This is a genomic window from Salinarimonas sp. (assembly GCF_040111675.1).
GTDB lineage: Bacteria > Pseudomonadota > Alphaproteobacteria > Rhizobiales > Beijerinckiaceae > Salinarimonas.
Genome location: NZ_CP157794.1, coordinates 2793464 through 2905837, shown reverse-complemented (window position 1 = coordinate 2905837; position 112374 = coordinate 2793464). Strand labels below are relative to the sequence as shown.

104 protein-coding genes and 1 riboswitch (2 of these 105 only partly in view) are annotated in these 112374 nt (G+C 72.0%); of the genes, 43 read left to right on the top strand and 61 right to left on the bottom strand.

Going from position 1 to position 112374, the window contains the following annotated elements:
- On the bottom strand, window positions 1-63 hold the start of the coding sequence (gene sseA / locus ABL310_RS13480) for a 3-mercaptopyruvate sulfurtransferase (protein ID WP_349367532.1). Its footprint begins 786 nt before the window's first position; 63 of the gene's 849 nt are visible here — the first part of the coding sequence; it begins with the start codon at window positions 61-63; the stop codon falls past the left edge of the window.
- A 40-nt stretch (window positions 64-103) separates the two neighbouring features.
- Window positions 104-820, bottom strand: a complete 717-nt coding sequence (locus ABL310_RS13475; RefSeq protein WP_349367531.1) for an alanyl-tRNA editing protein — start codon at window positions 818-820, stop codon at window positions 104-106.
- A gap of 269 nt (window positions 821-1089) precedes the next feature.
- On the opposite strand from ABL310_RS13475, the gene ABL310_RS13470 reads away from it, so the two are divergent.
- Together ABL310_RS13470 and ABL310_RS13465 are read left to right on the top strand one after the other, a co-directional pair.
- Window positions 1090-1749 (top strand): ChrR family anti-sigma-E factor, encoded by a 660-nt coding sequence (locus ABL310_RS13470; RefSeq protein ID WP_349367530.1) that lies wholly within the window; start codon window positions 1090-1092, stop codon window positions 1747-1749.
- A gap of 104 nt (window positions 1750-1853) precedes the next feature.
- Window positions 1854-3086, top strand: coding sequence for an AMP-binding protein (locus ABL310_RS13465; RefSeq protein WP_349367529.1), 1233 nt, complete (start codon window positions 1854-1856; stop codon window positions 3084-3086).
- 279 nt (window positions 3087-3365) lie between these two features.
- Here the strand turns inward: ABL310_RS13465 and ABL310_RS13460 are convergent, their stop codons facing one another.
- On the bottom strand, window positions 3366-3749 hold the full coding sequence (locus tag ABL310_RS13460; protein WP_349367528.1) for a ParB N-terminal domain-containing protein: 384 nt from the start codon (window positions 3747-3749) through the stop codon (window positions 3366-3368).
- A gap of 37 nt (window positions 3750-3786) precedes the next feature.
- Window positions 3787-5181, bottom strand: a complete 1395-nt coding sequence (locus ABL310_RS13455; protein ID WP_349367527.1) for an MATE family efflux transporter — start codon at window positions 5179-5181, stop codon at window positions 3787-3789.
- Between the two features lie 211 nt (window positions 5182-5392).
- Between ABL310_RS13455 and ABL310_RS13450 the strand changes: the two genes are divergently transcribed.
- Window positions 5393-6400, top strand: coding sequence for a LysR substrate-binding domain-containing protein (locus tag ABL310_RS13450; protein WP_349367526.1), 1008 nt, complete (start codon window positions 5393-5395; stop codon window positions 6398-6400).
- Here ABL310_RS13450 and ABL310_RS13445 read toward each other — a convergent pair.
- The 5 genes from ABL310_RS13445 to ABL310_RS13425 form a co-directional block, all read right to left on the bottom strand.
- Window positions 6318-7094 (bottom strand): TVP38/TMEM64 family protein, encoded by a 777-nt coding sequence (locus tag ABL310_RS13445; RefSeq protein ID WP_349367525.1) that lies wholly within the window; start codon window positions 7092-7094, stop codon window positions 6318-6320. The genes ABL310_RS13450 and ABL310_RS13445 overlap by 83 nt on opposite strands.
- A gap of 75 nt (window positions 7095-7169) precedes the next feature.
- On the bottom strand, window positions 7170-7886 hold the full coding sequence (locus ABL310_RS13440; protein WP_349367524.1) for an ATP-binding cassette domain-containing protein: 717 nt from the start codon (window positions 7884-7886) through the stop codon (window positions 7170-7172).
- Window positions 7880-9454 (bottom strand): ABC transporter permease subunit, encoded by a 1575-nt coding sequence (locus ABL310_RS13435; protein ID WP_349367523.1) that lies wholly within the window; start codon window positions 9452-9454, stop codon window positions 7880-7882. Before ABL310_RS13435 ends, ABL310_RS13440 begins: the two co-directional genes overlap by 7 nt.
- 13 nt (window positions 9455-9467) lie before the next feature.
- Entirely contained in the window at window positions 9468-10481 is a 1014-nt protein-coding gene (gene thiB, locus ABL310_RS13430; protein WP_349367522.1) for a thiamine ABC transporter substrate binding subunit, read from the bottom strand.
- A 71-nt stretch (window positions 10482-10552) separates the two neighbouring features.
- Window positions 10553-10659, bottom strand: a riboswitch (TPP riboswitch).
- A gap of 366 nt (window positions 10660-11025) precedes the next feature.
- On the bottom strand, window positions 11026-11295 hold the full coding sequence (locus tag ABL310_RS13425) for a hypothetical protein (RefSeq protein WP_349367521.1): 270 nt from the start codon (window positions 11293-11295) through the stop codon (window positions 11026-11028).
- Between the two features lie 271 nt (window positions 11296-11566).
- Here ABL310_RS13425 and ABL310_RS13420 point away from each other — a divergent pair, with 271 nt between their 5' ends.
- Genes ABL310_RS13420 through ABL310_RS13410 form a run of 3 tightly spaced genes read left to right on the top strand, consistent with a single transcriptional unit; the run spans window position 11567 to window position 14501 of the window.
- Entirely contained in the window at window positions 11567-13414 is a 1848-nt protein-coding gene (locus tag ABL310_RS13420) for a PAS domain-containing sensor histidine kinase (protein ID WP_349367520.1), read from the top strand.
- Complete coding sequence (locus ABL310_RS13415; protein WP_349367519.1) at window positions 13407-14114, top strand: peptidoglycan-binding domain-containing protein; 708 nt, start codon at window positions 13407-13409, stop codon at window positions 14112-14114. Before ABL310_RS13420 ends, ABL310_RS13415 begins: the two co-directional genes overlap by 8 nt.
- A 39-nt stretch (window positions 14115-14153) precedes the next feature.
- Window positions 14154-14501, top strand: a complete 348-nt coding sequence (locus ABL310_RS13410; RefSeq protein WP_349367518.1) for a DUF1491 family protein — start codon at window positions 14154-14156, stop codon at window positions 14499-14501.
- A gap of 335 nt (window positions 14502-14836) precedes the next feature.
- Here the strand turns inward: ABL310_RS13410 and ABL310_RS13405 are convergent, their stop codons facing one another.
- Both ABL310_RS13405 and ABL310_RS13400 read right to left on the bottom strand, forming a co-directional pair.
- A complete protein-coding gene (locus tag ABL310_RS13405; RefSeq protein WP_349367517.1) occupies window positions 14837-16270 on the bottom strand; it encodes a PRC-barrel domain-containing protein in 1434 nt (477 codons plus the stop codon).
- A gap of 179 nt (window positions 16271-16449) precedes the next feature.
- Window positions 16450-17574, bottom strand: a complete 1125-nt coding sequence (locus ABL310_RS13400; protein ID WP_349367516.1) for a hypothetical protein — start codon at window positions 17572-17574, stop codon at window positions 16450-16452.
- A 395-nt stretch (window positions 17575-17969) separates the two neighbouring features.
- On the opposite strand from ABL310_RS13400, the gene ABL310_RS13395 reads away from it, so the two are divergent.
- From ABL310_RS13395 to ABL310_RS13385, 3 genes are all read left to right on the top strand, one after another.
- Window positions 17970-19943 carry a multicopper oxidase domain-containing protein gene (locus ABL310_RS13395; protein WP_349367515.1) on the top strand — a complete coding sequence of 658 codons (1974 nt, stop codon included), beginning with the start codon at window positions 17970-17972 and terminating at the stop codon, window positions 19941-19943.
- A 150-nt stretch (window positions 19944-20093) separates the two neighbouring features.
- Window positions 20094-20906: a thymidylate synthase gene (locus ABL310_RS13390; RefSeq protein WP_349367514.1), complete on the top strand. Its 813-nt coding sequence runs from the start codon at window positions 20094-20096 to the stop codon at window positions 20904-20906.
- A 3-nt stretch (window positions 20907-20909) separates the two neighbouring features.
- On the top strand, window positions 20910-21164 hold the full coding sequence (locus ABL310_RS13385) for a DUF3253 domain-containing protein (protein WP_349367513.1): 255 nt from the start codon (window positions 20910-20912) through the stop codon (window positions 21162-21164).
- 69 nt (window positions 21165-21233) lie between these two features.
- Here ABL310_RS13385 and ABL310_RS13380 read toward each other — a convergent pair whose 3' ends face one another.
- The 6 genes from ABL310_RS13380 to uraH all read right to left on the bottom strand — a co-directional run bounded on the left by ABL310_RS13380 (window position 21234) and on the right by uraH (window position 27008).
- A complete protein-coding gene (locus ABL310_RS13380; RefSeq protein ID WP_349367512.1) occupies window positions 21234-22034 on the bottom strand; it encodes a YdcF family protein in 801 nt (266 codons plus the stop codon).
- 23 nt (window positions 22035-22057) lie between these two features.
- A complete protein-coding gene (locus ABL310_RS13375; RefSeq protein ID WP_349367511.1) occupies window positions 22058-22762 on the bottom strand; it encodes a ribonuclease activity regulator RraA in 705 nt (234 codons plus the stop codon).
- 100 nt (window positions 22763-22862) lie between these two features.
- A complete protein-coding gene (locus ABL310_RS13370) occupies window positions 22863-23132 on the bottom strand; it encodes a hypothetical protein (protein WP_349367510.1) in 270 nt (89 codons plus the stop codon).
- Between the two features lie 124 nt (window positions 23133-23256).
- Entirely contained in the window at window positions 23257-24750 is a 1494-nt protein-coding gene (gene glpK / locus ABL310_RS13365) for a glycerol kinase GlpK (RefSeq protein WP_349367509.1), read from the bottom strand.
- 462 nt (window positions 24751-25212) lie between these two features.
- Window positions 25213-26646, bottom strand: a complete 1434-nt coding sequence (gene puuE, locus ABL310_RS13360) for an allantoinase PuuE (protein WP_349367508.1) — start codon at window positions 26644-26646, stop codon at window positions 25213-25215.
- 5 nt (window positions 26647-26651) lie between these two features.
- Window positions 26652-27008 (bottom strand): hydroxyisourate hydrolase, encoded by a 357-nt coding sequence (gene uraH, locus ABL310_RS13355; RefSeq protein WP_349367507.1) that lies wholly within the window; start codon window positions 27006-27008, stop codon window positions 26652-26654.
- Window positions 27009-27172: 164 nt separating this feature from the next.
- Between uraH and ABL310_RS13350 the strand changes: the two genes are divergently transcribed.
- Window positions 27173-28390: a urate hydroxylase PuuD gene (locus ABL310_RS13350; protein ID WP_349367506.1), complete on the top strand. Its 1218-nt coding sequence runs from the start codon at window positions 27173-27175 to the stop codon at window positions 28388-28390.
- Window positions 28391-28404: 14 nt separating this feature from the next.
- On the opposite strand, the gene ABL310_RS13345 is transcribed toward ABL310_RS13350, so the two are convergent.
- The 3 genes from ABL310_RS13345 to ABL310_RS13335 all read right to left on the bottom strand — a co-directional run bounded on the left by ABL310_RS13345 (window position 28405) and on the right by ABL310_RS13335 (window position 30785).
- On the bottom strand, window positions 28405-28692 hold the full coding sequence (locus ABL310_RS13345; protein ID WP_349367505.1) for a hypothetical protein: 288 nt from the start codon (window positions 28690-28692) through the stop codon (window positions 28405-28407).
- Between the two features lie 62 nt (window positions 28693-28754).
- Complete coding sequence (locus tag ABL310_RS13340) at window positions 28755-29804, bottom strand: sodium:calcium antiporter (RefSeq protein ID WP_349367504.1); 1050 nt, start codon at window positions 29802-29804, stop codon at window positions 28755-28757.
- Window positions 29805-29882: 78 nt separating this feature from the next.
- Entirely contained in the window at window positions 29883-30785 is a 903-nt protein-coding gene (locus ABL310_RS13335) for a 1-acyl-sn-glycerol-3-phosphate acyltransferase (protein WP_349367503.1), read from the bottom strand.
- Window positions 30786-30981: 196 nt separating this feature from the next.
- Here ABL310_RS13335 and ABL310_RS13330 point away from each other — a divergent pair, with 196 nt between their 5' ends.
- The 5 genes from ABL310_RS13330 (at window position 30982) to dprA (ending at window position 35775) form a co-directional block, all read left to right on the top strand.
- Complete coding sequence (locus tag ABL310_RS13330) at window positions 30982-31926, top strand: aspartate carbamoyltransferase catalytic subunit (protein ID WP_349367502.1); 945 nt, start codon at window positions 30982-30984, stop codon at window positions 31924-31926.
- 4 nt (window positions 31927-31930) lie between these two features.
- Window positions 31931-32296, top strand: coding sequence for a DUF4406 domain-containing protein (locus tag ABL310_RS13325; RefSeq protein WP_349367501.1), 366 nt, complete (start codon window positions 31931-31933; stop codon window positions 32294-32296).
- Window positions 32293-33576 (top strand): dihydroorotase, encoded by a 1284-nt coding sequence (locus ABL310_RS13320; protein ID WP_349367500.1) that lies wholly within the window; start codon window positions 32293-32295, stop codon window positions 33574-33576. Before ABL310_RS13325 ends, ABL310_RS13320 begins: the two co-directional genes overlap by 4 nt.
- A gap of 364 nt (window positions 33577-33940) precedes the next feature.
- Window positions 33941-34555, top strand: coding sequence for a glycerol-3-phosphate 1-O-acyltransferase PlsY (gene plsY / locus ABL310_RS13315; RefSeq protein ID WP_349367499.1), 615 nt, complete (start codon window positions 33941-33943; stop codon window positions 34553-34555).
- Window positions 34552-35775, top strand: a complete 1224-nt coding sequence (gene dprA, locus ABL310_RS13310; protein ID WP_349367498.1) for a DNA-processing protein DprA — start codon at window positions 34552-34554, stop codon at window positions 35773-35775. The genes plsY and dprA overlap by 4 nt, the downstream gene beginning before the upstream one ends.
- On the opposite strand, the gene ABL310_RS13305 is transcribed toward dprA, so the two are convergent.
- The 4 genes from ABL310_RS13305 to ruvX all read right to left on the bottom strand — a co-directional run bounded on the left by ABL310_RS13305 (window position 35772) and on the right by ruvX (window position 39530).
- Window positions 35772-37568: a PAS domain S-box protein gene (locus tag ABL310_RS13305; RefSeq protein WP_349367497.1), complete on the bottom strand. Its 1797-nt coding sequence runs from the start codon at window positions 37566-37568 to the stop codon at window positions 35772-35774. The genes dprA and ABL310_RS13305 overlap by 4 nt on opposite strands.
- Window positions 37569-37634: 66 nt before the next feature.
- Window positions 37635-37862, bottom strand: coding sequence for a hypothetical protein (locus ABL310_RS13300; protein WP_349367496.1), 228 nt, complete (start codon window positions 37860-37862; stop codon window positions 37635-37637).
- A 117-nt stretch (window positions 37863-37979) separates the two neighbouring features.
- Window positions 37980-38909 carry an AEC family transporter gene (locus tag ABL310_RS13295; RefSeq protein ID WP_349367495.1) on the bottom strand — a complete coding sequence of 310 codons (930 nt, stop codon included), beginning with the start codon at window positions 38907-38909 and terminating at the stop codon, window positions 37980-37982.
- Window positions 38910-39023: 114 nt separating this feature from the next.
- A complete protein-coding gene (gene ruvX / locus ABL310_RS13290) occupies window positions 39024-39530 on the bottom strand; it encodes a Holliday junction resolvase RuvX (RefSeq protein ID WP_349367494.1) in 507 nt (168 codons plus the stop codon).
- A 151-nt stretch (window positions 39531-39681) separates the two neighbouring features.
- Between ruvX and ABL310_RS13285 the strand changes: the two genes are divergently transcribed.
- Both ABL310_RS13285 and ABL310_RS13280 read left to right on the top strand, forming a co-directional pair.
- Window positions 39682-40389 carry a metal-dependent hydrolase gene (locus ABL310_RS13285; RefSeq protein WP_349367493.1) on the top strand — a complete coding sequence of 236 codons (708 nt, stop codon included), beginning with the start codon at window positions 39682-39684 and terminating at the stop codon, window positions 40387-40389.
- 158 nt (window positions 40390-40547) lie between these two features.
- Complete coding sequence (locus ABL310_RS13280) at window positions 40548-40919, top strand: hypothetical protein (RefSeq protein ID WP_349367492.1); 372 nt, start codon at window positions 40548-40550, stop codon at window positions 40917-40919.
- 19 nt (window positions 40920-40938) lie between these two features.
- Here the strand turns inward: ABL310_RS13280 and ABL310_RS13275 are convergent, their stop codons facing one another.
- Window positions 40939-42072: an iron-containing alcohol dehydrogenase gene (locus ABL310_RS13275; protein WP_349367491.1), complete on the bottom strand. Its 1134-nt coding sequence runs from the start codon at window positions 42070-42072 to the stop codon at window positions 40939-40941.
- Window positions 42073-42465: 393 nt separating this feature from the next.
- On the opposite strand from ABL310_RS13275, the gene ABL310_RS13270 reads away from it, so the two are divergent.
- Window positions 42466-44568 (top strand): ABC transporter ATP-binding protein/permease, encoded by a 2103-nt coding sequence (locus ABL310_RS13270; RefSeq protein WP_349367490.1) that lies wholly within the window; start codon window positions 42466-42468, stop codon window positions 44566-44568.
- 222 nt (window positions 44569-44790) lie between these two features.
- Here ABL310_RS13270 and ABL310_RS13265 read toward each other — a convergent pair whose 3' ends face one another.
- The 12 genes from ABL310_RS13265 to ABL310_RS13210 all read right to left on the bottom strand — a co-directional run bounded on the left by ABL310_RS13265 (window position 44791) and on the right by ABL310_RS13210 (window position 55635).
- A complete protein-coding gene (locus ABL310_RS13265) occupies window positions 44791-45234 on the bottom strand; it encodes a hypothetical protein (protein ID WP_349367489.1) in 444 nt (147 codons plus the stop codon).
- A gap of 333 nt (window positions 45235-45567) precedes the next feature.
- Window positions 45568-48489, bottom strand: a complete 2922-nt coding sequence (locus ABL310_RS13260) for a tetratricopeptide repeat protein (protein ID WP_349367488.1) — start codon at window positions 48487-48489, stop codon at window positions 45568-45570.
- A gap of 69 nt (window positions 48490-48558) precedes the next feature.
- Window positions 48559-49137, bottom strand: a complete 579-nt coding sequence (locus tag ABL310_RS13255; protein WP_349367487.1) for a HupE/UreJ family protein — start codon at window positions 49135-49137, stop codon at window positions 48559-48561.
- Between the two features lie 41 nt (window positions 49138-49178).
- Window positions 49179-49817, bottom strand: a complete 639-nt coding sequence (gene ureG / locus ABL310_RS13250; protein ID WP_349367486.1) for an urease accessory protein UreG — start codon at window positions 49815-49817, stop codon at window positions 49179-49181.
- 15 nt (window positions 49818-49832) lie between these two features.
- The gene (locus tag ABL310_RS13245) at window positions 49833-50501 is read right to left on the bottom strand and encodes an urease accessory protein UreF (protein ID WP_349367485.1); all 669 of its coding nucleotides are present in this window, start codon (window positions 50499-50501) and stop codon (window positions 49833-49835) included.
- 21 nt (window positions 50502-50522) lie between these two features.
- Window positions 50523-51134 (bottom strand): urease accessory protein UreE, encoded by a 612-nt coding sequence (locus ABL310_RS13240; protein ID WP_349367484.1) that lies wholly within the window; start codon window positions 51132-51134, stop codon window positions 50523-50525.
- A 118-nt stretch (window positions 51135-51252) separates the two neighbouring features.
- The gene (locus ABL310_RS13235) at window positions 51253-52140 is read right to left on the bottom strand and encodes a hypothetical protein (protein WP_349367483.1); all 888 of its coding nucleotides are present in this window, start codon (window positions 52138-52140) and stop codon (window positions 51253-51255) included.
- An 81-nt stretch (window positions 52141-52221) separates the two neighbouring features.
- Window positions 52222-52629: a cytochrome c family protein gene (locus ABL310_RS13230; RefSeq protein WP_349367482.1), complete on the bottom strand. Its 408-nt coding sequence runs from the start codon at window positions 52627-52629 to the stop codon at window positions 52222-52224.
- Window positions 52630-52825: 196 nt separating this feature from the next.
- Window positions 52826-54736 (bottom strand): 1-deoxy-D-xylulose-5-phosphate synthase, encoded by a 1911-nt coding sequence (gene dxs / locus ABL310_RS13225; protein ID WP_349367481.1) that lies wholly within the window; start codon window positions 54734-54736, stop codon window positions 52826-52828.
- Between the two features lie 135 nt (window positions 54737-54871).
- Window positions 54872-55126 carry an exodeoxyribonuclease VII small subunit gene (locus ABL310_RS13220; protein ID WP_349367480.1) on the bottom strand — a complete coding sequence of 85 codons (255 nt, stop codon included), beginning with the start codon at window positions 55124-55126 and terminating at the stop codon, window positions 54872-54874.
- Between the two features lie 71 nt (window positions 55127-55197).
- Window positions 55198-55389 carry a hypothetical protein gene (locus tag ABL310_RS13215; RefSeq protein ID WP_349367479.1) on the bottom strand — a complete coding sequence of 64 codons (192 nt, stop codon included), beginning with the start codon at window positions 55387-55389 and terminating at the stop codon, window positions 55198-55200.
- 24 nt (window positions 55390-55413) lie between these two features.
- On the bottom strand, window positions 55414-55635 hold the full coding sequence (locus tag ABL310_RS13210) for a hypothetical protein (protein ID WP_349367478.1): 222 nt from the start codon (window positions 55633-55635) through the stop codon (window positions 55414-55416).
- A 252-nt stretch (window positions 55636-55887) separates the two neighbouring features.
- Here ABL310_RS13210 and ABL310_RS13205 point away from each other — a divergent pair, with 252 nt between their 5' ends.
- The 4 genes from ABL310_RS13205 (at window position 55888) to ABL310_RS13190 (ending at window position 64667) form a co-directional block, all read left to right on the top strand.
- Window positions 55888-58227 carry a xanthine dehydrogenase family protein molybdopterin-binding subunit gene (locus ABL310_RS13205; RefSeq protein WP_349367477.1) on the top strand — a complete coding sequence of 780 codons (2340 nt, stop codon included), beginning with the start codon at window positions 55888-55890 and terminating at the stop codon, window positions 58225-58227.
- 79 nt (window positions 58228-58306) lie between these two features.
- A complete protein-coding gene (locus tag ABL310_RS13200) occupies window positions 58307-61174 on the top strand; it encodes an AsmA family protein (protein ID WP_349367476.1) in 2868 nt (955 codons plus the stop codon).
- 147 nt (window positions 61175-61321) lie between these two features.
- Complete coding sequence (locus ABL310_RS13195) at window positions 61322-62344, top strand: TAXI family TRAP transporter solute-binding subunit (RefSeq protein WP_349367475.1); 1023 nt, start codon at window positions 61322-61324, stop codon at window positions 62342-62344.
- Between the two features lie 145 nt (window positions 62345-62489).
- On the top strand, window positions 62490-64667 hold the full coding sequence (locus ABL310_RS13190; RefSeq protein WP_349367474.1) for a TRAP transporter fused permease subunit: 2178 nt from the start codon (window positions 62490-62492) through the stop codon (window positions 64665-64667).
- 1 nt (window position 64668) lies between these two features.
- Here the strand turns inward: ABL310_RS13190 and ABL310_RS13185 are convergent, their stop codons facing one another.
- Complete coding sequence (locus ABL310_RS13185; protein WP_349367473.1) at window positions 64669-65667, bottom strand: P1 family peptidase; 999 nt, start codon at window positions 65665-65667, stop codon at window positions 64669-64671.
- Between the two features lie 129 nt (window positions 65668-65796).
- Between ABL310_RS13185 and ABL310_RS13180 the strand changes: the two genes are divergently transcribed.
- Window positions 65797-66525 (top strand): cytochrome c biogenesis protein CcdA, encoded by a 729-nt coding sequence (locus ABL310_RS13180; protein ID WP_349367472.1) that lies wholly within the window; start codon window positions 65797-65799, stop codon window positions 66523-66525.
- Between the two features lie 19 nt (window positions 66526-66544).
- On the opposite strand, the gene ABL310_RS13175 is transcribed toward ABL310_RS13180, so the two are convergent.
- A complete protein-coding gene (locus tag ABL310_RS13175; protein ID WP_349367471.1) occupies window positions 66545-67255 on the bottom strand; it encodes a hemolysin III family protein in 711 nt (236 codons plus the stop codon).
- A gap of 100 nt (window positions 67256-67355) precedes the next feature.
- Here ABL310_RS13175 and ABL310_RS13170 point away from each other — a divergent pair, with 100 nt between their 5' ends.
- The 3 genes from ABL310_RS13170 to ABL310_RS13160 all read left to right on the top strand — a co-directional run bounded on the left by ABL310_RS13170 (window position 67356) and on the right by ABL310_RS13160 (window position 72859).
- The gene (locus tag ABL310_RS13170) at window positions 67356-68186 is read left to right on the top strand and encodes a polyphosphate kinase (protein ID WP_349367470.1); all 831 of its coding nucleotides are present in this window, start codon (window positions 67356-67358) and stop codon (window positions 68184-68186) included.
- 108 nt (window positions 68187-68294) lie between these two features.
- The gene (locus tag ABL310_RS13165; RefSeq protein ID WP_349367469.1) at window positions 68295-69665 is read left to right on the top strand and encodes an HlyD family efflux transporter periplasmic adaptor subunit; all 1371 of its coding nucleotides are present in this window, start codon (window positions 68295-68297) and stop codon (window positions 69663-69665) included.
- A complete protein-coding gene (locus ABL310_RS13160) occupies window positions 69662-72859 on the top strand; it encodes an efflux RND transporter permease subunit (protein ID WP_349367468.1) in 3198 nt (1065 codons plus the stop codon). The genes ABL310_RS13165 and ABL310_RS13160 overlap by 4 nt, the downstream gene beginning before the upstream one ends.
- Before the next feature lie 148 nt (window positions 72860-73007).
- Here ABL310_RS13160 and ABL310_RS13155 read toward each other — a convergent pair whose 3' ends face one another.
- On the bottom strand, window positions 73008-73610 hold the full coding sequence (locus ABL310_RS13155) for an HAD family phosphatase (protein ID WP_349367467.1): 603 nt from the start codon (window positions 73608-73610) through the stop codon (window positions 73008-73010).
- A gap of 232 nt (window positions 73611-73842) precedes the next feature.
- Between ABL310_RS13155 and topA the strand changes: the two genes are divergently transcribed.
- The 5 genes from topA to ABL310_RS13130 all read left to right on the top strand — a co-directional run bounded on the left by topA (window position 73843) and on the right by ABL310_RS13130 (window position 78285).
- The gene (gene topA / locus ABL310_RS13150; RefSeq protein ID WP_349367466.1) at window positions 73843-76620 is read left to right on the top strand and encodes a type I DNA topoisomerase; all 2778 of its coding nucleotides are present in this window, start codon (window positions 73843-73845) and stop codon (window positions 76618-76620) included.
- Window positions 76617-76997 carry a DUF1232 domain-containing protein gene (locus ABL310_RS13145; RefSeq protein WP_349367465.1) on the top strand — a complete coding sequence of 127 codons (381 nt, stop codon included), beginning with the start codon at window positions 76617-76619 and terminating at the stop codon, window positions 76995-76997. The genes topA and ABL310_RS13145 overlap by 4 nt, the downstream gene beginning before the upstream one ends.
- Window positions 76998-77001: 4 nt before the next feature.
- Complete coding sequence (locus tag ABL310_RS13140) at window positions 77002-77388, top strand: VOC family protein (RefSeq protein ID WP_349367464.1); 387 nt, start codon at window positions 77002-77004, stop codon at window positions 77386-77388.
- Between the two features lie 125 nt (window positions 77389-77513).
- The gene (locus tag ABL310_RS13135) at window positions 77514-77837 is read left to right on the top strand and encodes a DUF4258 domain-containing protein (protein ID WP_349367463.1); all 324 of its coding nucleotides are present in this window, start codon (window positions 77514-77516) and stop codon (window positions 77835-77837) included.
- A gap of 13 nt (window positions 77838-77850) precedes the next feature.
- Window positions 77851-78285, top strand: a complete 435-nt coding sequence (locus ABL310_RS13130) for a hypothetical protein (protein WP_349367462.1) — start codon at window positions 77851-77853, stop codon at window positions 78283-78285.
- 3 nt (window positions 78286-78288) lie between these two features.
- Here ABL310_RS13130 and ABL310_RS13125 read toward each other — a convergent pair whose 3' ends face one another.
- From ABL310_RS13125 to ABL310_RS13110, 4 genes are all read right to left on the bottom strand, one after another.
- The gene (locus ABL310_RS13125; RefSeq protein ID WP_349367461.1) at window positions 78289-78822 is read right to left on the bottom strand and encodes a GNAT family N-acetyltransferase; all 534 of its coding nucleotides are present in this window, start codon (window positions 78820-78822) and stop codon (window positions 78289-78291) included.
- Between the two features lie 13 nt (window positions 78823-78835).
- The gene (locus tag ABL310_RS13120; RefSeq protein ID WP_349367460.1) at window positions 78836-79414 is read right to left on the bottom strand and encodes an XRE family transcriptional regulator; all 579 of its coding nucleotides are present in this window, start codon (window positions 79412-79414) and stop codon (window positions 78836-78838) included.
- A gap of 193 nt (window positions 79415-79607) precedes the next feature.
- Window positions 79608-80210 carry a glutathione peroxidase gene (locus ABL310_RS13115; RefSeq protein ID WP_349367459.1) on the bottom strand — a complete coding sequence of 201 codons (603 nt, stop codon included), beginning with the start codon at window positions 80208-80210 and terminating at the stop codon, window positions 79608-79610.
- 85 nt (window positions 80211-80295) lie between these two features.
- Window positions 80296-80553 (bottom strand): hypothetical protein, encoded by a 258-nt coding sequence (locus tag ABL310_RS13110; protein WP_349367458.1) that lies wholly within the window; start codon window positions 80551-80553, stop codon window positions 80296-80298.
- Between the two features lie 233 nt (window positions 80554-80786).
- Here ABL310_RS13110 and mgtE point away from each other — a divergent pair, with 233 nt between their 5' ends.
- A complete protein-coding gene (gene mgtE / locus ABL310_RS13105; protein WP_349367457.1) occupies window positions 80787-82226 on the top strand; it encodes a magnesium transporter in 1440 nt (479 codons plus the stop codon).
- A gap of 22 nt (window positions 82227-82248) precedes the next feature.
- Here the strand turns inward: mgtE and ABL310_RS13100 are convergent, their stop codons facing one another.
- Window positions 82249-83280, bottom strand: coding sequence for a glycosyltransferase family 1 protein (locus ABL310_RS13100; RefSeq protein WP_349367456.1), 1032 nt, complete (start codon window positions 83278-83280; stop codon window positions 82249-82251).
- The gene (locus ABL310_RS13095) at window positions 83280-84161 is read right to left on the bottom strand and encodes a UDP-2,3-diacylglucosamine diphosphatase (protein WP_349367455.1); all 882 of its coding nucleotides are present in this window, start codon (window positions 84159-84161) and stop codon (window positions 83280-83282) included. Before ABL310_RS13095 ends, ABL310_RS13100 begins: the two co-directional genes overlap by 1 nt.
- Window positions 84162-84376: 215 nt before the next feature.
- Between ABL310_RS13095 and ABL310_RS13090 the strand changes: the two genes are divergently transcribed.
- A complete protein-coding gene (locus ABL310_RS13090; RefSeq protein WP_349367454.1) occupies window positions 84377-85294 on the top strand; it encodes a DMT family transporter in 918 nt (305 codons plus the stop codon).
- Window positions 85295-85417: 123 nt separating this feature from the next.
- Here the strand turns inward: ABL310_RS13090 and groL are convergent, their stop codons facing one another.
- Both groL and groES read right to left on the bottom strand, forming a co-directional pair.
- On the bottom strand, window positions 85418-87043 hold the full coding sequence (gene groL, locus ABL310_RS13085; protein WP_349367453.1) for a chaperonin GroEL: 1626 nt from the start codon (window positions 87041-87043) through the stop codon (window positions 85418-85420).
- 42 nt (window positions 87044-87085) lie between these two features.
- Window positions 87086-87400, bottom strand: a complete 315-nt coding sequence (gene groES, locus ABL310_RS13080) for a co-chaperone GroES (protein ID WP_349367452.1) — start codon at window positions 87398-87400, stop codon at window positions 87086-87088.
- Between the two features lie 354 nt (window positions 87401-87754).
- Here groES and ABL310_RS13075 point away from each other — a divergent pair, with 354 nt between their 5' ends.
- Both ABL310_RS13075 and ABL310_RS13070 read left to right on the top strand, forming a co-directional pair.
- Window positions 87755-88024 (top strand): usg protein, encoded by a 270-nt coding sequence (locus ABL310_RS13075; protein ID WP_349367451.1) that lies wholly within the window; start codon window positions 87755-87757, stop codon window positions 88022-88024.
- Between the two features lie 75 nt (window positions 88025-88099).
- Window positions 88100-88720 (top strand): exopolysaccharide biosynthesis protein, encoded by a 621-nt coding sequence (locus tag ABL310_RS13070; protein WP_349367450.1) that lies wholly within the window; start codon window positions 88100-88102, stop codon window positions 88718-88720.
- A 27-nt stretch (window positions 88721-88747) separates the two neighbouring features.
- Here ABL310_RS13070 and ABL310_RS13065 read toward each other — a convergent pair whose 3' ends face one another.
- The gene (locus ABL310_RS13065; protein ID WP_349367449.1) at window positions 88748-89602 is read right to left on the bottom strand and encodes a DUF2182 domain-containing protein; all 855 of its coding nucleotides are present in this window, start codon (window positions 89600-89602) and stop codon (window positions 88748-88750) included.
- A gap of 157 nt (window positions 89603-89759) precedes the next feature.
- Here ABL310_RS13065 and ABL310_RS13060 point away from each other — a divergent pair, with 157 nt between their 5' ends.
- Window positions 89760-91019: a UbiH/UbiF family hydroxylase gene (locus ABL310_RS13060; RefSeq protein WP_349367448.1), complete on the top strand. Its 1260-nt coding sequence runs from the start codon at window positions 89760-89762 to the stop codon at window positions 91017-91019.
- A gap of 92 nt (window positions 91020-91111) precedes the next feature.
- Here ABL310_RS13060 and ABL310_RS13055 read toward each other — a convergent pair whose 3' ends face one another.
- Window positions 91112-91813 carry a D-lyxose/D-mannose family sugar isomerase gene (locus tag ABL310_RS13055; RefSeq protein ID WP_349367447.1) on the bottom strand — a complete coding sequence of 234 codons (702 nt, stop codon included), beginning with the start codon at window positions 91811-91813 and terminating at the stop codon, window positions 91112-91114.
- Window positions 91814-91897: 84 nt separating this feature from the next.
- Here ABL310_RS13055 and ABL310_RS13050 point away from each other — a divergent pair, with 84 nt between their 5' ends.
- On the top strand, window positions 91898-92218 hold the full coding sequence (locus ABL310_RS13050; protein ID WP_349367446.1) for a YbjQ family protein: 321 nt from the start codon (window positions 91898-91900) through the stop codon (window positions 92216-92218).
- Here ABL310_RS13050 and ABL310_RS13045 read toward each other — a convergent pair.
- Both ABL310_RS13045 and ABL310_RS13040 read right to left on the bottom strand, forming a co-directional pair.
- On the bottom strand, window positions 92205-93641 hold the full coding sequence (locus ABL310_RS13045; protein WP_349367445.1) for an MFS transporter: 1437 nt from the start codon (window positions 93639-93641) through the stop codon (window positions 92205-92207). The two genes, ABL310_RS13050 and ABL310_RS13045, sit on opposite strands and share 14 nt — an antisense overlap.
- Before the next feature lie 89 nt (window positions 93642-93730).
- The gene (locus ABL310_RS13040; protein ID WP_349367444.1) at window positions 93731-94147 is read right to left on the bottom strand and encodes a MerR family DNA-binding transcriptional regulator; all 417 of its coding nucleotides are present in this window, start codon (window positions 94145-94147) and stop codon (window positions 93731-93733) included.
- 222 nt (window positions 94148-94369) lie between these two features.
- On the opposite strand from ABL310_RS13040, the gene ABL310_RS13035 reads away from it, so the two are divergent.
- The 3 genes from ABL310_RS13035 to glmS all read left to right on the top strand — a co-directional run bounded on the left by ABL310_RS13035 (window position 94370) and on the right by glmS (window position 98480).
- Window positions 94370-95074: a hypothetical protein gene (locus ABL310_RS13035; RefSeq protein ID WP_349367443.1), complete on the top strand. Its 705-nt coding sequence runs from the start codon at window positions 94370-94372 to the stop codon at window positions 95072-95074.
- 75 nt (window positions 95075-95149) lie between these two features.
- The gene (gene glmU / locus ABL310_RS13030) at window positions 95150-96520 is read left to right on the top strand and encodes a bifunctional UDP-N-acetylglucosamine diphosphorylase/glucosamine-1-phosphate N-acetyltransferase GlmU (RefSeq protein ID WP_349367442.1); all 1371 of its coding nucleotides are present in this window, start codon (window positions 95150-95152) and stop codon (window positions 96518-96520) included.
- Window positions 96521-96653: 133 nt separating this feature from the next.
- Window positions 96654-98480, top strand: a complete 1827-nt coding sequence (glmS, locus tag ABL310_RS13025; protein ID WP_349367441.1) for a glutamine--fructose-6-phosphate transaminase (isomerizing) — start codon at window positions 96654-96656, stop codon at window positions 98478-98480.
- Here the strand turns inward: glmS and ABL310_RS13020 are convergent, their stop codons facing one another.
- From ABL310_RS13020 to ABL310_RS13010, 3 genes are all read right to left on the bottom strand, one after another.
- Window positions 98481-98966: a YbaN family protein gene (locus ABL310_RS13020; RefSeq protein ID WP_349367440.1), complete on the bottom strand. Its 486-nt coding sequence runs from the start codon at window positions 98964-98966 to the stop codon at window positions 98481-98483.
- A 108-nt stretch (window positions 98967-99074) separates the two neighbouring features.
- Complete coding sequence (locus ABL310_RS13015; RefSeq protein ID WP_374730328.1) at window positions 99075-99557, bottom strand: DUF2155 domain-containing protein; 483 nt, start codon at window positions 99555-99557, stop codon at window positions 99075-99077.
- Between the two features lie 83 nt (window positions 99558-99640).
- Window positions 99641-100054, bottom strand: a complete 414-nt coding sequence (locus ABL310_RS13010) for an NADH:ubiquinone oxidoreductase subunit NDUFA12 (RefSeq protein ID WP_349367439.1) — start codon at window positions 100052-100054, stop codon at window positions 99641-99643.
- Window positions 100055-100228: 174 nt separating this feature from the next.
- On the opposite strand from ABL310_RS13010, the gene ABL310_RS13005 reads away from it, so the two are divergent.
- Both ABL310_RS13005 and pbpC read left to right on the top strand, forming a co-directional pair.
- The gene (locus tag ABL310_RS13005; protein ID WP_349367438.1) at window positions 100229-105472 is read left to right on the top strand and encodes an alpha-2-macroglobulin; all 5244 of its coding nucleotides are present in this window, start codon (window positions 100229-100231) and stop codon (window positions 105470-105472) included.
- A gap of 13 nt (window positions 105473-105485) precedes the next feature.
- Complete coding sequence (pbpC, locus tag ABL310_RS13000) at window positions 105486-107603, top strand: penicillin-binding protein 1C (RefSeq protein ID WP_349367437.1); 2118 nt, start codon at window positions 105486-105488, stop codon at window positions 107601-107603.
- Between the two features lie 350 nt (window positions 107604-107953).
- Here the strand turns inward: pbpC and ABL310_RS12995 are convergent, their stop codons facing one another.
- Window positions 107954-108784 carry a DUF3750 domain-containing protein gene (locus ABL310_RS12995; RefSeq protein ID WP_349367436.1) on the bottom strand — a complete coding sequence of 277 codons (831 nt, stop codon included), beginning with the start codon at window positions 108782-108784 and terminating at the stop codon, window positions 107954-107956.
- Between the two features lie 43 nt (window positions 108785-108827).
- Entirely contained in the window at window positions 108828-109595 is a 768-nt protein-coding gene (locus ABL310_RS12990; RefSeq protein ID WP_349367435.1) for a D-Ala-D-Ala carboxypeptidase family metallohydrolase, read from the bottom strand.
- Window positions 109596-109749: 154 nt separating this feature from the next.
- On the opposite strand from ABL310_RS12990, the gene ABL310_RS12985 reads away from it, so the two are divergent.
- Window positions 109750-110049, top strand: coding sequence for a hypothetical protein (locus ABL310_RS12985; protein WP_349367434.1), 300 nt, complete (start codon window positions 109750-109752; stop codon window positions 110047-110049).
- Here ABL310_RS12985 and ABL310_RS12980 read toward each other — a convergent pair.
- The 4 genes in view from ABL310_RS12980 to ABL310_RS12965 are tightly spaced (at most 52 nt apart) and all read right to left on the bottom strand, a layout consistent with a single transcriptional unit that may run on beyond the window.
- Entirely contained in the window at window positions 110030-110794 is a 765-nt protein-coding gene (locus ABL310_RS12980; RefSeq protein WP_349367433.1) for an ATP-binding cassette domain-containing protein, read from the bottom strand. The two genes, ABL310_RS12985 and ABL310_RS12980, sit on opposite strands and share 20 nt — an antisense overlap.
- Before the next feature lie 16 nt (window positions 110795-110810).
- Complete coding sequence (locus ABL310_RS12975; RefSeq protein ID WP_349367432.1) at window positions 110811-111551, bottom strand: ABC transporter permease; 741 nt, start codon at window positions 111549-111551, stop codon at window positions 110811-110813.
- Window positions 111551-112273: an ABC transporter permease subunit gene (locus ABL310_RS12970; RefSeq protein WP_349367431.1), complete on the bottom strand. Its 723-nt coding sequence runs from the start codon at window positions 112271-112273 to the stop codon at window positions 111551-111553. The genes ABL310_RS12975 and ABL310_RS12970 overlap by 1 nt, the downstream gene beginning before the upstream one ends.
- A 52-nt stretch (window positions 112274-112325) precedes the next feature.
- A protein-coding gene (locus ABL310_RS12965; RefSeq protein ID WP_349367430.1) for a transporter substrate-binding domain-containing protein crosses the window boundary here: on the bottom strand, window positions 112326-112374 show its 3' end. 809 nt of this gene lie beyond the right edge of the window; 49 of the gene's 858 nt are visible here — the last part of the coding sequence; its start codon lies off the right edge, out of view; the stop codon is at window positions 112326-112328.

Sequence of the window (112374 nt, the reverse complement as noted above, 5' to 3'; positions counted from 1 at the left end):
GAGCCCGGGCGCGTCGAGGTGGGCGGCGAGCCAGGCGGGGGTGACGAAAGGCGTGTCGGTCATCGGGCGCTCCTCCGGATTTTCGCGCAGCATAGCCGCTCGTTCAGGCGAGCGCGATGCGCACGCGGCGGTTCTGCTTGCCCTTCTTCTGGACGTCCGTGACGAGCACCCGGCCGATCTCGCCCGTCGCCTTCACGTGCGTGCCGCCGCAGGGCTGGAGGTCGATGTCGCCGATGGCGACGAGGCGCACCCGGCCCGCGCCGCGCGGCGGCTGCACCGACATGGTCTTGACGAGGCCCGGATTGGCGTCGAGCTCCGCGTCGGAGATCCAGCGCTCGGAGACCGGCGCGTCCCGCGCGATCAGCGCGTTGAGCCGCTCGGCGATGTCGTCCTTGTCGAGGCCGGCCTCGGGCAGGTCGAAGTCGAGACGCCCGTCGCCGTCGCCGATGGCGCCGCCGGTGACGGGGTAGGGCAGCACGACGGAGAGGAGGTGCAGCGCCGTGTGCACCCGCATGCGCTTGTGGCGCAGCTCCCAGTCGATCTCGGCGACGACGTCCTCGCCGATCAGGTCCGCGCCGACCGCCGGCGCGTCGGGCGCCGGGACGTGCACGATGGTGGCGCGGTCCTCGCCGTAGACCGCCTCGGCGATCGGGATCGCGGTCCCGTCCTGGCGCGTGATTCGCCCCGCGTCGCCCGGCTGGCCGCCGCCCCGCGCGTAGAACATCGTGCGGTCGAGGACGATGCCCTTCTCGGTCACGTCGACCACCCGGGCGGTGGCGCGCGTCAGGTAGGCGTCGTCTCGGAACATCGGGGCGGTCACGGGCGTACTCCTCGAAAGTCGCGGCTGTCTCGGGTGGCGGCGGCGAACGCTAGAAGCCGCATGCGCGCATGGCAAGCGCCGGAGCGCGGCCTCCCGGGCGTGCGCTTGCGCACACGCGCCTCCGGCATTATACGTATTTTGCGCCAGTCGCCGTTAATTCATTGTCCCGGATAACGAAAGTCGCTTCCGCCAATGATCCGGGACGGAGCCCTGCGCGTAGATCCGAGTGACGCGGCTTTCACGATCCTCGGCCGCTAAAGGTGACGTCAGTGACTCCGACCGGGCAGACCGAACGACCGCTCGACACGCTTCTCGCGAGCTATGCGCGTGGCTCGCTGAGCGCGCCGCTGCATGCGCTCGTGGCGAGCCATCTCGCGATCCGCCCCGAGGGCCGACGCTTCGTCGGCGCGCTCGAGGCCGCGACCGCCGCGGAAATCGAGCGCGTGACGCCGGTCTCGGTCCGCGACCGCGACGCCCGGCTCGCGGCGATTTTCGCCGAGGGCGACGAGCCGATCCTGAAGCCGCGGATGGAGCGCTATATCGGGGACGAGGTCGTGCCCTATCCGCTGGCGCGCTATCTCGGCGCCGGTCTGGCGCAGACGCCCTGGCGCACGCTGCTGCCCGGCGTGAAGGAATACCGCGTCGCCGACAACGAGGACGGCGAGGCGACGCTCTACTGGATCCGCGGCGGCCGCAAGATCCCCTCGCACACGCACGAGGGGTCCGAGTACACGCTCGTGCTCAAGGGCGCCTTCTCGGACATCCACGGCCGTTACGCCCGCGGCGACATCGCCGTCGCCGACATGGACGTCGATCACCAGCCCGTCGCCGATGCGGACGAGGACTGCTTCTGCTTCGCCGTCACCGACGCGCCCTTGAAGCTCACGGGCCCGATCGGCCGCATCGTCCAGAAGATCTTCCGGCACTGAGGGCGCGCGTCGCGCGCGCCCGTCTCCCCGCTCTTGCCATCCGGCCCGCGCCCCGTTCACATGGGCGCCGCCGGCCCGGAGAGGACGCGAAGGAGGAGACGCCGATGACAGAGTTCCACGACGCGCGCGACACGCAGGATCCCGCCGCCCGCGAGGCCGACCTGTTCGGCCGGCTGCCCGAGGCCATCGCCTCCGCGCTTCGCGCGCCCGGCTGGAGGGCCCATCTCGGCGCCGTCGATCCCGCCACGATCACGAGCCGCGAGGCGCTGGCGCGCCTGCCCGTCCTGCGCAAGTCGGATCTCCCCCGCCTGCAGAAGGAGAGCCCGCCCTTCGGCGGCTTCCTGCCCGACGGCACGCACGGCTTCTCCCGGCTGTTCACCTCGCCCGGCCCGATCCACGAGCCGGAGGGGGAGGGCGCCGATCCGTGGCGGGCGGCGCGCGGCCTCTTCGCCATCGGCTTCCGGCCGGGCGACATCGTGCTCAACACCTTCTCCTACCATCTGACGCCGGGCGGCTTCATCATGGATTCCGGCGCCCGCGCGCTCGGCGCGACCGTGATCCCGGCGGGTCCCGGCAATACCGACGCGCAGCTCGACCTGATCGAGGCTCTGCGCCCCGTCGCCTATGCCGGCACGCCCGACTTCCTCAAGATCCTGCTCGACGCCGCCGCGGAGAAGGGCCGCGACGCCTCCTCCATCCGCAAGGCCGTGGTCTCCGGCGCGGCGTTCCCGAAATCGCTCCAGGCGGAGTTCGCCGCGCGCGGCATCGTCGCCCGGCAGGCCTACGCCACGGCGGATCTCGGCTTCATCGCCTACGAGACCGAGGCGCCCGAGGGCATGGTGGTCAACGAGGACATCGTCTTCGAGATCGTCCGCCCCGGCACCGGCGATCCGGTGGCGCCCGGCGAGGTCGGCGAGGTGGTGGTGACCACCCTCGAGCCGCGCCACCCGCTGATCCGCCTCGCGCTGGGCGATCTCACCGCCGCGCTGACGGAGCCGAGCCCGTGCGGGCGCACCAACACCCGCATCAAGGGGTGGATGGGCCGCGCCGACCAGACCACCAAGGTCAAGGGCATGTTCGTGCGCCCGGAGCAGGTGGCCGAGATCGTCCGGCGCCATCCCGAGATCGGCAAGGCGCGCCTCGTCGTCACCCGCGCCGGCGAGACCGACGCGATGACGCTCAACGCCGAGACCGAGACCGCCACGCCCGCCCTGAAGGAGGCGCTCGCCGCCTCGGTCCAGACCGTGCTGAAGCTGCGCGGCGAAGTGGCCCTCGTCGCTCCCGGCAGCCTGCCCAACGACGGCAAGGTGATCGCCGACGAGCGCGACTACGGCTGAGCTTTCACGCAGCCGGCTGAAAATTTCAGCCGGCGGGCGACGATTTCCCCCTTTTCGACTCGGTGCTCGTCACCTACCTTCTTCGTCAGTCGAAACAAACGAAAGGAGGTGATCCAGTGTCTCTTTGTCAGCGCTGTCACCTCGCCGAGGCTGCCCGCTGAGGTCTTCGGACCCCTGATTGGCCTCACGCGTGAGCACCTCGGTGCTTAGCACGGCGAGACATCGTAGAGCCCGCCGGGAGGGAAGCCTCCCGGCGGGTTCGTCTGTTCGGGCCGTGCCTCATGCCGCGGCGTAGCGTCTCGCCGTGCGGCCGGGCACGGGATCGCCGGCCTTCCAGATCCAGCGGACGTGATCGGCGAAGTGCGACGCACCGCGTAGCAGCGCCAGTGGGACGGCCCTGGGCGCGGGGAGGGCGGCGGGCGCCTGCGCCGCGGCGCCGTAATCGGCGAGACGCACCGGGACGTCGGCGAGGCCGAGCCGGATCGCGGCCGCCAGACGTTGATGCCCGTCCGTGACGGCGCGCGTCTCGCGCTCGACGAGGATGGGCTCGCTCCACACGCCGGCGCGCAGGATCGCCTCGGTGACGGCCCTCACGCGGTCCGGGTTGGTTTCCTCCGTGGGTCGTAGGCTGGCGACCGGGAGGATCGCGCAGTCGGTTTCCATCGAGCGTCTCCTTTGCGGACTGGATCCGAGCCGCGTTTCAGACGGGCGCCGCGCGGTGCGCGGCCTCGTTCGAGATCCGCGTGACGAGCTCGAAGCGGATCACCATGAGCCCCGCCGCGGTGTAGAGTCCGATGCACAGCCCCCACCACGCCCCGATGGCGCCGTTGCTCGCGGCGAGCCACCAGGCCGCGGGAATGCCGACGCCCCAGTAGGAGGCGATCGCGATGATCGCCGTGGCGCGCGAATCCTTGAGGCCGCGCAGGGCGCCCATCGCCACGTTCTGCGTCCCGTCGGCCCACTGGAAGGCGGCGGCGACCAGGAGGAGGCCCGCCGCGAGCGCGACCACGTCCCCGCTGGTCTCGTCAGCGCGGCCGACGAGCAGTGCGGCGAGCGGCTCGCCGAAGCCGGCGAACACGGCTGCGGTCACGCTCGTCACGGCGATGGTGAGAACCAGCGCCTCGCGTCCGCAGCGGCGGGCCCCGGCGAGATCGCCCGCGCCGGCGGCTTGGCCGACCCGAACGGACGCCGCGTGCGAGAGCCCGACGACGACCATGAAGGCCACGTAGACGAGCTGGTTGCCGATCGTGTGCGCGGCCAGCGCGATCTCCCCGGAGCGCCCCACGATCAGCGCCACCATGGTGAAGAGCCCCGCCTCGACGCCGTAGGTCAGGCCGATGGGGAGCCCGAGCCGCAGCGTCTCGCCCGTGCGCGGAGCGCGCCACGGGCGAGCGCCGAGGCGCGGCAGCATCTCGGGAAGCCGCTTGCGGCACCACAGCCAGAGCCCGCCCGCCATGACGAGATAGGTGGCTGCCGTCGCCGCGCCGGTCCAGGCGGCGCCAAAGCCGGCGCGCTCGGCATCGCTCATGTCGCCCGCCACCAGGATCAGGGGCAGATTGAGAAGAGCCTTGATCGCGACGGCGGCGACGGTGATCAGGGTGATCGGGCCGGGGCGGCCGAGGCCGACGGTCAGGCCTCGCAGCACCGTCAGGGCGAGGCTCGGGACGAGGCCGAGGCAGGCCCAGGCGAGATACACCGACGCCGTCGATGCGACGGCGGGCGCCTGGCCCGTCGCACGCAGGACCGCTTCGCCCGCCATAAAGGCGGCGAGCATGGTCGCGAGCCCGAGCCCCAGCGCGACGACCAGCCCTCCCGCCACCGCCGCGCGGACCTCGTCGGGCCGACCGGCGCCGTGCGCGAAGGCGACGATGTTGCCCGTCGCCATCAGCACGCCGACGCAGGTGATGTTGACGAGGGAGAAGACCGAGGCGCCGAGGCCTCCCCCCGCGAGGGCCTGCGTCCCGAGGAAGCCGAAGGTGATCGTGTCGACCAGCGCCAGCGCGACGGTCGCCACCTGCGCGACCATCAGCGGCACGGCGAGGCGCAGCGTCGCCGCGAGCGAGGCGCGCCTCGACGGATGGTCAGGCCGCGACATCGGCGCTCTCCTCGCGTCGCGCGGGGGCGAGGACGGAGGTTCGTCGACGGGGTTCTGCATGTTCTCGGCTCCCTCGCCCTTCGCGGCGCCCGCGCAGCTGCTGGGGATGCGGACGTGAGGCGAGGCTCGGGAATGGCACGACTGGGCGCGATGCTACTAATGAGAAAAGATCCATCGCGAAGTGGAGGAGGATGCAACAATGAGACGTCGCATGCTGCCGCTCTCGGCGCTTCGGGCCTTCGAGGTGGCGGCGCGCCGCGGGAGCGTCAAGGCGGCCGCACTCGAGATGGGGGTCACGGACGGCGCGATCAGTCGGCAGGTGCGCGAGCTGGAGACCTTCGTCGGCGGCCCTCTCTTCGTCCGGTCGGGACGGGGGCTGGAGCTCACCGGCGTGGGCGCAGCGCTTTCCGCGAAGCTCAGCCAGGCCCTGGACCTGATCGATATCGCTCTCGACGAGGCGAGAACGGAGCTCTCGCGTCGGCCGAGCATCGCTGCCGAAGAGAGTCACCAGGTGCGTGTCAGAGCCGTCGCCACGCTCGCGGCCCGCATGCTGTTGCCGCGGATCGCCGCGTTCGAGCGCGATCACCCGCTGATCGAGCTCGTGCTGAGCGTCTCCGACTCGGCGGACGAGGACGATCTCGCCGAGAACGAACTCGTCTTGTGCTACACAAGAGACGCGCCCCCGCCGCGCGGGAGTGTCGTGCTGTTTCGAGACGAGGCCGAGCCCGTCGCCTCGCCGCGGGTGCTCGCGCGTCTCGGCGATATCCAGACCCCGGTGCAGCTGATGAGCCGCGCGCGGCTTCTCGGTGCGACGCCGACGGGCTGGGACTGGCAGGCCTGGGCGACCGCGCACGGCGTCGCCTGGTCGCCCGAGCAGCCGACGATGCGGTTCGAGACCGACGATCTCGCCATTCAGGCGGCCGTGGCAGGGGTCGGCGTGGTTCTCGCGGATGTTCGGCTCGCCGCGCGCGAGATGCGGGACGAGCGGCTCGTCCGGGTGTTGCCTGACGCTCCGCCGGTTTCGCTCGGATCGTTCGTCGCGCTGCGGCGACCGGTGCTCGACGCCGCCGCGACCGCCTTCCTCGCCTGGCTGCGCGAGATCCTGGCGCCGCCGCCCGCGTCGCCTCCGGCGCCGCTCACCCCCGCGCCTTCCCCTCCCGCACCCGGCGCACCACCACCGGGATCAGCGCCAGAACCGCCAGCCCCACCAGCGCCGTGATCACCTCCGGCGTCAGCACGCCGCGGGCGGAGAGCTCGCCGCCCTGGGCGATGACGCTCTCGAAGCCCGCGCCCACCGAGGCGAAGACGAAGGCGCCGGGAATGATGCCGATGAGGGTGGCCACCACGTAGGTCGAGAGCTTCACGCCCAGGAAGGCGGGGGCGAGGTTGACGACGAAGAAGGGGAAGGCGGGGACGAGGCGCAGGAAGAGCAGGTAGTTGAACGCGTCCTTGCGGAAGCCCTCGGCCATGCGCGCCACCGCGCCGCCGGCCTTCTCGCGCAGCGCGTCGCCGAGCGCGGTCCTGGCGATGAGGAAGACGCCCGTCGCGCCGATCGTCGCGCCGATCACGGCGAAGGCCGTGCCGAAGGCGACGCCGAACAGGAAGCCGCCGGTCATGGTCAGCACCGCGCCGCCGGGCAGCGAGGCCGCCACCACGACGGCGTAGACCGCCATGTAGGCGAGGGCGGCGATCACGAAGCCGTCGGCGACGAAGCTCTGCAGCCGTTCGGAATTCGCCCGCAGCGTCTCGAAGGAGACGTAGTCGTCGAGCCCCAGCGCGAAGGCGCCGGCGACGATCGCCGCGAGGGCGACGAGGGGCCCGAAGCGGCGCAGATACCCGCGCGGCGCGGGCGTCTTCGGCGTCTTCGGAGCGGTGGCGGAGGTGTCGTCGTCGATGTTCTGCATCACGGTCATCGGTCTTTCTCCCGGTCTCGCCGCCTCTTCGCGCCGGGTCCGGGGATCGTAACGCGTCGGCGCCTCGCGCGCCGGTCACGGTTTCGCGCGCGGGCCGTGACCGACGAAGGCCGCGATCCGCGGATCGCGGGCCGGGTCGAGCGCCGCCCGCGGGGCATCCTGCACCAGAACGCGGCCGTCCGCGACGAAGGCGAGGGCGTCCGCCCGGTCGAGCACGTCCTCGGGCGTGTGGATGGTGATGAGGACGGTGATGCCGCGCGCCCGGCGCAGGTCGTCGACGATGGCGATCATCTCGCGCCGCAGGCCGGGATCGAGGGCGCCGAAGGGCTCGTCCAGCAGGAGGAGCGGCTTTCGCGAGACGAGCGCGCGCGCGAGCGCCACCCGCTGGCGCTGCCCGCCGGAGAGCGCCTCCGGGCGCCGATCCTCCAGCCCGGCGAGGTCGACGGCGCCGAGCGCGTCGCCGACGCGGGCGCGGTCCTCCGGGGCGAGGCGCAGCGAGGGCCGGATGCCGAGGGCGACGTTCTGCGCGGCGGTGAGGTGAGCGAAGAGGTTGTTGTCCTGGAACATCATCGCCACCGGCCGCTCGGCCGGGGCGAGCGGCAGGAGGTCCCGCCCGGCGAAGGAGAGCCGGCCGCGATAGGGTGTCTCGAAGCCGGCGATCATCGAGAGCAGCGTCGTCTTGCCCCCGCCGGAGGGGCCGACGATCGCGAGCATGGAGCCGGCCTCCGCCCGGAGCGTGTAGGCGGCGGCGAAATCCGGATAGGCGAGGCGGCATTCGTCGACGATCAGCATCGGGCGGTCCGCGCGGCGAGCGCCGAGAGCAGGAAGGCGGTGGCGACGAGGATGAGCCCGATCGCCGCCGCCTCGTCGAGGCGATAGCTGCCGAGCCGCTCGTAGAGGAGATAGGGCAGGGTGCGCAGCGCGCCGCCGCCGAACAAGGCCACGATGCCGAAATCGCCGAACGAAAGCGCCGCCGCAAGTGCGAAGGCGCCGGCGAAGGGCCGGCGCAGGGTCGGCCAGTCCACGATCGCGAGCCGGGCGCGGCCCGTGAGCCCGAGCAGCGCGGCGAGGCGGCCGTAGCGCTCCTGCGTCGTGGCGAGCGCGGGGGCGAGGAAGCGGTAGGCGAAGGGGAGGGCGCCGATGGCGTTGACGAGCGGCAGCAGCAGGAAGCCGGCCTGCGTCGGCGAAACGAGGCCGCGCAGGGCCAGGAACAGCCCGGCGGTGAGCGCGAAGGGCGGGATCGCCAGCACGAGCGCCGGCAGGAGGTCGTAGGCCGCCGCGACGCCGGGCCGGCGTCGTGACCGCGCCGCCTGCGCCGCGCCGGCGAGGGCCAGCGCGAGGGCGCAGGCGAGGCCGGCCGAGACGAGGGCGATCGCGACGCTGACGCCGGCGGCGTAGGCGAGGTCGGCGTCGAGCACCCGGGGCAGCGCGGCGGCGCCGGTCAGCGTCGCGGCGAGCAGCGGCGCGAACAGGGCGGCGCCGAGGGCGAGGACGGCGAGATCGAGGCGGCGCAGGCGCGGATCGGCGGCGTCCGGCCGCGCGACGGGAAGGCTTTGCGTCGGCGCGACCGGCGCGCGGGTCACCGCCCAGTGCAGCGAGAGCGTCAGCGACAGGCAGATCGCGAGCTGCAGCCCCGCCAGCACCGCGGCGCGGGCGAAGTCGAGATCGACCTTCAAGGCCTCGAAGATCGCGACCTCGAGCGTCGCCTTGCCGGGCCCGCCGCCGAGCGTCAGCACGATGGCGAAGCTCGTGAAGCAGAGCAGGAAGACGAGCCCCGCGAGGCCGGGCAGCTCGCTCTTCAGGATCGGCCAGTCGAGATGGCGCAGCGTCGCGAGCGGCCCGAAGCCGAGGATCGCCGCGAGCCGCCAATGCTCCGCGGGCACCCGGGCGAGCGCGTCGAGGAAGACCCGCGCCGCCAGCGCCGCGTTGAGGAAGACGTGCGCGATCAGGATTCCCGTCCAGCCGAACGGGTTCGGCCGGGCGCTCGAGCCCAGGGCGTCGAGCCCGGCCGCGAGCCAGCCCGAGCGCCCGTAGACCGCCACGACGCAGAAAACGACGACGATGGCGGGCATGACCGCCGCCGCGCCGAGCCCGGCGAGGACGAGGTCGCGCCCGGGAAAGCGCCGCCGCGCCAGCGCCAGCGCCAGCGCGGCGCCGAAGCCGACGGAGAGCGCCGTCGAGAGGAGCGCCTGCGTCAGCGCGAAGACGAGGACGCGCCGCAGATACGGATCGAGCGCAAAGGCGCCCGCCCGCGTCTCCGCGGCGCCCACGAGCGCTCCGAAGGAGAGCGCCGCCAGCGCGGCGAGCCCGAGCGCGACGAGCGCGCCCGGATGGGGCAGGCGGGGCGTGCGGATGGTCACGGCCGGCCCGCGCTCAGCGCGAGGTCGCCTCGAGCCAGGCGTCGAGGAGCGCCCGGCGCTCGGCGGCGACGCGGGCGGGATCGAACAGGAAGGCCTCGTCGGGCGTGATCAGCCCCTCGAAGCTCTCCGGCAGGCCCGCGTCGGGCATGGCGGCGGGGTACATCCAGTTCCCCTCGGGGATCAGGCTCTGGAAGCCGTCGGAGAGCATGAAGGCGAGGAAGTCGCGCGCGAGCTCCGGCTCGTCGCTGGTGCGGGTCGCCGCCGCGATCTCGACGTGGAGGTAATGCCCCTCCGCGAACTCGGCCGCGTGGTACTTCTCCTCGCCCTCGACCGCGCGGTGATAGGCGGGCGAGGTGGCATAGGAGAGCACCATGTCCGCCTCGCCCTCGAGGAACAGCCCGTAGGCCTCGGACCAGCCGTTCGTAAAGGTGACGACGCGCGGCGACAGCGCCGCCCAAGCCTCCGGAAAGCCGTCGCCGAACACCGCCTCGGACCACAGCAGAAGGCCGAAGCCCGGCGCGCTGGTGCGCGCGTCCTGGAGCACGACGGTCGGCCCGTCGGGATCGGTGAACAGGGCCTCCAGGGTCGCCGGCGGCTCGGAGAGGCGCGTCTCGTCGTAGACGAAGGCGAGATAGCCCCAGTCGAAGGGCAGGAAGACCTCGTCCTCCCAGGCGATCGGCAGGTCGAGCCCGCTCGTGTCGGCCCCGTGCGGGGCGAACAGGCCCAGCGCGCGGGCCTGCTCGGCGAGGTTCATGTCGAGCCCGAGCACGACGTCCGCCGGGCTGTGCTCGCCCTCGAGCCGCAGGCGCCCGAGGAGAGAGCCCGCATCGTCGGCGGTCACCCACTCGAGATTGCAGCCGCAGCGCGCCTCGAATCGGGCCTCGATCGCCTCGCCCGGACCGTAGCGCCCGACGAAGGAGGAATAGGTGTAGACGCGCAGGGTGGGCGCGTCCTGCGCCGCCGCGGGTGTGGCGAAGCCGGCCGCGGCGAGGACGAGGGCGGCGGCGGGAAGGGTGGCGTGCTTCATCGATCGGCTCCGGACCATGGCGAACCCGGAGCGCACGGACGCGGACGAAGAGCGAAGAAGACTTCCGCCGCAAGGCGGTGAGCGCTCATCCCTACGCCGGTACGACCCGGATCAGGTTCGACGGGTTGGCGCGGGCGCGCGCCTCTCAGCCCCCTGCGGAGCACCCCGTGAGACGGCTTACAGTCGTAGACAAGGAGGCCGCTGCGCGCAAGGGGATCGCGCCCGCGGACTGATGCGGAATTGTCACAGGCGGACAGACAGAGGGCATGCGCAATGTCGCGGAGGCGAAAAATGCATCCGCCTCGCTTGCCCTTCAATTAGGCATGCGCTATATTTCAAAACGTGGCGTTGCTGACGCGCAGCGCCGCCAGCCCGGATGCGGGCTCCCTTCTTGGGCGTTTCCTCCCTAGACTCGGGCCGCTTGCGCGGCCCTTTTTTCTGGCCGCGTGCGACGGTTCCGTCTCAGGCGGCAGGGACGCTAACGCAGCAATTTCGAGGAATCAAGACCCAGTTCGGCGGACGATCGCTCCGATTCGACGCCGTTTCAGGGGGAAATACCCCGACGGAGCTCCTGGGCGACTCGCTCGGCGAGCTCGGCCCGCGCCTCCTCGGGGAGCGCCTTCCAGAGCGCGTGCGCACGCTCGAGATCGGCCGGGGCGTCCGCGAGGGTCCGGCCGGCCGTCGCCGGCGATTCGGTCGTCGCGGTCGTCGAGAGCCGCGAATCGGGCGCGTCCACGCGCGGCGGGGCGCCCTCGCGCACCGGCGAGAAGGCGAAGATCACGGCGATGATCGCGCTCGCGCGCAAAAGCGGCATGGTCGCTCTCCCGACGTCCCGTCTCTCTCTCGCAGGCCCGCCGTGAAGAGAGCGTTTCCGCGCGCCCTCGCCGGGGCCCGAGCGCCGCGCATGGTGAACGCTTCGTTCCGGCACGGTCGTTAACCGTGCGTTCGGCATACCGCCGACCGGACCGCGCCGGGAGACGTTCGCCTTAGGTTTCGTTTAAGCGAGCCCTGCGACAGTCGCGGCGAAGAAGACAGGGAGCGGGGCGCGAGCGCCGTCGAGTTCGAGCGTGTCGGGGTCCAACAGCGTGAGAGCGATCGAGGCACGTCTGGCGGATCTCGTGCACGAGTCCGTTCGCGGCGACAGCGTCGAGGCGCAGCGCCACCGGCGCTTCATCGTCACGCGGATGACGATCGGCATCGCCGTCCTGGTCCTCGCGCCGATCTACCTCGCCCTGCGCGGCCCGGTCACGCTCGCGGAATATCTCGCCTTCGGCTTCCTGGCCGCGCCGCTCGCGGCGGGTCTCGTGCTCGCGTTCACCGGCCGGCTCGCCCTCGCGCACGCGATCTCCGCCGCGGCCTTCGCGGGCGTCGTCTGCTGCATCGCCAGCGCGACCGGCGGGCTGCGCTCGACGGCGACGATCTGGCTGATCGCGGTGCCGCTCGAGGCGCTCGTGTCCGGGTCGCGGCGCTCGGCGCTGAGCGCCACCTTCGTCGCCGGCTTCGCCGTCATCGTCCTGGCCCTGCTCGAGGCGCTCGGGATCCAGCCGGCGCAGCAGCCCTGGTCGCCCGAGGTCGCCACGCCGATCTTCGCGCTGTTCGCCATCGCGCATGCGGGCTCCCTGGTGGTCTCGGTCTCCCGGGTTCACGACGCGCAGGCGGACGCCCTGCGCGGGCGCGAGGCGCGCGACCGCTCGCTGCTCCAGGTGATCGACGATCTCGTCGTCTGGCACGACAAGAACGGGCACGTGCTCTCCACCAGCCCCGCCGCCATGAAGCTCCTCGGCGCGCCGTCCGCGGCGCTGGAGGAGCGCGGGTTGTTCTCGCGGGTCCACATCCAGGATCGCCCGGCCTACCTGAAGGCGATCAGCGACGCGGCGACGGGCACCATCGCGGTGACGACGCAGTTCCGCATGCATTACGGCGATGCGCTCGGCGGCGAAGCCGGCCGCGTCGTCTGGATCGAGATGCGCGCCTACCGCATCGCCGCGCGCGGCGAGCGCGCCCGGGTCGTCTCGGTCCTGCGCGACGTCACCGCCCAGAAGGGCCACGAGACGGATCTCGAGCGCGCGCGCGTCGAGGCGGAGCGGGCGGATGCGGGCAAGGCGCGGTTCCTCGCCACGGTCAGCCACGAGCTGCGCACGCCGCTCAACGCCATCATCGGCTTCTCCGAGATCCTCTCCTGCGAGAGCATGGCCGGGGTCGGCCCCGAGCAGCGGCGCGACTACGCGCGGATCATCCACGAATCCGGCCATCACCTGCTCGAGGTGGTCAACTCCCTCCTCGACATGTCGCAGATCGAGACCGGGAATTTCGAGTTCGCGCCGGGACCCTTCGACGTCGCGCCGCTCGTGGAGGGCTGCGTCGACCTGATGCGGCTCAAGGCCGAGGCCGCGGGCGTGGCGCTCGCCTCCGCGGTCGAGCCGGGCCTGCCGGAGATTGTCGCCGACCGGCGCGCCTGCCGGCAGATCCTGATCAACCTCGTCTCCAACGCGGTCAAGTTCACGCCGGCCGGCGGCTCGGTCACGGTCTCGGTGAAGCGCCGCGGCCCCATGCTCGCCATCGTCGTCGCCGATACCGGCATCGGCGTGCCGGAATCGGCCCTCTCCAAGCTCGGCGACCCCTTCTTCCAGGTGCACGCCACCTACGACCGGCCGCACGAGGGCACCGGTCTCGGGCTCTCCGTGGTCCGCGGGCTCGTCGGCCTGCACGGCGGGACGCTCTCCATCGAGAGCGGGCCGGGGGAGGGGATGGTCGTCACCGTCGAGCTGCCCCTCGCCGGGCGCGCGCAGCGGGGCGAGAGCGCCCGCGCGCCGATCGCCATCACCGTCCGCGCGCGGCGGCGCGCGGCCCGTCCCGCGCAGACGGAAGCGGCCGAGCCCGCGCCCGCCGCCGCGGCCGATCTCGTCACCGAGGAGTTCAAGCGCAGTGCCTAACGTCATGGCGGCCCGTTCCGGGCGCGACACCACCCTGTCGAGCGCGCCCGCCCGGCGGCGCGGCCCCGCCAAGCGCCCGAGCCGTCTCGGGCTCCTGGCGGCGAGCGCGCTGCGCCATCCCGGGCGGCTCTTCGCCAGCGCCGTCTTCGCCGCCGGCGCGACCTACATCGTGCTGAACGCGCTCGCCTTCCAGACGGCGCGGCATCCGGCGCCGCTCTTCGCGGAGCCCGGCTCTCGCGGCACGGGCCCCGTCGCCGTCGCGCCCGCACCGGCGCCGCGCGTTCCGCAAGCCGTCCCCGCGCCGGCGCCCACCGTCCCGCCGCCGGTTCCCGACATCGCGCGCGCGCCGCTGCCCCCGGCCCGCGCGCCGATCGCGGGCCTGCCCGCGGTCCCGCCGGCGCCGCCGCCCGCCCCGACACTCGCCGAGGACGTCGACCCGATCGGCGCGCTGCTGCGCGAGGGCACCGCGGAGACCACCGCGTCCGTGACCCCGATCGCGCCCGATCCGCAGGTCGCGCGCGTGCAGGAGGCGCTCCTCGCCCTCGATTACGGGCCGATCACCAGGGACGGGCTCTTCGGCCCCAACACCAGCGCCGCCATCGCCGCGTTCGAGCGCGACGAGGGCCTCGAGGTGACGGGCGGGCTCGAGCCGGCTACCCTGCGCGCGCTCGCCGTGCGCTCGGGCGTCTCCATCGACTGAGCGCGCCGGCGGCGCCGCGTCGAGAACGGGGGACGCCGTTTGCGCCTGACATCCGAGTTCGTGGTCGCGGCCCTGATCCGCCAGGCCGGGATCGAGACCGTGCCCGCCGTGCTGCGCCGTCGCGGGGCGGCGGAGGCGGGCGCGATCTTCGTCAAGGTCGACCGGCTCGACGGGACGGCGGACCTCTACGGCCCGGCCCCCCAGGCGCTCCTCGACGAGGAGGCGACCGGCGAGCGTCTGTTCGCACCGATGATGACGGGCGCGACGCCGCTCGACGTCGAGGAGCGCCTGACGACGGAGATCCGCTTCGATCCCGATCTCTGGCTCGTCGAGATCGAGGACCGGCAGGGCCGCCCCTTCGTTCCGCTCGCGAGAAGCGAGACCTGAGAGCGCGAAGACTTGTCAGCTGTTTCCAACCTTGTCATCCCGGGCCGCGAAGCGGACCCGGGACCCATACGCTCGACATCGGGTCGAGCGCGCATGTCACGCTCGTCGCGCGACGGTCGATGCATCGATGCCGTGCGACGCGGCCTGAAAGCCGCGAAAGCAGCGTCGGCGGGTATGGGTCCCGGGTCGCCGTTCGGCGCTCGGGATGACACAGGTGAGCGCCGTGAGCTCGCCTCGTTATCGACTAAAAGGTGTGTCGCTCTCAGATGAGAGCACGAAGAAAAGCCGGCGGTCCCGAAGGACCGCCGGCCGTCTTCAGCCTGTGGCGAGGAGCCTTACTCCTCGATCACGACGTCGACCTCTTCGCCGGCGCCGAGCTCCTGGGCCTGCGGATAACGGGTCTCGTAATCCTGCATGCCCTCGAGATCGGACTCGGTGACGCCGCGGATCATCAGCTGGTCGCCGCGCAGCGACAGACGCTGCAGCGGAAGCGCGACCTCCTCCTCGGCCATGCCGAGGAAGCCGCCGGCGCCGATCACGACGAGGAACTCGTCGTTGGGCGTGGCGACGACGCGCTCGATGTCGCCGAGCTCCTGGCCACGATAGTTGTAGACCGTCTGGCCCTCGAGCTCGGTGATGGCGACGTTGCGGGTCTGGGCGTTGAGCGCGCCCGTGGCCTCGACCTCGCCTTCCTCGACCAGCATCTGGCGCGCGCGGTCCATGCCGTCACCGGCCTGGGCCTGCTGCTGCTCCTGCTGGGCCTGCATCTGCTGCTGCTGGTCCTGCTGCGCGGTCTGCATGCGCTCGTAGCGGACCGTCGGCTGGCCCTGCTCCTGCATGAACTCGACCTGCGCCTCGCCGGTGCGCTCGAAGGTCACCTCCGGACGGGCGCGGGAGATCGCGACGGCCGCCCGCTGCTGATCCTCCTGGATCTGCACCTCGGCCTGGGACTGCTGCACGGCCACGGCGGCCTGCTGCTGCGGCTGCTCGACCTGCACCTGCGGCTCGCCCTGGCGCACCATGACGTCGGGCTGGCCCTGCGCCACGTCGACCTGCGGCTCGGGCATGCGCACGATGATCTCGGGCTGCGGCTGGTTGATCGTCACCGTCGGCGGGGCCTGACGGACGATGATCTGCGGGTTCTGCTGGCGAACCGTCACCTCGGGCTCGGCCGGGTCGACCAGAACCTGCGGAGTGGGCTGCTCGATGCGCAGGCGCGGCGCCGTGCGCTCGACGACGATCTCGGCGCCCTCGGCCTGGGCCGTCTGCTGCTGGGTGCGCTGACCCTGCATCTGCGTCTCGGTCTCCATGGCCAGCACGAGAACCTGCTCGCCCGTGGCCTCCTCGAACTGGCCGCCCTCGGCCTCGGTCGCGGAACGAAGCTCGGCGACCTGCTGGCGCGTGATGTCCTGGACGTAGAGACGCCCGTCACGCAGCACGATGGCCTGCGTCGGCAGGAGACGGTTCTGGCCGCCCTGCACCTGCACCACGGCGTAGCTCTGGCCCGAGCGACCGATGACGATCTGCTCGACGGTGCCGATTCGATTGCCGTTGGCGCCGATCAGCGGCTGTCCGCGCATCTGCTGGGCGGTGACGCGGGCCTCCTGGCTCTGCATCTGGCCCTGCTGACCCTGCTGGTTCTGCTGGGCCTGCATCATCTGCTGCTGCTGGCCCTGCTGGTTCTGCTGGTTCTGCTGGTCCTGGGCCATGAGCGCTGCGGGCGCGAGCGCGGTCGAGCCCACGAGCGCAGCGAGGAACATGCGTTTCATCGCTGGGCATCCTTTCGTGTCTGCCGGATTGGCTGCCCTGCAAACACGCAACGCGCTCAACGGTTCCTCACTTCGATATGAATAGATAGGCTTCTTCCAAGATCAGCTCGGCAGTTTCTCGAAGTGAGACAGCTCCGAGATTTGATCAAAGCTAAAGGAATACGATCCCAAGCGCGAGCTCAAGCCTCCGAAGCGGTGCGGCTCGGTGGCGTCGTCTGTTCGCGGCGTTCGGGAAGGAGGGTCGAGAAGACGCGCGCGCCCGCGCGCTCGCGCGGGTCGGGGGCCAGCGCCGGCACGTGCCGGCCGGCGCGGCGGGCGCCGATGGCGACGTCGTGGAGCGCCTCGACGAGACGCGCCGCCACCGAGCGCGGCGCGCCCCGGAACAGCGACACGAGGCGGAAGACCACGGGCACCGAGCGGGCGATCGCCGGGTGCAGCGTCAGGAAGATGCGGATCGCCTCCTCCTCGCGCAGGCCGGCGGCGAGGAGCGCGAGGGCGAGGACGTCGTGGCGCTCGGGATCCTCGAAGCGCCAGGCGGGCGTCGCCGCGAGGCCGAGCGCCGCGGCGAGGCGCGAGCCGAAGGTGGCGCGGTCGCCCCGGTCCGCCGCCTCGATCAGGCCGGCGACGATCTCCGGCGTGGGACGGGGCCGGGAGACGGGCCGGCTCGCGGGGCGCGGCGCCGTCGCGAGGGCGAGGAGCAGGCTCGCGCGCCGCGCCTCGTCGGCATGAACGTAGAGGCTCGCCGCCTCGTCCGGCGGCAGGTCGCCCCGATCGAGCAGGGCGCGGGCGAGAGAGGCGCGCGTGCGGGCGCGCGCGACCAGGTCGGCGCGGGCGCGGCCCTGGAGCGGCGCGGCCGGGTTCTCGGCGAGCGCGCGGTCGATGGCCGGGTCGTCGCGGGCGAGCAGCCGCGCGATCTCGTCGAGCGCGAGATCGTTCCGGCGGGCGCGGGCCAACGCCACCAGCGGCTCCGGCCGGTCCGTGTCAGACAGGCTCGCGGGCGCGAGCGCCGCGACGCGCCGCGCCGCCTCGCCGCCGCGGGCGTAGAGCGTCGCGAGCACGGCCGGCGGCGTCTCCGGCAGCGCCGCCACGCGTCGCGCCACGTGCGCCGCCGTGTCCGCATCGACCTGCGGCAGGAGCCGCACGGCGAGCTCGCCGAAGGCGGCGGCCTCCGCCTCGCGCCGGCGGGAGGCGGCGAAGAGGTCGGCCTGCACGCGCAGGACCACGGGGGCGACCGCCCCGCCCTCCCGCGCGAGCGCGGAAAGCCGGGCCAGGTCCTCGTCGAGGGGCGGAGGGGGCGGGGTCATGGACGCGGTGCCGGGATCGCGGATACGCTGCGGGACGCCTACGATTAAGCCGTCCGCGTAAAGCCCGCGTTAACCGTGGCGGCGCGGATCCGGCGCACCCCGGGACGCAGGCCCCCGGCGCGATCGTGGCGGACGTGGTGATGACGCCCTCCGCGCTCCTGTCCGTCGCGGCGGCGCGGGGCTGCGTTCCGCACGCGGGCGCACCGATGCTGGACGGGCAGGTGCAGGCGATGGCGGCGTTCTTCGGGGTCTGATCCGGCCGCCGGCGTCCACGGCTTCGGGATTTCGGCTGGCCTCATCTCAGGGTTGCCAGCGGGAACAGGTCCGCGCAAGCTCGGCAAACGAGCATCCAGGGTTCGCGGTCGATTCGCCCGCGACCGCCACGGGAGGGGGCCATGAACCATCGATCGATCCTTCGAGCACGCGCGGCGGGTCTCGCCGTCGGCGCGGCCGCGGCGCTTCTCGCCGCTCCGGCGGCGCAGGCGCAGGCCCAGCGCCTGGTCGAGCCGCCGCCGACGGCGCAGATGCTGCGCTCCGGACCCCCGCCGGCGGCTCTCCAGCCTTTCCTCGCCGCGCCGCCCACGCCGACGCCCGGCATCCCGCAGGGCGAGGCCGTGCTCGATCTCGCCATCCGCTACGTCGAGGGCGCGATCTTCAACCCGGCGACGGGCACGAACGACACGGTGAACCTGCGCGCCTACCAGGACGTGCGGGCCGATCCCGCGGCGGACGCCGATTTCCGCTATGTCGGCCCCACCATCGAGACCGCGCCCGGCGAGACGGTCCGCGTCACGCTCCACAACGAGCTGCCGGAGACGAACCAGAACTGCCCCTCGCACGGCAACATCAACGTCCCGCACTGCTTCAACCGCACGAACCTGCATTCGCACGGGCTCTGGGTCAGCCCGACCGGCAACAGCGACAACGTGCTGATCTCGATCGAGCCGGGCGTGAGCTTCCAGTACGAGTGGAACATCCCGGCCGACCATCCGGCGGGCACGTTCTGGTATCACCCGCACCTGCACGGCGGCGTGGCGCTGCAGGTCTCCTCCGGCATGGCGGGCTTCATCGTCATCCGCGGGGACCGCCTGCCGACGCCCGACACCAACGGCGACGTCGACACGCTGCTCGCCGGCGCGGAGGTCGAGGAGCGCCTCGTGCTGCTCCAGCAGAACCAGTACGCCTGCTACGACGCGAACGGGACCCTCGAGACCAATCCCGACGGCACCTATCGCTGCGACCCGGGCCAGGTCGGCGTCATCGAGACCTACGACAATTTCTCTCCCGGCGACTGGGGCGCGTCCGGCCGCTACACCTCGATCAACGGCGAGATCCTGCCGACCTTCCCCGGCGCGGTGGCGGGACGGCTCGAGCGCTGGCGCATCGCCCATGCCGGCATCCGCGACACGGTGAGCCTGATGTTCCGCGAGAAGCGCGCCGGCGCCGGCGATTTCGCGAGCGCGGCCGATCCGGACGCCTGGATCGCCGAGAACTGCCCCGGCGAGCCGCTGCCGGCCTTCGCGCTCGCCGAGGACGGGCTCACCCGCGCAGCGCTCGACGAGCGGACCGTGAGCGTCCTGCAGCCGGGCTACCGCACGGACCTGCTGGTCGTCTTCCCGGAAGAGGGCGAGTATTGCGTCATCGACGCCTCCGCACCCGCCACCACCACGGTCTCGGGCGACGTCGAGAGCCGGCGCTATCTCGGCGACGTCTCCGTCGGCGCGGGCGAGACGGTCGCGGTCGCCGACCTCGCGGCCTCCGTCGCCGAGACGCTCACCGCGGCGGCCGAGCGCACCATGCCGGCGGACGTGGTCGCGACCGTCGTCGCCGACATCCAGGACGGGCTGAAGCTGACGAAGTTCGTGCCGCACCCGACCATCACGGCCGACGAGGTGACGGGGACGCAGTCGCTCGCCTTCTCCATCGACGTGAGCACGACACCCGTCGGCTTCCTGATCGACGGCCAGGCCTACGACCCGAACCGGATCGACCGGACGCTCGTCCTCGGCGGCGTCGACGAGTGGACGCTCACCTCGGGGACGAACCCCGCCGCGGGCCATCCCTTCCACATCCACGTCAATCCGTTCCAGATCGTGGAGATCCTGAACCCGCAAGGCGTCGACGTCAGCGAGACGGGCGAGGCGGACGACCCGCAATATGCCGGCCTCAAGGGCGTCTGGAGGGACACGCTGTTCGTCAAGCCGGCCTACAAGGTCGTGATCCGCACCCGCTACCAGCGCTATATCGGCGAGTTCGTGCTCCACTGCCACATCCTCGACCACGAGGACCAGGGCATGATGCAGAACGTCTCGATCGTCCTGCCCAACGCGGCGGGCACGGCCTCCGCGGGGGCGCACGGCGCGCATTGACGGGCGGGGCCATCTCCCCGCAGGGGAGGTGGGCCGCGAAGCGGCCCGGAGGGGAGGGCCCCCGCGACCACCTGGGGAAAACCACGCGCCGACGCTGCCTCCGGGCCGCGTCGGCGTTATGCTGGGCGAGCCCACCGGAGCCGACGAGCCATGCGCCAGTACCACGATCTCCTCCGCCGCATCCTCGACGAGGGTGTCGAGAAGGCGGACCGCACCGGGACCGGCACGCGCTCCGTCTTCGGCCACCAGATGCGCTTCGACCTTCGCGAGGGCTTCCCGCTCGTCACGACGAAGAAGCTGCACATCCGCTCGATCGTGCACGAGCTGCTCTGGTTCCTCGCCGGCGACACCAACGTGCGCACGCTCCAGGAGAACGGCGTCACCATCTGGGACGAGTGGGCGGACGCGGAGGGCGAGCTCGGGCCCGTCTACGGCAAGCAATGGCGCTCCTGGGCGGCGCCCGGCACTCCGGAGAATCCCGGCGGCGAGACCATCGACCAGATCTCCTGGGTCGTCGACGAGATCCGCCGCAACCCCGATTCGCGCCGGCTCGTCGTCTCCGCCTGGAACCCGGCGGACCTCCCGGCCATGGCGCTCGCGCCCTGCCATTGCCTGTTCCAGTTCTACGTCGCGGACGGGCGGCTCTCCTGCCAGCTCTACCAGCGCTCCGCCGACGTTTTCCTGGGCGTGCCCTTCAACATCGCGAGCTACGCGCTCCTCACCCACATGGTGGCGCAGGCGACCGGGCTCGGCGTCGGCGATTTCGTGCACACGTTCGGCGACGCGCATCTCTACCTGAACCACCTCGCGCAGGCGAAGGAGCAGCTCTCCCGCGAGGAGCGCCGCCTGCCGCGGCTCGTGCTCAACCCCAACGTCACCGACCTCTTCGCCTTCCGCTACGAGGACATCGCGGTGGAGGGCTACGACCCCCACCCGGCGATTCGCGCGCCGATCGCGGTCTGATCGATGGCGGATCCGCTCGAGGAGACGATGCTCGCCCTCGTGGCCGAGCGCGGGCCGGGCAAGACGATCTGCCCCTCGGAAGTGGCCCGCGCGATCGGCGGCCCCCATCCCGACGGCTGGGGGCCGCTGATGCAGCCCGTGCGCCGCACGGCGGTGCGGCTCGCCAAGGAGGGCAAGGTCGCGATCCTGCGCAAGGGGAGGCCGGTGGACCCGGACGACTTCAAGGGCGTCTACCGGATCGGGCTGCCGGGCGGGTGAGACGCGCCGACCCTTTTTCCTTCCCTGTAGAGGAAGGAAAAGGGTCGACGCTCTACGCCTAGCGCAGGCTCACGGCCCCGGAAACAGCGCGTCCGAGCGCCCGGTCAGCCGGTAGGCCAGGAGCCCGACATATTCCCGCACCGCGACGTCGAGCCGGCGCAGGCCGTCGGACATGGTCCGGAACGGGCGGACCAGCTCGTCGCCGCCGACGGCGCGGTAATCCACGGGATAGGGCGTGGCCGGAAAGCCCGCCTGGCGGAAGACGCCCATGGAGCGGGGCATGTGCCAGGCGGAGGTGACGAGGAGCCAGGTCTCGCCCGGCTGCGGCCCGGCGATCTCGCGGGAATAGAGCGCGTTCTGCCAGGTGTTCTTCGAGCGGTCCTCGAGCACGAGCCGCTCGCGCGCAACGCCCAGCGCGACGAGCACCTCCGCCATGCCCTGCGCCTCGGTGAACGCATCCGCGCCGACGATGCGGGCGCTGCCGCCGGACAGGACGAGCGGCGCCTCCGGATAGGTGCGCGCCAGCGCGGCGGCGGCGAGGAGGCGGTCGCCCGCCTCGTTGACCACCGGCTGGCCGAGCGCCAGCGTCGCGTCCTGCTGGATCGCCCCGCCCAGCACGACGATGCCGGCGACCGGCGCGTCGCTCCCGGCATAGGCCGGAAAGCGCGTCTCCAGCGGGTTGAGCAGCCAGGTCGCGATCGGCGAGAAGCCGAAGACGATCATCGCCGCCGCCGCCGCCCAGGCGAGCCCGAGCCCGACCCGCCGCGCACGCGCCCACGCGCCGAGCGCGAGGCCGGCCACGAGGGCGACGAGCATCAGGTTCGAGGGCGCGAGGAAGAACCAGGCGACCTTCGAGAGGACGAAGAACATGGGCGGCTCCGGGCGGGCCGGCCTCAGCCGCGCGTCGTGTCGGCCTCGTAGCGCGCCCTGGTCTCGGCGTTGGGCGGATAGAGGCCCGGCAGCGGCACGCCGCGCTCGACCTCGCGCATGATCCAGGCCTCGAGCCGCTCCTGCTCGACGGCGGCGACGGCGACCTCCTCGACCATGGCCTTGGGGATCACCACCGCGCCGTCGCCGTCGGCGACGATCACGTCGCCGGGGAAGATCGCGACGCCGCCGCAGCCGATCGGCTGCTCCCAGCCGACGAAGGTGAGCCCGGCGACGGACGCGGGCGCCGCGACGCCCGAGCACCAGATCGGCAGGCCCGTGCCGTGCACGCCCGCGCCGTCGCGCACCGTCCCGTCGGTGACGAGCGCTTTGACGTTCTTCCGGCGCATGCGCGCGCACAGGATGTCGCCGAAGATGCCGGCGTCCTCGACGCCCATGGCGTCGGCGACGCAGATCGCGCCCTCGGGCATCGCCTCGATGGCCGCGCGGGTGGAGGTGGGCGAGGCCCAGCTCTCGGGGGTCGCGAGATCCTCGCGCATGGGCACGAAGCGCAGCGTGAAGGCCTCGCCCACGACGCGGTCGCCCGCATTGTACCAGGCCTTCGGCCCGCGCATCCAGGAACGGCGCACGCCCTTCTTCAGGAGCACGGTGGTCAGCGTCGCGGTGGTGGCGGCGTGGAGGGCGTCGGCGATGGCTTTGTCGAGGGGCATGGCGTCGGGGATCCGCTGCTGGATTGGAGCGGAGCGCACCATAGCGGTGGAGGGCACGCGGCGGAAGGCGCGCGGATGCGCGGGCCGGGTGGGGCGGGCGTCAGCAGCCGATCTGCGCGCGGATCTCGTTCACCTGCGCGCGGGAGCGGCAGACGCGCTCGCAGGGGATGCCGTCGTTGTCGCCGTCGGCGCGGCGATAGCCGTTGCACCACAGGATCACGGCGTCGCGGCAGCTGCGGGCGTCCCCGCAGGTGCGTTGAGCGAGGACGAGGGGCGTCAGGTCGGGCTCGGCAGCGGGATCGGCGTAGGACGGCGGCGCGGCGAGGAGAGCGGCGACAGCGAGGAGGGCGAGGCGGGGTAATCGCGTCATAGTTGAAAGTCTCCGTAGGTTCGCGTTGCGCGAACCTGACGGAAACGATCAGTGCGGACAACTCAGGAGTGTTACGAAACAACCGGGTTCGCGCCTGTCGCGAATTCGGGTGCGATTTCGTCGCTCACGCCAGCAGCTTGCGCACCGCCTCTTTCCACCCGGCGAGCTTCTTCTCGCGCTCGTCCTTCGACATCGAGGGCTCGAAGCGCCGCTCGAGGCGCCAGCGGTCGGCGAACTGCTCGGGGGGCGGGTAGAAGCCGACGTCCATGCCGGCGAGATAGGCGGAGCCGAGCGCGGTCGTCTCCTTCACCTCCGGTCGGTCGACGGGGGCGGCGAGGAGGTCGGCGAGGCGCTGCATGGTCCAGTCGGATGCGACCATGCCGCCGTCGACGCGCAGCACCGTCTCGCCGTTCGCCGGCGCGTGGCCCGACCAGTCGGCCTTCATGGCCTCCAGCAGGTCCGCAGTCTGGTAGCAGACGCTCTCCAGCGCCGCGCGGGCGAGCTCGCGCGGGCCGGTGTTGCGGGTGAGCCCGAAAAGGGCGCCGCGGGCGTCCGGGTCCCAGTGCGGCGCGCCGAGCCCCACGAAGGCGGGCACGAGATAGACGTCCTGCGTCGGGTCGGCGCCCTCGGCCATCGGCCCGCTCTTCGCGGCCGCGTCGATGATCCCGAGCCCGTCGCGCAGCCATTGCACGGCGGCGCCGGCGACGAAGATCGATCCCTCGAGGGCGTAGGTGGTCTTGCCGTTCAGCCGATAGGCGATCGTGGTGAGCAGCTTCGATTTCGAGGCGATGGGCGTCTCGCCGGTGTTGAGCACGGCGAAGCAGCCGGTTCCGTAGGTCGATTTCACCATGCCCGGCGTGAAGCAGGCCTGGCCGATCGTGGCGCCCTGCTGGTCGCCTGCGACGCCGCGGATCTTGATCAGGCCGCCGAACAGGTCCGGCCGCGTTTCGCCGAAGTCGCCGGCCGAGTCGCGCACCTCCGGCAGCATCGCCTTCGGCACGCGGAACAGTGCGCACAGGTCGTCGTCCCAGCGGTTCTCGTGAATGTCGAAGAGGAGCGTGCGCGCGGCGTTGGTGGCGTCGGTGACGTGGAGCCCGCCGGTGAGCCGCCACAGCAGCCAGGTGTCCACCGTGCCGAAGGCGAGCTCGCCGCGCTCCGCGCGGGCGCGCGCGCCCTTCACCTGGTCGAGCATCCAGCCGATCTTCGAGGCGGAGAAATAGGGATCGAGCAGGAGCCCGGTCTTGGCCGTGAGCGCCGCCTCGTGGCCCTCCGCCTTCAGCTTCGCGCAGATCGAGGCCGTGCGCCGGTCCTGCCAGACGATGGCGCGATGGATCGGCTCGCCGGTCCTGCGATCCCAGACGAGCGCCGTCTCGCGCTGGTTGGTGATGCCGATGGCGGCGATGTCGGCGGCGGAGACGCCCTTGTCCGTCATCGCCTGGCGTACGGTCGCGACGCTCGTCTCCCACAGGTCGTCCGGCTCGTGCTCGACCCAGCCGGACGCCGGGTAGTGCTGCTGGAATTCCTGCTGGGCGATCCCGGCGACGTGCATGTGGTCGTCGAACAGGATGGCGCGGGTCGAGGTCGTGCCTTGGTCGATGGCGAGGGTGTAGCGGGCCACGGGCGTCCTCCGGCTCTTCGATGCGACGGGATGGCGATCGTCGTTCGTATTTTTTCGGTGTCTTTCGCGGCGAACTTAGCCCGGGGGAGGGGGCGTTGTCACCTCCCTCGGGACGCGTCTCGGAGTCCGTCGCATCCGCGCCGGCGAACGCGGCCGCCGGTGCGAGGAGCGGTGTCTAGGCGGAAGCTCTGCGGACGCGGAAGATTGTCCTTCCCTGTAGGGGAAGGTGGATCGCCGCGCAGCGGCGAGACGGATGGGGCGCGGGGCACGCGCGTTCGGCGAAGCCGAAATGGACGGTCGATCCGGACGCTGCCGGGGATTTCCGCTTCGCGGAACGCACCTTCGGCGCGCCCCATCCGTCACCGCGCTACGCGCGGCGCCACCTTCCCCTACAGGGATGGAGAGACGACGCATCCGCCTCACGCACAGGGCTGCCGATGGTCGGCTGAGATGCCGCGCCCCTCAGCCGCCCATGCGCTGCTCGAGGCGCAGGCGCGCGATCGTCCCGATCTCGGCCATCGCCGTCTCGAACTCCGCCCGCGGCTCGTTCTCGAGCCGCGCCTCGAAGGCGCTCAGGATCTCGCCCTTGGAGCGGCCGCGCACGGCCATGATGAAGGGATGGCCGAAGCGCGCCTTGTAGGCGTCGTTGAGGGAAAGGAAGCGGTCGCGCTCGGCCTCCGTCAGCTGCGTGAGCCCGGCGGAGGCCTGCTCGGCCTGGCTGTCGGGCGCCATCTCGGCCACCGCGAGGCGCCCGGCGAGATCCGGATGCGCGTCGATGAGCGCGCGCTTGCGGGCCTCCGGCGCCGCGTCGAGGACGCGCATCATCGCGGCGTGCAGGCCGGCCGCATCGGCCGTCTCCGGGCCGAGGCCGGCCTCCCAGGCCGCCTCCGCGATCCAGGGCGAATGCTCGAACACGTCGCCGTAGGCCGCCACGAAGAGCGGCTTCGACATCCGCTCGGGCGTCGTTCCCGCCGGCAGGTGATGGCGCGCCCAGTGCCGGGCGATGTCGAGGCGCGTCGCGCACCAGACCCCGCCCTTCGAGGTCGCGTAGTCGAGGAAGCGCGCCAGCGCCGCCGCGCGGCCCGGGCGGCCGACGAGCCGGCAATGCAGGCCCACCGACATCATCTTCGGCGCGCTCTCGCCCTCCGCGTGAAGCAGGTCGAACGTGTCCTTGAGGTAACTGAAGAACTGGTCGCCGGCATTGAACCCCTGCGGGGTGGCGAAGCGCATGTCGTTGGCGTCGAGCGTGTAGGGCACGATCAGGAAGGGCCGGCCCTGGCCGTCGCTCACCCAATAGGGCAGGTCGTCGGCGTAGCTGTCTGCGGAATAGAGGAAACCGCCTTCCTCCATGGTCAGCCGCAGCGTGTTTTCCGAGGTGCGGCCCTGGTACATGCCGAGCGGGCGCGCCCCCGCCACCTCGGCATGGACGCGCACGGCCTCGGCGATATGGTGGCGCTCCACGTGCTCGGGCGCGTCGCGGTAGTCGATCCATTTCAGCCCGTGGGAGGCGATCTCCCAGCCCGCCTCGTTCATGGCCGCGACGGCGTCCGGATGGCGCGCCATGGCGCTCGCCACGCCGTAGACGGTGACGGGGACGCCCCGCTCGGTGAAGAGCCGCCACAGCCGCCAGAAGCCCGCGCGCGAGCCGTATTCGTAGATCGACTCCATGTTCATGTGCCGCTGCCCCGGCCAGGGCTGGGCGCCGACGATCTCGGAGAGGAAGGCCTCGGAGGCGGGGTCCCCGTGCAGGACGTTGTTCTCGCCGCCCTCCTCGTAATTGATCACGAACTGGACGGCGACGCGCGCCCCGCCGGGCCAGGCGGCGTGCGGCGGGGTGCGGCCGTAGCCCACCATGTCGCGGGGATAGGCGGCGGCGCCGGGGTCGAAGACGGGCATGACGGTCAGCTCCCGCGATAGGTCGAGTAGCTCCACGGGCTCGCGAGCAGCGGCACGTGGTAGTGGCCGTCGGGCTCGGCGATCGAGAAGCGGATCGGCACGACGTCGAGGAAGGCGGGCTCGGCGAGCGTCGCGCCCTTCGTCCGGAAGTAGTCCCCGACGTGGAAGGCGAGCTCGTAGGTCCCGACCCGGTAGGCCTCGCCCTGGAGGAGCGGCGCGTCGGTGCGCCCGTCGGAATTGGTCGTCGTCTCGACGAGGCGCGTACGCGAGCCGTCGGGCTCGATCCGGTCGAGGGTCAGCGCGACGCCCGCGGCGGGGCCGCCATGGGCGGTGTCGAGGACGTGCGTCGAGAGGCGGGGCATCGTGGCTCCTCGGGTCGATGGGGCGCGTGAGAGAAGATGTCCGACGCGGGCGCGGGGGGCGTCAAGGGGGAGCGGTCGCCGAAGGACGCGCGCAAACGCCCCCTTCCCACGCGCCGCGGGCCGCTCTACGCTCGCGCCATTCGTTTCGCAGCGCAGCACCGCACATGATCGACGCCGTCACCACCGAATGGGCGAGCCAGCTCGGCCGCTGGATCCACGTCATCGCGGCGATCGCCTGGATCGGCTCGTCGTTCTACTTCATCGCCCTCGACCTCTCGCTCAGGAAGCGCGAGGGCCTGCCCAAGGGGGTGGGGGGCGAGACCTGGCAGGTGCATGGCGGCGGCTTCTACCGCATGCAGAAATATCTGGTCGCGCCTCCCGAGCTGCCCCGGGAGCTCACCTGGTTCAAATGGGAGAGCTATGCCACCTGGCTGACCGGCTTCTTCCTGATCGTGTGGATCTACTACGTCCAGGCCGAGCTCTATACCGTCGATCCGGCGAAGCTCGCCCTGACCGGCTGGCAGGCCGGGCTGATCGGCATCGCGGCGCTCGGCCTGTCCTGGCTCGTCTACGACGGGCTGTGCAAGTCGCGGCTCGGCCGGAACGACGTCGCGCTCGGCGCGGTGCTGTTCGGCTTCATCATCGCGATGAACGTCACCTTCCTGCAGGTCTTCTCCGACCGCGCCGCCTTCCTGCACACGGGGGCGATGATCGCGACCTGGATGTCGGCCTCCGTCTTCTTCGTCATCATTCCCAACCAGAAGATCGTCGTCGCCGACCTGATGGCGGGGCGCGAGCCCGATCCGAAGCTCGGCCGGCAGGCCAAGCAGCGCTCGCTGCACAACAACTATCTCACCCTGCCGGTGCTCTTCCTGATGCTCGGCACGCACTATCCGCTCGCCTGGTCGAGCGCCTACGCGCCGGCGATCGTCGCGCTGGTGATCGTGTCGGGCGCGCTGGTGCGGCACTTCTTCAACACGATGCACGCCGGCAAGGGATACGTCTGGTGGACCTGGGGCGGGGCGGCGGCGGCGATCGCGCTCGCGGCCTTCCTCTCGGTCACGGGGCGCCCGACCTTCGACACGGTGGACTGGGAGGCTGGCATCGACCGTCCGGAGGCGCAGACGGCGGCCTTCCAGGAGGCGATGGTCGTCATCCAGGGCCGCTGCGCCATGTGCCACGCGACCGAACCCGCCTGGGCCGGCATCGCCTCGGCGCCGAAGGGCGTGCGCTTCGAGAGCCCAGACGACATCCTTCGGCACGCGAGCGCGATCCGCGCGCAATCCGTTCTCACGGACGCCATGCCGCCGAACAACATCACGCAGATGACGCCGGAGGAGCGGCGGATCGTGTCCGCCTGGCTGGCGGAGCGCGGCCTCTGAGCGCCGCTCGACCCTCAGTCGCGCCGACGGCCGCCGGGGGGCAGGGGCTTTCCGCCCTGGGCGGCGGAATCGGCGCGCTCGGATCCCTTCCGGGCGATGTCGCCCGTGTCTTCCGACATCCCGCTGGAATTGAGCTTCGCCTGATCGCCGCCGGGCTCGTGGTGATCGGGGATCGACTGGGCGTGCTCGATCGCCTCGTCGCCGAGGCTCGTCTCGCCTTCCGCCTCGCGGCGTCGGCGGGCCGCGTCGAGGCGGCTCTCGTCGAGGTCCTGCGGGGGGATCGGGCGCTTGTCGTCGGGCATGGTGGGTGTCCTTCGCTGTCCGTTTCGGAGCCAAGCCGCGCACCCCGGCTGACGTTCCACGCTCAAGCCCGCGCCATCACCACCACCGAGAGCGCGTAGAGCACGAGGATCGTCGCCGATTCGAAGCCGATCCCGCCCGGACCCTGCTTCTCGCGCCGCACGAGGCCCATCAGCAGCACCCCGATCATCACGATGGTCGCCGAGATCACGAAGCGGTTGGCGTCGGCGATCTCGTGGTAGAGGGAGCCGTCGCGATAGGCGATGTCGGCGAAGGCGAGAAAGATCGTGTCGAAGGCGTTGCCGCCGATGATGCCGCTGACCGCCAGCGTCAGCGCCCCGCGTCGCACCGCGGCGACGGAGGTGACGAGCTCCGGCAGGGAGGTCGCGACCGCGGTCATCAGGCCGCCCACCGCCGTCTCGGCGATGCCGGTGCGCTCCGCGATGGCGATGCCCGTCTGGCTGATGCCGAGGCCCGCGACGCCCACCGCCAGCACGAGGAGCGCGAACTCGGTCCACAGCCGCGCGAGCGGGGTCTGCCCGTCCTCGCCCTCGTTGGTCTCCTCGGCCTCCTTCTGCTCGTCCTGCGTCTCCCGCGTCATGCGCGGGAACCACATCGGCTCTTCCTTGGCGAGCTTCACGAGCCGGATGCCGTAGGCGTAGCCGCCGAGGATGACGAGGGTCGCCGGGTGGACGCCGAGAATCGACCAGTCAGGCCCCGCCGTCGCGGCGAGCGGCACGGCGAGCAGCGCCACCAGCAGCGAGCCCTGCGACAGGTTCGCGGCGGAGGCCGCCGCATGCTCGAGATTGGCCTTGCGGTAGAACAGGTCGGCGATGGCGAGAAAGGCCGTCTGCACCGCGATGCCGCCGATCGCGTTGGCGATGGAGAGGCTCGGGAAGCCCTGATAGGCGGTGACGACGGAGGTGAGGATGCCCGGCAGCGAGGTCGAGCCGCCGAGCAGCACGGCGCCGACCAGCGCCTCGCCCCAGCCGATCCGGTCGGCGAGCACGTCCGCCCGCCCGGCCAGCATCGTCCCCGCGACGGCGATCACCGCCGCGCAGGCGAGAAAGCCCACGATGATCCAGACGAGCGAGACGGACGACAGGTCGAGCACGGTTCCCCCAGATAGGTCCGGGCCGGCAACCGAAGCGGTGCGTTGAAGGTTCCGTGCGGGTCGCCCCCCGCCGGTCCCTCACCCCTCGAACGCGGCGTCCGGATCCTGCGCGAGCGTCTCGAAGCAGTGGGTGCGCATGCGCTCGGTGAGCGCCTGGAGGTCGCCTTCGAGCGCTTCCGGGGCGATCGGCTTGCCGAAATGGACCGTGAAGCGCTGGCCGGTCTTGTTCAGCAGCTCGTAGAACACGGTCATGTCGCGCAGTTCGGTCGACACCCGGGCGAGGAAGTGGAACAGGCCGGAATTGCGAGCGCCCATGTGGATCGGCACGATCGGCGCCTCGTAGCGGCGCGCCAGCGCCAGCGCCGAGGACATCCACGGCCGCTCGCACAGGCGCTGCTCGTCGTCGTTCCAGTAGGCGAGGCGGCCGGAGGGGAAGAGCACCACCGCGCGCTCCTCCTCGAAGGCGCGGGTGGAGAGCCGGATCGTCTCGCGGGTCTTCTCGCGGGTCTTGAAGGCGGAGCGCCACTCGACCGGCACGATGATGTCGGCGAGCCGCGGGTTGAGGCGGATCGCGTCGCGGTTGGCGAAGATCGCGAGGTCGCGGCGGCGGCTCTTCACGGCGTTCCACAGGGCGATGCCGTCGGCAATGCCCGTGGGGTGATTCGAGACGATGACGACCTTGCCCGAGGCCGGCAGGCGCTCGAGGTTGCGGGTGACGACGTCGAGCCCCAGGCGATCCGAGACGTGGTCGAATACCGCGTGCGCCTGGAGCGGCGCGATGGTCTCGGCCATGCGCACCGCCTCCGGGTAGCGCAGGCCCCCTTCCACCAGGGGCTTGGCCGCGGGCCACCACCAGGCGTCCATGATCTTCTGGCCGCGCTCGGCGATGAGCGCGTCGACGATCTTCTGGGCGTCGGAGCGCGTGTCCCCGCCGCTGAGGAGGCCGGTGAGCCGAGCCTGTGTGCGCGTCAGAAGCTTCATGTCGTCGACACCCGTCGCTCCCGCCGAGACGCCTCTCGGCCCGATGATGGTGACTCCTGCCCACCGATCTTGACAAGTGCATGACGATCGTCGTCGTTCCCGCGAATGCCACGCTTGCGCGGGGAGCATGGCGGGCGCCGCCGGGCGCCCACGCGCCGCTTGCCCCCGGCCGCGGAGCGTCTATACGCTCCTGTCCATGTCCGACCCGCGCCCTCGCTTCCCCCACCGCCATCTCCTCGGCATCGAGGGGCTCTCGCCGCTCGACATCGAGGCGCTCCTCGATCTCGCCGACGAGGCGGTGGACGTGTCGCGGCAGGTGGAGAAGAAGAAGGCCACCCTGCGCGGGCGCACGCAGATCAACCTGTTCTTCGAGCCCTCGACCCGCACGCAGGCCTCCTTCGAGCTCGCCGGCAAGCGGCTGGGCGCCGACGTGATGAACATGTCGGTCGCCTCCTCCTCGGTGAAGAAGGGCGAGACGCTGATCGACACGGCGGCGACGCTGAACGCGATGCACCCCGACATCATCGTCGTGCGCCACCATGCGGCGGGCGCAGTGCATCTCCTGGCGCGCAAGGTCGACTGCTCCGTGGTGAACGCCGGCGACGGCGCGCACGAGCACCCGACCCAGGCGCTCCTCGACGCCTTGACCATCCGGCGCAACAAGGGACGGATCCAGGGCCTGACGGTGGCGATCTGCGGCGACATCCTGCATTCGCGGGTGGCGCGCTCGAACATGATCCTGCTCGCGGCGCTCGGCGCCAAGGTGCGCCTCGTCGCGCCCTCGACGCTGCTGCCGGCGGGCATCGAGGGGCTGGGCTTCCCCTGCTACACCGACATGCGCGCGGGGCTCGCGGGCGCCGACATCGTCATGATGCTGCGCCTCCAGCGCGAGCGCATGAACGGCTCCTTCGTGCCCTCGGTGAAGGAGTACTTCCGCTATTACGGGCTCGACGCCGAGAAGCTCGCCTGCGCCGCGCCGGACGCGCTCGTGATGCATCCCGGCCCGATGAACCGCGGCGTCGAGATCGCCTCCGACGTCGCCGACGGCGCGCAATCGCTGATCAAGGAGCAGGTGGAGATGGGCGTCGCCGTGCGCATGGCGGTGCTCGAGGCCCTCGCCTCGCACCTGCCGAACGGGTGAGACCATGGCCGCATTGATGATCCTCGTCGCCGGGCCCTACCGCTCCGGCACCGGCGACGACCCCGCGAAGATCCAGGCCAACGTCGACGCCATGATGGATACGGCGCTCGCCCTGTTCCGCGCCGGCCACCTCCCGGTGCTCGGCGAATGGTACGCGCTGCCGCTGATCGAGCACGCCGGCTCCGAGGAGATCGGCGATCCGATCTTCGACGAGATCTTCCATCCGATCGCGCGCCGGCTCGTCGAGAAATGCGACGGCGTCCTGCGCATCGGCGGGCCGTCGGCGGGCGCCGACGACATGGTGGCGACGGCCGAGGCCCACGGCAAGCGGGTGTTCCGCGCGATCGACGAGATCCCGGAGGCCCGATGACCACCCTCGTCCTCGCCGACGCCCATCTCGTCGACCCCGAGCGCCTGCGGGAGGGCCGCGGCTCCGTCCTCGTCGAGAACGGCCGCATCGCCGACGTCGTCTGGGGCGAGGCGCCGGCGGCGCCCGAGGGCGCGCGCGTCGTCGCCTGCGACGGGCGGGTGCTCGCGCCGGGGCTGATCGACATGCGCGTCTTCGTCGGCGAGCCCGGCGCCGAGCATCGCGAGACGCTGGCCTCCGCCAGCGAGGCGGCGGCCGCGGGCGGCGTGACCACCTTCGTCACCATGCCCGACACCGACCCCGCCGTCGACGAGCCGGCGATCGTCGACTACATGCTGCGCCGCGCCCGCGACACGGCGGTCGTGCGCGTGCTCCCCGCCGCCGCCCTCACCAAGGGCCGCGAGGGCCGGGAGATGACCGAGTTCGGCCTCCTCGGCGAAGCCGGCGCCGTCGCCTTCACCGACGGGGCGCGCTGCGTCACCAACGCCCGCGTCATGCGCCGGGCGCTGCTCTACGCCCGCGACGTCGGCGCGCTCGTGATGAATCATTGCGAGGATCCGGATCTCGTCGGCGACGGCGTGATGAACGAGGGCGAGTTCTCCGCCCGCCTGGGGCTCCTCGGCATCCCCAAGGAAGCCGAGACCATCGTGCTGGAGCGCGACGTGCGCCTCGCCCGCCTCGCCGGATCGCGCCTGCACGCGCCCCTGATCTCGTGCCCCGACTCGGTCGAGATCGCGCGCCGCGCCAAGGAGGGCGGCGTCGGCCTCACCTGCGGCGTCTCGATCAACGCGTTGACCTTCAACGAGAACGACATCGGCGGCTACCGCACCTTCTTCAAGCTCTCCCCGCCGCTCCGCTCGGAGGACGACCGCCAGGCGATGATCGAGGCGCTGGTCGAGGGCGTCGTCGACGTGATCGTCTCCGACCACGATCCGCAGGACGTCGAGACCAAGCGCCTGCCCTTCGCCGAGGCGGCGAACGGGGCGCTGGGCGTCGAGACGCTGCTCTCGGCGGCGCTGCGCCTCGTCCACGCCGACCGGATCTCGCTGCCGGCGCTCGTCGCGGCGATGACGTCGCGCCCGGCCGAGATCCTCGGGCTCGAGCAGGGCCGCCTCTCCCGCGGCGCGCCGGCGGACCTCGTCCTGTTCGACCCGGACGAGCCCTGGGTGCTGGACAAGCGCGATCTCAAGTCCCGCTCGAAGAACTCGCCGTTCGACGAGGCCCGCATGGAGGGCCGCGTGCACCTGACGCTGGTCGCGGGGCGCGTGGCGTATTCGGCGTGACGAAGCGCGCTCGTCGATATCTCCCCGAAGGCGAGGTGGGCCGCGCGCAGCGCGGACCGGCTGGGAGGATGGGTGTCGAGAGTGCTCGGCGGGCGCCCAACCCTTTCCTTCCCTGTAGGGGAAGGTGGCTCGGCGAAGCCGAGACGGATGGGGCGCGCGGCACGCGCGTTCGGCGAAGCCGAAACACGACGGTCGAGCTCGACGCTGCCGGACTTCCGCTTCGCGGAACGCGTCGCTTCGCGCCGCGCCCCATCCGTCACGCCGCCTGCGGCGGCGCGCCACCTTCCCCTACAGGGAAGGAGACACGACGCGTCGCTCGTGGGCGTCCCACCCGTGGACATCCTGCCTCAGCGGACGTGCTCACATGATCGTCGAATCCATGAACTGGGGCCTCGCCTGGCCCTACTACCTCGCCGCCCTCGTCGGGGGCTATCTCCTCGGCTCGATTCCCTTCGGCCTGCTGATCACCAAGGCGGCGGGGCTCGGCGACGTGCGCAGGATCGGGTCGGGCAACATCGGCACGACGAACGTGCTGCGCACCGGCCGCAAGGACCTCGCGGCGGCGACGCTCGTCCTCGACGCGCTCAAGGGCACCGCCGCCGTGCTGATCGCCTGGCAATGGGGCCCGCAGACGGCGGTGATCGCGGCCTTCGGGGCGTTTCTCGGCCATTGCTACCCGGCCTGGCTCGGCTTCAAGGGCGGCAAGGGCGTCGCGACCTATATCGGCGTGCTGATAGGCCTCGACTGGCGGGTCGCGCTGATCTTCTGCGCCGCCTGGCTCCTCGTCGCCTTCACGACGCGCTACTCGTCGCTCTCGGCCTTGGTCGGGAGCCTGACGGCTCCGCTCGCCTTGTGGCTCCTCGGCGAGGGGCAGATGGCGGAACTTGCAATTCTGCTCACAATCCTGCTTTGGTGGAAGCATCGCGAGAACCTGAGGCGGTTGCTCGCAGGCACCGAAAGCAGGATCGGGGGGAAATGACGGGCTCCTTCAGCGACGACCAGCTGCTCGATTGGCTGCGCCTGATCCGCAGCGAGAAGGTGGGCCCGCGGACCTTCCGCGCGCTCGTCAATCAGTTCGGCGGGGCCGGCGCGGCGCTGGAGGCGTTGCCGGATCTCGCCCGCAAGTCCGGCCGCTCCGCCCTGCGCATCGCGAGCCGCGCCGAGGTCGAGCGCGAGATGGCCGCCGCCCGCGCCGTCGGCGCCCGCTACCTCGCCTCCGGCGATCCGGCCTATCCCAAGGCCCTCAAGGCCATCGACACCGCCCCGCCGGTGATCTGCGTGCGCGGCGATCCGGCCGCGCTCGCCGCGCCCTGCGTCGGGATCGTCGGCTCGCGCAACGCCTCCGCCGCCGGGCTCACCTTCGCCGGGCGGCTCGCCCGCGACCTCGCCGCGGCCGGCTTCGGCGTCGTCTCGGGCCTGGCGCGCGGCGTCGACACCGCCGCGCACCGGGTCGCGCCGGCATCGACGGTGGCCGTTCTCGCCGGCGGGCTGGGCCGGCTCTACCCGCCGGAGAACGAGGGGCTCCTCCTGCGCATCCTCGACGAGGGCGGCGCCGTCCTCTCGGAGATGCCCTTCGCGTGGGAGCCGAAGGCGCGGGACTTTCCCCGCCGCAACCGAATCGTCTCGGGCCTGTCGCTCGGCGTCGTCGTCGTCGAGGCGGCGCGACGCTCGGGCTCGCTGATCACGGCGCGCTTCGCCAACGAGCAGGGCCGCATCGTCTTCGCCGTGCCGGGCTCGCCGCTCGATCCGCGGGCGGAGGGCACGAACGGCCTCATCCGCGACGGCGCGACGCTGTGCGCCGCCTCCGAGCACGTCGTCTCGGCCCTGATGCCGCTCGTCGACCGGAACTGGATCGCGTCCCTCGAGGCGCAGGACGCCTCAGGCGAGATCGTGGCCGAGACCCTGTGGGACGAGCTCGACTGGCTCGATTTCGGCGTGCCGCTTCCGCCGGCGCCGACGGCGCCGGTCGCCCTCGCCGACGCCGAGGCCGCGCCCGATGCGAACGTCGCCGACGGCGCGGTCGACCCGCACGAGCGCCTCGTCGCGCTGCTCGGCCCCGCACCGGTCGCCGTCGACGACCTGGCGCGCCAGGCGAGCCTTCCCATCGGCGCGGTGAACCGCGTGCTCACCGAGCTCGAGCTGGAGGGCCGGCTCGAGCGCCATGGCGGCAACGCGGTCTCGCTCGCGCCGCGGTACTAGCGCGCCGGGGCCGCCGCCCGCTGGAGAATGGCGAGGGGAGCCTCGATGTCGCAGGCGAGGCCGGCCGGCGCGAAGTCGAGCCGCACCTCGGCCTGCAGGTCGTGCGACAGGCCGCCGGCGATCAGCCGCGTGCCGAAGCCGCGGCGGGTCGGCGGCGTCACCGGCGGGCCGCCTTCCTCGCGCCAGGACAGGACGAGGCGCGGCTCGCGGCCGTCCGCCACACGCCAGCCGATGCGCACGCGCCCACCCTCGCGGCAGAGCGCGCCGTATTTCACGGCGTTGGTCGCGAGCTCGTTGAGCGCCATGGAGAGCGAGACGGCGGCCTTGGGGCCGACACGCAGGTCCGCGCCGACGATCTCCATGCGCGCGCCGCCGGCATGGGCCGCGACGGCGGTCTCGATCACCTCGCGCAGGCTCGCGCCCTCCCAGCTCTCGCGGGTGAGGATGTCGTGGGCGCGCGCGAGGGCGGAGAGCCGGGTGGTGAAGCTCGTGCGCGCCGTGTCCAGGTCCGTCGCCCCCCGCAGGCTCTGCCCGGCGATCGAGAGCACGGTCGCGAGCGTGTTCTTCACCCGGTGGCTGAGCTCGTGGACGAGGAGCTCGCGCTGGCGGTCCGCCGTCTTGCGGGTCGAGACGTCCGCGAAGGTGGAGACGGCGACGACGATCGTTCCGTCGCCGTCGCGGATCGGCGCGGCGCTCACCTCGAGATCGACGACCTGCCCGTCCGGGCGGCGGTACAGGAGGGGCTCGCGGTCGACGATCTCGCCGTGGAGCAGCGCGCGGGCGATCGGGTAGTCCTCGGGGCGATAGGGCTCGCCGTCCGCGCGCACGGCGCCGTAGGCCGCGTAGCCCGTGTAGTCCTCGGCCGGAATGAGGTCGTGGCCGAGGATGGCGACGGCGTGGGAGTTGTGGAACAGCGGCGCGCCGGAGGGGGCGCTCACCACGGCGACGCCGACGGGCATCTGCTCGAGGATCGCGCGCAGGCGGGCCTCGCTCTCCGCCAGCGCGCGCTTCGCCCGGCGTCGCTCGGTGAAGTCCCGCACGTAGCCGATGACCCCGATGATCACGCCCGTGGCGTCTCGCCAGGGCTGGTAGGTCGCCTCGACGACGCGCCCGACGCCGCCGAGCGTGACGGCCACCTCCGCCGTCTCGCCGCGTCCCTCCGCCATGACGCGGCGCTTGATCGTCACGAGCCGCTCGGCTTCCCCGGAGCGCTCCGCGATGTCGAAATCGGTGCGGCCGATGTAGTCCTCGACGCGCAAGGGGCTGAAGCCCTTCGAGACCCACACGTAGCGCAGGGCCGCGTCCTGGATGAAGATGTTGTCCGGCGAGCTCGCCAGCACGAACGAGAGCCGCGCCTCGCTCTCGGCGAGCGCCGCCTCCGCGCGCTTGCGGGCGGAGATGTCGCGGAAGATGCCGGAGACGCCGATCGTGCGCCCGTCGGGCGTGCGCACCGGCGCCGCGGTGAGGGAGACGTCGACGAGGCTGCCGTCCTTGCATCGGCGGACCGTCTCGACGGTCATCGATTCGCCGGCGAGCACGCGGTCGTAGATGGCCTCTCCGCCGTCGGGAAGCAGCAGCCGATAGTCCCGACCGATCGCCTCGCTCTCGTTGTAGCCGAAGAGACGCTCGGCCCCGGGATTCCAGGTGGTGATCGACCCGTCGGCGGCGTCGTAGCACACGATCGCGTCCGGCGACGACATCACCAGGGCCGCGAGGCGGGCGCGCTCGGCTTCGGCGTGCGATGCGGCGGCGCCGTTGCGGGCGTCCCGCGGCGAGGGCGGTCCATCGGGCATGCGAGCACTGGCTTCCGTCGTGGAACCGACAGTTTGCCACGTCGGCATGCCGCAAGGGAAGCCCGATCAACGCGCATCTATTGCCTTTCGGCGCGCCTTGCGTTCGGACACGACGATCTCCTGAGCCTCCTGGCGCGCCATCTCGAGAAAGTAGCCGAGCAGGGTGAGGTCGGCCTGGCGCGCGATGGCGGAAAGCTCCGCGGTGAGGCCGGCGATGTAGTGCGCCGCTTCCTCGCGGTTCAGGGAGGGGCCGCCGGATTCGCTGGCGTCGGTGGCAGAGGGTGTCGAGCTCATATCCTGTCCCGTGCTGACGTAGGCGCACGCGCGTCGAGCGCAGCCACAACCTATTCGAGCCGCGGATTCGGATACAGCAAAAAGTTGATCATCTCTGACGTGTTTTTACGCCGCATCTCACAATGTGAGAAGCGTGATCATGACCGGCATTGTCATCATCGCAGCAAGTGTTTGAATCGTAATGATTTCCGCCATCAGAGGCGCATCGCCCCCCATCTGCTTGGCGAGGATGTAGCCGCCGCTCGCCGTCGGCACGGAGGAGGCGATGGCGACCACGACGAGATCGTCCCCGGCGACCCCGAAGCCGCGCGCGAGGCTGACCGCCACGACGGGTAGGAGAATCATCTTGGTCGCGATGGCGATCCAGTGCGCGGCGCCCGGCCGGGCGAGGCGGCGCATGTCGAGGCCGGCGCCCACGACGATGAGCCCGGCGCCCAGCGCCGCGCCGCCGAGGATCTCGACGAAGCCGAGGAGCGGACCCGGCACGGGAAGGCCCGTCGCGTTGAGGAAGACGCCGATGGCGGAGGACCAGATGAACGGGTTCGTGACGATGGCCGTCAGGATCTGCCGCGCGCTCTGCGGCGGGCCGCCGGCGAAGCGCACGAGGACGCCGATGGCGAGCAGGTTGAGGAGCGGGATCATCACCGCGATCGCGACCGCCATCAGCGCGAGCCCGCGCTCGCCGAAGAGGCTGCCGGCGACCGCGAGGGCGACGAAGGTGTTCCAGCGCGTCGCGCCCTGGAAGATCGAGGTGAAGCTCGGCCCCGTCACCCCGACGCGCCGCTCCATCGTCCGGCGCAGGGCCATGAGGCCGCCGGCATTGACCAGGATCGCGGCGACGAGCGCCGCCCCGACGTCGCCGACCGGCACGTCCGCCAGCTCGGCCTTGGCGAGCGTCGCGATGATGATGGCGGGAAAGAAGACGACGTAGGTCACCTTCTCCAGCCCCGGCCAGTGCTTGTCCTCGACGAAGCCCGTCACGCGCGCGAGCCAGCCCGCCATGATCACGAGGAAGACGGGGACGAGAGAGGCGAGGACGCTGGACATGTCTCGAAACGGGCTCGGCGCGCGGGGCAGGGGCCCCGTGCATCGGTCCCAGGGCCCGGCCAAGTCAAGCGCGCGGGGGCGTTGTCCGTATGGGGGATTATCGCCCCGGCGCCGCTACACGGCGCCGCCGTCGTCCGCGCCGTCCTCCTCGCGCCGCGCCGCGAGTCCCGCGAGCCGGTCGAGCGCGCCCTGGAGGATGTAGGCGGCGGCGATCTTGTCGACGACCTCGCCGCGCCGGGCGCGCGAGGCGTCCGCCTCGATCAGCATGCGGGTGACCGCGACGGTGGAGAGGCGCTCGTCCCAGGGCACGATGGGGCAGGGCACGAGGGGGCCGAGGTTGCGCATGAAGGCGCGGGTCGCCTGGACGCGCGGGCCCGCCGTGCCGTCCATGTTGAGCGGCAGCCCCACGACGATCCCCTTCACGTCGAACTGCGCGACGATCGCCGCCAGGCGTGCTGCGTCCGGCCCGAACTTCGTGCGCCGGATGGTCTCGAGCGGGCTCGCGATCCGCCGCTCCAGATCCGAGAGGGCGAGGCCGATCGTCTTGGTGCCGAGGTCGACGCCGATCAGGCGCCCGCGCGGCGGCAGGGTCGCGGCGAGCGCCTCCAGCTCGGCGCTCACGAGCCGAACCCGTCTTGGCGGGACGCCCTCGCCCGAAGGCGCGGAACGGCGGTATCGTGCGATCGGCGAATCACATCCGGAATCCTGGCTCGCCGGCGGAGCGTCCGCCGGGCGGGCGCGTTCTAATCCAAACCACGAGGGAGCGCGACCCATGAAGATCACCTGGTTCGGACATTCCGCCTTCCGGCTCGAGTTCGGCGACGCCGTGGTGCTGATCGATCCCTTCCTGAGCGGCAATCCCGCTTTCGAGGGCGACGTCGCCGAGGCCGCGAAGGGCGTCACGCACGTCCTGATCACGCACGCCCACGGCGATCACGTCGGCGACACGCTGACGATCGCCAAGGAGAGCGGGGCCAAGGTCGTCACCAACTACGACCTGTGCATGTATCTCGCCTCGCAGGGTCTCGAGAGCTTCGACCCGATGAACACCGGCGGCACCGTCGACCAGGGCGGCTTCACCGTCACGATGGTGCGCGCCGACCATTCCGCCGGCCTGGTCGAGCAGGGCGTGACCTTCCCGCTCGGCAGCGCCAACGGGCTGATCGTGAAGGCGCCCGGCGAGCCGACGGTCTACCACATGGGCGACACCGACATCTTCTCCGACATGGAGCTGATCGCCGAGCTGCACGAGCCGGACGTCGTGCTGATCCCGGTCGGCGATCGCTTCACCATGGGGGCGCGGAGCGCCGCGCTCGCGATGAAGCGCTTCTTCCCGAGGGCGAAGGCGGCGATTCCCTGCCATTACGGCTCGTTCCCGATCATCGACCAGACCGCCGACGCCTTCGTCGCCGCCATGCAGGACACCGACATCCAGGTGATCGTCCCGCACAAGGGCATGCCGGTGCGCGTGGGGGCGTGACGCGGGACGGCCGTTAACCATGCGAACGGGTCGCGCTGGCGCGACTCGGGACGCTTTGGCAGGGTCGCGCGTTAAGAGAACCTTAACCAAGAGGTCGTGCCCCCTTGCCCGAGATCGCGCCAGACAATCGGCCGGACACCGCCCCGCGGCGTCGATGCGTGCCGCGGGAGGACCTGATCCTGCCCGTGCTCGACCTCGGGCGCCGTCCGGCCCGCGCGCCGGGCGCCGCGCCGACGGTGATCGGGGCGGGCGATCTCCTGGTCGCCGCGCGCGCGGGCGCGCCGCGATCGCGCCCGCCGCTCCCGGCGGAGCGCCCGATGCGCACGACGCCGACGCTCGCCGATCTCGCACGCGTCCTGCGGGGCCTTCGGCGCTCGGCGAACGACAATCGCGTGCGGATCACCGTGTGGTCGGCGATTCTCCTCCTGCTGCTGACGCATGCGGCCGCGGTGCGCATCGCGCCGCAGCTGGAGCGCGTCATCGAGGTTCCGCCGCCGGCCTATCCCGGGCGGATGATCAGCGCGCTGTGACCCGCCTGGGCGGGCCGGATCAGCCGTAGGCCGCCTCCAGCATCGCGCGATAGTCCGCCGCGGACGCCTCCCGCGGGTTGGTCGCGGCCGAGTGGTCCTTCGTCGCCGCCTCCGCGACGGCGGGGAGGTGGCGATCCGGCAGGCCCATGGCGGAGAGCGTCGTCGGCAGGCCGAGAGCCGCGGTGAAGTCCCGGAAATAGGCGGCGAGGTCGGTACCCGGCGCGAGGCTCAGACGCTCGCGGATCACGTCGTACTTCGCCCCGACATGGCCGTCGTTGAAGGCGAGCACGTGCGGCAGCAGAACGGCGTTGAGCGTGCCGTGGTGCAGCGACACGTCGGGAAGGCCGCCGAGGGGATGGGAGAGGGCGTGCACGGCGCCGAGCCCCTTCTGGAAGGTCAGCCCGCCCTCGAGCGCCGCCATCATCATCTCCGACCGCGCCTCCCGGTCCGCGCCGTCGGCCACGGCGCGCGGGAGGTATGCCAAAGCGCGCACGAGCCCGTCGAGGGCGATCGCCTCCGCCGGCGGGTTGAAGCGCGGGCTGAGATAGGTCTCGAGGCAATGCGTCACCGCATCCATGCCCGTCGCCGCCGTGAGGCCGGGCGGCAGGCCGAGCGTCAGGTCCGGGTCGCAGACCGCGCGCTCGGGGATGAGGTGGGGCGAGACGAAGCCGAGCTTGCGCCCGTCGGCTAGCGTGATCAGCGCCGCGCGGCCGACCTCGCTGCCCGTTCCCGCCGTGGTCGGCACCGCGATGACCGGCGCGACGGCGGGCGTGATCAGCGGGACGCCGCCGAGGATGGCGGCGTAGCGCGCGAGCGGGCCCTCGTGCGTCGCGAGGAGCGCCACCGCCTTGGCGAGATCGATGGGCGAGCCGCCGCCGAGCGCCACGAGGCCGTCGCAGCGCTCGGCGCGATAGAGCGCGAGCGCCTCCGCCACGGCGGCCTCGGTCGGGTTCGTGGGCGTCTCGCCGTAGAGCGGGGCGTCGAGCCCTGCGGGCAGCGCGGCGCGCAGGCGATCGACCAGATCGGTGGCGAGGAGGCCGGCGTCGGAGACGATCAGCGGGCGCGATACGCCGAGCGCCGCGAGGTCGTCGGCGAGACCGGCGAGGGCGCCCGGCGCGAAGCGGATCGTGGTGAGATAGGTGATCGGGAACACGGGAGGGGCCTCGTCGGGGCGGGAACCGGAATGCGGCCAAGGTCGCCCGCCGCAGGGCCCCTGTCCATGGCGCGAACGCGCAAGCGGGAAGGGGTGCGCGCGCGAAAATCCCCGCCCGCGGGTGGGGGTGCGCGGGCGGGGAAGTCTGGAGGCGAAAGCCGCTGTTCTGATCCGCGGCTTCACGGACGGAAATAGGCCGGGCCCGCTGAACCGGGGATGAAGGTGCGCGCTCCGGGCGGGCCGGCCCGCATCGGCACGGGGTTCCGCCTGCGGCGATCGGTCCCGTTCCCGAAGCCGCTTCGAAAAACGTTCGCCATGGAATAACCTGATCCACGCGCGCATGTACCGGGCGGACCCACGCCCCGCAGAACGCGGCCGCGGATCAGGAATCTCATGGTCAAGACCAGCGCTCTCTTCGCCCTCGCCGGCGCCGTTCTGATGGGGCTCTCGCTCCTCACGGACGTTCCGATCTCCCCCCTCGTCCCGACCGCGACGCTCGTTCTCGCCGCCGTGCTCTATCTCGGGCGCGAGGTCTCGGCCTTCATCCGCATCCTGATCGCGCTGATCGCCGGCGCGCACGTACTGCTCGGCGCGCTCTACGTGCTCGACGCGCTGGGCGCGATGCCGGCCTTCATGGCGGACTTCACGCCCACCGTCTCCATGCCCGCGGCCGCGGGCGTGTTCGCGGCGGTGGTGGCGGCGGTGGGTCGCCTGCCCGTGATCCGCCAGATCACCATCCTCACCGACCCGTATTTCACCTCCCGCGAGGTCGGCGTCGTGCGGATCTGGCCGTTCCCGGCCGTGCGCGCGCAGGAGCGCTACATCGGCACGACGATCCTCGCCATCGTCGTGATCATGCAGTTCGCGCTCGTCGCGATCTCGGTGCGCCTGTCCTACTGGAACCGCGACTGGTTCAACGCCATCCAGGAGCGCGACGCCGAGACCTTCTGGCGCCTGCTCCTCACGGTGTGGGTGTTCTGGGTCGTCGTCGCGGTGACGATGGCGATCTACCAGTACGCGGTTCGCATGACGCTCGACATGCGCTGGCGCGCCTGGCTGACCGAGCACTACACCGCGCGCTGGCTCTCCGACGCGACGCAGTACCGGATGCAGGTCTTCGGGAACCAGACCGACAACCCGGACCAGCGCATCCAGGAGGACGTGCGCAAGTTCACCTCGCTCACGCTGTCCTTGACGCTCGGCATCCTCGCCCAGGTCTCGACGCTCGTCTCCTTCTCCGTGATCCTGTGGACGATCTCGGCGGACTTCACTTTCCCCGGCACCACGGTCGAGGTGCCGGGCCTCCTGTTCTGGATCGCGCTCGTCTACGCCATCGTCGCCACCTGGGTGACGCACCTGATCGGCCGGCCGCTGATCTCGCTCAACTTCCTGCAGGAGAAGTACGAAGCCGATTTCCGCTTCTCGCTGGCGCGCATGCGCGAATACGCCGAGCAGGTCTCGCTCTTGCGCGGCGAGAAGGCCGAGCGGGCCTCGCTGGGGCGGCAGTTCGCGCTGGTGATGGACAACTTCTTCAAGCAGGTGGGCGTCTCGAAGCGGCTCATCGCCTTCACCTCGTTCTACGACTATTCGAACTCGGTCGTGCCCTACGTCATCGCCGCGCCCTTCTATTTCGCCGGCACGATCCAGCTCGGCGTGATGACGCAGACCGCGGGCGCCTTCGCCCGCGTCGAGGGGGCGCTGTCGTTCTTCATCAACGCCTACCAGACGCTCGCCGAGTACAAGGCCGTGGTCGACCGCCTCACCTCCTTCGAGGGCTCGATCGACCGCGCCCGCACGGCGGCGAAGAAGACCGGCGAGATCGCGCTCCTCGACCACGACGAGCCGGACCTGCGGCTGGAGGGCCTCGTCGTCCGCCTCGCCGACGGCGCGCCGATCGTGCGCGCCGAGCGGCTCTCGCTCGAGCCCGGAATTTCCGTGCTGGTCGCCGGCCCGTCCGGCACCGGCAAGTCGACGCTCTTCCGCGCGATCTCCGGCATCTGGCCCTTCGGCGAGGGCGCCGTGAAGCGCCCGCGCGGGGCGGAGATCATGCTCCTGCCGCAGCGCCCCTACCTTCCCGGCGGCACGCTGCGCGGCGCCGTCGCCTATCCCGCGCCGGAGGACCTCTACGAGGACGCCGCGATCATCACCGCCCTCGAGACGGTGCGCCTCGCGCACCTCGCCCCGCTCCTCTCCGAGGACCGGATCTGGGCGCAGACCCTCTCGCTCGGCGAGCAGCAGCGCCTCGCGGTCGCCCGCGCGCTGCTGGCCAAGCCCGACTGGCTCCTCCTCGACGAGGCCACCGCCGCCATGGACGAGCCCACCGAGGAGGCGATCTACCGCGTTCTGATGGAGGCGCTCCCCGACACGACCGTCGTCTCCATCGGCCACCGCTCGACCCTCAACGCCTTCCACGAGCGGCGCGTCGACATGGTGATGGGCAAGGACGGCCTCCACGAGCCGGCGGACGTGGGGGAGGCGGCGGAGGCGGCGGAGTAGAATCTCCTTCCTGTAGGGGAAGGTGGATCGGCGAAGCCGAGACGGATGGGGCACGCCGCCAGGCGTGTTCCGCGCAGCGGAAACCGGGCGTCGCTCCTCCGCCGGGTCGAGACCACCCCCGGCCGGCTTCGGCTTCGCCGAACACGCCTGCGGCGTGCCCCATCCGTCACCGCGCTTCGCGCAGCGCCACCTTCCCCTACAGGGAAGGAGGACGGCCGGCGCTCACTCCATGAGCAGCGCCAGCGGGTCGCAGTCGACCTGCATCCAGCGGCTGGCGACGGGGCCGGGGAGCTGGGCGGGGAGCGCGAGCGGCGACGGCTCGTCCGCCTCCAGGAAGGCCCGCAGGGCGTAGAGCCGCCGGCGCAGGCGGGCGGCCTCGTCCGAGGCGGGCGGCGCGAGCGCCTGCGCCTCCGCCGCCGCGAGCGCGAGCGTGAACAGCGCGCCGCGCCGGCTCGCCGGCCGCAGGTCGCTCGCCCGCAGGGCGATGTGGGCGAGGCTCAGGTCCGCCTCCCGCACGATCCGCGCGGCGTGCTCGCGCTCCTCCTCGTATCGCGCGTCCTCCATCACCCGCTCGGCCTCCCCCCGCCGCACGAGAAGCCGCTCCGCCTCGGCGCACAGGGCCGCGAGCGGACACGCGAACGAGTCGTCCGATGCATCGTGGGGCATGGAAGGGGGACTTTCGTTGTGTTGCGCCGTCGGGGAGAGGTATAGTCGAGATTGAACGTTAAAGCAAGATGCTGCATCTCACTTTCTGCGAGTTCCGCGTGCCGAGATCCTCGATCAGCAGCGAGCAGCTGCGCGCCGCCCGGGCGCTTCTCCGTTGGGAGCAGACGGATCTGTGCCGGGAATCCGGGGTGTCGCTGGCGACGATCCGGCGGCTGGAGGGGAAGCCGGGGGCGCTGGCGGCGCATGCGTCGACGGTGGGGAAGCTGGTGGGGGCGGTGGAGCGGGCTGGGGTGCGGTTCGTGGAGGCGGATGGGGAGGGGGAGGGGGTTAGGTTTACCAAAGCGAGGCGTGTGTAGGATCCTCGTCGACGCTCAGCGTGGAGGGGTCGATGCCAAGGGCGGTGAGGCTGGCGCGGATATCGGTCGCCTGGATACCGCCGCCTATCGCCGCGCGGAGATAGTGGCCCGCCAACCCGCGCTGCAGTTCACCGAAGGCTTCGGGCAGCTGTTCCGCGGGTCCGCGCACCGCTGCGAGCCCCTTTGCGAAAGCCTCGGCCCCAGCAACGTGGTTGCCGGCCGCCGCGAGCACGGTGCCCAGCGATCCGTATGCCCGAGCGAGGTGTGGCAGGAATCGCGCCGGATCGTCGGTGGCAAGCTTTTCCCGGATGTCGACAGCGCGGCGGGCTGGCTCTAGCGCCGCCCGCACCTCGCCAGCGAATCCTAAAGCAATAGCGTAGTTGTTTAGACCCGTTGCAAGATCAGGTAGAAAGCGAGATGGCTCGGCGGCTATGAGCCTCTCGTAAATTTCGACAGCGCGGCGGGCGGGCGCCAGCGAAGAAGGCCCATCGCCGAATGTACACAGGCACCCAACGAAGTTGCTTAAGGTCGTGGCGAGGCCTGCCAGGAAGCGGTCCGGCTCGGCCGCCGCCAACGTCTCAAGTATATCTATGGCGCGGCGGGTGTGCTTCAGCGCTGCATTAGTTTCGCCGACTTGAATAAGACAATTTGCGCAAATGGTAAGGCTTGTAGCTAGGTCGCCGTGGTAGAGTATCGGCTCGGTTGCAGCGAGCTTATCGAAGTTATTGACGGCGCGTCGTGCATGTTCCAGCGCTGCGTGCATGTCGCCAACTTCGGCCAAACTGACCGCGTAATTTCCTGCCGCGCGAGCCAAATCCGCTTCGTCAACTGCGGTTTCTAAAACTCGGGCGTTCACGTGGACCGAAAGGCGAGCGAGATGGATGTTCTGTTCAGGTATTTGCGCATCGATTCTTCGGATCTCTTCTGCATTAAGAAGAGGAAGGGTGGTCTCAAGCGCTTTGACTATTTGGCTCGCGCTATCGCGCGCCTTCTTGCCATGAATGGGTGCTTGTGCGCGCGACAGAACCGTAAGCAATGCTCCGACATCTCCGAAAAAGAGGTCTTGCTCGGCGGTCACCAACGTTGCGGCTACGAGTTCCTTCCAGGTTGGCTCCACACCTTCGGCCAGCTGCGTCATCATCTTGTTCATCACGCACAGCTGCTCACCAATGAGGTCCGGCTCGATCTGCCGCAGCCCGTCTTGCGTGGTCGGCCCATCGGGGCCGACCAAGGGCAATGCGAACCCATACAGCCGCTGCGCCGCCGCCAGCGTCTCCTCGCTCGACCCAGGCGCCAGCCGCACCCGGTACGGATCGGCGTCCATCAGCGTCCGCGCGCCGTCGAGCGTCGCGCCCTGGACCAGCGTCACCTGCGCCATCAGCCGGTGCATCGAGACGACGCGTGGATCGTTGTGCACGATGGCGTCGGGGTCCTCCCCCGGCTTCGCCACCGCGCGCTTCCAATGCCGGCGCTCCTGCGCGGCCATGGCGGCGATGACGTCGCCGCCCTCGGCAGAGACGCCGAGCGCCGCGAGATAGGCGCTCATGGCGACGACGAGCGGGCGGTCCGCGTCGAGGGCGGCGGGGCCGTCGTCGGACGGGGGCGGATGCGGGACGTCGAGCCAGGCGAAGGCGGCGGCGAAGGCGCGGCGGGCGTCGGCGTGGAGCCGGGCGCGCTCCTCCGGCGTCAGCGGCGTCGCGACCTCCGCATGCGGCGCGCGGTCGAAGATCGTCGCGGCGGCCTCGCTGTCCGTGAACCCGTCCCACCAGCCTTCCGCCGAGCGGGCGAGCGCGAGGATGCGGATGCGGTGGCTCATGCCGGCCGCGAACCGTGTCAGCTCGGCGAGGCGGCCGAGCTGCGACTCGGCGTAGTCGACGACGAGGAGGACGCCCTCCTTGCCCTCCGGCAGGTCGAGCAGCCCGCGCAGGCTCTCGTCGTCCGCGCCCTTCATCGCGTTGCCGACGAAGGAGGCCTTCCAGCCCGGCGTCAGCGCCGCGATCGCCTCGATGGCGAGGCGCGTCTTGCCGAAGCCGCCGCCGGCCACGTAGAGGCGGCCGCGGGGATACGGCTTCTCCGGGTCGCGCGCCCAGTCGAGCAGCCGCCCGCGCGTGTCGTTGCGGTCGAGATAGGGGACGATGCCGTAGCGCGCGAGGAGGAGCCCGGTCGGCAGGGTCTTCAGCCGCTCGACGACCTGCGGCAGGGTGACGTTCGCCGTGCCGGGATCGATCGCCGCCTCGCGGCGCAGGGCGAGCAGGCGGGCGACCCGCCGCTCGATCTCGTCCGGCAGCCCATCCACCGCGCCGCGCAGCTCCGCCAGCGCCGTCGCCAGATCCTCCTGCCGGCCCAGCACCTCCAGCACGGCTTGCTGCTCGAGCACGATCCGCAGCGCGGCGTTGCCGGCGATCTCATCGGCCATCGCGGTGCGGAAATGCGGCCACCAGCCGGGGAAGCGCGTGTCTCCCGCGCGGAAGAAGGCGGTGAAGGCGTCGAAGCCGGGGGCGTCGGGGGCTTGGGCGGCGGCTTCGTCGAGGGTGAGGGTCTCACTGACGGCGCGCAGGTCGGCCGTCTCCTGGCCGGCGACGAGCGCCCGCACGCGCGGCTCGACCGCCGGGGCGGCGTCGCTCGGGGTGTCGAGGGCCGTGCGGGCGAACAGGCGCAGGGCCTCGACGAGATGGCGGGGCTGCGTGTCGTGGGGGAGGGCGGCGAAGGCGTCGACCGTCGTCAGCAGGGCACGCAGCTGGGCGCGGCGGACCGCGCGGGCGAGCTCCAGCGCGTCGGGGTCGGGCTGCGCCGGGAACAGGCGCTCGCGCAGCTTCGCGAGGCCCGCGGTCGCGACATTGCCGCCGACGCCGCCGAAGGCGCTCGCCAGCAGTGCGGTTGGCGCGAAGTCGTCCGTCATGCCGCCCCCGAATGCGCGATCCGGGGATATGCTACCACGCTCGCCCGCGACGCGAACCCGAAAACCCGCTTACCCCACCAGCAGCACCACCCCCGCCAGCGCCACCGCGCCGCCGGCGCCGCGCGTCGCCCACGCGGGCGCGTCGCGGCCCAGCGCCCGCCCGAGCGCGATGCCCAGCGCGTGCAGCGCCGCGGTCGCGACCAGGAACCCGCCCACATACCAGCCCGCGCTCGCGCCGAGCGGCAGCTCCGCGCCGTGGGCGTAGCCGTGAGCGGCGGCGAAGGCGCCGCAGAGGACGGCGCCGATCGCCAGCGGCGCGGCGAGGCGCAGCGCCACCGCGAGGCCGAGCGCGGCGACGGAGCCGGCGATGGCGGCCTCGGTCCAGGGAATCCAGGGCCCCACCATGCCGGCGAGCGCGGCGGCGATCATGGCGGCGAGGAAGGCGGCCGGCCAGGCGAGCGTCGCGCGCCCGCCGACGAGGCCGGCCCAGAGCCCCACCGCGATCATGGCGAGCACGTGGTCGATCCCGAGGATCGGATGCGCGAGCCCGGCGAGGAAGCCGCCGGTCGGATGGTGGCCGACATGCGCCAGCGCCGGCGTCGCCGCGAGAACGAGCGCGGTCGCCGCGCCGAATGCCGAAATCTTCATCATCGCCCCCTCATTGAAGAACGTTTCGCCGCCCTGGGCGCTCACGCCGCCTCGGCCGAGAGCCCCCCGGCCTCCTCGATGAACCGCGCCACCGCGTCCACGCCCTCGCCCGCGCGCATGTCGGTGAAGACGAAAGGCCGCTTGCCGCGCATGCGCGCCGCGTCCTCCTCCATCACCGCGAGGCTCGCGCCGACATGGGGGGCGAGGTCGATCTTGTTGATGACGAGGAGGTCGGAGCGGGTGATGCCAGGCCCGCCTTTTCGCGGGATCTTCTCGCCGCCGGAGACGTCGATGACGTAGATGGTCAGGTCCGCGAGCTCGGGCGAGAAGGTGGCGGCGAGGTTGTCGCCGCCGGATTCGAGCAGGATCAGGTCGAGGCCGGGGAAGCGCCGCGTCATCGTGTCGATGGCGGCGAGGTTGATCGAGCAGTCCTCGCGGATGGCCGTGTGCGGGCAGCCGCCGGTCTCGACGCCCATGATCCGCTCCTCGGGGAGCGCGCCGGCGACGGTGAGGAGGCGCGCGTCCTCCTTGGTGTAGATGTCGTTGGTGATGGCGACGAGGTCGTAGCGCTCCGCGAAGCGCTTGCAGAGCTGCTCCATCAGGGCCGTCTTGCCGGAGCCGACCGGGCCGCCGATCCCGACGCGCAGCGGGCCGTGGGGGGAGGGGGAGGTCGGGGCCATCAGGACGGGTCTCCTCTAGGATCGGAACAGGCGGGTATATTGCGTCTCGTGCAGGAGCGCGCCGAGATCCGCGCGGAAGACGGCCGCGCCGAGATCCTCCAGCGTCTCGCCCTCCGCCGCGCGGGCGCGCGCCGCGATCGCAGGCAAGAGCGAGGCCACGACCTGCTGGCCGCCCGTCTGCCCGATGATCCCGAGCCGCACGGCGGCGGAGACGAGGTTCTGGATGAAGCCGAGCGCCTGCGCCTCCAGCGTCTCGCCGAGCGGAAGGCCGTGCCCGCCGGCGACGAGGCCGAAGGCGACCGGGTAGGGCGTGTCCGCGACCGCGTGCGCGCGATAGGCGTCGAGCGCCGCGCAGGGCCAGGAGGCGGTGCAGATCTGCAGGAAGGCATTGCCCTGGGTGATGGTCTCGAGCCGGCGCTCGGCCGAGGGGGAGAGGGCGATCGCCAGCTCGGCGAGCTCCGCCAGCCGGGCGGGATCGGCGTGCGCGCGAAAAGCCTCGGCGCAGAGGATCGCGTCGTTGCGCGGCGCGCCGTGGGCCAGGAGATCGCCGAGCCACGCCTCCAGGCTCGCGGCGTCCACCACGTCCCCCGCCTCGTGCGCCCATTCGAGCCCGTGCGAATAGGCGAAGGCGCCGACGGGATAGGCCGGCGAGGTCCAGATCAGGAGCGGCAGAGACAACGCCATCGCCCGGCCCCCGCCCGCGGATCAGTCGTGATGATGGTGGTGGTGGCCGTGGGAATGGCCATGGTCGTGCCCGTGGCCATGGTCATGATCATGCGTATGGTCATGGGAATGGGAATGCGCGTGGCCGTGATCGTGGCCGCAGCCGGCATGTTGGAGGTGGTGCCCATGCGCGTGACCATGCCCATGGTCGTGCCCGCAATCGTGCTCGTAGGCGCCGCGCTCGGGCTGGAAGGGCCGCTCCACCTCCCGCGCGCTCCCGCCCTGTCCGCGGACCATCTCGGCGAGCACGTGGTCGCGCTCGATGTAGATGGCGTCCGCCGTGATCTCGGCCGGCGTGTGCCGGTTGCCGATGTGCCAGGCGAGGCGCACGAGCCGCAGCGGGTTCTCGGCGGTGATCTCGAGCAGCGGCTGGGCCGCGGCCTTCACCTGGACGAGGCCGCCGTCCTCCAGCTTCACGGCGTCGCCGTCGGCGAGCACCGTCGCCTTGTCGAGGTCGAGCAGGAAGGCCAGGCCCCGGTCGCCGGTGAGCGCGATGCGCCGGCGCTGGCGGCCCTCGTGATCGAGGGTGACGGTGTCGACGACCTTCTCGGCGCGGACGGCGGGCTTGCGGACGACGGAGATGGCGCGCTGCATGGTCTCTCGCGGGCGTGTCGGGGCTGGCTCGGCCGAAAGGCCGGCCTTCGGATCGCGCGGACGATAGCCGAGCCCCGCCCGAGAGGGAAGCCGGACGCGCCGCCGCGCCGCGCTCGGCTCATTCGGCCGGTTCGCAGACCCAGCCGTCGGCGGTGAACTCGCAGTTCGGCCCGTTCGCCTCGGCCCGGCCGGGATCGCCGAAATTCACTGCGGGAAGCGACTGCGTCGTCTCGGCGTCCGTCTGCGGGGCGGCGTTTCCTGTCGGGTTCCCGGTCGTGCCGAGCGTGGGGCTGATCTGCTCGCGCGCGGCGTCGACCTGCTCCTCCAGCGCCTGGAGCTGCTCTTCGAGCGCGGCGATCTGCTCGCGTGCGGCGGCTTCGGCCTCGCGGGCCTGCTGGATCCGCGCCTCGGCCTGCGCGGCCTCTTCCGTCGCCGTCGCGGCCTCCTCGGAGAGGTTGGCGAGCGTCTCGCGCGCCTGCGCCTCCTCGCCGCGCAGCTCCTCGAGCCGGCCGCCGACCTGGGCGACCTCCTCGGAGCGGGCGGCGAGATCGTTCTCGAGCTGGGTCAGCTCGGCGCGGGCGGCCTCGATCTCCTCGCGCCAGCCCTGGATCTCCTGCTCGCGCTCCGTGTAGCGCGTCTCCTGCGTGGAGAGCTCCTCCTCCAGCGCCGCGAGGCGCTCCTCGCGGGTGGCGACGTCGGTCTCGAGCGCCTCGGCGCGCTCGGACAGCGTCGTCTCCTGCGCCTGCGCCTCCTCGAGCCGCGTCTCGGCCGCCGTCACCTCGGCCCGGACGGTCTCGAGATCGCCCGTGGCCGCCTGCTGCTCCTCGAGCGAGCCGATCGCGGCGGCGCGCTCCTCCTCGAGCGTCGCGAGGCGGGCGGCGTAATCCTGCTCGGTCGTGTTCGCGGAAACGAGCGCCCAGATGGCGATCGCCCAGCCGATCGCGGCCACGATCGCGAGCGTCAGCGGAATGGGGCGGGTGAACTCGTTTCGCGTGTCGTCTGCCATCGCGCGTCTCCGTCGGGGGCTAAGAGCGCGACGGCAACGCTCGGCGGCGCGCGACCGTTCCGCGCGCCGCCGAGAGCGGGATCACTGCGTGACGTCGTCCGAATCGTCGTCGAACTGCTCGAGATACGCGATCAGGTCGGTGATCTTCTCGTCGTCCTTGAGGCCGGCATAGACCATCTTGGTCCCCGGCACCTCGCCGCGCGGATCCTTGATGTAGGTGCGGAACGTGTCGTGGGTCCAGGTGACGTCGTAGTTCTGCATCGCCTGGGAATAGTTGTAGCTCTCGACGCTGGCGGCCTCGCGGCCGAACAGGTCGTTGAGCACGGGGCCGACCAGGTTGCGGGCGTTCTCGCCGACCTGGTGGCAGGCGCGGCACTGGTTGAAGGTGCGCTGGCCGGCTTCCGGATCGCCGGCGGCGTCCTGGGCGAGCGCGACGTGCGGGGCGGCGAACAGGGCGGCCGCCGTGGCGGCGAGATACAGGTTTCGCATGGGTGTCTCGTCTCCCTCTCTCGTTCGTGCGGTCGCGGGGGCGCGACGCGCGGCCGGGCATCACCGGCCCGAAACAACGCACGAGACCGGTGAAAAGCACAGCCGCGCGGGAGAGTATGGAGCGGGGGAGGCGATGTTCAACCCGCGCGCCGGCGAGGCCGGACCGGCAGAGGCGGGCCCGGCGGCCGCGCGCGGATCAGGCGCGCGCCTTGGCCGAGGCGGATTCGCCCAACGCCTCGAACGCCTTGGCGACGATGCCCGCCGCGTCGAGGCCGGCCTTGGCGTACATCTTCGCCGGCTTGTCCTGGTCGAGATAGACGTCGGGCAGGACCATGGGGCGGACCTTGAGGCCGCGGTCGAGGAGGCCGGCCTCGGCGAGCGCGTGCAGCACGAAGGAGCCGAAGCCGCCGATCGAGCCTTCCTCGACCGTGATCAGCACCTCGTGCTCGCGGGCGAGGCGGGCGACGAGGTCGATGTCCAGCGGCTTGGCGAAGCGCGCGTCCGCCACCGTGGTGGAGAGCCCGCGCGCGTCGAGCTCCTCGGCCGCCTTGAGCGCCTCCGCGAGGCGGGTGCCGTAGGACAGGATCGCGACGCGCGTACCCTCCTTGACGATGCGGCCCTTGCCGATGGGAAGCGGCACGCCGCGCTCGGGCATCTCGACGCCGACCCCCTCGCCGCGGGGATAGCGCAGCGCGATCGGGCCCGCATCGTGGGCCGCCGCGGTCGCGACCATGTGGACGAGCTCGGCCTCGTCGGCGGCGGCCATCAGGGTCATGTTCGGCAGGCAGCCGAGATAGGCGACGTCGAAGGAGCCGGCATGCGTCGGCCCGTCGGCGCCGACCAGCCCGGCCCGGTCCATGGCGAAGCGCACGGGCAGGTTCTGGATCGCGACGTCGTGGACGATCTGGTCGTAGGCGCGCTGGAGGAAGGTGGAATAGATCGCGCAGAAGGGCTTGTAGCCCTCGGTGGCCATGCCCGCCGCGAAGGTGACCGCGTGCTGCTCGGCGATGCCGACGTCGAAGGTGCGGGTCGGAAAGGCTTTGCCGAACAGGTCGATGCCGGTGCCCGACGGCATCGCCGCGGTGATGGCGACGATCTTGTCGTCGGCCTCCGCTTCCTTGATCAGCGACTGCCCGAAGACCTTGGTATAGGCCGGGGCGTTAGCCTTGGGCTTGGCTTGCGCGCCCGTCACCACGTCGAAGGTGACGACGCCGTGATACTTGTCGGAGGAGGCCTCCGCCGGGGCGTAGCCCTTGCCCTTCTGGGTGACGACGTGGACGAGGACGGGCCCGCCCTCCGTGTCGCGCACGTTGCGCAGCACGGGCAGGAGGTGGTCGAGATTGTGCCCGTCGATCGGGCCCACATAGTAGAAGCCCATCTCCTCGAACATGGTCCCGCCGGTCCAGAAGCCCCGCGCGTATTCCTCCGCCCGCGCGGCCTTCTGCGAGAGGCCCTTGGGCAGGCGCCTCGTCAGCTGCTTCGCCGTCTCGCGCAAGCCCCGGTAGGTCTTGCCGGAGACGAGGCGGGCGAGATAGGCCGACATGGCGCCGACGGGGGGGGCGATCGACATGTCGTTGTCGTTGAGGATGACGACGAGGCGCGAATGCATCGCGCCGGCATTGTTCATGGCCTCGTAGGCCATGCCCGCCGACATCGCCCCGTCGCCGATCACGGCCACCACGTTGTTCCTCGCGCCCGCGAGGTCGCGGGCCACCGCCATGCCGAGCCCCGCCGAGATCGAGGTGGAGGAATGGGCCGCGCCGAAGGGGTCGTAGGGGCTCTCCGCGCGCTTGGTGAAGCCCGAGAGCCCGCCGCCCTGGCGCAGCGTGCGGATGCGCTCGCGCCGCCCGGTGAGGATCTTGTGCGGATAGGCCTGGTGCCCGACGTCCCAGATCACCCGGTCGGAGGGCGTGTCGAAGACCGAATGCAGCGCCACCGTCAATTCCACGACGCCGAGCCCCGCGCCGAGATGCCCGCCCGTCACCGAGACCGCGTCGATCGTCTCCGCCCGCAGCTCGTCGGCCACCTGCCGCAGCTGAGCGTCGGTGAGCCCGCGCAGGTCGGCGGCGTCGCGGATCGTGTCGAGGAGGGGGGTGTCGACGGGCATGGAACGCGGATCCTCGCAATGAACTCCGGCGGGAGATAGGCCTCGCGCGCCGCGAGGTCAAAGCCGGCTAGAAACGGATACGAAGGGAAAGGCGCGGCGGTTCCGCACAGGCGCGACGATCGCGGGCGGCCGACGTCAGGCGTCGACGTCGAGCGGGCTCGCCCCGCGGACCGCGCCGTCGGGGCCGAGATTGATCTTCTCGATGCGCGCCTCGGCGCTCTTGAGCAGCGTCTCGCAATGCTTCTTGAGCGCCTCGCCCCGCTCGTAGATGCGGATCGAATCCTCGAGCGGCACCGAGCCCTGCTCGAGCTTGCGCACGATCTCCTCCAGCTCGGCGAGCGCGGCTTCGAAGGGCATCTGCGCGATGTCGGGGGGGCTCTGGTCGGTCATCGAGGAGGTCGGCTCCGGGCTGCACGATGTCGGGCCCAAAGCCATAGCGTCTCGAAGCACCGGAGGGCAAGCTATCGCGGCAGCGAGGTCGGCACGGGCGGGTGTACCCGGCCGTCGATCGACGGGGTTATCTCTCTCTTCGCGTAGCCGGCAGCCTCCAGCCGCGCTCGCGCGTTCGAGGTCAGCGGCAGGCTGTAGCTCTCGCCGTTCACCCAGATCGCGCGAACATCGTCGTCGACCGGCACGCCCAGATCCACGAGCACGCGCAGCGGGTCCGTTTCCTGCCGCTAGAGGCGCGCGTCGATCACCTCGATCGTCTCCCCCTGGCCGGCGAGCGTCGTCTCGATGCGCGCGAGGTTGTGCGACGTCCGCCGCGCTTCCGCCGTCAGCTCGCCGACGCTGCGCGACAGGCCGAAGCCCTCGGCGATGAGCACGCCGTTCCCCAGAAGCAAGATCGGAACGCCGATGGCCGCCGCGAAATCGGCGGCCGATTCCCAGGTCAGTCGCATCGGTGGCCCTCGTCATGATTTGCAACCTAAAACGATGCGCGTGCCTTTCAAGTGGCACTCGCCGAGGGCGGCGGCTATGTCGGCTATCGTGCTTCGGCGAGCACGGTCCTTCGCCGCGGACCTCGCGTGCGCGAACGCCCATCCCCCCGTGACCCGCCTCCGCGCGGCCCCGCCGTGACGCCGCGCCGCTTCACAGGGCGGGCCCCGCGCCCTAGCCTTGCGCCGCAACAGGACCTTCCGGAGCGGAATTCGATGGACGAAACGAGCCCCCTGACGATGACGAAGTTCGGCGTCGGCCAGCCGGTGCCGCGCACGGAGGACCCGGTCCTCCTGCGCGGCGAGGGCCGCTACACCGACGATCTCGCGCTCGAGGGGCAGCTCCACGCCGTCATGGTGCGCTCGACCGTGGCCCACGGACGGCTGACGGGCGTCGACGTCTCGGCGGCAAAGGACGTCCCCGGCGTCGTCGCCGTGTTCACCGGGGCCGATCTCGCCCACATCAACCCGTTGCCGGCCACGCTCGCCGCCAATTTCAAGAACCGCGACGGGTCGCCGATGGCGATCCCGCCCGCGCCGGGGCTCGCCGTCGACACGGTGCGCTACGTCGGCGATCCGATCGCGATCGTCGTCGCCGAGAGCGTCGCCGCCGCGCGCGAGGCGGCGGAGGCGGTCGTGCCGGACATCGAGGCGCTGCCCGCGGTCCCGACCCCGGAGGACGCGCTCGCGGAGGGCGCGCCGCGGATCCACGACGGCGTCCCCGGCAATCGCGCCCTCGACTTCGCCTCCGGCGACGAGGAGGCCTGGCAGGCGGCGCTGGCGAAGGCTGCTCACGTGACGCGGCTCTCCGTCGTCTCGAACCGCATCGTGGTGAACCCGCTCGAGCCCCGCTCGGCGCTCGCGAGCTACGACGCCGAGAGCGACCGCTACACGTTGCGCGTCGGCTGCCAGGGCGTTTTCCCGCTGCGCAACCTCCTGGCCAAGACCATGGGCGTCGCGCCGGAGACGGTGCGCGTCCTCACCGGGCAGGTCGGCGGGTCCTTCGGCATGAAGTCGGCGCTCTATCCGGAATACCCGGCGCTGCTCCACGCCGCCAAGGCGCTGGGGCGCCCCGTGCGCTGGCTCGACACGCGCTCCGAGAGCTTCCTGTCGGACCACCACGGCCGCGCCATCGCCATGGAGGGCGCGCTGGCGCTCGACGCCGACGGCCGCTTCCTCGGCGTGAAGATCACGGGCACGGCCGATCTCGGCGCCTATCTCAACCCCGTCGCGCCGCTCTTCTCCACGGCGAACATCGGCAAGAACGCGGTCAGCGTCTACCGCACGCCGGTGGTGCGGGTGGAGATCGCCTGCGCCTACACCAACACGACGCCGGTCGGCCCCTATCGCGGCGCCGGGCGGCCGGACGGAAACTACGTCATGGAGCGGCTGATCGAGACGGCCGCCGCCGAGACCGGCCGGGACGCGCTGCACTTGCGCCGGATCAACCACATTCGCCCGGAGGACCTGCCCTATGCGACGCCGGCGGGCACCGCCTACGACAGCGGCGACTTCCCCCGGGTGCTCGAGGCGGCGCTGCGGGCGGCCGATATCGACGGCTTCCCGGCGCGGCGGGCGCAGAGCGAGGCCGAGGGCCGCCTGCGCGGGCTCGGCGTCGGGCAGTATTGCGAGGTGACCGCCCCGCCCATGAACGAGATGGGCGGGCTGCGCTTCGAGACCGACGGGACCGTGACCATCCTCACCGGCACCCTCGATTACGGGCAGGGCCACGCCACCGCCTTCGCCCAGGTGCTCTCGACGAAGCTCGGCGTGCCCTTCGACAGGATCCGCCTCCTGCAGGGCGACAGCGACCAGCTCGTCGCCGGCGGCGGCACCGGCGGCTCGAAGTCGCTGATGGCGTCGGGCGCCGCGATCGTGGAGGCGGCGGACATCGTGATCGAGCGCGGCAAGCCGCTCGCCGCCCATGCGCTGGAGGCCGCGCCCGTCGACATCGTGTTCGAGGACGGCGCCTTCGCCGTCGCCGGCACCGATCGACGCATCGGCGTGATGGAGCTCGCCGAGCGGCTGCGCGCCGGCGCCTTCCCCGACGATCTCCCGAAGTCGCTCGACACCACGCACGTGCACGAGGCCTCGCCCTCGGCCTATCCGAACGGCTGCCACGTCTGCGAGGTGGAGATCGACCCGCAGACGGGGATCGTGCGCGTCGTGAAATACACCGCGGTCAACGATTTCGGCGTCGTGGTGAACCCGCTCCTGGTGGAGGGGCAGCTCCACGGCGGCGTCGTGCAGGGCATCGGCCAGGCGCTGATGGAGCGGGTCGTCTACGATTCGGAGGGGCAGCCGATGACGGGCTCGTTCATGGATTACGGCCTGCCGCGGGCCGACGACGCGCCGTTCTTCTCGGTCGCGAACGAGGAATTCCCCGCGACCACCAACCCGCTCGGCGTGAAGGGATGCGGCGAGGCCGGCTGCGCGGGCGCGCTGCCGTCCGTGATGAACGCGATCGTCGACGCGCTGCGCGCGCGCGGCGTCGCCCACATCGACATGCCGGCGACGCCGCAGCGCGTCTGGCGGGCGCTGAACGGGCTCGGATAGGGGCGCGCGCGTCCGCGGCGAATCGGGTAGGCTCGCGCACGAAGCATGAACGTGCCGGGCTCCTCCGGCGGGAGGGTCGATGCTGCGCCGCGTCGTCATCGGGATCGCGCTCGTTCTGGCGCTCCTCGCCGGAGCGCTCGCCCTCGTGCCCGTGCTCGTGCCGGCCGAGACGGTGCGGGCGCGGCTCGCCGACCAGATCGAGAGCCGCACGGGCTGGCGCGTCGCCTTCGACGGGCCGGTGAGCCTCTCCGTCTTCCCCGAGATCGCGCTCTCCGCCGAGCGCCTGCGCGTCGAGAGCGCGCCGGACGCGCGCGACGCGCTCGCCGCGGACGTCGAGCGCGCCGCCTTCGGGCTCGCGCTGGCGCCGCTCGTGTCCGGGTCCGTGCGGCTTACCGAGATCGCGCTGGAGCGCCCCGTCGTGCGTCTCGTGCGCGGCGTCGGGCCGGCGCCGGCCGCGATCGGCGAGGGCGCGCCGGCGCTGGGCTGGCTGGAGGACGTGGCGGTCGACCGTCTTTCGGTGACGGAGGGGCTGCTCGTGCTCCGCGGCGCCGAGGGCGAGACCCGCGTCTCGGACCTCGCGCTGACCCTCGCCATGCCGAACCCGGCGCGCGAAGCCACGCTCGAGGCCACGGGCCGGCTCGACGGGCGGGTGCTCGAGGTCGCGCTCGGCCTCGATGCGCCGACGGCTCTCGCCGCCGGCGAGCCCGCCGCCGTCACGCTCGCGCTCGATGCGCCGGACCTCCTCGCCGCGCCGCTCTCGCTCGAGGGGAGCCTCGTCCGCGGGACGGGGCGCGCGAGCCTGCGCGATCTCGCGCTGGCCGTCGGGGAGAGCCGGCTCTACGGCGCGGTCGACCTCGTCACCGCGGGCGACGGCCCGCCGGCGATCGACGCGCGGCTCGAGGGTCCGCTGCTCGACGTCGACGCCCTCGCGGCCCGGAGCGGGGCAGGGGGCTCGGACGCCATCGACCTCGCGGCGCTCGGCGCGCTCGTCGGCGACGTCGAGCTCGCGCTCGAGCGGCTGCGGATCGCCGGCCGCGAGGTCGCGCCCGCCCTGCTGCGCGCCGAGCTCGAGGAGGACGCGGTTCTTCTCGTCGTCGACGATTCCGGTTTCGGCGGCGGGCGCCTCTCGGGCGAGGCGCGGATCGGCCGCGACGGGGCGCGGGCGCGCGTCTCGGGATCGCTCGCCGCGCGTGGCGTCGACGTGGCGGCGCTGGCGCCGGCGGAGGTCCCGCTCTCCGGGCGGGTCGCGGCGGACCTGCGCTTCGCCATGGCGGGGGAGACGCGCGCGGCGCTCGTGGGCAGCCTCAACCTCGCGGGCCGGATCGCGCTCTCCGACGCCGAGGCCCGCATCCCCGCGCTGGCCGGGCTCGTGGCCGAGCCCGATTCGGGCCGCATCGGGGACATCGCGCTCGTGCTCGACGTCGCCGACCTGACGGAGCCGGTGGCGCTCTCCGGCGCGGGCGTGTGGCGGGGCGCGCGCTTCGAGGCGACGGGGTCGGCGGCGCTCAGGCCGCTGCTGGTGGGCGAGCCCGGCCGGATCGGGGTCGAGATCGTCTCCGAGCGCGTCGCGCTGGGCTACCAGGGCACGCTCGCGCCGAACGGCGCGCTCGCCGGTTCGGCCTCGCTGCGCACCGCCTCGCTGCGCGGGCTCCTCGCCTGGCTCGGCCGGCCGGTCACCACGCCGGGCGGTCTCGGGCCGTTCTCCGTCGCGGGCCGCATCGACCTCGCGCCGGGAGCGATCGCCCTCGCGGAGGCGCGCATCGCGCTCGACGGGACGGAGGGCGCAGGCGCCGGCCGGCTGGTTCTCGGCGCGCGGCCGCGGCTCGAGGCCTCGCTCGACCTCGATCGGCTCGACCTCAACCCCTATTTCGGCCTCGCCGCCGGCCCCGCGAACGCCGGCGGGGGCTGGAGCGAGGCGCCGATCGACCTCGCCGCCCTGCGCGGCTTCGACGCCGATCTCGACCTGACGCTCGGCGCGCTGCGCTTTCGCCGCATCGAGACCGGCCCGGTCGCCGCCGCTGCGCGGCTGGAGAACGGCCGGCTCGAGGCGGACCTGCAGGAGCTCGCGCTCTACGGCGGCGGCGGCAACGGCCGGCTCGTCGTCGACGCCACGCCGGCCGCGCCGAGCCTCGCCGCGCGCTTCGTGCTCGCCGGCCTCGACGCCCGCGCCTTCCTCGCGGCGGCGACGGGGCTCGACCGAATCGAGGGCCGCGGCGATCTCTCGCTCGACGTCTCCGGCCGCCTCGTCACCCAGCGCGCGCTGATGGAGAGCCTCTCCGGCTCCGCGCGATTCGCGGTGCGCGACGGCGCCATCCGCGGCGTCGACGTCACCCGCGTCGCCGAGCTCCTGCGCACCGGGATCGTGGACGGCTGGCGGCTGGCGGACGGCGCCCGCACGGAGCTCTACGCCTTGGAGGGCTCGTTCGCGGTCGCGGATGGCCGCGCGAGCACGCAGGACCTGCGCCTCGTCGGCCCGCTCGTCGACATGACCGGGGCGGGGACGGTGGACCTGCCGGCGCAGCGGCTTTCGCTGCGGGTCGAGCCGCGCGTCGCCTTCGAGCGGCGGCGCGGCGACGGGCCTAGAGGGGCGGGGCCTGGGCGGGAGGGGATCGAGCTCGTCGGCTTCGGCGCGCCGATCCGGATCGAGGGGCCGTGGGCGAGCCCGCGGATCTACCCGGACATCGCCGGCATCCTCCAGGATCCGGTGGGCGCCTACGAGCAGCTGCGCGGGCTCGGCGCCGGGATCTTCGGCCTGGACGCGCCGCCGGCGGGGGAGGCCATCGAGCGGCTCGTGGGCGAGGAGGCGGCGCGCGGCATCGAGCGGCTCATCGGCGCGCCGCCGACGGCCGCCACCCCGCAGGAGCCGTCGCCCTCCGCTCCGCCGCCTCCCGATCCCGCGGCGGAGGCGGCGCGGGGCATTATCGATCTCCTGATGCGCAACCGATAAGCGCATTTATTGTCGTGCGGCAATCCGCGAAAATCCCGAAACCGGACCTGTCCGGTCTTTTCCGGAGGCGTGGCGGTTGACCCAACGGCGAGAGCCCTTTCTAAATACGGCGAAACGCGGCACCGCCGCGCTCAACGGGAGGACTTGATGGCCGATACGCTTCGCCGCTCGCTCATCGCCGCCGCCATGGCCGGCACGATGGCGTCGCTCGCTCCGCTCTCCGCCACGGCGCAGGAGAGCCAGGACTATCTGCTCGCGACCGCCTCGACCGGCGGCACCTACTATCCCGTCGGCGTCGCCATCGCGACGCTGGTCAAGGTGCGCCTGCAGAACGCGCACGGCATCAACATGTCGGCGATCTCCTCGGCCGGCTCCGGCGAGAACATCCGCCTGCTGCGCGACGACGAGGCCCAGTTCGCCATCGTCCAGGGCCTGTTCGGCGCCTATGCCCGCCAGGGCTCGGGCCCGATCGAGGAGGCCGGCCCGCAGGAGAACCTGCGCTCGATCTCGATGCTGTGGTCGAACGTCGAGCATTTCGTGCTGCGCGCCGATCTGGCCGACACGGGCACGATCGCCGACATGGAGGCCGCCACGGGAGAGGCGGTGTCGATGGGCCTGCAGAACTCGGGCACGCTCGGTTCCAACACCGTGATCATGGGCAATCTCGGCATGCCCCTGACCGAGTACGAGCTCGTCCACATGGGCTACAACCCCTCGGCCGACGCGATGCAGAACAACCAGATCGTCGCCATGTCGACGCCGGGCGGCGTGCCGGTGGCGGGCGTCACCCGCGCCTTCGCCGCGCTCGGCGACGGCATCACGTTGCTCGACTTCACCGACGAGCAGATCACCGAGGCGAACGGCTCCTTCGAGAGCCTGTGGACGCCCTACACCATCCCGGCCGGCACCTATCCCGGCCAGGAGGCGGACATCACCACGATCGCCCAGCCGAACTTCCTCGCCGTGAACGAGGACGTGCCGGAAGAGACGGTCTACCTCATCACCAAGGCGATCTTCGAGAACCTGCCCTTCCTGCAGGCGATCCACCCCGCCACCAACGCGATGAGCCTCGACGCCGCCCTCGCGGGCCTGCCGTTGCCGCTGCATCCCGGGGCGCTGCGGTACTTCGAGGAAGCGGGCCTGACGATTCCAGATCGTCTGCGTCCCTGATCCACGATTCAAGCGGGGCGGCGTCGTCGAGCGCCGCCCCGCCTCGCTACTCCGCGTTCCGCCCGGCGTCGAAAAACACGTTGCGTCCTCGCGGTTTATACGGCATCGCGCGGCTCCATAGACCCGCGACACGAAAGACGCCTCCATGACCGACGCTCCCCGGTTGGACCCCGCCGGCGACGAGAATCCCGTCACCCGCAAGGACGTCGAGGGAGAGGTCGAGGCGCATGTCCGCGCCTTCGAGGGCACCTGGATCGGCCGCGTCGCCTGGGTCGTCGGCATCGCGCTCGCGCTCTACCACATCTGGGTCAACACGCTCGGCGCCTTCGACCAGATCTGGCTCACCGCGATCCATTTCGCGGGTTTCGCCTTCCTGTGCGCCCTGCGTTACCCGCTGTTCCGCACCCGCTCGCCCGGCGCGACCCGCGCGGTTCTCGCCTTCGACGTCGTCTTCGGCCTCGTCGTGGCGGTGGCGACGCTGTGGCTGATCTCGAACCAGAACGCGATCTACGACCGCGGCGTGAAGCTCTCGCAGCTCGACTACGTGCTCTCCTTCATCGTCATCGGCGGCGCCATCGAGCTGACCCGGCGCGCCACGGGCCTGATCATCCCGATCCTGATCGTGATCGCGCTCACCTACGTGGTCTGGTGGGGGCCGGAGGCGCCCGGCGTGTTCCGATTCGCGGGCCTGTCGCTCGAGACGCTGCTGTTCCGCTCGGTCTTCTCCGACGAGGGCATGTTCGGCTCGATCGCGCTGATCTCGGCGACCTTCGTCTTCATGTTCATCCTGTTCGGCGCGTTCCTGGTGCGCTCGGGCGCCGGCGAGTTCATCATCGACCTCGCCCGCGCGGTCGCGGGCCGCTTCGTCGGCGGGCCGGGCTTCGTCGCGGTGCTGTCGTCGGGCCTCACCGGCACGATCTCGGGCTCGGCCGTGGCGAACACGGTCTCGACGGGCGTGATCACCATCCCGCTGATGAAGCGCGCGGGCTTCCCGCCGAAGTTCGCCGCCGGCGTCGAGGCCGCGGCCTCCACCGGCGGGCAGCTGATGCCGCCGATCATGGGCGCGGGCGCCTTCGTGATGGCGACCTACACCCAGATCTCCTACCTCGAGATCGTCGCGGTCTCCTTCCTGCCCGCGATCGTCTACTTTCTCTCGGTGGCCTTCTTCGTGCGCATCCAGGCGAAGAAGCTGAACCTCACCGCGAGCGACCCGGACGCGCCGACCGCGTGGCAGGTGCTCAAGAAGGGCGGGCCGTCCTTCCTCATTCCGGTGACGCTGCTGATCGGCCTGCTCGTCGCCGGCTACACGCCCGTCTACGCGGCCGGCTTCGCCATCGTCGCCTGCATCGTCGCCTCCTGGTTCACGCCGCACCGGATGGGCCCGAGGGCCGTCCTCGACGCGCTGGCGCTCGGCTCGCAGAACATGATCATGACGGCGGTGCTGCTCATCTCCGTCGGGCTCCTGATCAACGTCATCGCCATGACGGGCGTGGGCAACACCTTCTCGCTGATGATCAACGAATGGGCCGGCAACAGCCTGATCATCGCGCTGGTGCTGATCGCGCTCGCCTCGCTGGTGCTCGGCATGGGCCTGCCGGTGACGGCGTCCTACATCGTGCTCGCCACCCTCTCGGCGCCGGCGCTCCATGCGCTGATCCAGAACAACGCGCTGATCGACGTCCTCGTCACAGGCGGCGTGCCCGAGGCGGCGCGCATGACGATGATGCTCGCCGACCCGAACGCCATGACGGCGCTCGCCGCGCCGATGTCGCGCGAGGCGGCCTCCGCCTTCATCGCCTCGATGCCCCCGGAGGTGCTCACCCTCGTCTATCCGCAGGTGCTCGACCCCGTCACCGTCAAGCTGGCGCTGCTCTCGGCCCACATGATCATCTTCTGGCTCAGCCAGGATTCGAACGTGACGCCGCCTGTGTGCCTCACGGCCTTCGCCGCGGCGGCCATCGCCAAGACGCCGCCGATGGCCACCGGCGTCGTGTCGTGGAAGGTGGCCAAGGGCATCTACCTGATGCCGATCCTGTTCGCCTACACGGCGTTCCTCGGCGGCCCGCCGCTCGAGGTGGCGCACGTCTTCGTCATCGCGGTGGTGGGCGTCTACGCACTGGGCGCGGCGATCGAGGGCCACATGGAGGCGCCGCTCGGCTGGCCGATGCGCCTCCTCCTCTTCGCCGCGGGCGTGGCCCTGATCTGGCCGAACAACACGATCGTCGAGAGCGTCGGCGCGGTGGGCGTGATCGCGATCTTCGCCTGGAACGTGCGCGCGGACCGGAAGCGGCAGAAGGCGCGGGTGGCGGCGGCGGCGTCGTGAGTCACCCGAACCGCTCCCGCCACCCCGGCGGCTGTCCCGGAAACCCGAGCCCCGTCGCCTCGTACACGCCCCGCGCCACGGCGCGGGCGAGCACGTCGGCTGCGACGGCGCCGATCTCGGTCAGCGCGGCGGCGGGGTCGTCCCCCAGCGGCGCGCGCCCGGTCGCCGCGCAGAACACGGTGTCGCCGTCGTAGGGCGCGTGGGTGATCCGCAGCGCCCGGGCGAGGCCGTCGTTGGCCTGGACGGCGATGCGGTGCGCCTGGCCCTTCGTCAGCACGGCGTCCGTCGCGACGAGGGCGATGGTGGTGGCCGGCTGCGGCCCGCCCTTCCAGACGAGGCGCCGGCCGCGCTCGGCCGCGTCCGCCGGCAGGCCGAGCCCGCCGAACTCGTCGCCGACCTCCCAGGGCGCCGCCCAGAAATGCGGGCCCCCGCCGACGATCGCCGAGCCGATGGCGTTGACGATCACGAGCGCGCCGACACCGTGCCCCCGCGACGTGCGCGCCGAGGCTGAGCCGAGCCCGCCCTTGAGGTCGGCCGTCGTCGCCCCGTAGCCGCCGCCCGCCGTGCCGAGGGCGAAGTCGGGCCCCGCGCGCTCGCAGGCGTCCCACGCCAGCTCGCGATAGGGCGGGTAGCGCCCCCAAGCCTTGTCGCCGCCATTGAGCAGGTCGAAGACGATGGCCTGCGGAACGATCGGCACCGTCACCGGCCCGATCGGGAAGCCGCGGCCCCGCTCCCGCAGCCAGGCCTGGACGCCGCCGGCCGCGTCGAGCCCGAAGCCGGAGCCGCCGGAGAGCACGATGGCGTCCACCGCCTCCACCGTGGCGTCGGGCTCGAGGCAGGCCGTGTCGCGGTTCGCCGGCGCGCCGCCGAGCGTCGAGACCGACGCCACCGCCGGCTCCTCGAACAGGGCCACGGTCACGCCGGAGGCGAGCCCGACGTCGTGGGCGTTGCCGACCCTGATCCCGGCCACGTCGGTGATGAGGTTGCGCCCCCGCGACATCGCATCCCGCCTCCTTGATCTCGCGCATCGCGCGCGCAGCCCCCATCCTGTATCACGGCGCATCACGAGGCCGCGAGAGCCGGGCGGCCGCGCTTTTCCGCCGGCCGCATACGGATTACACCGACGCTCATGACGGACGTGTCGCTCCTCGCCGCCCTCGCGGGCGGGCTCATCAGCTTCCTCTCGCCCTGCGTGCTGCCGCTGGTGCCGCCCTACATGTCGTACCTCGCGGGCGTCTCGGTGGAGGAGATCCAGCGCGAGGACGATTGGGCGGTTCGCCGCCGCGCGCTGCTCACCGCCGTCGTGTTCGTCCTCGGCTTCTCCACCGTGTTCACCGCGCTCGGGGCGACGGCCTCGTTCTTCGGGCAGCTGGTGCGCCAGTACATGGACGTGTTCGGCTATCTCGCCGGCGCGGTCATCATCGTGATGGGCCTGCACTTCCTCGGCGTCTTCCGCATCGCGCTGCTGTATCGCGAGGCGCGCTTCCAGGGCGGCTCCTCGGCGGGGCTCGGCGGGGCCTACGTGATGGGGCTCGCCTTCGCCTTCGGCTGGACGCCCTGCATCGGGCCGATCCTCGCCGCGATCCTGGCGGTGGCGGGCTCCGAGGCGAGCGTCGGGCGCGGCGCCTTCCTGCTCGCCGTCTATTCCGCCGGGCTCGGCATCCCCTTCGTCCTCGCCGCCTTCGCGATGAAGCCCTTCATCGCCTTCCTCAAGCGCATGAAGTCGCGCTTCGTCTACGTCGAGAAGGCGATGGGGGCGCTGCTCGTGCTCACCGGCATCGCCTTCCTGACGGGCGGCATCCAGGCGATGTCCTTCTGGCTGCTGGAGACCTTCCCGGCGCTGGCGACGCTGGGGTGAGGCCCGGGCCGATCGCCGCTCACCCCTTGGCCAGCACCATGCAGTCGAGCACCGCGAAGTAGAAGCAGCCCGAGGCGACGAGCACGAAGGCGTGCCAAATGGCGTTGTGGTAGCGCAGGCTCTCCCAGAGATGGAAGATCACGCCCACCGTGTAGGTCGCCCCGCCCACCGCGATGAGCCAGAGCGTCGTCGGCGAGAGCGCCTCGATCACGGCGGGCCCGGCGAAGACCCCGCTCCAGCCGATCCCGAGATAGAGCAGCACGGCCGCCTTGTCCCAGCGCCCGGGAAAAGCGAGCTTCAAGGCGATCCCGACGGCCGCCGCGCCCCAGACGATGACGAGGAGCGGCGTCGCGACCGCGCTGTCGAGCTGGGTGAGGAAGGGCGTGTAGGTGCCTGCGATCAGCAGGTAGATCGCCGCATGGTCGAAGCGCCGCAGGATCCACTTCGTGCGCGAGGCGGGATAGAGGTTGTACACCGCCGAGACGCTGAGCACGCTCAGCAGGCCGAAGCAGTAGACCGCGACCCCGGTCATCTCCAGCGCGCCGGCGCGCTCGGCCGCGAACAGCGCGAGCAGAACGACGCCGACGAGGGCGGCCTTCACGCCGAGGGCATGCACGATGCCGTCGGCGATGAGCTCGGCTCTGCTATAGTCCCACTTCACCCGCGCGGGCGGGACGTAGGCGGCGGGCGCCGTGAGAACGGGGGCTTTCGGAACGGGGGTCTCCGTCATGGATCGCGCCTCCTCGGCTCGCGGAGATCCGCGCGGACGTCGCCGCCCTCGCAGGCGAGAGCAAAACGACGGCCGGTCGCGGCCGTTCCGGGAGACTAGCATGAGTTCGGACGAGCACCGCCTGGTTCACGAAGATTTTCACCTCGCCCGGGTGGACCTCTCGGTCCGCGTCGACCAGGAGAGCTACCTCGCCGAGGAGGCGCGGCTTCAGACCGAGCTCAAGCGCATCCAGCAGGCCTTTCTCCATACCGGCGAGCGCGGGCTCATCGTGTTCGAGGGGTGGGACGCCGCCGGCAAGGGCGGCACGATCCGGCGGATGGCGGCCGCGATGGACCCGCGCGGCTTCAAGGTCTGGCCGATCGGCGCGCCGTCGCCCTTCGAGCAGCGCCACCACTATCTCCACCGCTTCTGGAGCCGGCTGCCGGCCGCGGGCGAGATCGTGATCTTCGACCGCTCCTGGTACGGGCGCGTTCTGGTGGAGCGCGTCGAGGGCTACGCCGAGCGGGCGGACTGGCAGCGCGCCTACGGCGAGATCCGCGCCTTCGAGCGGATGCTGCTCGACGACGGCGTGCGGATCGTGAAGCTGTTCCTGCACATCTCCCCGCACGAGCAGAAGAAGCGCTTCGTCCAGCGCCTGCGCGACCCGCTCAAGCGCTGGAAGCTCTCCTACGAGGACCTTCGCAACCGCGAGAAATGGCCGCACTACGCGGCCGCCGTGGAGGAGATGATCCGCCGCACCTCGACCGCTCGAGCGCCCTGGACGGCGCTCTCCTCCGAGCAGAAGAAGGCGGGTCGCCTCAAGGCGTTGACGACCATCGTCGAGACGCTGTCCGACGGCGTGGACCTCGCGCCCCGTCCGCTCGACCTCGACCTCCTGGCGCAGGCGCAGGAACGCCTCGGCATTGATCCGCGGGAGATCGTGGGCACGTAAGAGGAACGTGGCGCGCGGGACGCCCGGCTTTACGTTTCTTCACGTTCTATTCGCACCTGCGAAACGGGGATATGGGAGACGGGAGCGGAGAACCCGCGGAACGCGAGGATGACGGATACCATGGACGCGCGCGTCAACGACGATCCCCCGTTCACCGACGAACGGGCTGCGCGCGAGCGCGCGGAGGACGGCCGACGGCCGGCGGGGCGGCCGAGCGTGCTCGCGCGGCTCGGGCGGGCGCTGCGGCTCCTCGTGATGGTGGTCCTTCCCGTCGCGCTGATCGTCGGCGCGCTCGCGGGCTTCTCCTGGATGCGCGCGACGAAGCCCGTCGTGCCCGTCGAGCGCCAGGGCGAGCAGGCCCGGCCGATCGCGGCGGTGGTCGCGTCGCCCCGGGCCGTGCAGCCGACGCTCACCGTCTACGGCCGCATCGTCGCGGGCCGCTCGGTCGACCTGCGGGCGCTGGTCTCCGGGCCGGTGATCGAGGTCTCGGACGATCTCGTCGACGGCGCCCGTATCGCGCAGGGCGAGGCGCTCGTCACCATCGACCCCTTCGCCTACGAGGGCGCCCTGATCCGCGCCCGCGCCGACCTCGCCGAGGCCCGCGCCCGGCTCGCCGAGCTCGACGCCCGCCGCCGCCAGGAGACCGACGGCATCGAGCGCGCCCGCGAGCAGCTCGCCATCGCCCAGCGCGATTTCGACAGGCTCACCCAGCTGCGCGAGAGCGGCAGCGCCACCGCCCGGGCCTTCGACGACGTGCAGCTGCGGGTCTCGCAGGCGGAGGCCACGCTCGAGAGCCGCGAGAACCAGCTCTCCGTCTACGACGCGCAGCGCACCCAGATCGAGGCCTCGCTCGATCGGCTGCAATTCGCCCTCTCCCAGGCCGAGCGTAATCTCGACGACACGGTCCTGCGCGCGCCCTTCGACGCGCTGGTCTCGAACGTCGGCGCGGAGGTCGGCAAGATCGTCTCGCAGAACGACCGGATCGCGACGCTCGTCGCGACCGACCGGCTCGAGGCGCGCTTCCTCCTCTCCGACGGGCAATACGCGCGGCTCGCCCCCGGCGGGGAGCTCGAGGGGCGTCCCGTCACCGTCGTCTGGAGCGCCGGAAACGCCGAGATCGCCCGCGAGGCGGTGGTGACGCGCGTCGCCGCGGAGGCCTCGGACGCCTCCTTCGCCGCCTACGCCGCCTTCACCGACGCGGTGGAGAGCGACGTCCTGCGCCCGGGCGCCTTCGTCGAGGCCCGTCTCGCCGACCAGGTCTACGAGGACGCGCTGGTGCTTCCCGTCGCCGCGCTCTACGACGGCGGCGTTTTCGTGATCGACGCGGACAACCGTCTGGCGCGCGTCGAGGTCGACGTGCTCACCTGGAGCGAGGACGGCGTCGTCGTGCGCGCCGCCGACATCCCGGAGGGTGCGCGCATCCTCGCCTCCCGGCTCACCGCCGCCAGCGCCGGCCAGCTGGTCGAGGTGCGCGAATGAGCGCCGCGCGAGACGAGGACGAGACAGACGCCGTGCCGACGGGCGGCGGCGGCATCATCGGCATCATCAACGGCTTCCTGCGCCACCGCATCGCGGCCAACCTGCTCGCGCTCGGCGTGGCGCTGCTCGGCCTGATGGCGCTGACGCGGCTCAACACGCAATTCTTCCCCACCGTCCAGATCCCGACGATCTTCGTCACCGTGGCCTGGCAGGGCGCGAGCCCGGAGGACGTCTCCACCGCCGTGCTCGACGTGATCGAGCCCGAGGTGCGCTTCCTGGACGGCGTCGACAACATCACCTCCTACGCGGTCGAGGGCTCGGCGCGCATCGTCGTCGAGTTCGTCGAGGGCGCCGACATGGACAAGGCGCTCTCCGACGTGGAGCAGGCGATCGCGTCCGTCACCACCCTGCCGCTGGATGCGGAGCGCCCGGTCGTCACGCGCGTCGAGTTCTACGAGACGGTGGCGATCCTCGCCCTCTCCGGCGCGGTGTCGGAGGACTCGCTCAAGGCGATCGCGCGGGAGGCCCGCGACGGGCTGCTCGACCGTGGCATCGACCGCGTCGTCTTCACCGGGGACCGGGCCCGCGAGCTCTGGGTCGAGGTCGATCCCGTCGCCATGCGCCGGCTCGGCCTCACCGCCGCCGACGTGTCCCGCGCCATCGCCAACGCCAATCTCTCCGAGCCGCTCGGGACGCTCGAGGGCGCGAGCGAGCGCACCCTGCGGACGCTCTCGCGCACCGACCGGCCATCCGGCATCGGCGCCGTCGAGGTCGTCTCCAGCGCCGAGGGCGAGCGCGTCTTCGTGCGCGACGTCGCGAGCGTCCGCGAGGCCCTGCGCGACGGCGGCGTGCGCCTCCTGCGGGGCGGCGAGCCGACGATCCTGCTCGACATCCAGCGCGCGGAGAGCGCCGACACGCTGGAGAGCATGACCGCGGCGCTCGATTACGTCGCCGATCTCGAGGCGCGCCTGCCGCCCACCGTGGACGCCCAGCTCTTCGACATCCGCGCCCAGGTGGTCTCCGACCGCATCGAGACGCTCTCGCTCAACGCCCTCACGGGCATGGCGATCATCGTCCTCGTGCTCCTGTTCTTCCTCAACACCCGCGTCGCCTTCTGGGTGGCGATGGGCGTGCCGATCTCGCTGCTCGCCACCTTCGCGCTGATGTGGGCGACGGGGCAGACGATCAACGCGATCTCGCTGCTCGGCCTCATCCTCGTCCTCGGCATCCTCGTCGACGACGCCATCATCGTCGGCGAGCACGCGGTGACGCTCACCGAGGAGGGCAAGACGCCGACGCAGGCCGCCCACGGCGCGGCGATGCGCATGCTCGTCCCCGTCATCGCCGCGACGACGACGACCCAGGCGGCCTTCCTGCCTGTCTTCATGATCTCCGGCGTCGTCGGCCAGATCATCGTGGCGATCCCGCTCGTCGTGGTCGTCGCGCTCGCGGCGTCGCTGTTCGAGAGCTTCCTCATCCTGCCGACGCATCTGCGGCACGCGCTGGCCGCGCAGGAGCGCGCCAAGGCCCGCGCGGCGCGCCGGGTGCGGCCCTCGCTGATGGCGCGGATGCGCGCCGGGCTCGAGCGCGGCATCGACCGGTTCCGCAACGGACCGGTCCGGGCGCTGGCGCGCATCGCCTTCGCCTGGCGCTATTCCACCATCGCGCTGGCGGTGGCGGCCCTGATCCTCTCCGTGGGCCTCATCGCCGGCGGGCGGGTGCAGTTCACCTTCTTCCCGACGCCCGAGCCCGAATACGTCACGGCCGAGATCATGTTCGCGCCCGGCATGTCGGAAGCCGCCATGATCGACGCCCTCGTGCGGGTCGAGCAGGCGATCGACGACGCCGACCGGCGCATCTTCGAGGAGCGCGGCGAGCGCGTCGTCACCTATCATTTCGCGAGGCTCGGCGTCGCCGGCCAGAAGCGCGGCGACAACATGGCGACCGTCGAGGTCGAGCTCACACCCGGCGAGGAGCGCCTCACCCGCACGCCCGAGGTGGTCGCCGCCTTCGAGGAGGCCGTGCCGGCGATCCCCGGCCTCGACGAGATCTCCATTACAGGCCGCCGCTCCGGCCCGCCGGGCTCGGACATCGACGTCGCCTTCACCGGCGCCGAGCTCGGCACGCTCAAGGCCGCGGCCGAGGAGCTGAAGCTGCGGCTGCGCGACTATCCGGGCGTCTACGGCATCGCCGACGACACGCCCTTCGGCAAGAACGAGATCGTGCTCGCGCCCACCCCGCGCGGCAAGGCGCTGGGGCTCACGACGGACGCCATCGTCTCGCAGGTGCGCGGCGTCTATCAGGGCGCGGTCGCCATGCGCTTCGCCGCCGGCGAGGAGGAGGTGACGATCCGCGTCGTGCAGGAGGGCGCCGACCTCTCGGTGGCGGGCCTGCTCGACATGATGCTGCGCACGCCGTCGGGCGCGCAGGTGCGGCTCGGCGACGTGGTCGCCATCGAGGAGCGCGCGGCCTTCGCGCTGGTCCAGCGGCGCGACGGGCGCGTCGCCGTCACCGTCACGGCGGACGTCAACGCCGACGTCACGCCCGAGGGCGAGGTGCGCGCCGACGTCGTCGACAACATCCTGCCGGAGCTGCGCACCCGCTACGGCGTCGAGACGACCGTGCGCGGACGCGCGGAGACGCAGGCCAAGGCCTTCGGCGACCTCGGCTTCGGCGCGCTCATCGCGCTCGCGGCGATCTACGTGATCCTCGCCCTCGTCTTCCAGAACTGGTCGCAGCCGATCCTGGTCATGCTCGTCATTCCCTTCGGCTTCATCGGCGCGGTGATCGGGCACTGGCTGCTCGGCTTCCAGTTCGCCTTTTTGTCGATGGTGGGTCTGCTCGGGCTCTCGGGCATCCTGGTCAACGGCTCGATCGTGCTCGTCGACCGCTACAACGAGCGCGTCCGCGACGGGCAGGAGCCCGCCGAGGCGGCGGTGGCGTCCTCCGTCGACCGCTTCCGCGCGGTGCTGCTGACGACGCTGACCACGTCCGGGGGCATGGCCCCGTTGATCGCCGAGAAGAGCCTGCAGGCGCAGTTCCTGATCCCGATCGCGATCACGCTCTCCTTCGGGCTGCTCGTCGCGGCGCTGATCATCCTGTTCGTGGTGCCGGCGCTGCTCGGCGTCGCCCAGGACCTCGCCCGCATCAAGCGCGGCTATCTCCGCGCCGCCGGCCTCGCCCCGGCGGGGTAGAGGCTCGGAGGCGACTGGCCTGCACGACCCACACCCCCGGTCCCTCGCCATCGGGGCGAGGGGAGAGCCTGCATCGCCGCCTCGCTGAAACGACGATCGTTCGGGCCGAGCTCGGCCTGCTTGCCGGGCTGAAGGATGACGACGCTGGTCAGACCTCCACGCCCGCCTCCCGCAGCCCCGCCTCGAGGTCGAACCCGAGCGGGCAGTGGAGCGCGCGCATGCCGACCGCGCGGGCGCCCGCCACGTTCTTCTCCGAATCGTCGATGAAGAGGCAGCGCCAGGCCTCGAGGCCGTAGCGGTCGAGCAGCGTGCGGTAGATCGCCGGGTCGGGCTTGATCAGCCGCTCGTGCGCCGAGACGACGACGCCCTCGAACCGCGTCAGAAGCGGAAAGCGCGCCTGCGCCTCCACCCATTTCTCCCGCGAGAAGTTGGTGATGGCGTAGATCGGCTCGCCCCGCCCGAGAAGGCGCTCCAGGAGCGCCATGTTCGGCTCGACGGCGCCCGGCACCATGTCGGCCCAGCGCGCGTCGAAGGCCCGGATCTCGGCCTCCCATTCGGGATGGCGCGCGCACAAGGCGGCGACCTGATCGGCGAAGGCCGCGCCGCGATCCATCTCCAGGTTCCAGTCCGGCGTGCAGACATTGGCGAGGAACCACTCCATCCGCTCGGCGTCGGCGAACATCGTCTCGTACAGGAAGCGCGGATCCCAGCGGATCAGCACGTTGCCGACGTCGAAGACGAGGACGGTCATGGGAGGCTCCGGTGCGCGTGGCTGCCGCGCCGGGCCTGCCACGGCTTCGTGACGGACGCAAGACGGCCGCCGCACGATCGAGGGCCCGCGGCGCGCGGTCGCGCGTTGCCTGTCCAGCCCGGTCCTCTCCCGATTTGACACGCGCCCGCGCTTTGCCCACTTAAACCCCTCGCGCCGTCGCCAGGGGCTCGGCGGCGCGTCGCCACATCCGCGCCCGTCCTGGAACGAACGCATGAAAGTCGTCGTCGTCGAGTCGCCCGCCAAGGCCAAGACGATCAACAAGTATCTCGGCCGGGACTACGAGGTCCTGGCGAGCTTCGGGCACATCCGCGACCTGCCGGCCAAGGACGGCTCCGTGGACCCGGAGGACGACTTCCGCATGCTCTGGGAGCTCGAGGACCGCGGCGCCAAGCGGCTCTCCGAGATCGCCAAGGCGGTGAAGGGGGCGGAGAAGCTGATTCTCGCCACCGACCCGGACCGTGAGGGCGAGGCCATCTCCTGGCACGTTCTGGAGGCGCTCAACGAGAAGCGCGTGCTCAAGGGCATGCCGATCGAGCGCGTCACCTTCAACGCCATCACCAAGGATTCCGTCGCCGCCGCCATGCGCGCGCCCCGGGAGATCGACCAGGCCCTGGTCGACGCCTACCTGGCGCGGCGCGCGCTCGACTATCTCGTCGGCTTCACCCTCTCGCCGGTGCTCTGGCGCAAGCTGCCGGGCTCGCGCTCGGCGGGCCGCGTGCAGTCGGTGGCCCTGCGCCTCGTCTGCGACCGCGAGCGCGAGATCGAGAGCTTCGTGCCGCGCGAGTACTGGTCGCTCGTCGCGACGCTCGCGACCAAGGACGGCGGCGTCTTCGACGCGCGGCTCGTCGGCGCCGACGGCCGGAAGATCACCCGCCTCGACATCGGCAAGGGCGAGGAGGCGGAGGCCTTCAAGAAGGATCTCGAGATCGCGACCTTCGCGGTCTCGAACATCGAGGCGAAGCCGGCCAAGCGCCACCCGCAGCCGCCCTTCACCACCTCGACGCTCCAGCAGGAGGCCTCGCGCAAGCTCGGCATGGCGCCGGCCCAGACCATGCGCGTCGCCCAGCGGCTCTACGAGGGCGTCGAGATCGGCGGCGAGACGGTGGGCCTCATCACCTACATGCGAACCGACGGCGTCGACATGGCGCCGGAGGCGGTGCGCGCCGCGCGCGCCGTGATCGGCCGCGAGTTCGGCGACCGCTACGTGCCGGACGTGCCGCGCAAGTACGCGACCAAGGCCAAGAACGCGCAGGAGGCCCACGAGGCCGTGCGCCCCACCGACATGGGCCGGCTGCCGAAGCAGGTGGCGCGCTATCTCGATCCCGAGCAGGCGAAGCTCTACGAGCTGATCTGGGTGCGCACCACGGCCTCGCAGATGGAATCGGCGCTGCTGGAGCGCACAACGGCCGACATCGCGGCCTCGGTCGGCCCGCGCACCCTCGACCTGCGCGCCACCGGCCAGGTGGTGAAGTTCGACGGCTTCCTCACCCTCTACCAGGAGGGCCGCGACGACGAGGAGGACGAGGAATCGGGCCGCCTGCCGCCGATGGAGACGGGCGATCCCCTCAAGCGCGAGCGCATCAGCGCGACGCAGCACTTCACCGAGCCGCCGCCGCGCTATTCCGAGGCGAGCCTCGTCAAGCGCATGGAGGAGCTCGGCATCGGCCGGCCCTCGACCTACGCCTCGATCCTGCAGGTCCTGAAGGACCGCGAATACGTCACGCTGGAGAAGAAGCGCCTCCACGCCCACGACAAGGGCCGCATCGTCACGGCCTTCCTGGAGGCCTTCTTCAAGCGCTACGTGGAATACGACTTCACCGCCGCGCTGGAGGAGCAGCTCGACCGGATCTCGAACCACGAGATCGACTGGAAGCAGGTGCTGCGCGATTTCTGGCGCGATTTCTCGGCCTCGGTCGGCGACACCAAGGAGCTGCGCACGACGCAGGTTCTCGACGCGCTCAACGACTATCTCGCCCCGCACATCTTCCCGCCCAAGGGCGACGGGGCCGATCCACGGGCCTGCCCCTCCTGCGGAGCGGGGACGCTGTCGCTCAAGCTCGGCAAGTTCGGCGCCTTCATCGGCTGCTCGAACTATCCCGAATGCCGCTACACCCGCCAGCTCTCCGCCGCGCAGGGCGAGGGCGACGGCGAGGGCGGGCAGCCGGGAACGCGCGTGCTCGGCAAGGACCCGGAGACCGGCCTCGAGGTCTCGCTGCGGGACGGGCGCTTCGGCCCCTTCGTCCAGCTCGGCGAGGCGGAGGGCGACGAGAAGCCCAAGCGCGCCTCGCTGCCGCGGGGCATGACGCCGGGCGCGGTCGACCTCGAGAAGGCGCTCAAGCTTCTCTCGCTGCCCCGCGAGGTGGCGAAGCACCCCGAGACCGGCGAGCCGATCAAGGCCGGCGTCGGCCGCTTCGGGCCCTATGTCCAGCACGGCAAGACCTACGCGTCGCTGGGCAAGGACGACGACGTGCTGGAGATCGGCGCCAACCGGGCGATCGACCTCATCGTCGCCAAGGAGAGCGGCGCCGGCGGGCGTCGCGGCGGCGGCGATCCCGGCCGGCCGCTCGGGGACGATCCCGAGAGCGGCAAGCCCGTGGTGGTCAAGGCCGGCCGCTACGGGCCCTACGTCACCGACGGCAAGACCAACGCCACCCTGCCCAAGGGCATGGAGGCCGAGGCCGTGACGCTGGAGGAGGCGGCGGGGCTCCTCAAGGCGCGCCGGGCCTCCGGCGGGGCGAAGAAAGCGACGACGAGGAAGGCGGCGACCAAGAAGGCGCCGGCCGCGAAGAAGGCCGCCGCGGGCGAGGAGGGCGCCGAGGCGCCGGCCAAGAAGACGGCGACGAAGAAGCCGGCCGCCAAGAAGCCGGCCGCCAAGAAGGCGTCGACGACGAAGAAGGCGTCCACCGCCAAGAAGGCCGCCACGACGAAGAAGGCGGCCGACGCCGAGGCGGATGCCGCGCCGCGGCCGGCGCGAAAGGCGGCCTCGTGAGCCTGCGCGACGGCGCCCGGCGCATCCGCGCCGATCTCGTCACGCTGGCGCGCGCGGTGCGCGATCCGCATGCGCCGCGTACGGCGAAGGCGCTGGCCGTGCTCGTCGTGCTCTACGTCGTCAGCCCGCTCGATCTCGTGCCGGACTGGAACGCGCTCACGGGGCTCGCCGACGACCTCCTCGTCGTCGTGGGCGGGCTCGCGTTGCTCTCGCGGCTGATCCCGCCGGAGCAGCTCGCGGACCATCGCGCCCGGGTCGAGGCGGGCCGGCCGCCGCTGCCGCGCGGGCGCGCCCGTCCCCTGGCCGGGGCGGTGATGTGGCTCGTCGCCCTCACCGCGCTCGCCTGGTGGGGATACGGCTGGATGGCGGGAGCCTGACGCGATGCGCCTCGCGCTCGTGACCCTGGTCGTGCCGAGCTACGAGGCCGGCCTCGCCTTCTTCGCGGATGGGCTCGGCTTCTCGGTCGTCGAGAACACGCCGCTCTCCGAGACCAAGAGCTGGGTCGTCGTGCGCCCGCCGGGCGGCGGCGCGGACCTGCTCCTCGCCCGCGCCGCGAGCCCCGATCAGGCCGCCCGCATCGGCGACCAGACCGGCGGGCGCGTCGCCTTCTTCCTCCACACCGACGACTTCACCCACGCCCGCGCCCGCATCGAGGCCGCCGGCGGGCGCTTCCTCGAGACGCCGCGCCGGGAGGCCTACGGAACGGTGGCGAAGTTCGCCGACCCGTTCGGGAATTCGTGGGACTTGATCGAGGCGGCGGGGGTGTGAGGAGAGCGGCCCTCGCCGCACGCGTCGTAGTAGCTTGTGGAACCACGCTGAGATGCAACCAAAAATATTGAAATCTTCACCCCGATCCATTATTAAAGAGGTGGTTCGTCACGGGTGGGAGCGCGATGTCCGACGCTGGCGAGAAGGCGCCGGGCGGAGCGCCTGTGCGAGTGACTCGATCTGCGTTCAAGGCGCGCGTGTCGGCGCTTCTGGCAGACGGCCGAGTCAAGGTCTCGCTGCACTTGAGACGCGACCACCCTGAGCGGCAGATATCGCTGGCGCAGATCGAGCGCTGCCTTCGGCTCGGCACGGTTCAAACGGATCCGTACCTGAACAGGTTCGGGAATTGGCAGGCAGAAATCTACCGGCATCTCGCCGGCGAAGGGCTGACGGTGGTTGCGGCGCTGGAGTGGGAGAGGCAGATTATCGTCGTCACGGCGTACCGATGAGCGGGAGCGTGAGGTGAGCTACCATTACACGGAATCCGGCCTAGACTACGTCTGGTTGGAGAACGGCTACAGCATCGAAACACATCCCAATTACGGCGATCTCGTATCGATCCAGAACGTCGGCAGCTTGCACGTGGCGATCGGGCGGTGGCTGCTCGTGCGCACGGAACCGTTGACGGGAGCCGAGTTCCGGTTCCTGCGCATCGAGATCGACGCGGCGCCGGACGCGATCGCTGAAGGGCTCGGGGTATCGGCGGATACGATATGCACTTGGGAGTCGGCGCGGAGCGAGCCCGTTCCCGTCGAAGCCGATCGTCTCCTCAGAAAGGCGTACGCAGCGTTTCTGGATCGCGCCGGGGACGGCCGCGCAACAAATCTTCCCGAACCGGGCCGGGCGCGGGCGCTGCGGCTGGCGCGCGGCGACGAGGGCTGGGCCCGCGCCGCCTGACCCTCACCCTGCGCGTAGATCCTTGTAGAACACCTTCGTCGCCCCGAGCCCGCCCTGGGGCCACAGCGCGAAATCCGGGATGACGCCCACGGGCACCCAGCCGCCCCGCGTATAGAGCCGATCGGCCGGCGTGCCGGGCGTGGTGTCCAGCACGAGCAGCCAGAGGCCGGCGGCCAGCGCCTCGCGCTCGGCGGCGGCGAGGAGGGCTGCACCGAGGCCGCGGCCGCGGGCCGCGCGGTGGACCAGCATCTTGGCGAGGTCGCCGCGATGGGGCTGGTTCGGCTTGCCCGCGGCGCTCACCTGCGCCGTGCCGAGGAGCCGGCCCTCCGCGCTCTCGGCGATGACCAGGATCGTGCGCCCCGCCGCCACGCTCTCGGCGACGCCGGCCCAGAAGGCGCGGGCGTCCTCCGGCGTCGTGTCCGCCATGAAGGAGACCGAGGCGCCGCCCGCGACGCAGTCGAGCAGGATCTCGGCGAGCTCGCCGCAGCGGGCGGCGGCCTCGGTCGCATCGAGGCGGCGGACGACGGCGTCTGGCATCGCGAGGCCTCCCTCAGGCGGTCAGGCGCGAGAGCACCACCGCGTAGCGCGCGGGCGTCTCGCCGGGATTGTGGAAGGCGACGGGGCGGTCGAGCCGCAGGAACAGGCAATCGCCGGCGGCGAGGCGGGTCGTCACCTCGCCGACCGTGATCTCGATCGCGCCCTCCAGGGCCCAGACCTGCTGGGCGAGGCCGTGCCAGCCGAACGGGTTGTCGAGCAGCACGCGCCGCCCGGGCGGGAAGGTCACGTCGACGATCTCCGCCGCCCCCGCCGCCCCGGGCGGCGAGACGTTGCGGCGCACGTAGCCGCTCTCCGGATCGGTCCAGGTCGCCTGGTCGGCGGCGCGGGCGAGGGGGGACGCCGCGGCCGGCGCGGGTGCGGCGTTCTCCGAAAAGAGAGAGGCGACGCTGACCTCGAGCCCCGCGGCGATCCGGGCCAGGATGGCGGCGGTGGGGCTGGCGTCGCCGCGCTCGATCTTGGAAATCGTGGCGCGCCCGACGCCCGCGGCGTCGGCGAGCTGGTCGAGCGTCCAGCGGCGCGCGATGCGCGCCGCGCGCAGGCGCGCGGGAAGTGAGGTAGGGGTCGGTTCCATGATCGGAGAATATTTCTCCGATCGGAGATGTCAAGCCATCGGCTGCGGACACGGCCCCGATACCTCTCCGCAGGGGAGGTCGACGGTGGACGGCCATCGGGTGGGGAGGGCTAGGTCGAACTCCAGACCGCCCCTCCGCCCCGCATGCGCGGCCCATCTCCGCCGCGCGGAGATGGCGGCGTCGCGTCCGTCATCACGTCCCGGCCGCGAGCGCCCGCTCGATCGCCATGATCACGCGCGGGTCGGTGGGCGCGGTCGTGGTGCCGAAGGCGGCGGCGAGGCGGCCGTCCGGGCCCACCAGGTACTTGTGGAAGTTCCAGCGCGGGCCCTGGCCCGGGCGCTCGCGCGCGGCCCAGGCGTAGAAGGGGTGGGCGTCGGCCCCGATCACGTGGCTCTTGGCCGCGAGGGGGAAGGTGACGCCGTAGGCGCCCTCGCAGAAGGCGGCGATGTCCGCGTTGTCGGACAGTTCCTGGCGGAAGTCGTTGGAGGGCACGCCGATCACCACGAGCCCGCGCGGGCCGTAGCGCTCGTGCAGGGTCTGCAGGCCGCCGAGCTGGCTCGTGAAGCCGCAGCGCGACGCGGTGTTGACCACGAGGACCGGGCGCCCCGCATGGGCGGCGAGGTCGATGCGCCCGCCCTCGATCCCGTCGAAGGAGAAGGCGTGCGCCGTGGGGCGGGACATCGGCGCCGGCTCCTCGGCGCGGGCGGAGGACGCGGCGACGCCGGCGGCGGCGAGCACGGCCGCGGGGGCGAGGGCGAGAAGGCCGGCGGCGAGGACGGCGAGGCGGATCGGCACGGGCGGGCTCCGTCGGTCTCGGGCGAGGGGCATCGCACGAGGAGATGGCGCGGACGCCTCGCCCGCCAAGCCTGCGCTCGGCCTCTCAGAATGCGACGTAGAGCCCCAGTGCGGCGACCGCGCCGGCGGTGACCCAGATCGCCGTCGAGCCGTAGCCGCGCGCACGGGGGGCCGGCTCGTCCGCTGTCCAGGCGAAGGCTTCGCCTGCCGATTGCGCGGCGCGCTTGAGATGGGAGGCGTGCGCCTCGATGCCGACGGCCTTGCCCTCGGCGAGATCGCGCGCGCTGCGGCTCGGCGGCTTCGGGCGGGAGCGGTCGTGCCGTCTCGCCGTGGATGTCGTCATGACCTCCTCCTCACGTCCGGCCGCCTGTCGGCGCCCCATCCGGCCCTTCGCTCCCCCCGGGCTTTCGACCGTGCCCTTGAAAGATGACGCTACCACGACGCCGTTAACGAGACGAGATCGGGATGCGCGCGGATCGGCCTCGCCGAGGCGGATCGTCGGCGCGGCGTTGCCAGAGCGCGGCCGCCACCCTAGAACGGGGCTGACCTCCCCTCGAATCGCGTAAGGAGTGGCGCATGGCTGACGCCGACGACACGCTCGCGCCGGAGATTGCGGCCGTCGGCGTCTCGCAGGCGAGCCCGCCCCCTGTGTTCCGCGACGAGGAGGACGGGGGGGTCTCCCGCGGCTTCCTCGACGCCGTACGCGCGGCGCTCGAGGCGCAGGACGGGGAGGGCCTGCGTTCCCTCGTGGGCGACCTGCACGAGTCCGATCTCGGCGATCTCATCGAGGCGCTCTTCCAGGAGGAGCGGCTCGCGCTCTTCGCGCTCTACGGACCCGACCTCGACTTCACCGCGCTCACGGAGGTGGACGAGACCATCCGCGTCGCGATGCTGCGCGAATTGCCGACCGAGCTCGTCGTCGACGGCATGCGCGAGCTCGACATCGACGACGCGGTCTACATTCTCGAGGATCTCGAGGACGAGGAGAAGTTCGAGATCCTGCAGAAGCTGCCTGCCATGGAGCGGGCGGCGCTGCAGCGCTCCCTCGACCTGCCGGAAAACGCCGCCGGCCGGCGCATGCAGACGCAGTTCATCGCCGTGCCGCCGTTCTGGACGGTCGGCCAGACGATCGACTTCATGCGCGAGAGCCAGGACCTGCCGGAGACCTTCTACGAGATCTACGTCGTCGATCCCACGGTGCGGCTCAAGGGCTCGGTCTCGCTCGACCGCATCCTGCGCACGCAGCGCCCCAAGCGCATCGCCGAGATCATGAACCCTGCCGAGCACGCCATCCTCGCCACCGACGAGCAGGAGGAGGCCGCGCGCGTGTTCCAGCGCTACAACCTCGTCTCCGCCGCCGTGGTCGACGCGGCGGGGCGCATGGTCGGCGTGATCACCGTCGACGACATCGTCGACGTGCTCGAGGAGGAGGCGGACGCCGACATCAAGGCGCTCGGCGGCGTCAAGGCGGACGAGGAGCTCTCGGATTCCGTCTGGTACATCACCCGCTCGCGCTTCACCTGGCTGTTCGTCAACCTGCTCACCGCCATCCTCGCGTCGGTGGTGATCGGCTTCTTCGCCGAGGCGCTGGAGCAGATGGTGGCGCTCGCGGTGCTGATGCCGATCGTCGCCTCCATGGGGGGCAACGCGGGCACCCAGACCATGACGGTGGCCGTGCGGGCGCTCGGCACGCGCCAGCTGGGCCGCGCCAACGCCATGCGCATCGTGCGCCGCGAGATCGTGGTAGGGCTCCTGAACGGCGCGGCGTTCGCGGTGCTGATGGGGATCGTCGCCGCGGTGTGGTTCGACCTGCCGAGCCTGGGACCGGTGATCGGCCTCGCGCTCGTCATCACGCTCGTCTCCGCCGCGCTCGGCGGCATCGTGATCCCGCTCGTCCTCGACCGCTTCAAGATCGACCCCGCCGTGTCGTCGGGCCCGTTCGTGACGACGGTGACGGACGTGATCGGGTTCTTCGCCTTCCTGGGGATCGCGAGCGTGTGGTTCGGGATCGGCTGACCCACGGGCCGCCGCCGTCGCGTCAGAGCCGCGAGACGTCGACCACGGGCTCGTTCCCCGCCGCCTTGCGGATGTTGCCGAAGAACTGCCGCGCGCTCTCGCGCCAGGTGAAGGTCTCGCCGTAGGCGCGGCAGCGATCGCGGGGGATCTCGAGCGCGGCGAGCGCGGCGGCCCGCAGGTCCTGGTCGAGCACGCCGCAGCCGCTGTCGCCGACCACGTCGAGCGGGCCGGTGACCGGGTAGGCCGCGATCGGCAGGCCCGAGGCCAGCGCCTCGAGCAGCACGATGCCGAACGTGTCGGTGAGGCTCGGAAAGACGAACACGTCGGCCGAGGCGTAGACCTCGGCGAGCGCCTCGCCGGTCTTCGCGCCCAGGAACACCGCGTCCGAATGCTTGCGCTCGAGCTCGGCCCGCGCCGGGCCGTCGCCGACGACGACCTTGGTCCCGGGCAGGTCGAGGGCGAGGAAGGCGCCGATGTTCTTCTCCACGGCGACGCGGCCGACATAGAGGAAGATCGGGCCGGGCGCCTCGACGACGCGGCGCTCGCGGGGGCGGAACAGCTCGGTATCGACGCCGCGGCCCCAGCGCAGGATGTTGGCGAAGCCCCGCTGCCGCAGGTCCGCCTCGAGGGAGTCCGTCGCGACCATGATGCCGCGCCCGGTATTGTGGAAGCGGCGGATCGCCCGGTAGATCCAGCGTTCGGGGACCGGCGCGCGGGCGGCGACGTATTCCGGGAAGCGGGTGTGATAGCTCGTCGTGTAGGGGAAGCCGTGGGCGAGGCAGATCTTGCGCGCCCCGATCCCGATCGGGCCTTCGGTGGCGATGTGGATGTGGGTGGGCGCAAGCTCCTCGATGCGCCGGGCGATGGCCCGCGGCCGCGCGAGCGCGAGGCGGATCTCGGGATAGGTCGGCATCGGCACGGAGCGGAAGTCGCTCGGGGTGACGAGGCTCACCTCGGCGCCGAACTCGGGGGCGAGCTCCGCCATGTATTCCAGCGAACGCACGACGCCGTTGATCTGCGGACGCCAGGCGTCCGTCGCGACGAGAAGGCGCATCAGGCGACGGCTTTCGAGCCCGCCGCCGCGGGGGCGATCTCGGCGTCCCGGCGCCTGGCGAGGCGGGCGGGCCGAACGGGCTCCGGCGCGGGCGCCTCGCCGTCGGCGGCCTCGGCGGCCTCGGCGGCCATGGCCTCGACCCAGCGGATCAGCTCCAGCCGGCCGTCGTAATGCTCGACGACGGCCGTGCAGCTCTCGACCCAGTCGCCGCAATTGAGGTAGCGCATCCCGCCGATGTCGCGCTGGGCGGCGTGGTGGATGTGCCCGCAGACGACGCCGGTGGCGCCCTGGTCGCGGGCCTCCTCCACCAGGAACTCCTCGAACTTGGAGATGAAGTTCACCGCGTTCTTGACCTTCAGCTTGGCCCACGCCGAGAGCGACCAGTAGGTCAGCCCGAGCCGGCGGCGCACCACGTTGACGTAGGTGTTCGATACGAGCGCCAGAGAGTAGGCCCAGTCGCCCAGGTGCGCCAGCCACTTCGCGTGCTTGACCACCATGTCGAACTGGTCGCCGTGGATGACGAGGAGCCTCTCCCCGGCGGCCGTCTCGTGAAGCGCCTTCTCGCAGACCTCGATGCCGCCGAAATTGGCGCCGATATAGTCGCGCAGGAACTCGTCGTGGTTCCCCGGCAGGTAGATCAGCCGCGCGCCCTTGCGCACCTTGCGCAGGAGCTTCTGGACCACGTCGTTGTGCGATTGCGGCCAGACCCAGCCCTTCTTGAGCTTCCAGCCGTCGATGATGTCGCCGACGAGATAGATCACGTCCGCATCGTAACGGCGCAGGAAGGCGAGCAGCATGTCGGCCTGGCAGTCGCGCGTGCCGAGATGGAAATCCGACAGGAACAAGGTCCGCACGCGGATCGATTGATCGTCTTCGGTCACTCTTCAGCTCCGCTCCGGCGGTTTTCCGGACAAGAACCGATTCTCCATTGCACTTTGATGACGAGGCGGCGCGCTCTCCGCGGATGCGGGCGATCCGCCGCACCGCTCGTTGCGCGCGGCATGCGCGGGACGCGCATCGGAGGGCGCACGGACGGCTCTTCTCCCGCCTGGGCGCGCATGCTTCAAGAAAAGGCGACCTCCCGGAATCCGGCCCCGTGAAACCCGCCCTCGGCGTCAGCCTCAAGATCCTCTCGGCCCTCGCCTTCACCCTGATGGCGGCGAGCATCAAGCTCGCCTCGGCGACGTACCCGACCGGGCAGCTGATCTTCTTCCGCTCGGCCTTCGCGCTCGTGCCCCTGATCGCCTGGCTCGCCGTCTCGGACGCGGTGGTGAACGCGGTGCGCACGCACAACCTCAAGGGCCATCTGCTGCGCTCGATCATCGGCGCGACGGGGATGGTGCTCGGCTTCTCCGCGCTCGCCTATCTGCCGCTGACGGAGGCGGTGGCGATCGGCTACGCCGCGCCGCTGATCGTGGTCGTGCTGGCGGCGCTCCTCCTGAAGGAGACCGTGCGCGCCTATCGCTGGTCGGCGGTCGGCGTCGGCTTCGTCGGCGTGCTGATCATGCTGAGCCCGCGGCTCGGGTCGGAGGGGCTCGCGGAGGGCGCGAGCGTCGGCGCGCTCTTCGCCATCGGCGCGGCCTGCTGCACGGCGGGCGCGACGATCCAGGTGCGCCGGCTCACCGCGACCGAGCGCACGGGCGCCATCGTGTTCTACTTCACGGCCGTGACGACGCTGATCGGGCTTTCGACCGCGGCCTTCGGCTGGATCATGCCGACGCCCCTCGACTTCGCCATGCTGATCGGCATCGGCATTCTCGGCGGGATCGGGCAGATCCTGCTCACCGAGAGCTATCGCTACGCCGACGCCTCCCTCGTCGCGCCCTTCGAGTACACGACCATGATCTGGGCGACACTGCTCGGCTGGTTCGTCTTCGGGCAATGGCCGGAGGCGGCGGTGATCGCGGGCGCCGTGCTGGTGACGGCGTCGGGCATCTTCGTGATCTACCGCGAGCGCAGGCTCGGCCTCCAGCGCCGCAAGGAGCTGGAGACGTCCTCGCAGCGGCCGGGATGAGGCGCGCGCCGCCATCTCCCCGAGGGGAGGTGGGCCGCGAAGCGGCCCGGAGGACCGCACCGAACGAAAACGCCCCCTCCCGGAGGAGGGGGCGCGCCGCAGGCCGAGCGTGCGGCCGGCGGATCAGAAGTCCATGTCGGGCGCGCCGGCGGGGGCGGGGGACGCCTTCTTGGGCTTCTCGGCGATCATCGCCTCGGTGGTGACGAGGAGGCCGGCGACGGACGCCGCGTCCTGCAGGGCGGTGCGCACCACCTTCACCGGGTCGATCACGCCGAAGGCGAACATGTCGCCGTAGGCGCTGGTCTGGGCGTTGAAGCCGAAGGAATAGTCGGCGTTCTCCAGCACCTTGCCGACGATGACCGAGCCGTCCTCGCCCGCGTTCAGCGCGATCTGGCGGGCCGGCGCCTGGATCGCGCGGCGCACGATCTCGATGCCGGTCTTCTGGTCGTCGTTGGCGGGCTTCAGGTCCGCCAGCGCCTTCACGGCGCGCAGCAGCGCGACGCCGCCGCCCGGCAGCACGCCCTCCTCGACCGCGGCCTTGGTGGCGTGCATCGCGTCGTCGACGCGATCCTTGCGCTCCTTCACCTCGACCTCGGTCGCGCCGCCGACGCGGATCACCGCGACGCCGCCGGCGAGCTTGGCGAGGCGCTCCTGCAGCTTCTCGCGGTCGTAGTCCGAGGTGGTCTCCTCGATCTGCGCCTTGATCTGCGCCACGCGCGCCTCGATGTCGGCCTTGGAGCCGGCGCCGTCGACGATCGTGGTGTTCTCCTTCTCGATCACCACCTTCTTGGCGCGGCCGAGCATGTTCAGCGTGACGGTCTCGAGCTTGATGCCGAGATCCTCGCTGATCGCCGTGCCGCCGGTGAGGATCGCGATGTCCTGGAGCATGGCCTTGCGGCGATCGCCGAAGCCCGGCGCCTTCACGGCCGCGATCTTGAGGCCGCCGCGCAGCTTGTTGACGACGAGGGTGGCCAGCGCCTCGCCCTCGACGTCCTCGGCGATGATGACGAGCGGCTTGCCCGACTGCACCACCGCCTCGAGCACGGGCAGCAGCTCCTGGAGGTTCGAGAGCTTCTTCTCGTGGATGAGGACGTAGGCGTCCTCGAGCTCGACGCGCATCTTCTCGGCGTTGGTCACGAAGTACGGCGAGAGGTAGCCGCGGTCGAACTGCATGCCCTCGACGATGTCGAGCTCGGTCTCGAGGCTCTTGGCCTCCTCGACCGTGATCACGCCCTCGTTGCCGACCTTGGCCATGGCCTCGGCGAGGAAGCGGCCGATCTCGGAATCGCCGTTCGCCGAGATGGTGCCGACCTGGGCGATCTCGTCGTTGTTGGTGACCTTGCGGGCGTTGGCCTTGAGGTCGGCGATGATGGCCTCCACGGCCATGTCGACGCCGCGCTTGAGGTCCATCGGGTTCATGCCCGCGGCCACCGCCTTGGCGCCCTCCTTGACGATCGCCTGGGCGAGGACCGTCGCCGTCGTGGTGCCGTCGCCGGCGAGGTCGTTGGTCTTGGACGCGACCTCGCGGACCATCTGCGCGCCCATGTTCTCGAACTTGTCGGCGAGCTCGATCTCCTTGGCGACGGTGACGCCGTCCTTGGTGATGCGGGGCGCGCCGAACGACTTCTCGATGACGACGTTGCGGCCCTTCGGGCCGAGCGTCACCTTCACCGCGTCGGCGAGAATGTCGACGCCGCGCAGCATCTTGTCGCGCGCGTCGGCGGAAAACTTGACGTCCTTGGCAGCCATTTTCGTCACTCCGAAAGAGACATGACGTTGATATCGGGGGGATCAGGCGGCCTTCTTCGCCGCCTCGGACGCGTCGAGCACGCCCATGATGTCGCTTTCCTTCATGATCAGGAGGTCCTCGCCGTCGATGCGCACCTCGGTGCCCGACCACTTGCCGAAGAGCACGCGGTCGCCGGCCTTCACCTCGAGCGCGACCACCTCGCCCTTCTCGTTGCGGGCGCCGGGACCCACCGCGACCACCTCGCCCTGCTGGGGCTTCTCCTTGGCGGTGTCGGGGATGATGATGCCGCCGGCGGTCTTCTGATCGGCCTCGATGCGGCGAACGACCACCCGGTCGTGCAGGGGACGGAACTTCATGGCTTCTCAGTCTCCGTTTGTGATGCGAGATCGTCATGATCCTCACCGGACGGGTGCGCGCGGATGTCGCGCCGCGCCCCGTCCGGACGCCGAGGTAATCCGGCCATGGCCGCGCTTCAAGAGGGGGAGCGTATATTTTTGGCACTCGATCGGTCGGAGTGCTAGCATCCGGCCGCGGAAGCGTGGCAGCACTCTTTCAGACATGCTGCTAACGCCTTGATTTCATGCAGGAAAGTGCATTCCGAGGCTTGAGCGTCGCCGCTTCTGTGGCATCATGGTCGCCAGCCGGATATCGCGTCGGGACGTGACGCTCCGCGCGGCCGGCGTCTATCGCCGCACGCACGGAGGAGCCCGATGGCGTCGACCGCGTTCGTGAAGCAGCTCGAGGGCTACGGCCTGACGACGGCTCATATCCTCTACCGCCTGCCGGACCACCCGGGCATCCTGCAGACCTACGTCTGGCAGGATTACGACCTCGCGCCGGACTTTCCCGAGCTGAAGGGCTTCCTCGATTTCTGGGAGCGCGAGCTCGAGGGGCCGCTGCATTCCGTCAGGGTCTCGCACGAGCGGCTGATCAAGCCGGCGGAGTTCAAGGCGGTCGACGGGATGCTGACGCTGCACTGAGGATCGCCGCGCCCATGGCGCGGGCCGGGGGGAGCCTCTATATGCGGGGCGCCCCCACTCGGACCCGGCTCGCACGTGCAGCGCACCTCCCAGATTCTCGAACGGCTCGTGGCGGACGAGCCGGACCCCACGATCACCCTCGGCGAGATCGTCCGCCGCCTGCGGGCGCGGGCCTTCGGCGTGCTGCTGATTCTCTTCGCCGCGCCGATGCTGATCCCGACGCCGCCGGGCTTCTCGACCGTGGCGGCGATCCTGATCGTCCTCGTCGCCTTCCAGTTCCTGATCCTGCGCCGCTCGCTCTGGCTGCCGCAGCGGCTCGCGCGGCGACCCGTCCAGACCGCCTTCCTGCAGCGGGTCGTCGCCTGGACCGCCCCGAAGCTGCGGCGGATCGAGCGCTTCGCCAGGCCGCGCGCCATCGGCATGACGCGGCTGCGTGCGCGGCGCCCGCTCGGGCTGCTGATCCTGGTGCTCGCCGCCATCATGGCGCTGCCGATCCCCTTCATCGGCAACACGCCCCCCGCCATCGCCATCGTGCTGATGGGGTTCGGCATGATCGAGCGCGACGGCGCCTGGGTGGGCGCGGGGATCGTGGTGGGGCTGCTCGCGGTGGGGCTGATCGCGGGGCTCGGGCTCGGCCTCGTCACGGCTCTGGAGGCGTGGGTGCCGGCCGCGTGGCTCGCATGGCTGCCGGGGTGACATCGCGTGCAGACGCTCGCGCGCTCCTCACCCCGCGAGATAGCGTCCGACCGCCTCGAGCCCGCCCACGGCGTCGAGCGAGAGCGCGAAGCCGGCGGCGATGAGCCCCGCGCCGACGATCTTCGCCGCGCGCTCGGTCGCGATCGTCTTCTCCGCCGCCATGATCGCCGAGAAGACCGCCATCCAGACGAGGTTCATGGCGCCGAGCACGACCAGCACCGCCATCATCGCCCAGCAGCAGCCGACGCAGCGCGCGCCCTGCGCGAGGCCGAGCCGGAAGACCGCGCGACGGCTCGCCAGCCAGCCGGAGGCCTGCGGCCTGAACGGCGCGCCGACCGCGACGAGGCAGGAGAGCTTGAACGCGGTGAACTGGTAGAGCCCCGCCGCCCCGAGCGCCGCCCCGCCGAGCACGCCGAGGAGCCGGTCGGGGAGCTCGACCGCGGCGAAGCCCGCCGAGACCGCCGTCTGCGCCACCGCCACCACGACGGAGAGCCCGATCCACACCACGAGATAGCCCGCGCCGAGCACCAGCGGCGACACGGCCCGCAGCCCGGCGGCGCGCGCGTCCTCAGCCTTCTCGGCGTAGCCGACGAGGAGCGCGCTCGCGGTGGGCAGCATCATGGCGACGCTCATGGCGATCCACAGGCCGATGGAGATCGCGACCGCCGAGAGCGCGGCCGCGAGCGAGGGCGCTTCCAGCACGGCGGCGGGCGTGCACAGGGCCTCCAGAAAGGCGTCCGCCCCGCCGCCGCGGCGCACGGCCTCCATGAAGAGCACGGCCCAGCCGATGAGCGTCAGCACGCTTATGGAGACGAGCGCGACCGGAACCGGGCGCTCCCAGAGGCGGGGCGGGCTCTGCAGGGTCTCGGCGGGATGGCTCACGGCTCTCGTGGTCCCTCGGCTGACGCGGCGCAACGGCTTATAGCACTTCCCGAATCTAGACGCAGCGGCGGCGAGGCGCGTTGACGCGCATCAATCGCCTCGACGCTGTTTCCGCGCTAGGTGTGGGGTCGAGACGGTTCGAAGGAGGACGTGCGCGATGGCCGAGAGAACGTTCGACGTGGTCGTGGTGGGCGCGGGCGCGGCCGGGCTGACGGCGGCGCTCGCCTTCGCGCGGGAGGGCTACGACACCGCCCTGGTCGGCCCGGTGCGCGCGAATCGCGACGGGCGCACCGTGGCGCTGCTCGACGGCTCGGTGAGCTTTCTCGAGGCGCTCGGCGTCTGGGACGCGCTCCTGCCCCACGCGGCACCGCTCGAGACGATGCGGCTCGTCGACGCCACAGACAACCTGTTCCGCGCCCCCACCGTCGACTTCAAGGCGCACGAGATCGACCTCGACGCCTTCGGGTGGAACATCGAGAGCGCGACGCTGGTCGAGACCCTGGGCGAGGCGATCGCCGAGGTCCCGAACCTGACGCACCTGCCGGTCGCGGCCGAGGGCCTCGGCGGCGTCCAGGCGGTGATCGCGCCGGGGGACGACGACGCCGGGGAGGGCGCCGGAGACCGGCGCGCGGTGCGCCTCGCCGACGGGACCTCGCTCCTCGCCCGGCTGATCGTCGCCGCCGACGGGCGCGGCTCGACGCTGCGCGAGGAGGCCGGCATCCGCCCCCGCACCTGGTCCTATCCGCAGAAGGCGCTGACCACGATCCTGGCGCACGCGCGCGATCATCGCGACGTCTCGACCGAGTTCCACACCCGTCACGGCCCGTTCACGCTGGTGCCGCTGCCGGGCCGGCGCTCGAGCCTCGTCTGGGTGACGGCGCCGGAGAAGGCCGAGGACCTGATGGCGCTCGACGATACGGCGCTGGCCCGCGCCGTCGAGAAGCAGGCGCGCTCGCTTCTGGGGGCCATGTGCGTCGACGGCCCGCGCGGGATCGTGCCGATGTCCGGGATGGCGGTGCCGCGCTACACGGCCGAGCGGATCGCGCTCGTGGGCGAGACGGCGCACGTCTTCCCGCCGATCGGCGCGCAGGGGCTCAACCTCGGGCTTCGCGACGTCGCATCGCTGCGCGACGCGGCGGTGGAGACCTCCTTCGGCGATCCCGGGGCGCGCGCCGCGCTCCAGGCCTACGAGCGCTCGCGCGCGGTCGACGTGCGGCTGCGCACGACAGGGGTCGACCTCCTCAACCGCACGCTGCTGGCCGGCATCCTGCCCGCCGACTTCCTGCGCGGCGCGGGCCTGCACGCGCTCTCCTTCGTCGGCCCGCTGCGGCGGCGGCTGATGAAGGAGGGGGTGACCCCGACCTTCGGCACGCCCCAGCTGATGCGCCGGCGCGAGGCGCGCGCGGTTGCGTTCTGAGGCGTCGGGGCTCGTCAGTCCCCGGTCGGCCCCTCTGCGCGGGGAGGGCGCGCGCGTCGGCGGCTCGGGCCCCGAGATCGCGCCCGTCGCGGTCACGCGAAGGCGTCGAGCCTCCCGTAATCCCCGACCAGCAGCCGCCAGGGGGCCTCGTCCTCCTCGATCGTGGGGAAGCGTCCGACCGGATCCTCGAAGACGTTGTCGGTCTCGTCGTCGTTGACGGTGGAGACCTCGCCGACGAGCACGTCGCCGGCCTCGCCCCAGAAGGCGTGCCAGACGCCCGGCATCAGCGTGATGCTCTCGCCCGGACCGAGGGTGACCACGCCGCCGGCCTCGACCTCGCGCATGACGCCGTCACAGGGAACCCGCACCAGGGCCGTGCGGTCGATGCTCCCGTCGGGGGCGGGCGCGAAGAGCTGCAGCGCGAGGCGGGCGCCGTCGCGGGCGCCGCGGACGATGATGTCCTCCGCCTTGACGTCGTGGCGATGCATGGGCCCGAGCTGGTCGTGGCCGACGATCATCAGCTTTTCGGCGTAGAGCATGCCGCGGCCCCGCGCGAGGTCCTGCTTGCGGCCGTTGCGCAGGGTGAACAGGACGAGCCCCACGGCGTCGAAGCGCCCGAGCCCGTAATCCGTCACGTCCCAGCCGAGCCGCGCCTCCATCAGATCGGCGATGCGCGCGCGCTCGGCCGCGAAGCGCGCGGGCGGCCAGTCCGCGAAGGGCGGCAGCGCGAAGCCGAAGGAGCGCACGAAGGCGTCGGCCTCGCGCAGGACGGAATTGATTTCGGAGCGGCGCATGACGATCTCCCACGCAGCGACGCGCGCACGCTAGCCGGGCCGGGCGCGCGCCGGAAGAGGGGCCCGGGGGCAGGACAACGAGCGATGATCGTCACCACCACCAACAGCATCGAAGGCCGGCAGATCGTCGAGTATCACGGCATCGTCTCCGGCGAGGCGATCTTCGGGGCCAACATCTTCAAGGATTTCTTCGCCTCGATCCGCGATGTGGTCGGCGGGCGCTCCGGCTCCTACGAGCGCGTGATGCGCGACGGCCGCGACACGGCGATCAAGGAGATGGTGGAGGAGGCCCAGCGGCTGGGCGCCAACGCCGTGATCGGCGTCGACCTCGATTACGGCGCCATCGGCGCCAAGGAGAGCATGATGCTCGTCACCGCCTCGGGCACGGCGGTCACCCTGCGCTGACCGCGCGCCCGTTCGGCACGCCGCGCACCAGCAGCGCGCCGACCGCGAAGAACACGATCAGCACGGCGGGCCCGGCGGCCTGCGTGTCGAAGATCCGCGTGAACGTGGCCACCAGGAACGGGCCGACGAAGGCGGTCAGCTTGCCCGAGAGGGCGAGGAGGCCGAAATAGCGGCCCGCGTCCTGCGGCGGCGCGAGCCGCGCCAGCAGCGAGCGCGAGGAGGCCTGCAGCGGCCCGGCGAGCGCGCCGATGACGAGGCCGAGCCCGAGGAAGACCTTCTCCGGCGCGGTCTCGTAGAGGCCCGCGCCCGTGCCCGGCGCGGTGGCGATCACGAAGAGCATGCGCGTCTCGCCGAGCGAGAGGATGCCGAGCGTGACGAGGGCGAGGAGCCCGAGGCAGCCGAGAATCACCGCGCGCGGCCCGATCCGGTCGTCGATGCGCCCGCCGAGGACCGCGCCGAGCGTGCCGGTGACGGTGAGCAGGATGCCGAAGATCCCGAGCTCGACGGTGGTCCAGCCGAAGACGCCCGCGCCGTAGATGCCGCCCAGCGAGAACAGCACCACGAGCCCGTCCTGGTAGGCCATGTTGGCCAGGAGGAAGCGCGCGATCGAGACGTCGCGGCGCGCCTCGCCGAGGGTCTCCTTCAGCCGCGCGAGCCCCTCGCGCACGGCCTCGCCCGCGGGCCGGCGGCTGCGGCCGACGTCGGGCGTGAAGAGAACGAGGGGCACGACGAACAGCGCGAACCACAGGGCGGTCAGCGGTCCGACGATCCGATCGCCCTCGCGGGCCTCCGGGTCGAGGCCGAAGGCGGGCTCGAGGCCGGCCAGCGTCAGCCCGGTCTCCGGGCTCGCCGCCAGCAGCGCGAGCACGAGGGCGAGCGAGACGAGCCCGCCGGCATAGCCCGTCGCCCAGCCCGCGCCGGAGAGCCGACCGAGCTTCTCGGGCGGGACGAGGGTCGGCATCATGGCGTTGTTGAACACGCCCGAGAGCTCGGCCGCCACCGTACCCACCGCATAGGCGGCGAGCGCGAGCAGGATCAGCGAGGCGGGAGCGGCCGGGGGCACGAACCACAGCAGCGCGGCGGCGCCGGCCATCAGCGCGCCGAAGGCGAGAACCCACGGCTTCTTGGCGCCGCCGGCATCGGCGACGCTGCCGAGGATGGGCGAGAGCAGCGCCAGCGCGAGGCCCGCCGCCGAGGTCGCGAACAGCCATTGCGACTGGCCCTCGACCGGGTTCTCCGCCACCGCGCTGACGAAGTAGGGCGCGAAGACGAAGGTGACGACGAGCGTGAAGAAGGGCTGCGTCGCCCAGTCGAACATCACCCAGCCGAACAAAGCTCGGCGCGGTGCGCTCTCGCGGGCGCGCCGCGGCGTCGGCGCCTCGGGGGCTGGCGCCGATCGGGGCGCGAGGGCGTCGGGCTGCATGCGGCGTCTCCGGCTGCGCGTCGCCCCGTTCTACACGCGACGGGGCGCCGCGCGCCAGAGCGGCGCCGCGCTCGCCGGAGCCGGCGCGATCAGGCCGTCAGCTTCTCGCGAGTCGCCCGCAGCTCGGCGATCGCCTTCTCCACCTCCGACTTCTGCGCCTCGAGGTGGGCGATCTGCTCGTCGATCTTCTCGACCGAGAGCTTGAGATCGACGACGCCGGGATCGGAGCGGCCGTCGGTGTCGAGCATCTCCTGGATCTCGGCGAGCGTGAAGCCGAGAGCCTTGCCCTTGAGGATGACCGACAGGCGCGCCCGGTCCCGCGCGCTGTAGATCCGCATCGTGCCGATGCGCCGCGGCGACAGCAGGCCGCGGTCTTCGTAGAAGCGCAACGCCCGCAGGGTCACGTCGAACTCGCGGGAGAGGTCGCTGATCAGGTACTCGCGCTCGTCCGCCCCGCTCGCCTCGAGCGGCTTGTCCTTGCGCCGTGTCTTTGCAATCGTGCTCATGGAAACGGCCCCCGAAAGACCTTTCGTGAAAACAGCGAATCCACCGAGGTGCATGCGCTGGGTTGTTCGATCATGCAATGAAAGCGAGCGGGTGGCAAGCTTGAGCTGCGCACTATCGCTCAAGCAACAGGAGCGGGCATCGATGTGTCGATGACGAAGCTCCTGGTGGCGCTTGCCCCAGGGCCGGCCCCGCCCCATGTTGAAGACACGATGAAAGCCCGGATGTCCAGCCAGATCGTCACCGTCGCGGCCGCTGCGGCCGGCGCAGCTCTCGGCCTTCTGGTGCTCGCGTCGACGCCGGCGCAGGCGCAGTTCGGCCGCGAGCCGACCGCCTGCATGGAGATCGCGACGGGCTATGCCGAGCGTCTCGCCCAGCTCGGCGAGGTCGCGCCGCTGATCGAGACGCAGGCCGAGGCGTTGCGCGCCCTCGACGAGATCGCAGCCCGGGAGGACGTGGAGCCCTTCGATCGGCTGCAGGAGGCCGAGGCGCTGCTGCGCGGGCGAGATCTGTGGGACGCCGCCCGCAACATCCGTCGCGTGGTGCGCGCCCTCGACAATGCCAGCGCCGTCGTCGCCGGCTGGCGCGGGCTCTACTGCCCCTCGGCGCGGCCGACGATCGGCGCCGGCCTGGAGGGCCAGGAGCGGTGCGACGCGCTCTCCGCGACCTTCGTCGACCAGCTGCGAATCGACAATCCGAGCCCGCAGGAGCTTCGCGAGCGCGAGCGCCGCGAGGCGGAGCGCCAGACCATCCTCAAGGCCCGAATCACCCGCACCGATCGCGACGACCTGCTCGAGCTCTGGGACATCCGCACCGACGCCTACGACACGCTCAAGACTCTGGAGCGCGCCCTCGTCCTGCAGGAAGCGGGCGAGACGCTGCTCGAGCGCGTGCGCAGCGCCGGCTGCGTCAACGGCGAATCGAGCTGACCCGCGCGCCCCGTTGCGTCTCGGCCCGGCCTCGCGCATAGCTCCCGCATCGCGTCCCCTGCAGGAGCCCGCCCCGTGACCGAGCCCGCCAAGCGCGCCACCGAAACCCGGCGCAGCTGCCTCGCCCTCGTCCTCGCCGCGGGTGAGGGCACCCGCATGCGCTCCGGCACGCCGAAGGTGCTCCACCATGTCGCCGGCCGCGCGATGCTCGCGCACGCGCTCGCCGCGGTGCGGGCCGCCGGCGCCGACCGGATCGCGGTCGTGGTCGGTCCCGGCCGCGAGGACGTCGCAGCCGCTGCACGCGCCGAGAGTCCCGATGCGGCGATCTTCGTGCAGAGCGAGCGCCTCGGCACGGCGCACGCCGTCCTCGCCGCGCGCGCGGCCCTGGAGGAGGCGGCCGACGACGTCGTCGTCGCCTATGCCGACACGCCGCTCGTCGAGCCGCAGACGCTCGCGCGCCTGCGCGCGCCGCTGGCCGACGGCGCCGCCGTCACCGTGCTCGGGTTCGAGGCGGCGGATCCCGCCGGATACGGCCGCATCCTGCGCGAGGGCGACGCCGTCCTCGCGATCCGCGAGGACAAGGACGCGAGCGAGGCCGAACGGGCGACGACCCTGTGCAATGCCGGCCTCATGGCGCTCTCCGGGGCGCAGGCGCTCTCGCTTCTCGACGCCATCGGCAACGCCAACGCCAAGGGCGAGTACTACCTCACCGACGCCGTCGAGATCGCCCGCGCGCGCGGCCTCGCCGTCGCCTGCGCGACGGCGCCCGAGGACGAGGTGCAGGGCGTCAACGACCGCGTCCAGCTCGCCCTGGTCGAGCGCACGCTCCAGCGGCGGCTGCGCGAGGCGGCCATGCGCGCGGGCGTCACCATGATCGATCCCGACAGCGTCTTCCTCGCCCACGACACCGTGCTCGGCCGGGACGTGACGATCGAGCCGAACGTGGTGTTCGGGCCTGGCGTGATGGTGGAGGATCGCGCGACGATCCACGCCTTCTCGCATCTGGAGGGCGCGCGCGTCGCGTCCGGCGCGACGGTCGGGCCGTTCGCGCGCCTGCGTCCCGGCGCCGACATCGGCGAGAAGGCGAAGGTCGGCAATTTCGTCGAGGTGAAGAAGGCGAAGGTCGGCCGCGGCGCGAAGCTGCCGCATCTGTCCTATGTCGGGGACGCCGAGATCGGCGCGAAGGCCAATCTCGGCGCGGGCACGATCACCTGCAATTACGACGGCTTCGACAAGCACCTGACACGGGTGGGCGAGGGCGCCTTCGTCGGCTCGAACGCCTCGCTCGTCGCGCCGGTCTCGGTGGGGGCGGGCGCCTATGTGGGATCGGGCTCCGTCGTGACGCAGGACGTGCCCGAGAACGCGCTCGCCGTGGGCCGCGCGCGCCAGGTAGTGAAGCCGGGCTGGGCCGAGAGCTTCCGGCGCTGGAAGACCGACGCGACCTGACCGGGGCGGCCGAATCGGCGTCGCCGCGTTTCATAAACGGACAAGAAAGTTGATTGGCTCAGGCTCGCGGGCGTGGGCTACCTCGAAAGCCGCGGTCCTGCGGCCCGCGCGGTTCTGGTCTGGAGATTCGGTCATGTGCGGCATCGTGGGAATTCTGGGGCGTGCGCCCGTCGCCGGCCAGCTGGTCGACGCCCTCAAGCGCCTCGAGTACCGCGGCTACGATTCCGCGGGCGTCGCGACGCTGGAGGAGGGGCGCCTCGCGCGGCGGCGCGCCGAGGGCAAGCTCCGGAACCTCGAGGCCAGGCTCGGCCGCGAGCCGCTGGAGGGGCGCTGCGGCATCGGCCACACCCGCTGGGCGACGCACGGGCGGCCCACGGAGGCCAACGCCCATCCGCACGCGACCGCACGGCTCGCGCTCGTCCACAACGGCATCATCGAGAATTACCGGGAGCTGCGCGCCGCGCTCGAGAACGACGGGGCGCGCTTCACGTCGGACACGGACACCGAGGTCGTGGCCCAGGCCGTCAGCGCCGAGATCGAGGCCGGGCTCGATCCGCGCGCGGCGGTGCTCGCCGTGCTGCCGCGCCTGCGCGGGGCCTTCTCCCTCGCCTTCCTGTTCGACGGCGAGGAGGACCTGATGATCGGCGCCCGGCGCGGCTCGCCGCTCGCGGTGGGGCACGGCGAGGGCGAGATGTTCCTCGGCTCCGACGCGCTGGCGCTCGCGCCCTTCACCGACGAGATCACCTATCTCGAGGAAGGGGACGTCGTCGTCCTCACCCGCGCCGGCGCGACGTTCCTCGACGAGCGCGGCGCCCCGGTCTCGCGGGCGCGCCAGCGCATCGCGGCCGGCGTCTACGCGGCGGACAAGGGCAACCACCGCCATTTCATGATCAAGGAGATCCACGAGCAGCCGGAAGTCGTCGCGCGCACCATCGCGCCCTACGTCGACGCCGCCGCCGGGGCGATCGCGCTGCCGGACGGCGCGGACGTCGACTGGGCGGCGCAGGAGCGCCTGACCATCGTCGCCTGCGGGACGGCCTACTATGCCGGCCTCGTCGCCAAGTACTGGTTCGAGCGCTTCGCGCGGCTGCCGGTCGAGATCGACGTCGCCTCCGAGTTCCGCTACCGCGAGCCGCCGCTGCCGAAGACCGGGCTGATGCTGGTGGTCTCGCAGTCGGGCGAGACCGCGGACACGCTCGCCTGCCTGCGCTACGCCAAGGCGCAGGACCAGACGATCCTCGCCGTGGTCAACGTGCCGACCTCGACCATGGCGCGCGAGTCGGACGTGCTGGCGCCGACCTATGCCGGCCCGGAGATCGGCGTCGCCTCCACCAAGGCCTTCACCTGCCAGCTCGCGACGCTCTACGCGCTCGCGCTCCAGGCCGGCCGCGCCCGCGGCGTGCTCGACGAGCCCGCGCTCGCGGCCCATGTCGACGCCCTCGTCGGCGCGCCGACGGCGATCCATGCGGCCCTTTCGCTCGAGGACGAGATCGAGGGGCTCGCCCGCGAGCTCGCCAAGGCGCGCGACGTGCTCTACCTCGGCCGCGGCCAGTCCTACCCGATCGCGCTCGAGGGCGCGCTGAAGCTCAAGGAAATCTCCTACATCCACGCCGAGGGCTACGCGGCGGGCGAGCTCAAGCACGGGCCGATCGCGCTCATCGACGAGACGACCCCCGTCGTCGTCGTCGCGCCCCACGACCACCTGTTCGAGAAGACGATCTCCAACATGCAGGAGGTCGCCGCCCGCGGCGGGCGGATCGTGCTGATCACCGATGGCGAGGGCGCGAAGCACGAGCACGTGGAGACGCTCGCGACCCTCGTCATGCCCACCGTCGACCCGATGATCGCGCCCCTCGTCGCGGCGGTGCCGGTGCAGCTGATCGCCTACCACACGGCCGTGTTCATGGGGAAGGACGTGGACCAGCCCCGCAACCTGGCGAAGTCCGTCACGGTGGAGTGATCAGGGCGCGCGCGGCGCGTCCGGTCTCGTGAGGATGTAGGCGGCGCAGGCGAGCATGATCGCCGCCACCGGCGCGATCGCGACGACGGGTGCGCCGCCGATCGTCATGACCGCGAACGAGGCGGCCATCCCGAGGCAGGCCGCCAGCTTGGCGTGGCGCGGGATCGCGCCCGTGCGCCGCCAGGTGACGACCGGCGGGCCGAGATGCCGGTGGTTCACGAGCCAGCTCTCGAAGCGCGGCGAGGAACGTGCGAAGCAGGCGGCGGCGAGGATCAGGAAGACGACGCCGGGCATCACGGGCAGGACGAGCCCCAGCGCCCCGAACCCGAGGAAGACGAAGCCCAGCGCGAAGAGCGACCAGCGCGCCCAGCCGGGAAGCGCGAGGCTCTCCATCGCCCGCTCCTCCGCGGCGCCCATCGGCGGCGGCGCGGGTGCGCACAGGGCGTCCGCAGGGCTCTCGCGGTCGCGCGATCCGGCCTCGATCACGATGGCTCCGTCCTCGGGTTGGCGCGCGATCCGGGGGCTCTCGCGGCGTCGCATCGACCTCACGGAGATAGGGCGGATGCGCGCTCGCGCAAGACGACTGCCGGCAACTCAGAGCGGCGGGCGTGGCGGCGGCAGCGGATGCTCGGCGAGCGTGCCCTGGCGGTCGGGGCCGGTCTCCGCCTCGAGCGCGGCCTGGGCCTGCGCCTGCGCCATCGTGCGGCAATCGACCAGCCAAATGTCGTAGACCGGGTGCTCGATGGCGTTCAGCCCCGGCGAGTTGGCGTAGATCCAGCCGGTAAAGGTGCGCGACAGCGCCCCGTCGAGGGAGAGCTCGTCCACCTCGATGAAGCTCGTCGTGTTCGGGCTCTCGGTGGGCGGGCGGGTGTAGCAGACCCGCGCCGTGAGCTGCAGCGAGCCGAATTGCACGGTCTCGTCGATGGCCGCCTCGAAGCTGATGATCCGCCCCGTGATCTTGTCGAGGCCGGAGAACACCGCGATGGGGTTCTCGATCTTCTGCGCGGCCGCGGGCGACGCCGCGAGGGCGGCGGCGAGGAGGCCGGCGAGGGCGGCGAGGGGGCGGACGTGACGCATGCGTGGGGCTCGAACGGGACGGAGCGCCGGGCGGCGCGCCTCTTCCTCGCCGCGCAGTGCGACGGAAAAGAGGCGCGGCCGGCTCAGTCGCCCGGCGTCCAGGCGACGTAGTCGCCGGTCGCGGCCGGGCGCTGGCCCTCGGAGAGGGTCGAGCCGCGCGGGCGGTAGGCGCCGGCGGTGCCGGTGAGGTTCTCCTCGTGCGGCTTCTGCCAGGCGCGGGGCGTGTAGTCCTCCTGCGAGGGCGGCGTCGGATAGGTGTGGCAGAGCCACATGCGCCATTCCAACGGCGTGCGCGAGGCGTCGGCGAGGCCGTTGTAGATCACGTAGCGGCGCTCGTAGCCGTAGCCGTCGACCTTGCCGCGCTTGTCGCGATAGTAGGTGTTGCCGAGCTCGTCCCGGCCGACGAGCTCGCCGTGGCGGCGGATGGTCAGCCGCGTGCCGAGCGTGTTGCCGTTCCACCAGGTGAAGAGCTCGGTGAGGAATTGCTTGAAGGTCATGCGCGTCGTCCCTTGTGCCCGCCCTTATGGCGATTGCGCCGCGGCCTGTCCAGAGGCCGCGCCCGCCGCCCGCGCCGGGCGCGGCCCCATCCGGACGAACCCGCATCCGCTCCCTGGCGACGTGCGGGCCTGCTAGTCTCCCGAGGTCGCCCAGATGAGGCCGAGGGATTTCGCATGTCCGCCGCCGTCCGCGCCGCCCTGTCCCGATCGCTTCTCCTGCTGGCGGCCGTCGTGCTCGCCGCCCTCGCGGCGCAGGCGCCCGCGCTCGCGCAGGAGCGCACCTACGAGGACCCCTCCCTCGAGGCGATGACCCGGCAGGTCGAGGCGCAGCTCGCGCAGGAGACGCCGGCGCCGGACAAGTCGAGCCGGGAGCTGCTGCAGGAAGGGCGTCGGCTTCTCGCCGCGAACGAACCGCGCGAGGCGCTCCGGCGCTTCGCGCTGGCGATCCGCGCCAACCCGGACAGCTATACGCTCTGGTCCTCCTACGCCCGCGCGGCGATCGCCATCCCCTACGAGAACTGGAGCGAGCGCTGGCGCATGCACGAGCGCGCCTCGGTGGCCGCCTACATCGCCTACGGCCACGCCGAGAACGCGACCGAGGGGGCGGACGCGCTCGCCGCGCTCGGCGAGACCTTCGCGGCCCGGGAGATGTGGCGCCCGGCGCTCGACGCCTACGAGGCGAGCCTCGCGACGCGCGGCGAGCCGACGGTGCAGGCTGTCTACGAGGGGCTCCGAGAGCGCTGGGGCTTTCGCATTCTCGACTACCGGGTCGAGAGCGATTCGTCCGTGCCGCGCGTCTGCTTCGTCTTCTCCGAGCCGATCCGGCCGCGGGTGGACCTCACGCCTTACCTAGCGGTCGCGGGCGCCAGCGGCTTCGCCGTGACGGCCGAGGGCAGCGAGGTCTGCGTCGACGGTCTCTCGCACGGCGAGCGCTACGCCATCGTACTGCGCTCAGGCATCCCCTCGACCGTCGACGAGACGCTGCAGCGGCCGGGCGACTACGAGGTCTATATCCGCGACCGTGCGCCCCAGGCCCGCTTCACCGGGCGCAACTACGTTCTCCCGCGGCTCGGCCAGGAGGGGATCCCGGTCGTCTCCACCAACACCGAGGAAGTCGCCGTCGCGATCTACCGCATCGGCGACCGCAACCTGCTGCCCACCGTGCGCTCCGACGAATTCCTGGCGCAGCTCTCGAGCTGGACCGAGGACCGGATCGCGGCCGAGCGCGGGCGCCCGATCTGGGAGGGCGTCCTCGACGTCGCCATGGAGCGCAACGTCGACGTCGTGACCGCCTTCCCGGTCTCCGAGGCCGTCGGCGCGTTGGAGCCCGGGATCTACGTCATGACGGCGCGGGCCGACCCGACCGTCGACGCCGACGCGGATTGGGGGCCGCGGGCGACGCAATGGTTCGTCGTCTCGGACATCGGCCTCACCGCCTTCTCGGCGACCGACGGCGTGCACGTGCTGGTGCGCTCCCTCGCCACGGCCGAGCCGGTTCCCGGCGCCGAGGTGCGGCTGGTGGCGCGCAACAACGAGGTTCTCGCCACCCTCGCCACCGACGCGGCCGGCTACGCCCGCTTCGATCCCGGCCTCTCCCGAGGCGAGGAGGGGCTCGCGCCGGGGCTGGTGACCGCGGAGGTCGGCGGCGATTACGGCTTCCTGGATCTCGGCCAGGCGCCCTTCGACCTCACCGATCGCGGCGTCGAGGGACGGCCGGTCGCCGGCGCGCTGGAGGCGATGGTGTTCCCCGAGCGCGGGGTCTACCGCTCGGGCGAGACGGTGCACCTCACGGCGCTCCTGCGCGACGCGGGGGCGGACGCGGCGGAAAACCTGCCGCTCACCCTCGTGATCCGCCGGCCCGACGGCGTCGAGCACGCCCGCGTCACGACGCGGGACGAGGGCGCCGGCGGGCGCGTGCACGATCTGGAGCTCCTCGCCGACGCCATGACCGGCACCTGGCGGGTGAGCGCGCATGTCGACCCGACGGGCCCAGCCGTCGGCGAGGCCGTGTTCCTGGTCGAGGACTACGTTCCCGAGCGCATCGCGCTCGATCTCACGCCCCGCACCCCCGCCATCGCGCCGGGCGCGCCGGCCGAGATCGATCTTTCCGCCCGCTACCTGTTCGGCGCGCCCGGCGCGGGCCTCGTCGTCTCGGGCGAGGTCTCGGTCGCGGCGGCGCAGGAGAGCGCCGTGCCCGGGCTCGAGGGCTACGTCGTCGGCCTCTCGGACGAGCCGGTGGAGGGCGCCTTCGCCGCGCTGCCGGAGGAGAGCCGTACGGACGCTTCCGGCGTGGCCGCGCTGAGCGTGCCGGTTCCCGCCATCGCCGCCCCGCGCCCGCTCGCGGCGCAGGTGACCCTGCGCGTCGCCGAGGAGGGCGGGCGCGCGGTCTCCCGCACGCTCACCCTGCCGATCCTGCCGGACGCGCCGGTCATCGGCGTGAAGCCGCTCGACACGGATCTCGGCGAGGGCGACGTCGCCGGCTTCGACGTCGTCGCCGCGCGGCCCGACGGCACGCGGCTCGGCGGGGAGGCGCGCTGGAGCCTCTACAAGGTCGAGCGGCGCTACCAATGGTACCAGACGAACGGCCAATGGGGCTTCGAGCCGGTGACCACGACCGAGCGGCTCGCCAGCGGCGAGGTGACGCTCTCGCCCGACGCGGCGGTGCGGATCGAGGCGCCGGTCTCCTGGGGCGCGCATCGCCTCGAGGTCGTCGCCGAGGATCCGTCGGTCCTGCCCACCAGCGTCTCCTTCGACGTCGGCTGGTCCGGCGACGCCACGGCGCGCGCGCCCGACCTCCTGCCGCTCACCCTCGACAGGCAGGCCTACGCCGCGGGCGACACGCTCGTCGCGACGATCGACGCGCGCTTCGAGGGCGAGGCGACGCTCGCCGTGATCTCCGACCGGGTGCACGCGCTGGAGACCATCCCCGTCACGGGGGAGGGGACCCGGGCGGAGCTCGTCGTTTCCGAGGACTGGGGCGCGGGCGCCTATCTCGTCGCCATCGCCCATCGGCCTCTCGACCGCGAGGCGCGGCGCCAGCCGGGCAGGGCGCTCGGCCTCTCCTGGTTCTCCATCGACGCCGCGGCGCGCGATCTCGCGATGGCGCTCGACCCGCCGGCCGAGATCCGCCCGCGCGGGACGCTCACCGTGCCGGTGCGGCTCGCGAATCTCGCGCCGGGCGAGGAGGCGCACGTCGTCCTCGCCGCGGTGGACGTCGGCATCCTGGCGCTGACCCGGTACGAGGCGCCCGACGCGACGGGCTACTTCCTCGGCCAGAAGCAGCTCGGCGCGGAGGTGCGCGATCTCTACGGCTACCTCATCGACGGCATGCAGGGCACCCGCGGCGCGATCCGCTCGGGCGGCGACAGCGCGCCCGCCGGCCTCGCGGCGCCGCCGCCGGACCAGCCGCCGCTGGCGCTGCATTCGGGCATCGTCACCGTCGGCCCCGACGGAACGGCGAGCGTGGACTTCGCCATCCCCGCCTTCAACGGCACGGTGCGCGTGATGGGCGTCGCCTGGTCGGCGTCGAAGGTCGGCGACGCCTCCGTCGACGTCTTGGTGCGCGACCCCGTCGTCGTCGCCGCGAGCGCGCCGCGCTTCCTCAATGTCGGCGACGAGAGCCGCCTGCATCTGCGGCTCGAGAACGTCTCCGGCCCCGCCGGGGAGTATACCGTGGAGACCCTGCCGCTGGGCCTCGTCGACATCCCCGTCGGCCGGCGCGTGACGCGCCTCACCCTCGCCGAGGGCGCGCGGGCCGAGGCGAACGTGCCGCTCGCGGCCCTGGCGCCCGGGAATGCGGGCGTCTCGATCCGGCTCGAGGGGCCGGACGGGCTCGCGCTCGCGCAGGACGTCGCCTTCCCGGTCCAGCCGGGCACGCCCGCCGTGGTGCGCCGCGACATCCGCCCGCTCGCGCCGGGCGCCTCGCTCCGGGTCACGGAGGATCTCCTCGCCGACATCCAGCCGGGCACCGGCCTCGTCTCGCTGGCGGTGACGCCCATCGGCCGGCTCGATCCGGCGGGCATGATCCAGGCGCTGGCGCGCTACCCCTACGGCTGCACGGAGCAGCTGATCTCGCAGGCGCTGCCGCTGCTCTACGCCGAGGCGCTGGTCGGGCCGGAGGCGCTGGAGCTGCCGGCGGATCGCGAGGAGACGATCCGCTCCGTGATCGCGCGCGTGCTGGCGCGGCAGACGGCGTCCGGCTCCTTCGGCCTGTGGTCGGCGCGCACCTACACCGACGACATCTGGCTCTCGACCTACGCGACCGACTTCCTCACCCGCGCCCGCGAGCTCGGCTTCGAGGCGCCGCAGAGCGCGCTCGATCGCGCGCTCGAGCGGCTTCGCAACCACGTCGCCAACACGACGGAGGTCTCGGGCGGGGAGGGTGCCGCGCTCGCCTACGCCGCCTACGTGCTCGCCCGCAACGGCCGCCCGGTCATGGGCGACCTGCGCTACCTCGCCGACGCGCGGCTCGACGCGTTCGAGACACCGCTCGCCCGCGCCCAGATCGGCGCCGGCCTGGCGCTTCTGGGCGACCGCGAGCGGGCGGAGAGCGCCTTCACCGCGGCGGTGCGCCGGCTGGGCGAGGAGGAGACCCGTACCCGCCTCTGGCGGTCCGATTACGGCTCGCGCCTGCGCGACGCGGCGGGCGTGCTCGCCCTCGTCGGCGAGGCGGACGTCGGCCGCGGCGCGTTGAAGCGCCTGGCCGTCGCCATCGACGAGGAGAGCGCGGCCCACCCGCGTCAGTCGACGCAGGAGATGGCCTGGCTCGCCATGGCCGCGCGCAGCGTCGCCGAGGAGGCCGCCGACATCCGGCTCGACGTCGCGGGCGCCGCCTGGCGCGGCGCCTATTACGACGGCTTCGCGGCCGAGGATCTGGCCGGGGGCGGCGTCTCCATCCGCAACGAGGGACCCGCAGGCGTCGAGGCGGCGATCACCGTCACCGGCAACCCGATCGGCCGCGACCCGCCGGAGGAGAACGGCTTCGAGGTGGTGAGCACCTATTACGATCTCGACGGAAACGAGGTCGATCCCGCCGAGGTGCGTCAGAACCAGCGCCTCGTCGCGGTGCTGCGGGTGACGAACACCGACGGCGTCGCCGGGCGCGTGCTGGTCGTCGACCGGCTGCCCGCGGGCTTCGAGATCGACAATCCGGCGCTGGTCGATTCGGAAACGGTCTCGGCGCTGCCTTGGCTCTCCCGCGAGGCGGAGCCGGACCGGGTGGAATATCGCGACGACCGTTTCGTCGCGGCCTTCGACTCGTTCGGCGAGCCGTTCTCGACCCTCACCCTCGCCTATGTCGTGCGCGCGACGACGCCGGGGATCTACCTGCACCCGCCGGCGAGCGCGGAGGACATGTACCGGCCCGAGCGCTTCGGCCGCACCGGCTTCGGCGCGGTGACCGTGCTGCCGGCGCGCTGAGGGGAGGGGAGCATTGAGCGCGCGGCGCCCACGTCTGCGGCTCGCGGCGGCGATCGCGGGCGCGCTCGTCGCCGTCGCCCTCGTCGCCGCGGCGGCGGGGGCGCTCGCCTATCAGCGCGTCACGGCCTCCCTCGGGCCGCTCGACCTCGCGCCGGCCGCCGCGCGCTCCGTCGTCGTGCTCGACCGCGACGGCGACCTGCTGCGCCCCTACGCCACCGCCGACGGCCGCTGGCGGCTGCCGGTGGCGGTCGACGACGTCGACCCGACCTTCCTCTCCATGCTGACGGCCTACGAGGACGCGCGCTTCGAGACGCATTCCGGCGTCGACTGGCGGGCGCTCGCCCGCGCCGCCTGGCAGCTCGCGGCGAACGGCCGAATCGTGTCCGGCGCATCGACGCTGACCATGCAGGTCGCGCGCCTCGTCGAGCCGCGCGCCGAGCGCAGCCTCGCGGCGAAGCTGCGCCAGATCGTGCGGGCGCGGCAGTTGGAGCGCACGCACACCAAGGAGGAGATCCTCGCCCTCTATCTCGCGCTCGCGCCCTATGGCGGGAACCTGGAGGGCGTGCGGGCGGCGAGCCTCGCCTATTTCGGCCGCGAGCCGAAGCGGCTCTCCCACGCCGAGGCGGCGCTTCTGGTGGCTTTGCCGCAGAGCCCCGAGACCCGGAGGCCGGACCGCCATCCCGAGAGCGCCCGCGCGGCCCGCGCCCGCGTCCTCGACCGCGCGCTCGAGCGCGGCGTGATCACCGCCCGCGAGCGGGAGGCGGCGGAGCGCGAGGCGGTGCCCATCGCGCGGCGGCTCTTCCCCATGCACGCCGCCCACGCCGCCGACGCGGCCCGCGCCGAGCGGCCGGAGGCGCAGGCGCACCGCCTCGCCATCGACGGCGGCCTGCAGGCGGGGCTGGAGCGCCTCGTTTCCGGGCGCGTCGCCCGCCTCGGGCCCCAGCTCTCCGCCGCGATCCTCGTGATCGACAACCGCACGGGCGAGGTGCTCGCCCATGTCGGCTCGGCCGGGTATCTCGCGAACGCACGCCGCGGGGCGATCGACATGACCCGCGCCGTGCGCTCCCCCGGCTCTGCGTTGAAGCCTTTCATCTACGCCCTCGCCTTCGAGACCGGGCTCGCCCATCCCGAGACGATCCTGGAGGACCGCCCCGTCCGCTACGGGATCTACGCGCCGGAGAATTTCGACCTCGGCTACCAGGGCGCGGTCACCGCCCGGCGGGCGCTGCAGGAATCGCTCAACGTGCCCGCCGTGGCGCTGCTCTCCGGCGTCGGCCCGGCGCGCTTCGTCGCGCGCCTGCGCCAGGCGGGGGCGACGGTCGTCGTGCCGCGGGAGACCGCGCCGGGGCTGGCGGTGGGGCTCGGCGGGCTCGGGATCACGCTCACGGACGTCGCGCGCCTCTACGCCGGCCTGGCGCGCGGCGGGGCCGCGCCCGATCTCGTCACCCGCGTGGGCGAGACGCCCGAGGCGGACGAGCCCCGCCCGATGCCCGTCGCCGACCCGGTCGCCGCCTGGTACGTCTTCGACGTCCTGCGGGGCGCGCCCGCGCCGGAGGGCGCGCGCGGCGGGCGCATCGCCTACAAGACCGGCACGTCCTACGGCTTTCGCGACGCCTGGGCGATCGGCTGGGACCGGGCGCACACGATCGCGGTGTGGGTCGGGCGCGCCGACGGCGGCGCGGCGCCCGGGCTGACGGGTCGCAACGCCGCCGCGCCCCTCCTGTTCGACGCCTTCGCGCGGCTCGACACGGATCCCGAGCCGCTGCCCGTGCCGGCGCATGCGCTGGTCACGACGACGGCGGGCCTGCCGCCGCCCTTGCGCCATATCCGCCAGGACCGCCCGAAGACCATCGCCGCGACCGCCACGGCGCGCCTCGCCGTCGCCTTCCCGCCCGACGGCGCGCGGGTCGATCTCGGCCTCGTCGACGAAGCCGGCGCGCGCGAGAGCCGCCTCGCGCTCAAGGCCCAGGGCGGCGCGCTGCCGCTCACCTGGCTCGTCAACGGCGCGCCCGTCGGCGAGGCGAGCCTGCGCCGCGAGAGCGCCTGGCGCCCCGACGGCGCCGGCTTCGCCCGCATCACGGTGATCGACGCGCAGGGCGAGACGGACAGCGTGAGCGTGCGGCTGGAGTAGGAGCGCGACGTCCACCCTTTGCCGTGGCGGGAACTCGGTGAGGGCGGGCACCGACCCTTCTCCTTCCCTGTAGGGGAAGGTGGCTCCGCGAAGCGGAGACGGATGGGGCGCGCGGCACGCGCGTTCGGCGAAGCCGAAATCGACGGGGGAGCCGGACGCCGCCGGGCGCTTCCGCTTCGCGGAACGCGCCTTCGGCGCGCCCCATCCGTCACGCCGCTTCGCGGCGCGACACCTTCCCCTACAGGGAAGGACAAGCTCCACGTCGATCTGAACGGGCACCGTGCATTGCCCCCTTCCTAAGGCGACGGTAATTCGCCGGCGCCGAGTGTCAGGTCGCGAGGCACCTCGCTCTATTCGCGATCGGAACTCGCGCGTTCCGGAGCCTCGTCCCCCTCCGCCGCCTGCGCCCCGATCCCCACCCCGATCCGCCCCCAGCCCGGCAGCTTGATCGCCGGGCGGCGCAGGTCGAGGCCGGCGACGAGGCCCATCAGGTTGAGCTCGACGCCCTCGATCCAGCCGATGGTCACCCCCGCGAGGCCGGACCAGGACAGGCGCAGGCCCGTCCCGCCGGCGGCGAGGGCGGCGCGCCAGCCCTCGGGAGACCAGTCCTTGCCGAGCGCGGTGGGCGGCAGGGCGACGGCGAGGGCGGGGGCGGTGCGGGCGGCCTCCTCCAGGACGAAGGCGACGAAGGTGTTCGAGTTGGGGCCTGGCCAGGCGCGGTAGTCGCCGTATCCGGTCCAGGGATAGGCCGCGACGGCGGCGCGCAGGGCGGGGATCGCGGCCTCGGCCGCGGGGCCGTCGAGGGCGAGGACGAGCTCGGGTGGGTTCGAGTACCAGCGCCCGTCCGGCGCCCAGCCGTTGACACGGATCGGCGAGCCCCAGCCGACCTTGTCGTAGCGGGTATAGGCGGTCGCGCCCGCCTCCTTCACCACGATCCAGGAATGGTGGGCCACCGCCCCGCGCCAGCGGCCCGTGCGCGCGGCGTAGACCCGCACCAGCGCCTGCGGCGCGGCGCGCGCGTCCTGCGGGAGGAGGCCGGCGCTCGACCAGTCCGCCGTGCTCCAGCGCGCCGGGATGTCGTCGCGCGACATCCACCAGAGCGCGTGCGTGCCGAGCGGCAGGGCGAAGGCCGCGAGGAACACGACGAGGGCGAGGGCCGTGGCGCGCAGGGCGGTTCTCATGACGAGGAGTGTAGCGCACGCGGCGGCGAAGGGGAGGGACGCCTCACCAGCTGCGCCGCTCTCCGTCGTCGATGTGGATCAGGCCCGAGCGGTAGAGCTTGAGGCCGCCCACCGCCGGGTGATCGCGCAGGAAGGCGAGGACCTGGCGGCCGCGGGCGGCGACGCGGAAGTCGATCGCCCGGCAGGAGAGATGCATCGAGCGCGGGGCGCCGCCGGCGCGGCGATTGCGCGAGGCGCTGCGGTGGGTCGACATGATGCGCACCGCGCCGAAGCGCTCGGCCACCTGGGCGACCACCTGCGTGAGGTCCCCCGGCAGGCAGCGGGTCGGCGCGCTCTCGCGCACCCAGATCGCGCCCGCATCGACCTTGGCCGCGAAGCCCCCGAGCGTGCGAGGCAGCGCGCCGGTCGTGTCGACGTCGATCTCGCGGCGGGCCTGCGCCGCGGCGGCGTCCTCATCGAGATCCTCCTCCAGCCGTTCGGCGGGCTTGAGCGTGGCGTAGACGTTGGCGAGGCCGCCGTCTCCGGCGGGCAGGGGCGGCGGGGTCGCCGAGGCGACCGCCTCGGTCTCGTCATAGCGCTCGGCATCGGACCGGGCCTGCTGGTCCGCGCCTTCGGCGTCGCCGCTCTCGGGCGTCTCGGTCGAGACCTCCGGCGGCTTGATCGTGGCGTAGACGTGCGAGAGGCCCTCCGCGCGAGACGGGTCCGCGAGCGCCATCGGGAGAGCGGTGAGGAGGAGTGCGGCCAGGAGGTGTGCGGCCGGGCGGGTGGTCGCGCGCGCGAGGGGCGCGCGGACGTGGAACGCGATACGCATGTCGAAACGGCGTCCTTCGAAACGGGGCGCCCCCGGAAATCCTTGCGGCCTGCGGCGGCCGTCTTCGCGTTTGCGCGCACGCGGCGCGGATCGCTGTGGCCCCGTTCGCCGTTGACGGAGCGTGCGGGTTTCACCAGCCGATGGAGGCAATTCGATGGCGCGGGGCGTTTGGATCGTCGCCTGGATACTCGTCGCGGTCTGGTCGCTCGCGGCCCTCGTGGGCTACGGCGTGATCGACCTGTTCGGAACCTTCGCCGTCGAGCGCGCCGATCTCGCGGCGCGCGACCCCGACCAGGTCGCCTGGATCGCCTGGTTCTTCGAGACCCTGCGCGACCTCGGGCTGCTCGCGGTGGGCGCCCTGTGGCTGCTCGTCTCGGCGGCGATCCTCGGGGTCGCGGCGCTGGTGGCCAAGGCGAAGCGCGACCGCTCCCGCTTCACCGATGGGACGAGATGAACTGCCGGAAGCGGTCCGATTTCGGCGCGCCGAACACCTCGGAGGGCGGGCCCTCCTCCTCGACCACCCCCTGGTGCAGGAACACCACCCGGTTCGAGACGTCCTTGGCGAAGCCCATCTCGTGGGTGACGACGAGCATGGTGCGGCCCTCCTCGGCGAGCGCGCGCATGACGCGAAGCACCTCGCCGACGAGCTCGGGGTCGAGCGCGGAGGTCGGCTCGTCGAACAGCATCACGCGGGGGCGCATGGCGAGCGCGCGGGCGATGGCCGCGCGCTGCTGCTGGCCGCCGGAGAGGTGGGAGGGATAGTGCTTCGCCTTGTCGGCGATGCCGACCTTCTCGAGCAGCGCCATGCCCTCGTCGAGCGCCTCCTGCCTGGGGCGCTTCTGCACGTGGATCGGCGCCTCGACCACGTTCTCGAGGATGGTCATATGGGACCAGAGGTTGAAGCTCTGGAACACCATGGCGACCTCGGAGCGGATGCGGTCGACCTGGCGGGCGTCCGCCGGCTGCATGCCGCGGCGCGTCTTCTTCAGCCCGATCGTCTCGCCGCCGATGGTGATCTCGCCGCTGTCGGGCACTTCCAGCATGTTGATGCAGCGCAGCATGGTCGACTTGCCGGACCCGGAGGCGCCGAGGATCGAGATCACGTCGCCCTCGCGCGCGGCGAGGGAGACGCCCTTCAGGACCTCGAGCGCGCCGAAGCTCTTGCGCAGGTCGCGGACGGTTACGGCGACGTCTGTCATCTCGCGCTCGCTCATGTCAGGCGCCCCGCGCATGGGCCGGGGCGGGCTTCATCACCGGCTCGGCCTCCGGCGGGCGCCGCAGATGCGGGGAGAGCCGCCATTCGAGATAGAGGATGGCCCGGGTGACGACGAAGTTGATGAACAGGTAGATCGCGCCGGCCACCACGAACACCTCCACGGCCCGGAAGGTCTGGGCGATGGTGCGGTGGGCGAGGCCGGTCACCTCCATCAGGGTGATGACGGAAGCGAGCGAGGTCGCCTTCACCATCAGGATGATCTCGTTGCCGTAGGCGGGCAGCGCCTGGCGGATGGCGATCGGCAGGGTGATGCGCCGGAAGCGCATGGCCCGCGACATGCCGCAGGCCTTGGCCGCCTCGATCTGCCCGTGGGGCACGGAGAGGAGCCCGCCGCGGATGATCTCGGCGGAATAGGCGGCGGTGTTGAGGGTGAGCGCGAAGACGGCGCAGTAGAACGGCTCGCGGAAGAACCACCAGATGCCGATGTCCTGGAGGGCGGGGCGGAACTGCCCGAGCCCGTAATAGATCAGGAAGATCTGCACCAGGAGCGGCGTGCCGCGGAAGACGAAGATGTAGGCCTGCGCCGTCCAGTCGAGGACGGCGACGCCTGAGAGCCGCATCGTCGCGAGCAGGAGCGCGAAGACCGCGCCCGCCGCGAGGGACAGGCCGGCGAGCTCGAGCAGCAGCGGCACGCCCTCGATCAGGGTGAGGAACGTCTTCCACAGGAAGGCGAGATCCATCAGCTCGCCCTCCGGACGCCGCGCATCGCCCGGTCCTCCGCCTTCTGGAAGGCGTAGGTGGAGATCGTGGTGAGCGCGAGATAGAGGATCGCCGCAGCCAGGAAGAAGTAGAACGGCTGGCGGGTGGAGCCCGCGCCGATCTGCGCCTGGCGCAGCAGCTCGACGAGGCCGATGACGGAGATGAGCGCCGATTCCTTCAAGGCCAGCTGCCAGACGTTGCCGAGCCCCGGAATGGCGTAGCGCATCACCTGCGGGATCACGATGCGGCGGAACATCAGCCACCGGCTCATGCCCACCGAGCGCGCCGCCTCGAGCTCGCCCTTGGAGAGCGAGAGATAGGCGCCGCGGAAGACCTCGGCCTGATAGGCGCCGTTGACGACGCCGATCGCCAGCGCGCCGGTGATGAAGACGGGCAGCCCGAGGAAGCCGTCGTAGCCGAGCATCCGGCCGATATTGGTGAGCGCCAGCGATCCGCCGAAATAGAACAGGTAGATGACGAGCAGGTCCGGGATGCCGCGCAGCACGGTGGTGTAGAAATCACCCACCGCCGCCGCGATGCGCGAGCCGGAGAGCTTGGCGGCCGCAGCGGTGGCGCCGAGCACGGAGCCGACGAGGAAGCCGCAGATCGCGACCGCGAGCGTCACGCCCGCCGCGAGGAGGAGCGCGGCCCCCCAGCCGCGCTCGCCGAACCCGATGATCTCGAAAAAGCCGATCGGCGTCATGGCGTCCCGTCGCGTCCCGGCGCCGCGCGGGCGCCGGGACGTCCGTTGTGCGTCAGCTCGCCGGCGTCACGTCGACGCCGAACCACTTCACCGCGAGCTCC

Bases quoted from the DNA above. Each gene is read 5' to 3' on its own strand.
- ABL310_RS13465 (WP_349367529.1), top strand. From the start codon at position 1,854: ATGACAGAGTTCCACGACGCGCGCGACACGCAGGATCCCGCCGCCCGC.
- ABL310_RS13460 (WP_349367528.1), bottom strand. From the start codon at position 3,749: ATGGAAACCGACTGCGCGATCCTCCCGGTCGCCAGCCTACGACCCACG.
- ABL310_RS13455 (WP_349367527.1), bottom strand. From the start codon at position 5,181: ATGTCGCGGCCTGACCATCCGTCGAGGCGCGCCTCGCTCGCGGCGACG.
- ABL310_RS13450 (WP_349367526.1), top strand. From the start codon at position 5,393: ATGCTGCCGCTCTCGGCGCTTCGGGCCTTCGAGGTGGCGGCGCGCCGC.
- ABL310_RS13445 (WP_349367525.1), bottom strand. From the start codon at position 7,094: ATGACCGTGATGCAGAACATCGACGACGACACCTCCGCCACCGCTCCG.
- ABL310_RS13440 (WP_349367524.1), bottom strand. From the start codon at position 7,886: ATGCTGATCGTCGACGAATGCCGCCTCGCCTATCCGGATTTCGCCGCC.
- thiB (WP_349367522.1), bottom strand. From the start codon at position 10,481: ATGAAGCACGCCACCCTTCCCGCCGCCGCCCTCGTCCTCGCCGCGGCC.
- ABL310_RS13425 (WP_349367521.1), bottom strand. From the start codon at position 11,295: ATGCCGCTTTTGCGCGCGAGCGCGATCATCGCCGTGATCTTCGCCTTC.
- ABL310_RS13405 (WP_349367517.1), bottom strand. From the start codon at position 16,270: ATGAAACGCATGTTCCTCGCTGCGCTCGTGGGCTCGACCGCGCTCGCG.
- ABL310_RS13400 (WP_349367516.1), bottom strand. From the start codon at position 17,574: ATGACCCCGCCCCCTCCGCCCCTCGACGAGGACCTGGCCCGGCTTTCC.
- ABL310_RS13395 (WP_349367515.1), top strand. From the start codon at position 17,970: ATGAACCATCGATCGATCCTTCGAGCACGCGCGGCGGGTCTCGCCGTC.
- ABL310_RS13390 (WP_349367514.1), top strand. From the start codon at position 20,094: ATGCGCCAGTACCACGATCTCCTCCGCCGCATCCTCGACGAGGGTGTC.
- ABL310_RS13385 (WP_349367513.1), top strand. From the start codon at position 20,910: ATGGCGGATCCGCTCGAGGAGACGATGCTCGCCCTCGTGGCCGAGCGC.
- ABL310_RS13380 (WP_349367512.1), bottom strand. From the start codon at position 22,034: ATGTTCTTCGTCCTCTCGAAGGTCGCCTGGTTCTTCCTCGCGCCCTCG.
- ABL310_RS13375 (WP_349367511.1), bottom strand. From the start codon at position 22,762: ATGCCCCTCGACAAAGCCATCGCCGACGCCCTCCACGCCGCCACCACC.
- ABL310_RS13370 (WP_349367510.1), bottom strand. From the start codon at position 23,132: ATGACGCGATTACCCCGCCTCGCCCTCCTCGCTGTCGCCGCTCTCCTC.
- puuE (WP_349367508.1), bottom strand. From the start codon at position 26,646: ATGCCCGTCTTCGACCCCGGCGCCGCCGCCTATCCCCGCGACATGGTG.
- uraH (WP_349367507.1), bottom strand. From the start codon at position 27,008: ATGCCCCGCCTCTCGACGCACGTCCTCGACACCGCCCATGGCGGCCCC.
- ABL310_RS13350 (WP_349367506.1), top strand. From the start codon at position 27,173: ATGATCGACGCCGTCACCACCGAATGGGCGAGCCAGCTCGGCCGCTGG.
- ABL310_RS13345 (WP_349367505.1), bottom strand. From the start codon at position 28,692: ATGCCCGACGACAAGCGCCCGATCCCCCCGCAGGACCTCGACGAGAGC.
- ABL310_RS13335 (WP_349367503.1), bottom strand. From the start codon at position 30,785: ATGAAGCTTCTGACGCGCACACAGGCTCGGCTCACCGGCCTCCTCAGC.
- ABL310_RS13330 (WP_349367502.1), top strand. From the start codon at position 30,982: ATGTCCGACCCGCGCCCTCGCTTCCCCCACCGCCATCTCCTCGGCATC.
- ABL310_RS13325 (WP_349367501.1), top strand. From the start codon at position 31,931: ATGGCCGCATTGATGATCCTCGTCGCCGGGCCCTACCGCTCCGGCACC.
- ABL310_RS13320 (WP_349367500.1), top strand. From the start codon at position 32,293: ATGACCACCCTCGTCCTCGCCGACGCCCATCTCGTCGACCCCGAGCGC.
- plsY (WP_349367499.1), top strand. From the start codon at position 33,941: ATGATCGTCGAATCCATGAACTGGGGCCTCGCCTGGCCCTACTACCTC.
- dprA (WP_349367498.1), top strand. From the start codon at position 34,552: ATGACGGGCTCCTTCAGCGACGACCAGCTGCTCGATTGGCTGCGCCTG.
- ABL310_RS13305 (WP_349367497.1), bottom strand. From the start codon at position 37,568: ATGCCCGATGGACCGCCCTCGCCGCGGGACGCCCGCAACGGCGCCGCC.
- ABL310_RS13300 (WP_349367496.1), bottom strand. From the start codon at position 37,862: ATGAGCTCGACACCCTCTGCCACCGACGCCAGCGAATCCGGCGGCCCC.
- ABL310_RS13295 (WP_349367495.1), bottom strand. From the start codon at position 38,909: ATGTCCAGCGTCCTCGCCTCTCTCGTCCCCGTCTTCCTCGTGATCATG.
- ABL310_RS13285 (WP_349367493.1), top strand. From the start codon at position 39,682: ATGAAGATCACCTGGTTCGGACATTCCGCCTTCCGGCTCGAGTTCGGC.
- ABL310_RS13270 (WP_349367490.1), top strand. From the start codon at position 42,466: ATGGTCAAGACCAGCGCTCTCTTCGCCCTCGCCGGCGCCGTTCTGATG.
- ABL310_RS13265 (WP_349367489.1), bottom strand. From the start codon at position 45,234: ATGCCCCACGATGCATCGGACGACTCGTTCGCGTGTCCGCTCGCGGCC.
- ABL310_RS13260 (WP_349367488.1), bottom strand. From the start codon at position 48,489: ATGACGGACGACTTCGCGCCAACCGCACTGCTGGCGAGCGCCTTCGGC.
- ABL310_RS13255 (WP_349367487.1), bottom strand. From the start codon at position 49,137: ATGAAGATTTCGGCATTCGGCGCGGCGACCGCGCTCGTTCTCGCGGCG.
- ureG (WP_349367486.1), bottom strand. From the start codon at position 49,817: ATGGCCCCGACCTCCCCCTCCCCCCACGGCCCGCTGCGCGTCGGGATC.
- ABL310_RS13245 (WP_349367485.1), bottom strand. From the start codon at position 50,501: ATGGCGTTGTCTCTGCCGCTCCTGATCTGGACCTCGCCGGCCTATCCC.
- ABL310_RS13240 (WP_349367484.1), bottom strand. From the start codon at position 51,134: ATGCAGCGCGCCATCTCCGTCGTCCGCAAGCCCGCCGTCCGCGCCGAG.
- ABL310_RS13235 (WP_349367483.1), bottom strand. From the start codon at position 52,140: ATGGCAGACGACACGCGAAACGAGTTCACCCGCCCCATTCCGCTGACG.
- ABL310_RS13230 (WP_349367482.1), bottom strand. From the start codon at position 52,629: ATGCGAAACCTGTATCTCGCCGCCACGGCGGCCGCCCTGTTCGCCGCC.
- dxs (WP_349367481.1), bottom strand. From the start codon at position 54,736: ATGCCCGTCGACACCCCCCTCCTCGACACGATCCGCGACGCCGCCGAC.
- ABL310_RS13220 (WP_349367480.1), bottom strand. From the start codon at position 55,126: ATGACCGACCAGAGCCCCCCCGACATCGCGCAGATGCCCTTCGAAGCC.
- ABL310_RS13210 (WP_349367478.1), bottom strand. From the start codon at position 55,635: ATGCGACTGACCTGGGAATCGGCCGCCGATTTCGCGGCGGCCATCGGC.
- ABL310_RS13205 (WP_349367477.1), top strand. From the start codon at position 55,888: ATGGACGAAACGAGCCCCCTGACGATGACGAAGTTCGGCGTCGGCCAG.
- ABL310_RS13200 (WP_349367476.1), top strand. From the start codon at position 58,307: ATGCTGCGCCGCGTCGTCATCGGGATCGCGCTCGTTCTGGCGCTCCTC.
- ABL310_RS13195 (WP_349367475.1), top strand. From the start codon at position 61,322: ATGGCCGATACGCTTCGCCGCTCGCTCATCGCCGCCGCCATGGCCGGC.
- ABL310_RS13190 (WP_349367474.1), top strand. From the start codon at position 62,490: ATGACCGACGCTCCCCGGTTGGACCCCGCCGGCGACGAGAATCCCGTC.
- ABL310_RS13185 (WP_349367473.1), bottom strand. From the start codon at position 65,667: ATGTCGCGGGGGCGCAACCTCATCACCGACGTGGCCGGGATCAGGGTC.
- ABL310_RS13180 (WP_349367472.1), top strand. From the start codon at position 65,797: ATGACGGACGTGTCGCTCCTCGCCGCCCTCGCGGGCGGGCTCATCAGC.
- ABL310_RS13175 (WP_349367471.1), bottom strand. From the start codon at position 67,255: ATGACGGAGACCCCCGTTCCGAAAGCCCCCGTTCTCACGGCGCCCGCC.
- ABL310_RS13170 (WP_349367470.1), top strand. From the start codon at position 67,356: ATGAGTTCGGACGAGCACCGCCTGGTTCACGAAGATTTTCACCTCGCC.
- ABL310_RS13165 (WP_349367469.1), top strand. From the start codon at position 68,295: ATGACGGATACCATGGACGCGCGCGTCAACGACGATCCCCCGTTCACC.
- ABL310_RS13160 (WP_349367468.1), top strand. From the start codon at position 69,662: ATGAGCGCCGCGCGAGACGAGGACGAGACAGACGCCGTGCCGACGGGC.
- ABL310_RS13155 (WP_349367467.1), bottom strand. From the start codon at position 73,610: ATGACCGTCCTCGTCTTCGACGTCGGCAACGTGCTGATCCGCTGGGAT.
- topA (WP_349367466.1), top strand. From the start codon at position 73,843: ATGAAAGTCGTCGTCGTCGAGTCGCCCGCCAAGGCCAAGACGATCAAC.
- ABL310_RS13140 (WP_349367464.1), top strand. From the start codon at position 77,002: ATGCGCCTCGCGCTCGTGACCCTGGTCGTGCCGAGCTACGAGGCCGGC.
- ABL310_RS13135 (WP_349367463.1), top strand. From the start codon at position 77,514: ATGTCCGACGCTGGCGAGAAGGCGCCGGGCGGAGCGCCTGTGCGAGTG.
- ABL310_RS13125 (WP_349367461.1), bottom strand. From the start codon at position 78,822: ATGCCAGACGCCGTCGTCCGCCGCCTCGATGCGACCGAGGCCGCCGCC.
- ABL310_RS13120 (WP_349367460.1), bottom strand. From the start codon at position 79,414: ATGGAACCGACCCCTACCTCACTTCCCGCGCGCCTGCGCGCGGCGCGC.
- ABL310_RS13110 (WP_349367458.1), bottom strand. From the start codon at position 80,553: ATGACGACATCCACGGCGAGACGGCACGACCGCTCCCGCCCGAAGCCG.
- mgtE (WP_349367457.1), top strand. From the start codon at position 80,787: ATGGCTGACGCCGACGACACGCTCGCGCCGGAGATTGCGGCCGTCGGC.
- ABL310_RS13100 (WP_349367456.1), bottom strand. From the start codon at position 83,280: ATGCGCCTTCTCGTCGCGACGGACGCCTGGCGTCCGCAGATCAACGGC.
- groL (WP_349367453.1), bottom strand. From the start codon at position 87,043: ATGGCTGCCAAGGACGTCAAGTTTTCCGCCGACGCGCGCGACAAGATG.
- groES (WP_349367452.1), bottom strand. From the start codon at position 87,400: ATGAAGTTCCGTCCCCTGCACGACCGGGTGGTCGTTCGCCGCATCGAG.
- ABL310_RS13075 (WP_349367451.1), top strand. From the start codon at position 87,755: ATGGCGTCGACCGCGTTCGTGAAGCAGCTCGAGGGCTACGGCCTGACG.
- ABL310_RS13060 (WP_349367448.1), top strand. From the start codon at position 89,760: ATGGCCGAGAGAACGTTCGACGTGGTCGTGGTGGGCGCGGGCGCGGCC.
- ABL310_RS13055 (WP_349367447.1), bottom strand. From the start codon at position 91,813: ATGCGCCGCTCCGAAATCAATTCCGTCCTGCGCGAGGCCGACGCCTTC.
- ABL310_RS13050 (WP_349367446.1), top strand. From the start codon at position 91,898: ATGATCGTCACCACCACCAACAGCATCGAAGGCCGGCAGATCGTCGAG.
- ABL310_RS13045 (WP_349367445.1), bottom strand. From the start codon at position 93,641: ATGCAGCCCGACGCCCTCGCGCCCCGATCGGCGCCAGCCCCCGAGGCG.
- ABL310_RS13040 (WP_349367444.1), bottom strand. From the start codon at position 94,147: ATGAGCACGATTGCAAAGACACGGCGCAAGGACAAGCCGCTCGAGGCG.
- ABL310_RS13035 (WP_349367443.1), top strand. From the start codon at position 94,370: ATGTCCAGCCAGATCGTCACCGTCGCGGCCGCTGCGGCCGGCGCAGCT.
- glmS (WP_349367441.1), top strand. From the start codon at position 96,654: ATGTGCGGCATCGTGGGAATTCTGGGGCGTGCGCCCGTCGCCGGCCAG.
- ABL310_RS13015 (WP_374730328.1), bottom strand. From the start codon at position 99,557: ATGCGTCACGTCCGCCCCCTCGCCGCCCTCGCCGGCCTCCTCGCCGCC.
- ABL310_RS13010 (WP_349367439.1), bottom strand. From the start codon at position 100,054: ATGACCTTCAAGCAATTCCTCACCGAGCTCTTCACCTGGTGGAACGGC.
- ABL310_RS13005 (WP_349367438.1), top strand. From the start codon at position 100,229: ATGTCCGCCGCCGTCCGCGCCGCCCTGTCCCGATCGCTTCTCCTGCTG.
- ABL310_RS12995 (WP_349367436.1), bottom strand. From the start codon at position 108,784: ATGAGAACCGCCCTGCGCGCCACGGCCCTCGCCCTCGTCGTGTTCCTC.
- ABL310_RS12990 (WP_349367435.1), bottom strand. From the start codon at position 109,595: ATGCGTATCGCGTTCCACGTCCGCGCGCCCCTCGCGCGCGCGACCACC.
- ABL310_RS12985 (WP_349367434.1), top strand. From the start codon at position 109,750: ATGGCGCGGGGCGTTTGGATCGTCGCCTGGATACTCGTCGCGGTCTGG.
- ABL310_RS12980 (WP_349367433.1), bottom strand. From the start codon at position 110,794: ATGACAGACGTCGCCGTAACCGTCCGCGACCTGCGCAAGAGCTTCGGC.
- ABL310_RS12975 (WP_349367432.1), bottom strand. From the start codon at position 111,551: ATGGATCTCGCCTTCCTGTGGAAGACGTTCCTCACCCTGATCGAGGGC.
- ABL310_RS12970 (WP_349367431.1), bottom strand. From the start codon at position 112,273: ATGACGCCGATCGGCTTTTTCGAGATCATCGGGTTCGGCGAGCGCGGC.